At 75.3% G+C, this 115,343-nt stretch carries 100 protein-coding genes and 4 tRNA genes (2 of these 104 cut by a window edge); 60 read left to right on the top strand and 44 right to left on the bottom strand.

Features of this window, described 5'->3' with window-relative positions; genetic code table 11:
- Nucleotides 1-44: the 3' end of a putative bifunctional diguanylate cyclase/phosphodiesterase gene (locus FMM08_RS06120; RefSeq protein ID WP_147925476.1), read on the top strand. The gene continues 1,816 nt to the left of window position 1, outside the view; the window shows 44 of its 1,860 coding nt (coding positions 1,817-1,860); its start codon lies off the left edge, out of view; the stop codon is at nt 42-44.
- Nucleotides 45-382: 338 nt separating this feature from the next.
- On the opposite strand, the gene FMM08_RS06125 is transcribed toward FMM08_RS06120, so the two are convergent.
- Nucleotides 383-454 (bottom strand) — tRNA-Arg (locus tag FMM08_RS06125).
- Between the two features lie 157 nt (nt 455-611).
- On the opposite strand from FMM08_RS06125, the gene FMM08_RS06130 reads away from it, so the two are divergent.
- Nucleotides 612-2,387, top strand: a complete 1,776-nt coding sequence (locus FMM08_RS06130; protein WP_222710469.1) for a GTPase domain-containing protein — start codon at nt 612-614, stop codon at nt 2,385-2,387.
- Nucleotides 2,384-4,138: a GTPase gene (locus tag FMM08_RS06135; RefSeq protein WP_147925477.1), complete on the top strand. Its 1,755-nt coding sequence runs from the start codon at nt 2,384-2,386 to the stop codon at nt 4,136-4,138. The genes FMM08_RS06130 and FMM08_RS06135 overlap by 4 nt, the downstream gene beginning before the upstream one ends.
- A gap of 21 nt (nt 4,139-4,159) precedes the next feature.
- Here the strand turns inward: FMM08_RS06135 and FMM08_RS06140 are convergent, their stop codons facing one another.
- Nucleotides 4,160-4,789, bottom strand: coding sequence for a GNAT family N-acetyltransferase (locus tag FMM08_RS06140; RefSeq protein ID WP_255472101.1), 630 nt, complete (start codon nt 4,787-4,789; stop codon nt 4,160-4,162).
- Between the two features lie 152 nt (nt 4,790-4,941).
- On the opposite strand from FMM08_RS06140, the gene FMM08_RS06145 reads away from it, so the two are divergent.
- The 4 genes from FMM08_RS06145 to FMM08_RS06160 all read left to right on the top strand — a co-directional run bounded on the left by FMM08_RS06145 (nt 4,942) and on the right by FMM08_RS06160 (nt 9,460).
- Nucleotides 4,942-5,559, top strand: coding sequence for a single-stranded DNA-binding protein (locus tag FMM08_RS06145; RefSeq protein WP_147925478.1), 618 nt, complete (start codon nt 4,942-4,944; stop codon nt 5,557-5,559).
- A gap of 69 nt (nt 5,560-5,628) precedes the next feature.
- The gene (gene ettA, locus FMM08_RS06150) at nt 5,629-7,311 is read left to right on the top strand and encodes an energy-dependent translational throttle protein EttA (protein WP_147925479.1); all 1,683 of its coding nucleotides are present in this window, start codon (nt 5,629-5,631) and stop codon (nt 7,309-7,311) included.
- 17 nt (nt 7,312-7,328) lie between these two features.
- The gene (locus FMM08_RS06155; RefSeq protein ID WP_147925480.1) at nt 7,329-8,708 is read left to right on the top strand and encodes a DUF2254 domain-containing protein; all 1,380 of its coding nucleotides are present in this window, start codon (nt 7,329-7,331) and stop codon (nt 8,706-8,708) included.
- Entirely contained in the window at nt 8,705-9,460 is a 756-nt protein-coding gene (locus FMM08_RS06160; RefSeq protein ID WP_147925481.1) for a DUF6882 domain-containing protein, read from the top strand. The genes FMM08_RS06155 and FMM08_RS06160 overlap by 4 nt, the downstream gene beginning before the upstream one ends.
- 19 nt (nt 9,461-9,479) lie before the next feature.
- Here FMM08_RS06160 and FMM08_RS06165 read toward each other — a convergent pair whose 3' ends face one another.
- Nucleotides 9,480-10,394 (bottom strand): acyl-CoA thioesterase, encoded by a 915-nt coding sequence (locus FMM08_RS06165; RefSeq protein WP_255472103.1) that lies wholly within the window; start codon nt 10,392-10,394, stop codon nt 9,480-9,482.
- A 64-nt stretch (nt 10,395-10,458) separates the two neighbouring features.
- On the opposite strand from FMM08_RS06165, the gene FMM08_RS06170 reads away from it, so the two are divergent.
- Together FMM08_RS06170 and FMM08_RS06175 are read left to right on the top strand one after the other, a co-directional pair.
- The gene (locus FMM08_RS06170; protein WP_147925483.1) at nt 10,459-10,944 is read left to right on the top strand and encodes an acyl-CoA thioesterase; all 486 of its coding nucleotides are present in this window, start codon (nt 10,459-10,461) and stop codon (nt 10,942-10,944) included.
- Nucleotides 10,941-11,615: a DUF8010 domain-containing protein gene (locus FMM08_RS06175; protein ID WP_222710471.1), complete on the top strand. Its 675-nt coding sequence runs from the start codon at nt 10,941-10,943 to the stop codon at nt 11,613-11,615. The genes FMM08_RS06170 and FMM08_RS06175 overlap by 4 nt, the downstream gene beginning before the upstream one ends.
- A gap of 55 nt (nt 11,616-11,670) precedes the next feature.
- Here the strand turns inward: FMM08_RS06175 and FMM08_RS06180 are convergent, their stop codons facing one another.
- The 3 genes from FMM08_RS06180 to FMM08_RS06190 form a co-directional block, all read right to left on the bottom strand.
- A complete protein-coding gene (locus FMM08_RS06180; RefSeq protein ID WP_222710472.1) occupies nt 11,671-12,723 on the bottom strand; it encodes an N-acetylglucosamine kinase in 1,053 nt (350 codons plus the stop codon).
- A gap of 66 nt (nt 12,724-12,789) precedes the next feature.
- Complete coding sequence (locus FMM08_RS06185) at nt 12,790-13,548, bottom strand: ABC transporter permease (RefSeq protein WP_147925484.1); 759 nt, start codon at nt 13,546-13,548, stop codon at nt 12,790-12,792.
- Nucleotides 13,548-14,519, bottom strand: a complete 972-nt coding sequence (locus tag FMM08_RS06190; protein WP_147925485.1) for an ATP-binding cassette domain-containing protein — start codon at nt 14,517-14,519, stop codon at nt 13,548-13,550. Before FMM08_RS06190 ends, FMM08_RS06185 begins: the two co-directional genes overlap by 1 nt.
- 259 nt (nt 14,520-14,778) lie before the next feature.
- Here FMM08_RS06190 and FMM08_RS06195 point away from each other — a divergent pair, with 259 nt between their 5' ends.
- Together FMM08_RS06195 and FMM08_RS06200 are read left to right on the top strand one after the other, a co-directional pair.
- On the top strand, nt 14,779-15,597 hold the full coding sequence (locus tag FMM08_RS06195; RefSeq protein ID WP_147925486.1) for an SDR family oxidoreductase: 819 nt from the start codon (nt 14,779-14,781) through the stop codon (nt 15,595-15,597).
- A 48-nt stretch (nt 15,598-15,645) separates the two neighbouring features.
- Nucleotides 15,646-15,999: a PRC-barrel domain-containing protein gene (locus FMM08_RS06200; protein ID WP_147925487.1), complete on the top strand. Its 354-nt coding sequence runs from the start codon at nt 15,646-15,648 to the stop codon at nt 15,997-15,999.
- Between the two features lie 174 nt (nt 16,000-16,173).
- Here FMM08_RS06200 and FMM08_RS06205 read toward each other — a convergent pair whose 3' ends face one another.
- From FMM08_RS06205 to FMM08_RS06225, 5 genes are all read right to left on the bottom strand, one after another.
- Nucleotides 16,174-16,638 carry a globin gene (locus tag FMM08_RS06205; RefSeq protein ID WP_147925668.1) on the bottom strand — a complete coding sequence of 155 codons (465 nt, stop codon included), beginning with the start codon at nt 16,636-16,638 and terminating at the stop codon, nt 16,174-16,176.
- Between the two features lie 10 nt (nt 16,639-16,648).
- A complete protein-coding gene (locus tag FMM08_RS06210; protein WP_187279583.1) occupies nt 16,649-17,545 on the bottom strand; it encodes an SDR family NAD(P)-dependent oxidoreductase in 897 nt (298 codons plus the stop codon).
- A complete protein-coding gene (locus FMM08_RS06215; RefSeq protein ID WP_147925489.1) occupies nt 17,535-19,181 on the bottom strand; it encodes an SDR family oxidoreductase in 1,647 nt (548 codons plus the stop codon). The genes FMM08_RS06210 and FMM08_RS06215 overlap by 11 nt, the downstream gene beginning before the upstream one ends.
- A gap of 368 nt (nt 19,182-19,549) precedes the next feature.
- Nucleotides 19,550-20,755 carry a mechanosensitive ion channel family protein gene (locus tag FMM08_RS06220; protein ID WP_255472106.1) on the bottom strand — a complete coding sequence of 402 codons (1,206 nt, stop codon included), beginning with the start codon at nt 20,753-20,755 and terminating at the stop codon, nt 19,550-19,552.
- The gene (locus FMM08_RS06225) at nt 20,752-23,004 is read right to left on the bottom strand and encodes a prolyl oligopeptidase family serine peptidase (RefSeq protein ID WP_147925490.1); all 2,253 of its coding nucleotides are present in this window, start codon (nt 23,002-23,004) and stop codon (nt 20,752-20,754) included. Before FMM08_RS06225 ends, FMM08_RS06220 begins: the two co-directional genes overlap by 4 nt.
- Nucleotides 23,005-23,210: 206 nt before the next feature.
- Between FMM08_RS06225 and malQ the strand changes: the two genes are divergently transcribed.
- The 4 genes from malQ (at nt 23,211) to FMM08_RS06245 (ending at nt 28,742) form a co-directional block, all read left to right on the top strand.
- Complete coding sequence (gene malQ / locus FMM08_RS06230; RefSeq protein ID WP_222710473.1) at nt 23,211-25,499, top strand: 4-alpha-glucanotransferase; 2,289 nt, start codon at nt 23,211-23,213, stop codon at nt 25,497-25,499.
- 58 nt (nt 25,500-25,557) lie between these two features.
- Entirely contained in the window at nt 25,558-26,367 is an 810-nt protein-coding gene (locus FMM08_RS06235) for a hypothetical protein (RefSeq protein WP_147925491.1), read from the top strand.
- Between the two features lie 10 nt (nt 26,368-26,377).
- Complete coding sequence (locus tag FMM08_RS06240) at nt 26,378-27,637, top strand: GNAT family N-acetyltransferase (protein WP_187279584.1); 1,260 nt, start codon at nt 26,378-26,380, stop codon at nt 27,635-27,637.
- A gap of 226 nt (nt 27,638-27,863) precedes the next feature.
- Nucleotides 27,864-28,742 (top strand): RsiV family protein, encoded by an 879-nt coding sequence (locus tag FMM08_RS06245; protein ID WP_147925493.1) that lies wholly within the window; start codon nt 27,864-27,866, stop codon nt 28,740-28,742.
- A gap of 135 nt (nt 28,743-28,877) precedes the next feature.
- Here FMM08_RS06245 and FMM08_RS06250 read toward each other — a convergent pair whose 3' ends face one another.
- Both FMM08_RS06250 and FMM08_RS06255 read right to left on the bottom strand, forming a co-directional pair.
- On the bottom strand, nt 28,878-29,936 hold the full coding sequence (locus tag FMM08_RS06250; protein WP_147925494.1) for a hypothetical protein: 1,059 nt from the start codon (nt 29,934-29,936) through the stop codon (nt 28,878-28,880).
- Nucleotides 29,933-30,526, bottom strand: a complete 594-nt coding sequence (locus FMM08_RS06255; protein ID WP_187279585.1) for an RNA polymerase sigma factor — start codon at nt 30,524-30,526, stop codon at nt 29,933-29,935. The genes FMM08_RS06250 and FMM08_RS06255 overlap by 4 nt, the downstream gene beginning before the upstream one ends.
- Nucleotides 30,527-30,687: 161 nt before the next feature.
- Here FMM08_RS06255 and FMM08_RS06260 point away from each other — a divergent pair, with 161 nt between their 5' ends.
- Nucleotides 30,688-33,261, top strand: coding sequence for a transglycosylase domain-containing protein (locus FMM08_RS06260; protein WP_147925496.1), 2,574 nt, complete (start codon nt 30,688-30,690; stop codon nt 33,259-33,261).
- Nucleotides 33,262-33,452: 191 nt separating this feature from the next.
- Here the strand turns inward: FMM08_RS06260 and pepN are convergent, their stop codons facing one another.
- Entirely contained in the window at nt 33,453-36,092 is a 2,640-nt protein-coding gene (gene pepN, locus FMM08_RS06265; protein WP_147925671.1) for an aminopeptidase N, read from the bottom strand.
- Between the two features lie 121 nt (nt 36,093-36,213).
- Here pepN and FMM08_RS06270 point away from each other — a divergent pair, with 121 nt between their 5' ends.
- The 4 genes from FMM08_RS06270 (at nt 36,214) to FMM08_RS06285 (ending at nt 39,826) form a co-directional block, all read left to right on the top strand.
- Nucleotides 36,214-36,858, top strand: coding sequence for a mycothiol-dependent nitroreductase Rv2466c family protein (locus tag FMM08_RS06270; RefSeq protein ID WP_147925497.1), 645 nt, complete (start codon nt 36,214-36,216; stop codon nt 36,856-36,858).
- A gap of 92 nt (nt 36,859-36,950) precedes the next feature.
- On the top strand, nt 36,951-37,424 hold the full coding sequence (locus tag FMM08_RS06275; RefSeq protein WP_147925498.1) for a ribose-5-phosphate isomerase: 474 nt from the start codon (nt 36,951-36,953) through the stop codon (nt 37,422-37,424).
- Between the two features lie 72 nt (nt 37,425-37,496).
- A complete protein-coding gene (locus FMM08_RS06280; RefSeq protein ID WP_147925499.1) occupies nt 37,497-38,462 on the top strand; it encodes an Fpg/Nei family DNA glycosylase in 966 nt (321 codons plus the stop codon).
- A 230-nt stretch (nt 38,463-38,692) separates the two neighbouring features.
- Nucleotides 38,693-39,826, top strand: coding sequence for a PP2C family protein-serine/threonine phosphatase (locus FMM08_RS06285; RefSeq protein WP_147925500.1), 1,134 nt, complete (start codon nt 38,693-38,695; stop codon nt 39,824-39,826).
- Between the two features lie 18 nt (nt 39,827-39,844).
- Here FMM08_RS06285 and FMM08_RS06290 read toward each other — a convergent pair whose 3' ends face one another.
- Nucleotides 39,845-41,134 (bottom strand): MFS transporter, encoded by a 1,290-nt coding sequence (locus FMM08_RS06290; RefSeq protein ID WP_147925501.1) that lies wholly within the window; start codon nt 41,132-41,134, stop codon nt 39,845-39,847.
- An 89-nt stretch (nt 41,135-41,223) separates the two neighbouring features.
- Here FMM08_RS06290 and FMM08_RS06295 point away from each other — a divergent pair, with 89 nt between their 5' ends.
- Nucleotides 41,224-42,279, top strand: a complete 1,056-nt coding sequence (locus FMM08_RS06295) for an NAD(P)-dependent alcohol dehydrogenase (RefSeq protein WP_147925502.1) — start codon at nt 41,224-41,226, stop codon at nt 42,277-42,279.
- Between the two features lie 52 nt (nt 42,280-42,331).
- Here the strand turns inward: FMM08_RS06295 and FMM08_RS06300 are convergent, their stop codons facing one another.
- The 7 genes from FMM08_RS06300 to acs form a co-directional block, all read right to left on the bottom strand.
- Nucleotides 42,332-43,969: an FAD-dependent oxidoreductase gene (locus tag FMM08_RS06300; protein ID WP_187279586.1), complete on the bottom strand. Its 1,638-nt coding sequence runs from the start codon at nt 43,967-43,969 to the stop codon at nt 42,332-42,334.
- A 63-nt stretch (nt 43,970-44,032) separates the two neighbouring features.
- Nucleotides 44,033-44,809, bottom strand: a complete 777-nt coding sequence (locus tag FMM08_RS06305; protein ID WP_147925504.1) for an amino acid ABC transporter ATP-binding protein — start codon at nt 44,807-44,809, stop codon at nt 44,033-44,035.
- 5 nt (nt 44,810-44,814) lie between these two features.
- Nucleotides 44,815-45,474, bottom strand: coding sequence for an amino acid ABC transporter permease (locus tag FMM08_RS06310; RefSeq protein WP_147925672.1), 660 nt, complete (start codon nt 45,472-45,474; stop codon nt 44,815-44,817).
- Between the two features lie 10 nt (nt 45,475-45,484).
- Complete coding sequence (locus FMM08_RS06315) at nt 45,485-46,303, bottom strand: amino acid ABC transporter substrate-binding protein (protein WP_147925505.1); 819 nt, start codon at nt 46,301-46,303, stop codon at nt 45,485-45,487.
- Nucleotides 46,304-46,401: 98 nt separating this feature from the next.
- Nucleotides 46,402-46,929 (bottom strand): CoA-binding protein, encoded by a 528-nt coding sequence (locus tag FMM08_RS06320; RefSeq protein ID WP_147925506.1) that lies wholly within the window; start codon nt 46,927-46,929, stop codon nt 46,402-46,404.
- A gap of 4 nt (nt 46,930-46,933) precedes the next feature.
- On the bottom strand, nt 46,934-48,352 hold the full coding sequence (locus FMM08_RS06325; protein ID WP_147925507.1) for an O-acetylhomoserine aminocarboxypropyltransferase/cysteine synthase family protein: 1,419 nt from the start codon (nt 48,350-48,352) through the stop codon (nt 46,934-46,936).
- A 31-nt stretch (nt 48,353-48,383) separates the two neighbouring features.
- A complete protein-coding gene (gene acs, locus FMM08_RS06330; protein ID WP_147925508.1) occupies nt 48,384-50,498 on the bottom strand; it encodes an acetate--CoA ligase in 2,115 nt (704 codons plus the stop codon).
- 64 nt (nt 50,499-50,562) lie between these two features.
- Between acs and FMM08_RS06335 the strand changes: the two genes are divergently transcribed.
- Nucleotides 50,563-51,027 (top strand): hypothetical protein, encoded by a 465-nt coding sequence (locus tag FMM08_RS06335; protein ID WP_222710475.1) that lies wholly within the window; start codon nt 50,563-50,565, stop codon nt 51,025-51,027.
- Between the two features lie 4 nt (nt 51,028-51,031).
- On the opposite strand, the gene FMM08_RS06340 is transcribed toward FMM08_RS06335, so the two are convergent.
- From FMM08_RS06340 to FMM08_RS06355, 4 genes are all read right to left on the bottom strand, one after another.
- Entirely contained in the window at nt 51,032-51,922 is an 891-nt protein-coding gene (locus FMM08_RS06340; protein ID WP_255472110.1) for an ABC transporter permease, read from the bottom strand.
- Nucleotides 51,919-52,983, bottom strand: coding sequence for an aliphatic sulfonate ABC transporter substrate-binding protein (locus tag FMM08_RS06345; protein ID WP_222710476.1), 1,065 nt, complete (start codon nt 52,981-52,983; stop codon nt 51,919-51,921). The genes FMM08_RS06340 and FMM08_RS06345 overlap by 4 nt, the downstream gene beginning before the upstream one ends.
- Before the next feature lie 105 nt (nt 52,984-53,088).
- Nucleotides 53,089-53,937, bottom strand: coding sequence for an ABC transporter ATP-binding protein (locus FMM08_RS06350; protein ID WP_147925509.1), 849 nt, complete (start codon nt 53,935-53,937; stop codon nt 53,089-53,091).
- Nucleotides 53,938-54,036: 99 nt separating this feature from the next.
- On the bottom strand, nt 54,037-55,323 hold the full coding sequence (locus tag FMM08_RS06355; RefSeq protein WP_147925510.1) for an MFS transporter: 1,287 nt from the start codon (nt 55,321-55,323) through the stop codon (nt 54,037-54,039).
- A gap of 121 nt (nt 55,324-55,444) precedes the next feature.
- Between FMM08_RS06355 and FMM08_RS06360 the strand changes: the two genes are divergently transcribed.
- From FMM08_RS06360 to FMM08_RS06375, 4 genes are all read left to right on the top strand, one after another.
- The gene (locus FMM08_RS06360; protein WP_147925511.1) at nt 55,445-55,813 is read left to right on the top strand and encodes an ArsR/SmtB family transcription factor; all 369 of its coding nucleotides are present in this window, start codon (nt 55,445-55,447) and stop codon (nt 55,811-55,813) included.
- Nucleotides 55,814-56,060: 247 nt separating this feature from the next.
- Nucleotides 56,061-56,432, top strand: coding sequence for a BlaI/MecI/CopY family transcriptional regulator (locus tag FMM08_RS06365; protein WP_147925512.1), 372 nt, complete (start codon nt 56,061-56,063; stop codon nt 56,430-56,432).
- Nucleotides 56,410-57,444, top strand: coding sequence for a M48 family metalloprotease (locus FMM08_RS06370; RefSeq protein ID WP_147925513.1), 1,035 nt, complete (start codon nt 56,410-56,412; stop codon nt 57,442-57,444). Before FMM08_RS06365 ends, FMM08_RS06370 begins: the two co-directional genes overlap by 23 nt.
- A gap of 118 nt (nt 57,445-57,562) precedes the next feature.
- Nucleotides 57,563-58,888: an acyltransferase family protein gene (locus FMM08_RS06375; RefSeq protein ID WP_187279587.1), complete on the top strand. Its 1,326-nt coding sequence runs from the start codon at nt 57,563-57,565 to the stop codon at nt 58,886-58,888.
- 18 nt (nt 58,889-58,906) lie between these two features.
- Here FMM08_RS06375 and FMM08_RS06380 read toward each other — a convergent pair whose 3' ends face one another.
- Complete coding sequence (locus FMM08_RS06380; RefSeq protein ID WP_147925515.1) at nt 58,907-59,407, bottom strand: DUF8821 family protein; 501 nt, start codon at nt 59,405-59,407, stop codon at nt 58,907-58,909.
- 72 nt (nt 59,408-59,479) lie between these two features.
- Nucleotides 59,480-59,553: transfer RNA gene (locus FMM08_RS06385), tRNA-Gly, on the bottom strand.
- 112 nt (nt 59,554-59,665) lie between these two features.
- On the opposite strand from FMM08_RS06385, the gene FMM08_RS06390 reads away from it, so the two are divergent.
- From FMM08_RS06390 to clpX, 5 genes are all read left to right on the top strand, one after another.
- A tRNA-Pro gene (locus FMM08_RS06390) sits at nt 59,666-59,739 on the top strand.
- A 145-nt stretch (nt 59,740-59,884) separates the two neighbouring features.
- Complete coding sequence (tig, locus tag FMM08_RS06395; protein WP_147925516.1) at nt 59,885-61,483, top strand: trigger factor; 1,599 nt, start codon at nt 59,885-59,887, stop codon at nt 61,481-61,483.
- Nucleotides 61,484-61,880: 397 nt separating this feature from the next.
- On the top strand, nt 61,881-62,465 hold the full coding sequence (locus FMM08_RS06400) for an ATP-dependent Clp protease proteolytic subunit (protein ID WP_147925676.1): 585 nt from the start codon (nt 61,881-61,883) through the stop codon (nt 62,463-62,465).
- 31 nt (nt 62,466-62,496) lie between these two features.
- Complete coding sequence (locus FMM08_RS06405) at nt 62,497-63,147, top strand: ATP-dependent Clp protease proteolytic subunit (RefSeq protein WP_147925517.1); 651 nt, start codon at nt 62,497-62,499, stop codon at nt 63,145-63,147.
- A gap of 137 nt (nt 63,148-63,284) precedes the next feature.
- The gene (gene clpX / locus FMM08_RS06410; RefSeq protein ID WP_147925518.1) at nt 63,285-64,568 is read left to right on the top strand and encodes an ATP-dependent Clp protease ATP-binding subunit ClpX; all 1,284 of its coding nucleotides are present in this window, start codon (nt 63,285-63,287) and stop codon (nt 64,566-64,568) included.
- A gap of 396 nt (nt 64,569-64,964) precedes the next feature.
- On the opposite strand, the gene FMM08_RS22905 is transcribed toward clpX, so the two are convergent.
- Nucleotides 64,965-65,138, bottom strand: a complete 174-nt coding sequence (locus FMM08_RS22905; RefSeq protein WP_187279588.1) for a hypothetical protein — start codon at nt 65,136-65,138, stop codon at nt 64,965-64,967.
- A 60-nt stretch (nt 65,139-65,198) separates the two neighbouring features.
- On the opposite strand from FMM08_RS22905, the gene FMM08_RS06415 reads away from it, so the two are divergent.
- Complete coding sequence (locus tag FMM08_RS06415) at nt 65,199-65,732, top strand: DUF559 domain-containing protein (protein WP_147925519.1); 534 nt, start codon at nt 65,199-65,201, stop codon at nt 65,730-65,732.
- A 96-nt stretch (nt 65,733-65,828) separates the two neighbouring features.
- Here the strand turns inward: FMM08_RS06415 and valS are convergent, their stop codons facing one another.
- The gene (gene valS / locus FMM08_RS06420) at nt 65,829-68,495 is read right to left on the bottom strand and encodes a valine--tRNA ligase (RefSeq protein ID WP_369431678.1); all 2,667 of its coding nucleotides are present in this window, start codon (nt 68,493-68,495) and stop codon (nt 65,829-65,831) included.
- A gap of 121 nt (nt 68,496-68,616) precedes the next feature.
- Between valS and FMM08_RS06425 the strand changes: the two genes are divergently transcribed.
- Complete coding sequence (locus FMM08_RS06425) at nt 68,617-69,387, top strand: SDR family oxidoreductase (protein WP_147925520.1); 771 nt, start codon at nt 68,617-68,619, stop codon at nt 69,385-69,387.
- 86 nt (nt 69,388-69,473) lie between these two features.
- Here FMM08_RS06425 and FMM08_RS06430 read toward each other — a convergent pair whose 3' ends face one another.
- Nucleotides 69,474-70,358 carry a sugar phosphate isomerase/epimerase family protein gene (locus FMM08_RS06430; protein ID WP_187279589.1) on the bottom strand — a complete coding sequence of 295 codons (885 nt, stop codon included), beginning with the start codon at nt 70,356-70,358 and terminating at the stop codon, nt 69,474-69,476.
- A 105-nt stretch (nt 70,359-70,463) separates the two neighbouring features.
- Here FMM08_RS06430 and FMM08_RS06435 point away from each other — a divergent pair, with 105 nt between their 5' ends.
- Nucleotides 70,464-73,046 carry an AMP-binding protein gene (locus tag FMM08_RS06435; RefSeq protein WP_187279590.1) on the top strand — a complete coding sequence of 861 codons (2,583 nt, stop codon included), beginning with the start codon at nt 70,464-70,466 and terminating at the stop codon, nt 73,044-73,046.
- A 63-nt stretch (nt 73,047-73,109) separates the two neighbouring features.
- Here the strand turns inward: FMM08_RS06435 and FMM08_RS06440 are convergent, their stop codons facing one another.
- The 3 genes from FMM08_RS06440 to FMM08_RS06450 are packed head-to-tail and all read right to left on the bottom strand — an operon-like array spanning nt 73,110 to nt 76,398.
- A complete protein-coding gene (locus FMM08_RS06440; RefSeq protein ID WP_222710477.1) occupies nt 73,110-73,991 on the bottom strand; it encodes an NAD(P)-dependent oxidoreductase in 882 nt (293 codons plus the stop codon).
- Nucleotides 73,992-74,050: 59 nt separating this feature from the next.
- Nucleotides 74,051-75,769 (bottom strand): MDR family MFS transporter, encoded by a 1,719-nt coding sequence (locus FMM08_RS06445; RefSeq protein ID WP_147925523.1) that lies wholly within the window; start codon nt 75,767-75,769, stop codon nt 74,051-74,053.
- Entirely contained in the window at nt 75,766-76,398 is a 633-nt protein-coding gene (locus FMM08_RS06450; protein ID WP_147925524.1) for a TetR/AcrR family transcriptional regulator, read from the bottom strand. Before FMM08_RS06450 ends, FMM08_RS06445 begins: the two co-directional genes overlap by 4 nt.
- A gap of 354 nt (nt 76,399-76,752) precedes the next feature.
- On the opposite strand from FMM08_RS06450, the gene ileS reads away from it, so the two are divergent.
- Nucleotides 76,753-80,076, top strand: coding sequence for an isoleucine--tRNA ligase (gene ileS / locus FMM08_RS06455; RefSeq protein ID WP_147925525.1), 3,324 nt, complete (start codon nt 76,753-76,755; stop codon nt 80,074-80,076).
- A complete protein-coding gene (locus tag FMM08_RS06460; RefSeq protein WP_147925526.1) occupies nt 80,073-81,491 on the top strand; it encodes a bifunctional folylpolyglutamate synthase/dihydrofolate synthase in 1,419 nt (472 codons plus the stop codon). Before ileS ends, FMM08_RS06460 begins: the two co-directional genes overlap by 4 nt.
- An 82-nt stretch (nt 81,492-81,573) precedes the next feature.
- Here FMM08_RS06460 and FMM08_RS06465 read toward each other — a convergent pair whose 3' ends face one another.
- Nucleotides 81,574-82,746: a DUF2283 domain-containing protein gene (locus FMM08_RS06465; RefSeq protein ID WP_147925527.1), complete on the bottom strand. Its 1,173-nt coding sequence runs from the start codon at nt 82,744-82,746 to the stop codon at nt 81,574-81,576.
- 92 nt (nt 82,747-82,838) lie between these two features.
- Here FMM08_RS06465 and FMM08_RS06470 point away from each other — a divergent pair, with 92 nt between their 5' ends.
- Entirely contained in the window at nt 82,839-83,318 is a 480-nt protein-coding gene (locus FMM08_RS06470; protein ID WP_147925528.1) for a DUF4233 domain-containing protein, read from the top strand.
- Here FMM08_RS06470 and FMM08_RS06475 read toward each other — a convergent pair.
- Nucleotides 83,315-83,983 carry a biliverdin-producing heme oxygenase gene (locus FMM08_RS06475; protein ID WP_222710478.1) on the bottom strand — a complete coding sequence of 223 codons (669 nt, stop codon included), beginning with the start codon at nt 83,981-83,983 and terminating at the stop codon, nt 83,315-83,317. The genes FMM08_RS06470 and FMM08_RS06475 overlap by 4 nt on opposite strands.
- A gap of 88 nt (nt 83,984-84,071) precedes the next feature.
- Between FMM08_RS06475 and ndk the strand changes: the two genes are divergently transcribed.
- Nucleotides 84,072-84,518 carry a nucleoside-diphosphate kinase gene (gene ndk / locus FMM08_RS06480; protein ID WP_147925530.1) on the top strand — a complete coding sequence of 149 codons (447 nt, stop codon included), beginning with the start codon at nt 84,072-84,074 and terminating at the stop codon, nt 84,516-84,518.
- Between the two features lie 20 nt (nt 84,519-84,538).
- Here ndk and FMM08_RS06485 read toward each other — a convergent pair whose 3' ends face one another.
- The 3 genes from FMM08_RS06485 to FMM08_RS06495 all read right to left on the bottom strand — a co-directional run bounded on the left by FMM08_RS06485 (nt 84,539) and on the right by FMM08_RS06495 (nt 87,356).
- Nucleotides 84,539-85,360 (bottom strand): class F sortase, encoded by an 822-nt coding sequence (locus FMM08_RS06485; protein ID WP_222710480.1) that lies wholly within the window; start codon nt 85,358-85,360, stop codon nt 84,539-84,541.
- On the bottom strand, nt 85,357-86,250 hold the full coding sequence (locus tag FMM08_RS06490) for a DUF4397 domain-containing protein (RefSeq protein ID WP_187279591.1): 894 nt from the start codon (nt 86,248-86,250) through the stop codon (nt 85,357-85,359). Before FMM08_RS06490 ends, FMM08_RS06485 begins: the two co-directional genes overlap by 4 nt.
- 119 nt (nt 86,251-86,369) lie before the next feature.
- Nucleotides 86,370-87,356 carry a hypothetical protein gene (locus FMM08_RS06495; RefSeq protein ID WP_147925532.1) on the bottom strand — a complete coding sequence of 329 codons (987 nt, stop codon included), beginning with the start codon at nt 87,354-87,356 and terminating at the stop codon, nt 86,370-86,372.
- Nucleotides 87,357-87,659: 303 nt separating this feature from the next.
- Here FMM08_RS06495 and FMM08_RS06500 point away from each other — a divergent pair, with 303 nt between their 5' ends.
- The 12 genes from FMM08_RS06500 (at nt 87,660) to FMM08_RS06550 (ending at nt 98,523) form a co-directional block, all read left to right on the top strand.
- Nucleotides 87,660-88,211: an NYN domain-containing protein gene (locus tag FMM08_RS06500; RefSeq protein WP_147925679.1), complete on the top strand. Its 552-nt coding sequence runs from the start codon at nt 87,660-87,662 to the stop codon at nt 88,209-88,211.
- A 437-nt stretch (nt 88,212-88,648) separates the two neighbouring features.
- Entirely contained in the window at nt 88,649-92,029 is a 3,381-nt protein-coding gene (locus FMM08_RS06505) for an Rne/Rng family ribonuclease (RefSeq protein WP_222710481.1), read from the top strand.
- 216 nt (nt 92,030-92,245) lie between these two features.
- Entirely contained in the window at nt 92,246-92,551 is a 306-nt protein-coding gene (rplU, locus tag FMM08_RS06510) for a 50S ribosomal protein L21 (protein ID WP_147925533.1), read from the top strand.
- Between the two features lie 40 nt (nt 92,552-92,591).
- Nucleotides 92,592-92,855: a 50S ribosomal protein L27 gene (rpmA, locus tag FMM08_RS06515; RefSeq protein ID WP_139712097.1), complete on the top strand. Its 264-nt coding sequence runs from the start codon at nt 92,592-92,594 to the stop codon at nt 92,853-92,855.
- 135 nt (nt 92,856-92,990) lie between these two features.
- Nucleotides 92,991-94,532: a GTPase ObgE gene (gene obgE / locus FMM08_RS06520; RefSeq protein ID WP_147925534.1), complete on the top strand. Its 1,542-nt coding sequence runs from the start codon at nt 92,991-92,993 to the stop codon at nt 94,530-94,532.
- The gene (proB, locus tag FMM08_RS06525; RefSeq protein ID WP_147925535.1) at nt 94,529-95,773 is read left to right on the top strand and encodes a glutamate 5-kinase; all 1,245 of its coding nucleotides are present in this window, start codon (nt 94,529-94,531) and stop codon (nt 95,771-95,773) included. The genes obgE and proB overlap by 4 nt, the downstream gene beginning before the upstream one ends.
- A 26-nt stretch (nt 95,774-95,799) precedes the next feature.
- Nucleotides 95,800-96,267: a DUF8830 family protein gene (locus FMM08_RS06530; protein WP_147925536.1), complete on the top strand. Its 468-nt coding sequence runs from the start codon at nt 95,800-95,802 to the stop codon at nt 96,265-96,267.
- Nucleotides 96,268-96,337: 70 nt separating this feature from the next.
- Nucleotides 96,338-96,493, top strand: coding sequence for a hypothetical protein (locus FMM08_RS22910; protein ID WP_187279609.1), 156 nt, complete (start codon nt 96,338-96,340; stop codon nt 96,491-96,493).
- A gap of 17 nt (nt 96,494-96,510) precedes the next feature.
- Entirely contained in the window at nt 96,511-97,122 is a 612-nt protein-coding gene (nadD, locus tag FMM08_RS06535) for a nicotinate-nucleotide adenylyltransferase (protein WP_439653551.1), read from the top strand.
- 80 nt (nt 97,123-97,202) lie between these two features.
- Nucleotides 97,203-97,634 carry a ribosome silencing factor gene (gene rsfS / locus FMM08_RS06540; protein ID WP_147925538.1) on the top strand — a complete coding sequence of 144 codons (432 nt, stop codon included), beginning with the start codon at nt 97,203-97,205 and terminating at the stop codon, nt 97,632-97,634.
- Entirely contained in the window at nt 97,631-98,341 is a 711-nt protein-coding gene (locus tag FMM08_RS06545; protein WP_187279592.1) for a histidine phosphatase family protein, read from the top strand. The genes rsfS and FMM08_RS06545 overlap by 4 nt, the downstream gene beginning before the upstream one ends.
- A gap of 109 nt (nt 98,342-98,450) precedes the next feature.
- Nucleotides 98,451-98,523 (top strand) — tRNA-Ala (locus FMM08_RS06550).
- A gap of 46 nt (nt 98,524-98,569) precedes the next feature.
- On the opposite strand, the gene FMM08_RS06555 is transcribed toward FMM08_RS06550, so the two are convergent.
- Nucleotides 98,570-99,292, bottom strand: a complete 723-nt coding sequence (locus tag FMM08_RS06555) for an ABC transporter ATP-binding protein (protein WP_147925540.1) — start codon at nt 99,290-99,292, stop codon at nt 98,570-98,572.
- Nucleotides 99,289-100,386 (bottom strand): FtsX-like permease family protein, encoded by a 1,098-nt coding sequence (locus FMM08_RS06560; RefSeq protein ID WP_147925541.1) that lies wholly within the window; start codon nt 100,384-100,386, stop codon nt 99,289-99,291. Before FMM08_RS06560 ends, FMM08_RS06555 begins: the two co-directional genes overlap by 4 nt.
- A 198-nt stretch (nt 100,387-100,584) precedes the next feature.
- Here FMM08_RS06560 and FMM08_RS06565 point away from each other — a divergent pair, with 198 nt between their 5' ends.
- Entirely contained in the window at nt 100,585-101,817 is a 1,233-nt protein-coding gene (locus tag FMM08_RS06565; RefSeq protein WP_147925542.1) for a sensor histidine kinase, read from the top strand.
- A complete protein-coding gene (locus FMM08_RS06570; protein WP_147925543.1) occupies nt 101,814-102,431 on the top strand; it encodes a response regulator transcription factor in 618 nt (205 codons plus the stop codon). Before FMM08_RS06565 ends, FMM08_RS06570 begins: the two co-directional genes overlap by 4 nt.
- Nucleotides 102,432-102,443: 12 nt before the next feature.
- Here the strand turns inward: FMM08_RS06570 and FMM08_RS06575 are convergent, their stop codons facing one another.
- Nucleotides 102,444-104,021, bottom strand: a complete 1,578-nt coding sequence (locus FMM08_RS06575) for a long-chain-fatty-acid--CoA ligase (protein WP_369431680.1) — start codon at nt 104,019-104,021, stop codon at nt 102,444-102,446.
- A 290-nt stretch (nt 104,022-104,311) separates the two neighbouring features.
- Between FMM08_RS06575 and mscL the strand changes: the two genes are divergently transcribed.
- Together mscL and FMM08_RS06585 are read left to right on the top strand one after the other, a co-directional pair.
- Nucleotides 104,312-104,719, top strand: coding sequence for a large conductance mechanosensitive channel protein MscL (gene mscL, locus FMM08_RS06580; RefSeq protein ID WP_147925544.1), 408 nt, complete (start codon nt 104,312-104,314; stop codon nt 104,717-104,719).
- A gap of 47 nt (nt 104,720-104,766) precedes the next feature.
- Nucleotides 104,767-105,210, top strand: coding sequence for a ChaB family protein (locus FMM08_RS06585; RefSeq protein WP_147925545.1), 444 nt, complete (start codon nt 104,767-104,769; stop codon nt 105,208-105,210).
- A gap of 51 nt (nt 105,211-105,261) precedes the next feature.
- Here the strand turns inward: FMM08_RS06585 and FMM08_RS23570 are convergent, their stop codons facing one another.
- Nucleotides 105,262-105,387, bottom strand: coding sequence for a hypothetical protein (locus tag FMM08_RS23570; RefSeq protein ID WP_255472122.1), 126 nt, complete (start codon nt 105,385-105,387; stop codon nt 105,262-105,264).
- Nucleotides 105,388-105,443: 56 nt separating this feature from the next.
- Nucleotides 105,444-106,436, bottom strand: a complete 993-nt coding sequence (locus tag FMM08_RS06590) for a hypothetical protein (RefSeq protein ID WP_147925546.1) — start codon at nt 106,434-106,436, stop codon at nt 105,444-105,446.
- 209 nt (nt 106,437-106,645) lie between these two features.
- On the opposite strand from FMM08_RS06590, the gene FMM08_RS06595 reads away from it, so the two are divergent.
- The 6 genes from FMM08_RS06595 to holA all read left to right on the top strand — a co-directional run.
- The gene (locus tag FMM08_RS06595) at nt 106,646-107,578 is read left to right on the top strand and encodes a GGDEF domain-containing protein (RefSeq protein ID WP_187279593.1); all 933 of its coding nucleotides are present in this window, start codon (nt 106,646-106,648) and stop codon (nt 107,576-107,578) included.
- 37 nt (nt 107,579-107,615) lie between these two features.
- Entirely contained in the window at nt 107,616-108,503 is an 888-nt protein-coding gene (locus FMM08_RS06600) for a UbiA family prenyltransferase (RefSeq protein ID WP_147925548.1), read from the top strand.
- Between the two features lie 146 nt (nt 108,504-108,649).
- Nucleotides 108,650-111,598: a leucine--tRNA ligase gene (locus FMM08_RS06605; RefSeq protein WP_147925549.1), complete on the top strand. Its 2,949-nt coding sequence runs from the start codon at nt 108,650-108,652 to the stop codon at nt 111,596-111,598.
- 123 nt (nt 111,599-111,721) lie between these two features.
- Nucleotides 111,722-112,621: a ComEA family DNA-binding protein gene (locus FMM08_RS06610; protein ID WP_222710484.1), complete on the top strand. Its 900-nt coding sequence runs from the start codon at nt 111,722-111,724 to the stop codon at nt 112,619-112,621.
- Nucleotides 112,622-112,637: 16 nt separating this feature from the next.
- Complete coding sequence (locus tag FMM08_RS06615) at nt 112,638-114,302, top strand: ComEC/Rec2 family competence protein (protein ID WP_147925550.1); 1,665 nt, start codon at nt 112,638-112,640, stop codon at nt 114,300-114,302.
- 32 nt (nt 114,303-114,334) lie between these two features.
- A protein-coding gene (gene holA, locus FMM08_RS06620; RefSeq protein WP_222710485.1) for a DNA polymerase III subunit delta crosses the window boundary here: on the top strand, nt 114,335-115,343 show its 5' portion. It continues 59 nt past the right edge of the window; 1,009 of the gene's 1,068 nt are visible here — the first part of the coding sequence; its start codon is at nt 114,335-114,337; the stop codon falls past the right edge of the window.

Below are 115,343 nucleotides of genomic sequence, written 5' to 3' on the forward strand. Positions count from 1 at the left end.
GGCTCACCGGTTCTGGCTCCCCGGCTGGTGTCGCGCTGCCGTGACGAGACCCTCGGTGGGAAGGACGCAGCTCGGGCGACCACCGGCTCGCGACCACCTCGGCGCGAAGGGAGACCCGTCTTCCGACGCCCTGGTCGCCAGCCGAGAGCCGTCAGCGCACGGCGCACTCCGACGTGCTGAAGCGGGTGCTCGACCCGTCAGGTCTTGGCCGTGTCTCGGTGGCACGTGGCCGCAGAGGCCGCTGCGGCTGCCCCGGCCACGAACAAGAGCGCGACACCTGCGCGGCATGTCGTGGCAGCTGGGAGCCGTCTCGGGAGGGACTGCGGAGGGGCTGTCGCCTCCCGCGCGAGGCCGTCTGGAGCGTTTGCCCTGGTCAGGTCGGCGCCCCCGGCTGGATTCGAACCAGCGACCATCGGATTAGAAGTCCGGTGCTCTTCCGCTGAGCTACGAGGGCGGGGCGCGTCACCGCGCCGCAGCACAGCGTAGGTGGCGGCCCGCGCCTCCCCGCACAGCACGGCGCGCCGGGCGTCGGGGTGAGACGCGCCGGCAGATGACACCGGACAGCGGACCCGGTGGTGGCGGAGATCTTGCCCTGGCGGCAGGCTTGCGGGGTGAGCACCTCGGCGGCAGCGGCCCCTTCGCCGCCGTCATCCTCGGCCCTGCTGGAACCGGTGGAGCGCCTGCGGGCGCTCGTCGGTGACCTGGAGCTGCCCCTCGGCGCGTCCGGCGCCGACCGCGCCCGCACCGAGCGGGACCAGCTGCTGGCCCAGCTCGACGACTACCTGCTGCCGCGGCTGCGCCGCCTGGACGCGCCGCTGCTCGCCGTCGTCGGCGGGTCCACGGGGGCGGGCAAGTCCACGCTCGTGAACAGCCTGGTGGGCTCGCACGTCACGACGTCGGGGGTGCTGCGCCCGACCACGCGGTACCCGGTGCTCGTGCACAGCCCCGACGACGCGCAGCACTTCCTGTCCGACGCGGTGCTGCCGGGGCTGGCGCGCACCACCGGCGCGGAGGTCCCGGACCCGGCGGCTCCGGGTCAGGTGGCCAGGGGCCTGCGCCTCGTGGAGGTCCCGCAGCAGCCGGCGGGCCTGGCGCTGCTGGACGCCCCCGACGTCGACTCCGTGGTCGAGTCCAACCGCGACCTCGCCGTCCAGCTGCTCGGCGCCGCCGACCTGTGGCTGTTCACCACCACCGCGTCCCGCTACGCCGACGCCGTGCCGTGGGAGGTCCTGCGCACCGCGACCGAGCGCGGCACCGCCGTGGCCGTGGTGCTCGACAGGGTGCCGGCGGGCGCGCTCGCGGAGGTCCGCGCGCACCTGGGCACGATGCTGTCTGAGGCGGGGCTGAAGAGCGCTCCGCTGTTCGCGATCGCCGAGTCCACGCTGGTCGACGGCCTGCTGCCGCGCTCCCAGACCCAGGCGCTGAAGCGCTGGCTGGCGGGCATCAGCGCTGACGCGCGCAGCCGCGACGTCGTCGTCCGCCGCACGCTGTCGGGGGCGCTCGCCTCTCTGGCCACCCGCGTGCCGCGCCTGGCCGACGCCGCTGACGCGCAAGACGCCGAGGACCGCTCCCTGCGCGCCGACCTCCACGGCGCCTACGCCGACGCCACCGGGTCCCTGCAGGACCACCTGTCCGACGGCACACTGCTGCGCGGGGAGGTGCTGGCCCGCTGGCAGGAGTTCGTGGGCACCGGCGAGCTCTTCGCCAGCCTGCAGGCCGGCGTCGGGCGGGTGCGCGACCGGATCGCCGCCGCCGTGCGCCGCAAGGCCCCGCCCGCCGACCGGCTGGGCGAGGCCCTCGCCACGGGCGTCGCCGCGCTCGTGGTCGACGCGGCGGGCCGCGCCCGCCAGAGCGCGCTGCTGCGCTGGCGGGCCCGTCCCTCGGGCGCCGCGGTGCTCGAGGCCGCGCACCCCGCGGACTCCGACCCGCAGCTGCGCCCGGACTTCACCGCCGACGTCGAGCGGCTCGTCCGCGACTGGCAGCAGCACGTCCTCGACCTCGTCCGCGCCCAGGGGGAGGGCAAGCGCAGCCGCGCCCTGCTCTACAGCCTCGGCGTCAGCGGCGCCGGCGCGGTGCTCATGCTCGTGGTGTTCTCCGTCAGCGCCGGGCTGACCGGCGCGGAGGCCGGCATCGCCGCGCTGACGGCAGCGCTCGCGCAGCGCGTGCTCGAGGCCGCCTTCGGCGACCAGGCCGTGCGCCAGCTGGCGGCCGCCGCCCGCGCTGACCTCATCGCCCGCGTGGAGGACCTCCTGGACCACGAGCAGGACTCCCTCGCCCGCCTGCTGCCCGAGCGGCGCGTCGCCGGCGAGGAGGCGGGGTCCCAGCTGCGCCAGGTCGCCGCCGAGGTCGCCCGGGCCGGCGACGCCGGCAGGGGGAGCGCCGCGTGAGCGCCCAGACCCGCCTCGACCACGAGGCCTACGACGACGACGGGCGCTACGACGACGAGGCCCTGCCGACCGCGCTGTCCCTCGACACGCCCCTGGGGGCCGCGCTCGCCGAGCTCGAGGCCGCCCTGGAGATCGGCGGCGACGAGCTGGACCCGGACGCCGCCGCGCGGGCCCGCGCCGTCGCCACCCGCGCCCGCCAGCGCCTGGCGGGCGACACCGGGGCGTCCGTCGTGGCGCTCGCGGGAGCCACCGGCAGCGGCAAGTCGAGCTTGTTCAACGCCATCGCCGGGCTCGACGTCGCCACGGTGGGCGTGCGCCGGCCCACCACCTCCCAGCCCAGCGCCTGCGTGTGGGGCGAGGTGCCCGAGGCGCTGCTGGACTGGCTGGAGGTGCCGCGCCGGCACCGCACCGAGCGGGTCAGCGAGCTCGACGCCCACCGCGAGGACGCCCTCACCGGCCTGGTGCTGCTCGACCTGCCCGACCACGACTCCACCCAGCTGTCCCACCGGCTCCAGGTGGACCGCCTCGTCGGTCTGGCCGACCTCGTCGTGTGGGTGGCCGACCCGCAGAAGTACGCCGACGCCGCCCTGCACTCCGGCTACCTGAGCCACCTCGCCGACCACCAGGACGTCGTGGTGGTGGTGCTCAACCAGGTCGACACCCTCGACGAGGCCTCCGCCGCCGCCTGCGAGGCCGACCTGCGCCGCCTGCTCGCCGCCGACGGCCTCGACAGGGTCCGGCTGCTGCCCACCTCCGCGCGCACCGGCCAGGGCGTCGGAGCGCTGCGGCAGGTGCTCACCGACGCCGTGCAGGCCCGCACGGCCGCCCGCCGCCGCTCCGAGGCCGACGTGCTGGCCGCCGTGCGCGAGCTGGAGGGCTCCGTCGGGTACGACGAGCCCGACGTCGCCACCGCCGAGGGCACCCCGGCCCTGGTCGACGCCCTCGCGGTGGCCGCAGGCGTGCCCGCCATCAGCGACGCCGTGCGCGGCAGCGAGCTGCGCGCGGGCGTCGGCCGCACCGGGTGGCCCTTCACCCGCTGGGTGCGCCGCCTGCGCCCGGACCCGCTGGAGCGGCTGCACCTGCCGTCGTCGTCCTCAGGACAGGGGAAGGAGGTGGCGCTGGCGAGCGCGCAGCTGACCCGCACCTCCGTTCCCGTGCCGACGCCGTCGCAGCGCGCGCAGGTCTCCACCGCCGTGCGGGGCGTGGTGACGTCCGTGGCCACCGCCGTGCCGCCGCGCTGGGGTGACGCCGTGCGCGCGTCGGCCGGACCGGTCAGCGACGACCTCGCCGACGCCCTCGACCAGGCCGTGCAGACCGTGCCGCTGGCCCACCCGGCGCCCAGGTGGTGGGGCGCGGTCGAGGCGCTGCAGCTGCTGCTCGCGGTGTGCGCCGTGGTCGGCGGGCTGTGGCTGGCCGCGCTCGGTGTGATCGGCTACCTGCAGCTGCCCGCCCCGCCGCTGCCGCACCTCGGGCCGCCTGTCGGCTCCGGGTACGAGCGGTGGGCGGTGCCGCTGCCCACGGTGCTGCTGGTGGGTGGCGTGCTGCTCGGGTGGCTGCTCGCGGCGTTGTCGCGCTCGCTGGTGCGCCGCCGGGCCGAGCGGCTGCGGCGGCGCGTGCGCGACCAGCTGCGCGAGGTGGTGGCCCGGGCCGCGCAGGAGCGGCTGCTGGCCGCCGTGGCCGACGTCGTCGCCCGCCACGGCGAGGTGCGCGGCGCGCTGGCGGCAGCGGGGGAGCAGCTCGGGCGGCGCTGACCGCCGTCGTCCCGACAGCCCTCAGCGGGCCAGGGAGGCCCGGAGCGTCGCGCGGACCGCCGGCCACTCGTGGGGGAGCACCGAGTAGACGACGGTGTCGCGCAGCACGCCGTCCGGTCCGATCCGGTGGTTGCGCAGCACACCGTCGAGCTTGGCGCCCAGGCGCTCGATGGCGGCGCGCGACTGCCGGTTGTGCCAGTGGGTGCGCAGCTCGACGGCGATGGCGCCGCAGGCGTCGAAGGCGTGGCCGAGCAGCAGCAGCTTGGCGGCGGAGTTGACCGCGGTGCGCTGCGCCGACGGGACCAGCCACGTGGCGCCCACCTCCACGTGGCGGTCGGCCTGGGCGATGTTGCAGAACGTGGTGCAGCCGACCAGCGCGCCGTCGGACAGGCGACGCACCGCCCACGGGTTCATGGTGCTGGCGGCGTGCAGGCGCAGGCGCTCGGCGACGTCGTCGGCGACCGTCTCCGGGGTGGGCACGGCGGTGTACCAGGCATGCTCGAGACCCCCCTCGGACAGCGCCGCGGCGAGCTCGCCGACGTGGTCGGTGGACAGCGGCTCGAGCCGGACGTGCGCGTCCTGCAGGACGACGCGCTCGGTGAGGGCGACGCGGGGCCCTTCGGGGTCTGCGGTCAGCTGCAGGGAGATCACGGTCGCGCAGGCTAGCGCTGTCACCCGCCCACAGGCGGGGTGCGCGGAGCGTCTGTCCACAGGCCGGCGGGCGGGTGGTGGTGCGCAGGACGACGACGTCGGCACTGTCCTCGCGAGCGCTCGCGCTGGGCGGGCCGAGATGAGGAGGCGGCATGCCGAAGTCGACGTTCACCCTGGTGGGGCACCTCGGGGCGGACCCCGAGCTGCGCGCGACCACGTCGGGCACCCCGTACACGAAGTTCCGCATGGCCGAGAGCGACACCTGGCGGGACCAGACCACGGGCGTGTGGGTGGACGGCCCGCCCAACTGGTGGGACGTCACCTGCTGGGACGAGCTCGCCGAGAACGTCGCCGCGTCCGTCAAGAAGGGCTCCCGCGTGGTGGTGTCCGGGACCTTCGAGCAGCGCGAGTACGAGGTCCGTGACGGCGACCGGGTCGAGCGGCGCCGCGCCACCACGCTCAAGGCGCGTTCGGTGTCGCTGGACCTGCGGCGCGGACCGGCCGACCAGCGGGTGCGAGACCGGGCCGACCAGGCCGACCAGGCCGCCCCCGCCGCGTCGAGGGTCGAGCGCACCACCGGGGTGATCACCCAGGGGCCGTGGGACACCGGCGCCGTGCCCGGCCCGGCGGAGGCCCCGGCCACCGAGCGGTTCGACACCAGCTCCCTGACCGACTACCGCGACGAGGACGCCGCCGCCCCCGACGACGTGCTGCGCAGCGCGCCGCTGGAGGACGACGACGAGGGGGCGGAGCTGGCGCGCAGCGCCTGAGGCGCGGGCTGCTGGCGGGGCCGGGGCGGGCGGCGTGGGAGAGCGCTGCCCGCCCCTAGGCTGGAGGTCATGGCGGAGTTCATCTACACCATGTACAAGGCCCGCAAGGCCTTGGGCGACAAGCTGATCCTCGACGACGTGACCATGTCGTTCTACCCCGGGGCGAAGATCGGCGTCGTCGGCCCGAACGGTGCGGGCAAGTCGACGATCCTCAAGATCATGGCCGGTCTCGACCAGCCGTCCAACGGCGAGGCCCGCCTCTCGCCGGGCTACTCGGTGGGCATCCTCCTGCAGGAGCCCCCGCTCGACGAGGACAAGACCGTCCTGGAGAACGTCCAGGAGGGCATGGGCGACCTCAAGCGCAAGGTCGACCGCTACAACGAGATCACGGCCGCCTTCGAGGACCCGGACGCCGACTTCGACGCCCTCATGAAGGAGATGGGCGACCTCCAGGAGGAGCTCGACCACGCCGGCGCGTGGGACATGGACTCCAAGCTGGAGCAGGCCATGGACGCGCTGCGCTGCCCCCCGGGCGACGCCGACGTCAAGGTCCTGTCCGGTGGTGAGCGCCGCCGCGTGGCACTGTGCCGCCTGCTGCTGAGCGAGCCCGACCTGCTGCTCCTCGACGAGCCCACCAACCACCTCGACGCCGAGTCGGTCACCTGGCTCGAGCAGCACCTCGCCAGCTACCCGGGCGCCGTCCTCGCCGTCACCCACGACCGGTACTTCCTCGACAACGTCGCGCAGTGGATCGCCGAGGTCGACCGCGGCCGCCTCTACCCCTACGAGGGCAACTACTCCACCTACCTGGAGAAGAAGCGCGAGCGCCTGCAGGTGCAGGGCAAGAAGGACCAGAAGCTCGCCAAGCGCCTCGCCGACGAGCTCGAGTGGGTCCGCTCCAACGCCAAGGCCCGCCAGACCAAGTCCAAGTCGCGCCTGGCGCGCTACGAGGAGATGGCGGCCGAGGCCGACCGCACCCGCAAGCTCGACTTCGAGTCCATCCAGATCCCGCCGGGCCCGCGCCTGGGCTCGCAGGTCATCGAGGTCAAGGACCTCAAGAAGGGCTTCGGCGACCGGGTGCTCATCGACGGGCTCAGCTTCACGCTGCCCCGCAACGGCATCGTCGGCGTCATCGGCCCCAACGGCGTCGGCAAGACCACGCTCTTCAAGACCATCGTCGGGCTGGAGGAGCCGGACTCCGGCACCGTGCGCGTCGGGGAGACCGTGAAGGTCTCCTACGTCGACCAGAACCGCGGGGGCCTCGACGCGAACAAGTCGCTGTGGGAGGTCGTCTCCGACGGGCTCGACTACATGCAGGTCGGCAACGTCGAGGTGCCCTCCCGCGCCTACGTCTCCGCGTTCGGGTTCAAGGGACCCGACCAGCAGAAGAAGGCCGGCGTCCTGTCCGGTGGTGAGCGCAACCGCCTCAACCTGGCGCTGACCCTCAAGCAGGGCGGCAACCTGCTGCTCCTCGACGAGCCCACCAACGACCTCGACGTCGAGACCCTGTCCTCCCTGGAGGACGCGCTGCTCGAGTTCCCCGGCTGCGCCGTGGTCATCAGCCACGACCGCTGGTTCCTCGACCGCGTCGCCACGCACATCCTCGCCTGGGAGGGCACCGAGGAGGACGAGGCGAACTGGTACTGGTACGAGGGCAACTTCGCCGGCTACCTCGAGAACAAGATCGAGCGCCTCGGTGAGGACGCCGCGCGCCCGCACCGCGTCACCCACCGCCGCCTCACGCGCGACTGAGACGGGCAGACCCGCACGTGGCTGCCGCTCGCACCGGCGCCCAGGCGCGCCTCGCCGCCGCCTGGCACCGCGCGAGCGGCAGCTTCTGGGCCGTCCCCGCGCTGATGTGCCTGCTGGCCCTGGTCCTCTCGCAGGTCCTCGTGGCCGTCGACCACGCCCTGGGTCCGTCCTGGACCCAGGGCCTGGGCCCGCTGGGCACCCGTTCGGGGCCCAGCGGGTCCCGCGACGTGCTGGGGGCCATCGCTGGCTCGATGCTGAGCGTGGCCTCCACCACGTTCTCCATCACCATCGCGGTGATGACGCTGACGTCGTCGAGCTACGGGCCGCACCTCGTGCGCAGCTTCATGGCCGACCGCGCGACGCACGTGGTGCTGGGCACGTTCGACTCCACCAGCCTGTACGCGCTGCTGGTGCTGCGCTCCGTCACCTTCGAGACCGACGGCACGGTCGCCTTCGTCCCGCACCTGGCGGTGCTCTTCGCCGTCGTCGCAGCGGTCGGGTGCATCGCCGTGCTGGTGTTCTTCATCCACCACGTCAGCGAGTCCGTGCAGGTGGTGACCCTCTCGCGCCGGGTCTGCGACCAGCTGCGCGACGCCGTCGGCAGGCTCTACCCCGAGGGCGCCGGTGACCCCGCCCCGAGGCGCGCGGAGCTGCCCCCGGGCGTCCACCGCGGCGACGACGGTCGGCTGAGCGGCGCCGGTGGCGCTCCGGGGGAGCCGGTCCGCGCTGGCGCGTGCGGGTACGTCGCGGAAGTGGCCCTCGAGGCGGTGGAGGGGATCGCCCAGCGGCACGACGTGCTCGTGCGGGTCGCCTCGCGGCCGGGGCGCTACGCCGTGGACAGGACCGTGCTGCTGGAGGTGCTCCCGGCCGGTCGAGCTGACGAGGACCTCGTCCGCGAGCTGCGGTCCTGCGTCGACCTGGCGAACAGCCGCTCCTCCGCGCAGGACGTCGAGTTCGTCGTCCAGCAGCTGGTGGAGCTGATGTCGCGGGCGCTCTCCTCCGGCGTCAACGACCCGTACACGGCCGTCACGGCCCTCGACGACCTCTCCGGCGGCCTGGTGCTCCTGGTCGCCAGGCCGGTGCCGGCGGCCGAGCGCGTCGACCCCGACGGCGTGGTCCGGCTGGTGGGGGACCCCGTCAGGCCCGTGGAGCTGGTGGACCAGGTCTTCGACGCCCTGCGCGCGTACGCGACCACCACACCGCAGGTGGTGCTGCACGCGGTGGACGTGGCCGAGCGGCTCGACGACGCCGCCGTCGACCCCGCCGTGCGCTCCCGCCTCCGAGAGCAGCTCGCGTGGCTGGTGGAGGCGTACGAGGCGACCGGTCCAGCGCGGCCCGACCTCGACCGGCTGCGCCACCGCAGCGCCGAGCTGCTGGGGCAGACTGCCGTGTCGTGAGCGACCCGGTGACCCTGCAGCAGCTCCTCGACGACGCCGCCTTCCTGTCCTTCGAGCACCAGCTCCACCTCGCCGACCAGCTCGGCGAGCACTCCTGGGACGTCGACCTGGAGCGCGGGCGGTTCGCGTTCCGCGCCGCGGCCTCCGGCGCCGGACCGCTGCTCGCCCAGGCGCCGAGCGGGGAGCTGGTGGCCCACCGGGTGCACCTGCTCGGCACCGCTGCGCCGGGTCCGCGGTCGTGGCTGTGGTCGTGGGCCAACCCCTCCGGCTTCGGCGAGGACACCACCGACCTGGCCCGCTGGCTGCGGGACTTCGGCGACCGCTTCGCCGTCCCCGAGCTGGTGCGTGCCGAGGTCCCCTTCGCGGAGCTCCCCCTGAGCGAGCCCGACGCCGGCCACGCCGTCGGCGCCGTCATCGACGTCGCGAAGGCGGCGTCGCAGCGGTGGTGGTCCTACAACGGCGATGCGGGTGGGGGTACGAGGGCTGCGTTCCTGCTGGAGCACCCCGCCTTCGAGCTGCCCGCCCCGGACGGGCTGCGGGTGGCCCGGGTGCTGACCGAGCGCCTCTTCGCGGGCGGCATCGCCGACCACCGCCGCGCCGTGGCCGCCTACGCCAGCGGTCGCGGCCTGCAGCAGCGCTGGGAGCCGGGGCACACCGGCGCGCGGCTCACGGCGCACGGCGTGGACCTGCGGGTCCGCTTCGACGAGCAGGGGCGCATCGGCGGCGTGCAGGGCCAGGCGTCACCGGCCTGACCGTCGCCGTCAGCACGGCTCAGGGGCGTGGAGGCAGGCGCGTCATGCCCTCCTGGGCGACCGTCGCCACGAGGGTGCCGGCCCGGTCGTAGACCCGCGCCAGGCCCAGCCCGCGCGCGCCGGAGGCCGACGGCGTCTCCTGCACGAAGAGCATCCACGCGTCGGCGCTCACCGGCCGGTGCCACCACAGCGCGTGGTCGAGGCTCGCCACCCGGCCACCGGGCGTCGCCCACGCGGCGCCGTGGCGGCGCAGCACCGGCTCCAGGATCGTCACGTCGCTGGCCCACGCGAGCACGGCGCGGTGCAGCGCCTGGTCCGCCGGGAGGGGCCCGGCCACGCGCAGCCACACCGCCTGGGAGCCGTCACCGTCGTCGTCCCGGCGACCGGGGGCTGAGGGGAGGTAGATCGCGCTGCCGACGTGACGGACGTCCACCGGCCGCTCCTGCGCCCAGTAGCGGGCGAAGGGGTGGTCGAGGCCGCCCACGAGGTCGCCGATGCTCGGCAGCTCCTCCGGAGCGGGGACCTGCGGGGCGGGCTCGGCGTGGTCGACGCCGTCCTGGGCCTCCTGGAACGACGCGATCATCGACAGGATCGGCTGCCCGTGCTGGATGGCGTGCACCCGCCGGGCGCTGAACGAGCCGCCGTCGCGCAGGCGCTCCACCGCGAACGTGATGGGCGTGCTCGGGTCGCCGGGGCGCAGGAAGTACCCGTGCATCGAGTGGACGCTGCGGGCGGGGTCGACCGTGCGCGTCGCCGCCACCACCGACTGCCCCAGCACCTGTCCGCCGAACACCCGCCCGTGCGGTGAGCGCTGGTTCTCGCCGGTGAAGAGGTCCTGACCGGAGGAGTCGACACCGCTCGGAGTCAGGTCGAGCACCCGCAGGAGTCCCGCGAGCCCCTCGGCCTGGGCGGCGCCGTGAACGTCATCAGCCACCCGCCGGAGACTAGGGGGACGGGGTGGCCGCTGCACCGCGCGGGGAGTGCGCCAGCATGGTCCGGTGGCGAAGCGGTGCGTCCCGGTGACGGTGCGGTGGTCCGACATGGACGCGTTCGGGCACGTCAACAACGTGCAGGTGCTGCGGCTCCTCGAGGAGGTCCGCGTCCACGCCTTCGAGGACCTGCGCGACCACGGCGGCCCCAGCCTCCTGGAGAGCGGTGTGGTGGTCGCCCGGCACGAGGTCGAGTACCTCGCGCCGCTCGTCTGGCGCCTGGCGCCCGTGCCCACCGACATCTGGATCACCGCCGTGGGCGGCGCCAGCTTCGAGGTGGGCTACGAGATCTACGACGCCGTCGACGGTGCAGCGGGCGGTGGCGGCGGCGGTCCGGCAGCAGGCGGCGAGCGCACCGTGTACGTCCGCGCCGCCACCACGTGCGTCGCCTACGACCTCGCCACCGGCGCGGCCCGGCGCCTGTCGGCCACCGAGCGGGAGGTGCTCGAGAGCTGGACCGACGAGCCCGTGCCCTTCCGGCGGCGCTCGCGGTGACGGTCCCGCCGCCTCGCCACGAGCCGCACGAGGGCCGCGGTGCGGGCGGTGGGCCGGTGGCGCCGCTGGTCCCCGCCGACCCGCGCGCCCTGGACGACCTCGCCGTGCTGGTCTCCCGCGCCGCGCGCGCGGACGTCGGCGGGGCAGCGCGCCTCGTCGCGGCGGGCGGTGTGCTCGCGGTGTGGGTGAGCCCGCTCCACGGGACCGGCCTGCCGACCGTCCTCGGGCTGCGGACCATCGCCCTCGCGCCCTCCGCTGGACCCGGCTCCGGACCACCGGCCGGGCCCGCGCGGGTGGACGTGGTGGTGGAGCTCGCCGCGCTCGCCGACCGCCTCGCCCGGAAGGACGGCCCCGACGGCAGGCCGCTCGCCGAGCTGGCCGTGCCCCCGGTGGACGTCGGGGCGAGCACGCCGTGGGCGGGGCTCCTCCCGCCGCGCAGCGGCTGGGCGCCCACCCCGCCGCAGGAGGTCGCGTCGCTGCGCCAGCAGGCGCTGGCCGACCCGCGCGACCTCGCCGCGGCGCTGGCCCGTGCCGCGGACGCGCTGGGGTTCCTGCCGCCCGGGGCCGACCCGGACGCCGGGGCTCCGGTGACGGCCGCCGTGGCGGGGCCGTGGCGGCGCCTGTCCACGCGGCGCGGCCACGTGCTGGGCCGCCACCCCCTGCTCGCCTGACCAGCTGCCTGACGGGCCGCCCGGCCAGCACCTGGCTGGCCCCAGCAGACGGCGCTCAGGCGGGCATGGCCTGCGCGAGCCGCTCCACGGCTGCCGCGTCGAGCCCCGACCCCGGCAGCCCGGACCCCGGCAGCCCCGGCCCCGCCAGCCGCGAGGCCAGCACCGCCGCACCGGCCTCGGGGAGCATGAGCGGCGGCCGCAGCTCGTAGGCGAGCCCGGACCCGGCCAGCGCCTCCGACAGCGCTGCCCGCACGAGCGGCACGCCGGCGACGCTGCCGGAGGTGGAGACGGGCACGACGTCGTCGTCGTGGGCACCGACCAGCCGGCGGACCGCGTGCGCGTGCGCCGCCAGCTCCCGGCCGGCGTCCCCGAGGATCGCCGAGGCCACCGCGTCGCCGGATGCGGCCGCCGCACCGACCACCCGTGACAGCGCCGCCACCCGCCCCCGGTCTCCGCGCCAGCGGACGAGGACCGTGTCGAGGACGGCGAAGTCGCCGTCGCCGTCGTCGAGCCCCAGGTGCGAGCGCACGGCGGCGTGCAGCGGCCCGCGGGGCAGCCTCCCGTCGGACATGTGCGAGAACGCCTGCAGGCCGCGCAGCGCGATCCAGTAGCCGGAGCCCTCGTCGCCGAACAGCTCGCCCCACCCGCCGCAGCGCGCCCCCGCGCCCCGCCAGCTGCCGTAGGAGTTGGAGCCGGTGCCCGCCACGAGGTTGATGCCGTCGGCGCCGCCGAGCGACCCCGCCCAGCCCACCACCACGTCGTTGACCACCCGGTACCGCTCGTGCCCGAGCACGGCCCGGGGCATGGCGTCGAGGGCGGGGACGTCGTCGGAGACCTCCCCGTGGGCTGCCAGCCCGACCACGGCGGCCGTGACGTCAGCGGGAGAGGCCCCGGCGTCGGCGCAGACCGCGGCGAGCCCGTGCGCCAGCACCGCCGCGACGGCGGCCACGCCGGGGTGCTCCGCGCCCTCCTGGCGCGAGGCGGCCCCCGCCGCGTCGAGGTAGTACCCGCTGCCCGCGCGGGCCCGTCCGCGCACCTCGCCGCGGTCGTCGACGAGGCACAGGGCGGTCTTCGTGCCGCCGGCGTCCACTCCCAGGTACAGGCCCACGGCTGTGACGCTAGTGGGACCGCACCGGGCGCGGACGCCGGCGGCCGACGACGGGTGGGGTGTCCGTCAGGACGACTCGCGGCGGAACGTCCGGGTGCCGTACCAGAGGCCCACCGCCACCAGCGCGACCGTGATGAGCGCCCCGACCCAGGAGGTGGTGTCCGTGACGTCACCGGCGAAGGCCGCGCGCACGCCGTCCACGACGTGCTTGAACGGGTTGAGCTCCGACAGCGTCTCGAGCCAGCCCGGCGCCAGAGACATGGGCAGGAGGATCCCCGAGAGCAGCAGCACCGGGAACGCGACCGCGTTGAGCAGGGGCGCCATGACGTCCTCGCTCTTCACCGTCAGCGCCACCGCGTACGACACCGAGCTCAGCGACGCGCCCAGCAGCGCCACGACCACCACGCCGAGCACCACCCCGGCCACCGGGGCGCGCAGCCCCATCGGCAGGGCCACGAGCACGAGGAGCACCGCCTGCACGAACAGGACGACGACGTCGCGCAGCACCCTGCCCAGCAGCAGCGCGGTGCGTGAGGCCGGCGTCACGCGCTGGCTCTCCACCACGCCGGCGCGCAGCTCGGCGATGAGGCCGAAGCCCACGAACATCGCCCCGAAGATGCCCAGCTGCACCATGATCCCCGGGACGAACAGCTGGTAGGCGTTGCCCGTGCCGAGCTGGCCGGCCAGCGGCTCCAGCAGCGGCCCGAAGAAGACCAGGTACAGCACGGGCTGGGCCAGCCCGATGATCACCCACGCGGGGTTGCGCAGCGACATGCGCATGGCCCGCCAGAACACCGTCCAGGTGTCGCGCCAGAAGACGCGCATCAGCCCTCTCCTCCTTCGCGCAGCGACCTGCCGGTCATCTCCAGGAACACGTCGTCGAGCGTGGGACGGCGCACGTCCACCGCGGCCAGCGCCACGCCGGCGGCGTCGAGCTGGCGCAGCAGGCCGGGCAGCGCCCGCCCGCCCGAGGGCACCCGCACGCGCACGCGCGGTGTGCTGCCCGCGGTGTCGACGACGGCGTCGGTGGCGCCCGGCAACGCGCTCACCAGCGCCAGCGCCTCGCCAGCGCGGGCGGCGTCGTCGAGCTCCAGCTCCAGGGCGTCACCGCTGAACCGCTGCTTCAGCGCGTCCGGGGTGCCCTCCGCGACGATCGACCCGTGGTCGATGACGAGGATCCGGTCGCAGAGGGCGTCGGCCTCGTCGAGGTAGTGCGTGGTGAGGAACACCGTGGTGCCGTGGGTGTCGCGCAGCCCGGAGATGTGCGTCCACAGGTTGGCGCGCGACTGCGGGTCCAGGCCCGTGGTCGGCTCGTCGAGGAACACGAGCTCCGGGTCGTGCACGAGGCCCTTGGCGATGTCGAGCCGCCGGCGCTGGCCTCCGGACAGCGTCCGGACGGTGCGGTCCCACACGCCGTCGAGGTCGAGGCGGGAGAACAGCTCCTGGCCGCGCTGCTTCCCGGTGGCCTTGGGGATGCCGTAGAGGGCGGCGTGGTCGACCAGCTCCTCCCCGACCCGGGCCTCCGGCGACGACGAGCCCGACTGCGGCACGTACCCGATGCGCCGGCGGACGCCGACCGGGTCGGTGCGCAGGTCGCAGCCCACCACCTGCGCCTCGCCCGCGGTGGGCGCCAGCAGCGTGGTGAGCATGCGCATGGTGGTGGTCTTGCCGGCCCCGTTGGGGCCGAGGAAGCCGACCACCTCGCCGCGGGCGACGTCGAGGTCGACCCCCTGGACCGCGTGCACGGCCCCTCGACGGGTGGTGAACGTGCGGGCGAGCCCGCGGGCGCGGATCAAGCGGTGCCTCCTGGGGACGTGCCGGTGGTCGGTGGCGAGGGCCGGACGCCAGCGTGGTGGGTGCCGGCAGGGGAGTCGACGGGTTTCGCCGAGAGGACTCATCGGTCAGCGCCCGACCGGTGCCGCGGATCGGACCGTGGACGCTCTGCTCCGGTGTGGGCGGTCACACCGGAGCGCAAGGTCCACGGTCGGACGGCTGGGCGAGCGGCGCGGCCACGTGATCGTCGTTCGAGCGGGGGACACGGGGTAGGGGACGGACATGAGCCGTCCTGAGAACGCCACCGCGATCGTCACCGCCTCCGACTCCGGCATCGGCCGGGCCACCGCCGTCGCCCTGGCCCGCGACGGGTACGACGTCGGCATCACCTTCCACTCCGACGAGCAGGGGGCGCAGGAGGCCGCCGAGGAGGTCCGCGCGCTGGGACGGCGCGCCGTCGTCCGCCGCCTCGACCTCGCGCACGACCTGCCGCAGGCCGCCGCCACCATCGACGAGATCGCCGACGAGCTCGGCGGGCGCCTGTGGGCGTTCGTCTCCAACGCCGGCGGAGGAACCGCTGACCAGCCCTTCCTCGAGCTGCCCTACGACGTGTGGCGCCACGACGTCGCGCTCAACCTCGACGGCGCGTTCGTGGCGCTGCAGGCCGCAGCGCGGCGCATGACCGATGGCGCCGGTGGACGGCTGGTGGCCATCACCAGCGTCCACGAGCACACCCCGCGGGTGACCTCCAGCCCCTACGTGGCCGCCAAGCACGGCCTCGGCGGGCTGGTGAAGAACGCCGCGCAGGAGCTCGCGCAGCACGCCATCACCGTGAACGCGGTCGCCCCGGGCGAGATCGCCACCCCGCTGACCGGCAACGAGGACGCCGACGTGACCTCGGGCGGTGACGACGTCGTCCGTCCGGGGGTGCCGCTCGGGCGCGTCGGCTCCGCCTGGGAGATCGCCGAGGTGGTGGCGTTCCTGTGCCGCGACGCGGCGTCGTACGTGACCGGCGCGAGCATCCCCGTGGACGGCGGGATGCTGCTGCAGGCCGCCATGGGCGCCTCGACGCTCACCGACGACACGTGGCGCGAGGGCTGAGGGGGTCTCGGCGGGCGCTCACGACCGCTGATCGCTAGCGTTCGCGCCATGCCAGTGCGTGTGGGGAACATCCGCGAGTGGAGCGGCGAGGACGTGCTCGACGAGGCCGGCGACAAGATCGGCAAGCTCGAGTCGATCTACGTCGACACCGCCTCCGACCAGCCGGCCTTCGCCACCGTCGTCGTGGGCGTGATGAGCAAGAAGCTCGTCTTCGTGCCCATCGACGACGCCGTGGTCGGGCCCGGGTACGTCAAGGTGAGCTACCCGAAGAACCGGGTCAAGGACGCGCCCTCCATCGAGACCGACGGGGAGCTGCGCGCCGAGGACGAGGGCGACGTCTTCGCGCACTACGGCCTCACCTACACCGCGGCGCCCTCCGAGCGCCGCCTCGGCCGCCGCTGACAGCGAGCCGCCCAGCACCGTCTCGACGCGCCGCGAGGCCCTCGCCCCCACCGGGGGCGGGGGCCTCGCGGCGTCCCCGCCCCTCCTCGTCCGCACACGCGCCGGAAAGTGCGCCACCGGAACTCTCGTTCCCGCACTTGCCGCGGAGAGTGCGAGCAGGGGGAGCGGGTGACGTCAGTCCTCGAAGGTGTTGAGCAGGCTGTGCGCCGCGCGCTCCAGGTAGTCCCACAGCACCTCGTGCTGCAGCGGCGGCAGCTCGAGCGAGTCGACCGCGGCGCGCATGTGCGTCAGCCACGCGTCCCGCGCCGCCGGCCCGATGTGGAACCCCGCGTGCCGCATCCGCAGCCGCGGGTGGCCGCGGGTCTCCGAGTACGTGCCCGGGCCGCCCCAGTACTGCTCCAGGAACAGCGTCAGGCGCTCGCGGGCTCCGTCCAGCTGCTCCTCGGGGTACATGGGGCGCAGCAGCGGGTCCTCCGCGACGCCCTCGTAGAACGCGTCGACCAGCCGCACGAACGTCTCGTGGCCACCCACCGCCTCGTAGAAGCTCTGCTGCTCGGCGGGGACGGACCGGCCCACGCGCAGACCCGGGCGGACGCCCTGCGCAGGGCCCTGCTGGGGAGAGGAAGACGACGACGGCATCACCCGTCCATCATCGCCGCTGCCGCAGGCCCTCCTCGTGCGGCTGCGGGGCGAGCACGTTCCCGGGTCCGTTCGGGCGCTTGCCCAGGCTGAACCCGAGAGCCCGCATCGCCGGCCGTGACAGCAGGTCGAACACCCCCGGCGCGAGCCCGAACGCGGCCTTCATGGCGGGGTTGGCCCAGCCGGCGTCGAGCTCGCGGTGCCACGCCGCGGACCGGTCGGCCGCGCGCAGCACCTTCTCCGCCACGTGCTCCGGGGAGGAGACGGGGTACGGCGGCCGGTTGCGCCGCCCGAGCACCGTGGCCGACTGGTCGTAGATGGGCGTGTCCACGCCTCCCGGCGCGACCAGGCTGATCCTGATCCCCGGCACGTCCCGGTTCTCCTGCTGCATGGTGCGGACCAGCCCGCGCAGCGCGAACTTCGACGCGTTGTACGCCCCCATCCACGGCACGGTGATCCGCCCGAGCACGGACCCGACCACCACGAGGGTGCCCCCGCCCTGGTGCCGGAACGTCCGCACCGCCTCGGACGCCACGAGCGCCGCACCGAGCACGTTGGTGCGCAGCACCCCCTCGAGCACGTCCGCCGGCACCTCGTCGACGCGGCCGTAGGCCGCCACCCCGGCGTTCTGGACGACGACGTCGAGCCGTCCCCAGCGCTGCGCGGCGCTCGCGGAGGCGCGGCGGACGGCGTCGTCGTCGGCGATGTCCAGGGGAGCGACGAGCACGTCGGCGGAGCCGAGGGCGCGGCACTGGCGGGCGGCTTCCTGCAGCGGCGCCTCGGCGCGGCTGCTCAGCAGGAGGCGGTCGCCGCGGCGGGCGCACGCCAGGGCGGTCGCCAGGCCGATGCCGCTGCTCGCGCCGGTGATCCAGACGACCCGCGGGCCGCCGGAGGGCTCAGGAGGCACGGGACGGCTTCCAGCGCTCGTCGCTCTCCTTGACCGCCGCAGCGGCCGTGGCGATGTTGCGCTGCATCCCGCCGAACACCACGCCGTGGAAGGGCTTGATGGCCTGCCAGTAGAGGAAGCCGCTCAGCCCCTTGGGGTGGAAGGTCGCGCGCTGGCGGAAGACCGTGCGGCCGAAGTCGTCGGTCTCCACGCACAGGTCGAGCCACGCCTCACCGGGCAGGCGCATCTCCGCGCGCAGGCGCAGCAGCTCGAGGTCGCGGATCTCCTCCACGCGCCACCAGTCGAGGGCGTCGCCGACGGTGAGGTCGTACGGGTTGGCGCGACCCCGCCGCAGGCCGGGACCGCCCACGCCGATGTCCATGAGCCCGCGCACGCGCCAGCCGAGCGACCACGAGTACCACCCGTTGACGCCGCCGATGCCCTCGATGACCGTCCACAGCTGGCGCGGGGTGGCGTCGACGGGGGAGGACCTGTCGTCGACGTACAGCGCGCCGCCGGACCAGTCCGGGTCGCTGGGGAGCGGGTCCGAGGGCGCGCCGGGGGTGGACGCCGAGCGCCAGGACGTCTGCACGTCGAAGTCCTGCACCCGGGCCAGGGCGAGCTTCATCGCCTCGTCGACGCCGAGGAGGCCGCCGGGCGGGTCGGGCACGTACGCGGTGATGTCGCGCTCCTTGACCACCACCTCGTGGACGATCGAGCCGATGAGGGCACCCGCGATGGTGTGCGGCACGGGCGTGACGAGGTTGACCCAGTGGCTCGACAGGTGCGGCGTGAGCACGGGCACCGGGATGGCGTACCGCTTGGGCAGCCCGGCGACCTTGGCGTAGCGCTGCATGAGCTGCAGGTACGTGACGACGTCGGGGCCGCCGATGTCGAAGCCGCGGCTCTCCTCGGGCGGCAGGGACGCCGCACCCACGAGGTAGCGCAGGACGTCGCGGACGGCGATCGGCTGGATCCGGTTGGCGAGCCACTTGGGCCGGATCATGATCGGCAGGCGCTCGGTGAGGTAGCGCAGCATCTCGAAGCTCGCCGAGCCGGACCCGAGGATGACGGCGGCGCGCAGCACGGTCACCGAGACGCCGCTGGCCAGGAGGATGTCCTCCACCTCCTTGCGCCCGAGCAGGTGGGGCGAGAGCTCCTCACCGCTCGGGTAGAGGCCGCCGAGGTAGACGATGCGGCTGACGTGAGCCTCGCGGGCGGCCTTGCCGAAGATCAGCGCGAGGTGCCGGTCGCGGGACTCGAAGGTCCGCCCGCTGCCGAGGGAGTGCAGCAGGTAGTAGGCGACGTCGACGCCGTCGAGGGCGTTCGCCACCGACTCCGCGTCGGAGGCGTCGCCCTCGACCATCTCGACGTGCTGGGCCCAGGGCCGGTCGCGCAGCCGCTGGGGGTTGCGGGCGAAGGCGCGCACCCGGTAGCCGGCGGCGAGCAGCTCCGGGACGAGGCGGCCTCCGATGTACCCGGTGACGCCCGTGACGAGCGCGAGCCGGCCCTCGCCGCGCGGGAGACCGGCGAGGTCGATGCGGGCGGGGACGGGGGAGTCCGCGAACGAGTCCGGGACGTCGGACGAGCCGTCGGCCGCGTCGAGGGCGTCGGACGGTGCGGGCGCAGGCGAGGGGGTGCCGGGCGAGTCGGCCATGCCGAGATCCTCCGCCGCACCACCCCCGCCCGCGACCCGACCACGGCTCCCCGCCCCACCTCCGCTCGTCGCGGGCCGGCCTGTGCGGCTCGGTTCCGACGTCTGAGGCGGATCGGCGACATCGGGGCGTGGCGCCGGTGCAGTCCAGGCCCCTTCGCTGCAGTTGACGCCCCTTCGCGGGCACCGATGGGGCGTCGACTGCAACGAAGGGGCGCCTCCTGCAGCTGTCGGCTGCTCGCAGCGTCCGCGGGCTGCCGCGGAAGCCGCTCGAAGGTCCGCAGGTGGCGCTCAGCTGCGTGATCGTCGCGGGTCTTGCATGCGGACGCTGGACCGCCGGCGTGCAGGACCGTCGTGATCGCCGCGGAGCGTCAGCGGTGGGGGGACGGACCGGTCGGGGGACCCTGGTTGCCGGGCGGCAGCGGTGGTCCAGCGGGCGCGGCGGCTGCGGACGCGGGGGCGGCTGCGGACGCGGGGGCGTCATCGGCGGGCTCGTCGGGATCGTCGACGGGGTGGCCGATGCCCTCGGCGTCGAAGCGGGCCTTGATGCGCCCCCGCAGCTCGCGCGAGACCGACCACTGCTGCAGCGGCGCGGTCCGCACCGCGATGCGCACCACCACCTTCTCCAGGCTCAGCGCCTCGATGCCCCACACCTGCGGCTCCTCGAGCAGGTGGCGGCGCCAGTCCTCGTCGGCGTGGAGCTGCTCGCCGACCTCGTCGAGGACCTCCGCCACCCGGGCGGCGTCGGCCGTGTACGGCACGTCGATGTCGAGCACGGCCCGCGACCAGCCCTGCGACCGGTTGCCCACCCGCAGCACGTCGCCGTTCCTGACGTACCAGACCGTGCCGTCCACGCCGCGCAGCCGCGTCACGCGCAGGCTCACGGCCTCGACGGTCCCCTGGGCGTCCGCGGAGAGGTTCACCGAGTCGCCGACGCCGAACTGGTCCTCGGCGATGATGAAGATCCCGGCGAGGAAGTCCTTGACCAGCGTCTGCGCGCCGAAGCCGACCGCGACGCCGACCACGCTGACGCCGGCGAGCAGCGGCGCGAGCGGGATGCCCAGCTGCCCGATGACCAGCAGGGTCACCACGGTCGTGACGACGGCGGTGGTGAGGCTGCGCAGCACCGAGCCCAGCGTCCGCGCCCGCTGGGAGCGGCGCTCGTAGGCCAGCGTGCCGCCGTGCGGTGCCGTGCTCGACTCCGAGGCGCGCGTCTCACGACCGCGTCCGGCGCGCCACCAGCGCGACTGGCCGGGCTGCGCCTCGCCGTTGGCGATCCGCTCCGCGAGCGCGCCGATCGCCCGGTGCGCCACGGCCCGCAGGACGACCCCGGCGATGATCACCAGGGCGATCCGCAGCAGCGGGGTGCCGTAGAGGACGAAGAACTGCGACCAGCGGACGTTGACGCCGATGTCGACGAGGAGTCCGCAGAACGTCCCGTTGCCGGGGATGCACGGGACGGACGTGGCCGAGCTGTTGAACTGGTCGAGCTTCTCGACGGCGTCTGCTGTGGCCGACGGGGACGGCGACGCCGACGCCGACGCCGTCAGGACGTGGGTGAGGGCGGCTGCGATCACGCGACCGCCCCGTCGTCGTCCTGGCCCAGCCGCAGACCGGTGTGCGCGGCGGCGAAGCAGAGCGTGTCAGCGGCCAGCTGCACCGACCGCGAGACGGCCCGGGCGCCGTGGCCGACGCCGGCCTCGCGCCGCAGCAGCGCCGGCCGGGTCGCCGGGTCGGAGCGGGTGGCGTGCTGCAGCGCCGCGCAGAGCTTGCGGGCGTGCAGCGGGTCGACGCGGGAGTCACCGTCGAAGACGGTGAAGAGCACCGCCGGGTACTCCACGGACGCCGGGTCGGGCGAGCACGCGTGGTAGGGGGAGTAGGCGAGCAGCCAGCCGAGGTCGTCGGGGTCGTTCGCGTCCCCGTACTCCGGTGACCACGTGGCCCCCAGCCCGTGCAGCTGGTACCTGACCATGTCGAGCAGCGGCGCCGAGCACAGCACCGCGGCGAACGCCTGCGGCCTCTGCGTCAGCGCCGCCCCGACGAGCAGCCCGCCGTTGGAGCCGCCGCTGATGGCCAGCTGGGCGGGCGTGGTCCAGCCGCGCGTCGCCAGGGCGTCGGCCACGGCGAGGAAGTCGTCGAAGACGTTCTGCTTGGCGGCGAGCATGCCGGCGCGGTGCCAGTCCTCGCCCTCCTCGTTGCCGCCGCGCAGGCCGGCGACGACCCACACGCCACCGGCCTCCACCCACGCCAGCGCTGAGGCGGAGTAGCCGGGCGTCATGGTGTGGCCGAAGCCGCCGTAGCCGTAGAGCACGGTCGGGGCGGGCTGGGCCGGAGCGGCGGCGTCGGGGGAGGAGAAGGCGTCGGCCCGGGCGACGGCGAGGGCGCGCACCACCGTGCCGTCCAGGCTCGTCACCTCCAGCTGGCGGGTGACGACGGCGGGCAGCTCGCCCATCGACGCCAGCCCCGGGGCCGTCGACTCCACCACCAGCTCGGACGTGCGCGCGTCCCAGCGCAGCACGCAGGGGAGCTCAGCGGTCGAGGTCCAGGTGAACCACGCCTCGTGCCCGCCCTCCGGGCGTCCGCGCAGGCCGCCGAGGCTGCCCGCGCCGGGCAGCGCCACCGCGCCGCGCTCGCCGAGCAGCTGCTCCCCGCTGGCGAGGTCGTGCACGGTGAGCTGGGCGATCGCGTGCTGCGTCCACGCCACGAGCAGCAGCGGCTGGTCGAGCTCGGGGCCGTCGAGGACGGCGTAGTCCTCCAGCACGGCGTCCTCGCGCTCACCGACGAGGTCGCGCCAGCGGTGCGGGCCGAGGCCCTCAGCGTCGGTGGGGTCGGCGACGGCGAGCCGCCCGCGCGGCGCACCCAGGTCGGTGCCGACGTACAGGCGGCCGTCGCGGCCGACGCCTGCGCTGGTGTGCGCGTCCAGGCCGACGGCCACCTCGCGCAGCCGGGGCGCACCGGCTGCGAGGCCGCCGTCGGCGGCCAGGTCCGCGAGGTAGCAGTCCGACCGCGGGGACGTGCCCACCGACGTCGTCACCGTCAGCCAGCGACCGTCCAACGAGGTGCCCACGCCGTAGTAGGTGGTGACGGGCAGGCCGGCGCCGAACACCTCGACGTCGCCGCCGTCGCCGGGCTCCGCGTCGGGGTCGGCGCCGACGCGGTGCAGCCAGACCCGGCGGTGGTACTTCTCCTCGCCCTCCGGGAGCCCCTCGGGGGCCAGGCGTCGGACGTAGAAGAACCGCGCGCCGTCCTCGTCGGACGCGGGCAGCCAGGACACGGGGGAGTAGCGGACCCGCTCGACCGGGCCGTCGACCACCTCCCCGGTGGCGACGTCGAGCACCCGCAGCACGCTCTCCTCGCTGCCGCCCTCGGACAGCTGGAACGCCAGCAGGTGGCCCTCCCGCGATGGCTGCCACGCGTCGAGCGTGGTCCTCCCGCTGGGGTCCCAGACCAGCGGGTCGACGAGGACCCGCTCCACACCGCCCTCGGTGACCAGCAGCTGCGGGTGGTCGCGCCCCGGGTCGCGGCGAGCGCGGAAGCACCGGTCCCCGCGCCACACCGGCGGCCCGACGGCCCCCGCCGACAGCAGCTGCGCGACCCGCGAGGCGACGGCGTCGCGACCCGGCCACGTCGCCTGCTGCGCCGCGAACAGCGCGTCCTGCGCGGCGGACCAGGCGCGGGTGCGCTCGTCGTCGGCGTCCTCCAGCCAGCGGTAGGGGTCGGCGACGCGGTAGCGGGGCGCGGCCGCGGGCAGCTCCTCGACCAGGTCGAGCCGCTCGGCGGGCGGGTACGCCACGGGGTCTGCGGGGGCGGAGGACGACGACGACACGCCTCCCGACCTTAGGCGCCGGGGCCGACGCCCGGGGCGGGGTCGTGACCGCAGCCCGCTGTCCGTCCGGCCGCGTCCTCCGCTGGGGTCGGGTCGCTCCGGCGCGCCCGCTCGCGCGGCGCGCCCCCGCCGGGCAGGCTGGCGCCGTACTCTCCCCGACGCCAGACGACGCGCAGCCGCGCCCGCACCACCCCCAGGAGCTCCGCGTGAGTGACAGCCCGCAGTCCGTGCTGGCCCGCAGCGAGGACCCGGGGCGGGGCGGCACGGCCACCACCTCCGGACCGGACCTGGAGGTCCGCACCACCGTGCCCGTGAACGACGCCCCCTCGATCGTCATCGACCCCTCCGAGCCGCCGTCGGCCCGCCTCATGGAGCTGGCCGCCGCGAACGGCGTGGCCACGGAGTACTGGGACTGGAAGGGCGGCCACATCACGGTCTCCCGCTCCACGATCGTCGCCGTGCTGTCCGCCATGGGCATCGCCTGCGGCAGCGAGGACGACGTCGAGGCCGCCCTCGCCGCGCGCGAGCTGGCGCCGTGGCGCCGGGCGCTGCCGCCCGTCGTCGTCGTCCGCTCCGGCCGGGACGCCACCGTGCCGGTGCGGGTGCCCGCCGGCGCGCAGGTGCACGTCTCGGTGGTGCTCGAGGACGGCGGGCAGCGCGAGCTGGAGCGCGACACCTCCGCCGACGCCGCCGCTCCCCGCGAGGTGGACGGCGTGCGCCGCGAGGAGCAGCTGTTCGCTCTGCCGACCGACCTGCCGCTGGGCTACCACCAGCTGGTGGCCACCACCGGTGGCGGCGAGACCGCCGCAGCGGAGGCGACCGCGGCGCTGGTGGTCACCCCCGACCGCCTCGAGCTGCCCGCGGCCATCGCCGGTCCAGGCCACCGCTGGGGCTTCATGGCGCAGCTGTACTCGGTGCGCAGCCGCACCTCCTGGGGCCTGGGGGACCTCGCCGACCTCGGCGAGCTGCTGGACTGGTCGGGGCGCGACCTCGGCGCCGACTTCCTCCTCATCAACCCGCTGCTCGCCGCTGAGCCGGTCGGCCACCAGCAGGACAGCCCGTACCTGCCCACCACCCGCCGCTTCACCAACCCGATCTACCTGCGGGTGGAGGACGTGCGGGAGTTCGCCTACCTGCCCGCCACCGACCACGCCTTGGTCGAGTGGCAGGCCGAGCCCCTCATGGCGCGCAACGCCGACCCCGGTCAGCTCGACCGCGACGCGGTGTGGGCCGCCAAGCGCGCCGCGCTGAAGACCGTCTTCGAGGCCGGGCGCAGCCCCGCCCGCCAGTCGGCCTTCGACGCGTTCCGCGCCCGCGAGGGCCAGGGCCTCGCCGACTACGCCCTGTGGGCGGCGATGATCGAGCACTTCGGCGACGGCCAGCCGTGGCCCGCCGAGGCCGCCCGCATCGGCTCGCCGCTGGTGGAGCGCCTGCGCGAGGAGCTCTCCGGCGCCATCGAGTTCCACGAGTGGCTGCAGTGGCAGTGCGACGAGCAGCTGGCCCGCGCGCAGGCCACCGCCACCGACGCCGGCATGGCGCTCGGCGTCATGCACGACCTCGCCGTGGGCGTGCACCCCTCCGGCGCCGATGCGTGGGCGCTGCGCGACGTGCTCGCCACCGGCGTCTCCGTGGGCGCCCCGCCGGACGCGTTCAACCAGCAGGGCCAGGACTGGTCCCAGCCCCCGTGGCAGCCGGTGGCCCTCGCCGAGGCCGGCTACGCGCCGTGGCGCGACATGGTCCGCACGATCCTGCGGCACGCCGGCGGCGTGCGCGTCGACCACGTCCTCGGCCTCTTCCGCCTGTGGTGGGTCCCGAACGGCTCCGGCCCCGGCATGGGCACCTACGTCCGGTACGACCACGACGCGCTCGTCGGCATCCTCTGCCTGGAAGCCGCCCGATCCGGCGCCGTCGTCGTCGGGGAGGACCTGGGCCTGGTGGAGCCGTGGGTGCGCGGCTACCTCACTGAGCGCGGCGTGCTCGGCACGTCCGTGCTGTGGTTCGAGAAGGACGGCGAGGGCGAGCCCCTGCCCCCGCAGGCCTGGCGGGAGCTGTGCCTGGCGACGGTCAACACGCACGACCTGCCGCCGACCGCCGGCTACCTCGCGGGTGAGCACATCGAGCTGCGCGACCGCCTCGGCCTGCTCACGCGGTCCATCGAGGAGGAGCGCGCCGCCGACGAGGCCGACCGCGCCGCCGTGCTGGCGCAGCTGCGCGACCTCGGCCTGCTGGGCGAGCAGCCCACCGAGCGCGAGGTGGTGGAGGCGCTGCACGCCTTCCTGCTGGCCACCCCGGCCAAGCTCGTCGGCGTGGCCCTCACCGACGCCGTCGGCGACCGCCGCACGCAGAACCAGCCCGGCACCTCCGACGAGTACCCCAACTGGCGCGTCCCGCTCACGGACGGAGCCGGCGAGGTGGTGCTCGTCGAGGAGCTGCGCGAGCGCCCGCGGGTGCTCTCGCTGGCCGAGCTGGTGAGCAGCAGCGACCCCGAGGACTGACGGACCGGCGACGGGTGACGGGTGCCGCCCAGCGGGGCGCACCTGGCAGCATCGGGGTGTGACCCGGTGGACGAGCACGCCCGCGGTGGGTGCGGGCGCGCTCGTCGTCGTCCTCCTCACCTCCGCGTGCACCGGGGGAACCGGCTCGGGCGGCGCCTCGTCGTCCTCCACCACCGGCAGCACGACGACGAGCAGCGCGACCGCGTCGACCGGCTCCACGGTCTCGCGCGCCGACGCGACCGACTCCGCGCCGCCGCCCCGTCCCGTCGCGTCCGCCGCGGGCCTGTCCCTGGGTGACGAGGAGCGGTACTCCGGCGGGGACGGCGGCCTCACGTGGCAGGTCTGGCTCCCGGTCTTCACCAGCGGCCCCGCCGAGGTGGTCAACCGCAAGGTGCGCGCCTCCGCCGACCACGCCGTCCGCGCCGCCACCGACGCTGGAGCCCTCACCACCACCGGGGAGGGGGAGGTCGTCACCAACGACGGCCGGACCGTGCAGGTCCGCATCGGGGTGGCGGGCACGGACACCGGTGCCGTCGACGACGAGCCCGTCGACGTGGTGACGACCGTGGCGCTCACCGCGGACGACGCCACGCCGGTCTTCCTCGAGCAGCAGCTCGCCGACCCGGCCGCCGCGTGGGGAGTGCTCGCCGACGAGGCCGCGGCGTCCGCGGCGTCGCAGGGGCTCACCGCCACCCGGCCGCTGGCGGCCGAGGCGGCGGAGTTCGCCGACTGGCAGACCTCCGCCGACGGGCTGGAGCTGAGCTTCCAGCACGGGCAGTTCGGGGCGGGCGCCCCCGTCGTCGTCGTGCCCTGGAGCTCGGTCCTCCCGCTGCTGACCCCCGAGGGGAAGGCGCTGCTGGCCCCCTAGCGTGGAGGCCGTGAACGCAGGGGAGCACCTCGAGGTCAGGGCTGTCGAGCCGGACGACCAGCTGGCGTGGCTGCGCGCGTCGCGCCGCACGTTCCTCCACCCCAAGACCGTCACGCCCGAGCACGTCGAGCACCGGCGCACCGCGTGGGCCGGGCAGCGGCTGACCGGCGCCTTCGACGGCGACCGCGTGGTGGGCACGTACCGCTCGTGGGACTGGCCGCTGCCGGTGCCCGGCGGGCCCGGCCACGAGCTGCTCACCGACCACGTCAGCTCCGTCACCGTGGCGCCCACCCACCGCCGGCGCGGGCTGCTGACGCGGATGATCACGGCCGACCTGCGCGCCGCGAAGGACCGCGGGGTCCCGATGGCCCACCTCGTGGCCGGGGAGGCGCCGATCTACGGGCGCTACGGGTTCGGTCCCGCCGTGAGCGGGCAGACGCTCGAGGTGCGCCTGCCCGCGCCGCTGGCGCACCTGCCGGCGGGCGCGCAGGACGTGCGCGTGGAGCTGGTGGAGGACGCCGACCTGCGGGCCGAGGCGCCGGGCCTCTTCGCCGCCGTCGCCGTCTCCCGCCCTGGCGCGGTGCGGCGCCCCGAGCGGTACTGGGACGAGGTGCTCGGCCTCGCGCCCGCACCCGGCGAGGACGGCACCGACCTCCGCCCCGCGCTGCTCGCCCGCGACGCCACCGGCGCCGCGGTGGGCGTGGCCCGCTACCGGACCCGGGAGAAGTGGGAGGGCATGCGCCACGACACGACCCTCGAGGTCAGCGACCTCTTCGCCGCCACCCCCGCGGCGCAGGCGGCGCTCTGGCAGCACCTCGTGTCGCTGGACATCGTCGACAGGCTGCGCGTCACCGAGCGCCCCCTCGACGACCCGCTGCCCCACCTCCTGGCTGACCCCCGCCGCGCGCTGGCCGGCGAGGGCAGCGACCACTTCTGGGCCCGGCTGCTCGACGTGCCGGCGGCGCTCGCGGCGCGCGGCTGGCTCGGGCCGCCCGGGGCGTGCGTGCTCGAGGTGCACGACGCGCTCGGGCTGGCCGGCGGTCGCTGGCGCCTGGAGGTGGCGGACGGGCGCGCGTCCGTCGAGGCGTCGACGGCGACCGCCGGCGTGGCCTGCGACCTCGGCGCGCTGTCCGCGGCCTACCTGGGGGAGACGCCGCTCGTGGCGCTCGCGGCGGCCGGGCGCGTGCGCGGCGAGCCGGCCTCGGTGGCGCGGCTGTCGGCGCAGCTCGCCTGGCAGCCGACCACCTGGCCCACGCACACCGGCTTCTGACCTTCCCACCCGCCCCCCGTGATCATGGACGTTGCGCACGACTCCGGTCGTGATCATGGGAGGTGCCGACACGTGCGGCGGGTGCTGCCAGGTCGGGAGTCGGCGGCGCCCATGATCACGAGGGGTCTTGTCGGTGACTCTCATGATCACGGAGGTGTCCGCCGTGGGGAGGGCCTGCGGCGTGTCGCGGCTGGCTTCCCAGGTCGCCGCCCTAGCGTCCGCCCTCGTGCGACCACGCCCGACCCACGGCTCGACGCCCGCCCGCGCGCTGATCGCCGCGGGAGCGGTGACCTCGGTGCTGCTGCTCGCCGCGTGCGGCGGCGGCTCCGCTGACGCTGCCAGCGCGTCCTCCACGGCTCCGCTGTCGACGGCGACCCCCGCCGCCTCGACCGCATCCCCGTCAGCCTCGGCGACGGCCCGCGCGACGAGCGCGTCGCCGTCGTCGTCCTCCGCGGCGAAGGGCGGGACGGTCACGGCGGTCGCGCCGCTCACCGCGGGCCCCGCGAAGCGCCTGCAGGGCAGCAAGGGCGGCTTCACCTGGGACATCACCGTGCCCGCGTTCACCGGGTCCGGGGCGGCGGTCGCCGAGGTGAACCGGCGCATCCAGGCGTCGGCCCAGAGCGCCATCAGCGCCACGGCCACCCAGAACGGCGACGACCCCGAGTCGAAGCACGAGCTCGCTGGAGAGGCGTCGCTGACCACCAACGACGGTCGCACCGTGCAGGTCGACATCCCCATGAGCGACTACTACGAGGGTGCGGCGCACCCCACCGACGTCGACAACACGGTGGTGCTCGTGGCCGCGACCGGTGCGCCGGTGACGCTGGACCAGGTGTTCACCGACCAGGAGGAGGCGCTGCGGTCGTTCGCGCCGCTGGTGCGGCAGCAGGCGAAGGCCGACGGCTACGAGATCACCAGCGACGAGGGTCTGGAGCCCACGACGGCGAACTGGTCGGCGTGGCAGACCGACGCCGACGGCATGACCTTCACCTTCCAGGACTACCAGCTGGGCATGCACGGCATGCCGAGCTGCACGATCCCGTGGAAGAGCGTCACGCCGCTGCTGACGCCCTACGCGAAGGCGCTGCTGGCACCCACCTCCTGACGGCGAGGCGGAGGCGAGCCCCTGGTCGCCCCGCTCTCTCCTTGCCGCACTTTCCGCGGCAAGTGCGGCAAGAAGGGGCGTCCTTCTCGCACTTGCCGCGGAAAGTGCGAGAAGGACGGGAGGTCGGAAGGGGTGTCAGTGGTCCTTGCCGTGGCCGTTCGAGGAGCCCTTGCCGGAGCCTGAGCCCGCGCCCTTGCCGCTGCTCTTCGAGCCGGAGCCGTCCCCGCCCTCGGCGTCGGAGGACGACGACGAGGTGCTCGGGGCGGTCGAGGGCGCGCTCGTCGAGCGCTCCGGCGTGCTGCTCGGCGCGGTGCTGGGCGCAGGGGCGGCGCTGCCTTCGGCGCGCGCTGCCTTGCGCGCGTCGTTGCGGGCGTGCGCCGCGTCGCTGACGGCCTTCCCGTCCACGCCGCCGGAGCGCGCCTGGCTGCTGACCCACCCGCCCATGCCGCCGCTGGTCGGCGGGGCGACGGGGACGGACGTGGGGGTGGTGGACGGGCTCGGGGCGTCCTGGTCGTCGTCCTCGGCGGGCTCGCCGGTGGACGGTGTTCCCGCGGGGGCGGGCGCCGGGGCGCCGGTGGACGTCCCGGTCGGGTCGTCGGTGGCTGTGCTGGTCGGGCTGTCGGTCGGAGTGCTCGTCGGGGTGTCGGACGGAGTGCCGGTCGGCTGGTCGCTCGGGTCCGCGCTCGGGTCCGCGGTCGGGGCCGCGGTCGGGTCCGCGCTGGTGGGCGCCTCCAGCGGCGTCACCGCGGAGACGGTCGCCGCGAAGCCGTCCTGCACCGGACCCGGCAGGGCACCGGCAGCACCGGCCCCGACCACGGTGACGACGAGCACGGCACCGGCCGCCGTGCCGACGCGGGCGGCACCGGCGGCGGCCACGCGGCGGCCAGCGGCGGCGAGGGACTGGCGGGTCAGGGTCACGGGGTGCCTCCACGAGAGCACGGGCCGCTGCAGCTGCGCTGCGGCCGGGTGAGCGCCGCCAGCCCGGGTGGGCGTCGCGGCGGTGTCGGTGAGGCGACCGGTGGCCAGGAGGACGGCGAGGTCGGCGCTGGGGCGGTGCGGCTCGCGGGCCACCGCGCGCACGTCGCGCGCGAAGGCCTCCAGCCGCGCCGCCGACGGCGCGTCACCGCCCGCGCGCAGCGCGCGGACGTCCTCGTCGAAGGAGCAGCTGCTCGCGCGCCCCGGGTCGTCGGTCATCTCGTCTCCGTCATCGCCGGGGAACCTCCGGGGGTTGCGCGGTCGTCGCGGCACTGGGCCGACAGGGTGAGCAGGCCCCGGCGCTGCAGGGCCTTGACGGACGCCGGCGTCTTCCCCAGCACCCGCGCGACCTCGTCGACGGAGAGGTCGCCGAGCACGCGCAACAGGACGACGGCGCGCTGGTCGCGGGGGAGCCGCGCGCACAGGTCGTGCACCCGCGAGGTGCCGAGGGACGCCAGCGCCTCGTCCTCCGCGTCACCGCCGGGCAGGGCGGTGGTGGCGGGGTCGTCGTGGACGTCTGCGTCGGCCAGCGAGGGCCGGCGCGAGGCGCGCCGCCAGGAATCGGCCAGGCGGCGGTGAGCGATGGTGAAGACCCACGCGCGGAAGCCCGCCTCGTCGCCCGTGAACCCACCGACGCCGGTGAGCACGCCGATGAACACCTCGCTGGCGAGGTCGTCGGGCTCGGCAGCGCCGTGCAGGCGCAGGTAGCCGGTGACGGGACCCACGAGCTCGCGGTAGAGGACCTCGAAGGCCCACGGCGCTCCCGCCCGCGCGGCGTCGAGCACCTGCGGGAAGGCCGGCCCGATCACCGGGCGACTCCGGGCGCAGTGACCGGTGGCGCGGGGTGGAGCACGCCGCAGCATCGGCGCCGGCGCCCTGACCCTTGAGCGGGACGTCGGCGAGCAGGCACCCACCTCCCGCCCAGGGTTCGCCCAGTGAGCGCTCGGCCGCCCTTCCTAGCCTGCGCCGCATGCCGCTACGCACCTCAGGCTCCCGAGCCCGGCGCGGTGGGGCGAGCGGCCGGCAGCGGCGGCGCGGCACCCCGGCGGGGCGCGCCACCAGGCTGCTGGCGGGCTTCCTCGCCGTCAGCACCGGCGCCGGCGCGCTCGTGGCGGGCCTCGCCGCGCCCGCCGTCATCGCTGCGGGCAGGACCAGCAACGACGTCGTGGCGTCCCTCGACGCCCTGCCCGCCTCGCTCGAGCAGCCGACGCTCAGCCAGCAGTCGCGCATCCTCTACGCCGACGGCACGCCGATGGCCACCTTCTACTACGAGAACCGCATCTCGGTGCCCCTGGCCCAGGTCGCGCCCGTGATGCAGAAGGCGCTCGTCGACATCGAGGACAGCAGGTTCTACGAGCACGGCGGGGTCGACCCGCGCGGCGTGGTCCGCGCGCTCGTCACCGACCTGGGCGGTGGTGACGAGCAGGGCGCGTCCACCCTCACCCAGCAGTGGATCAAGAACCTCGAGGTGGAGCAGGCGCTGGCCGCACTGCCGCCGAACGCCACCGCGGAGCAGCGGGCGGAGGTCTTCGACCAGGTCACCGTCAGGTCCGGGCTCGACGGGGTCCTGCGCAAGGTGCGCGAGATGCGCCTGGCGATCGCCGCGGAGAAGAAGTACTCCAAGCAGCAGATCCTCGAGGACTACCTCAACATCGCGAACTTCGGCGGCGGCCAGTACGGCATCGAGGCCGCCAGCGAGCACTGGTTCGACGCGCCCGCCTCCCAGCTCGACCTGCCGCAGGCGGCGCTGATGGCGGGCGTCGTGCAGAACCCCACCGGCGACGACCCGGTGCTCCACCCGCAGGCCGCGCAAGCGCGCCGGGACACGGTGCTGGACCGCATGCTGCAGCTGGGCGACATCACCCAGGCCCAGCACGACGCCGCCGTCGCCGTCCCGATCGCCGCGATGCTCCACGTGCAGCCGACCCCCGACGGGTGCGCGCAGGCCGGCTCGGCGGCGTACTTCTGCGACGACGTGGTGGGCCAGTTCCTCGACGACGACGCCTTCGGCGGCACCAGGGACGACCGCCTCGCTGAGCTCTACCGCGGTGGACTGACCATCACCACCACGCTCGACCCGCACGCGCAGCAGGCGGCGGCGCAGGAGGTCGAGACCGCCGTCCCCGCCGGCGACTCCACCGTGCGCAACAACAAGATCGTGAACGGTCAGGTGGTGCAGCTCCCCGGGACGTCCGGCGTCGGAGCCGCCATCGTGTCCGTGCAGCCGGGCACCGGAAAGATCATCGCGATGGCCCAGAACCGGACCTACAGCACGGCCGACGACGCACCGCCCACGGACACCTCGATCAACTACAGCACCGATTCCAGCGACGGTGGCTCCGGAGGCTTCCAGCCGGGCTCGAACTTCAAGCCGTTCGTGCTGGCGACCTGGCTCGCGGCCGGCCACTCGCTGTACGACACGGTCGACGGGACGCCGCGCGCCTTCCCGAACAGCAGCTGGCAGTACGGCAGCTGCGAGCCCGCCGGCACGCAGTACACGGGCAAGCCCTGGGCCCCCAAGAACGCCGGCGACGGCGAGGGGACCTCGTCGATGACGGTGCTGCACGCCACTGCTGACTCCGTCAACACCGGCTACGCGGCCATGGAGGACCAGCTGCCGCTGTGCGACGTCGCCGCCACCGCGCAGGCCCTCGGCATGCACAAGGCCCAGCCCGACAAGAACAACCCGACCGGGAAGAAGAGCACCGACCTCACGGTCACGCCGTCCATGACGCTCGGCATCGACAGCGTCTCGCCGCTCACCGTGGCCAGCGCGTACGCGGCGTTCGCCGCCGAGGGGAAGTACTGCACCCCGACGGCCATCGCCTCCATCACCGGGCCCGACGGCAAGGCGCTGCCGGTACCGGCCTCCACGTGCACGCAGGCGATCCCCCAGGACGTCGCCGACGGCGTCACGTACGCCCTCCAGCGCGTGCTCACGCAGGGGACGGCGGCCGGCGACGGCCTCGCCGGCGGGCGCGAGGCCGCCGGCAAGACGGGGACGACGAACAACTCGGTGGCCGCGTGGTTCACCGGGTACACCCCGCAGCTGTCGACGGCGGTGTGGATCGGCGTGCCGAGCGGGAGCATGTCCGTCAACGGCGCGGTGATCGCCGGGCACCGGTACCCGCAGATGTACGGCGGGACGCTCGCCGCGCCGATGTGGCGGGCGTACACGGACCAGGCCCTGGCGGGGCAGCCCCAGCAGGACTTCACGGCGCCCCCGCAGAGCGTCATCGGAACTCCGCCCGCACCTCCGGCGCCTTCCGCGTCGGCGGCGGGACCCAGCCAGACCGGCGGGGGAGACGGGTCTGGCACTGCACAGACGCCGGGTGCCGACCAGAGCGGGCAGGACGCTCCCGGTGGCCAGACCGGTGGCCAGACCGGTGGCCAGACCGGTGGCCAGGCCGGTGGCGGTACCGCTCAGCAGGGAGGTGCCGACAAGGCCGCCGGCGGTGGTCAGCCCGCCGGAGACCAGCGCGCCGGTGGGGCCGGAGCCGCGGGCGACCAGCCCGCACCCGGCGGCGACGCAACCCAGGGCTGACCTCCGACCCCACAGTCCGCACTTTCCGCGGCACGTGCGATAACGCCCCCTCTCTTGTCGCACGTGCCGCGGAAAGTGCGACAAGGGGGTTCTCCTTCTCGCACTTTCCGCGGAAAGTGCGAGGAGGAGGACGAACGGCAGGGCCCTTCCTCGCGGGTGCGAGGAAGGGCCCTGCCGTTCGTCCTGCGCCGTCAGCGCAGGAGGTCGCGCTCCTGGGCTCGCAGGGCGCGGGCCACGCCGTCGCGCTGCTCGCTGACGAGGCGCTTGAGCGCCGGCAGGTCCGACGGGGCCTGCGCGAGCCACGCGTCGGTCCGCTCGAGCAGCGCCGGGGAGGCGAGCAGCACCGGGTAGAGCCCGGTCACCACCTGCTGGGCGATCTCGTTGGTCCGCATCCGCCAGGTGCCCTCGATCGAGGCGAAGTACGGCTCGACGAACGGCTCCAGCAGCGCGGCGTCGTGCACACGGGCGAAACCGCCGATGACGGCGGCGCGCTCGGCGTTGGCCAGCCCCGGCTCCGCGGAGGAGGCCACCAGCTGGGACCACGCCGCCTGCTTGGCGGCCGGGTCCGGGATCGCGGCCCGCGCACCGGCGGCGGCGAGGCGACCGGAGGCGGTGTCGTCGCGGGCGAGCTCCGCCGCGATCTCCGCCTCCCCGGCGCGCCCCTCGACGACGAGCGCGGTGAGCAGCTCCCAGCGCAGGTCGGTGTCCACCGACAGGCCCTCCAGCGGGGCGTCGCCGGACAGCCAGCCGGCCACGGCGTCGAGCTGGGCGGGCGTGCGCGCCCAGCCGGCGGCCGCGGTGGCCAGCTGCAGCTGCGCGTCGCTGCCGGGCTCGGCGGCCAGCGCCAGGTCCATCAGCGAGGCGGCCACGCCCGCCACGACGTCGTCGCGGTGGCCGGGCGCGGTGTAGAGCCGCGTCGCGGAGGTCAGCTGCTGCAGCAGCGTGCGCAGCACCGACGACGTCGCCGGGGTGGACTCCACGGCGGCGTTGTCGAGGACCAGGTCCACGAAGTCGCGCGCGGCCATCTCGGCGTCACGGGCCATGTCCCACGCCGCCGACCACACGAGCGTGCGCGGCAGCGCGTCCTCGATGGCCGAGAGGTGCTCCACGGCCGTGGCCAGCGACGACGGGTCGAGGCGGATCTTCGCGTAGGCGAGGTCGTCGTCGTTGAGGAGCAGCAGGTCCGGAGCGTCCCTCCCGGACAGCGAGCCGAGCTGTGAGGCGATGTCGGTGCGCTCGCCGTCGACGTCGACCTCCACCCGGCCCGTGCGGACCAGGCGCGGCGCAGCGCCAGCGGCCGGTGCGTCGCCCGCGTCGTCGTCGTCCTCGCCGGCCGTGCGGCCGCCCGGCACGTGGAGGTCGTAGAAGCCCACCGCGAGGCGGTGGGGGCGCTGCACCGGGTGCTCGGGCGGGGTGGTCTGGGTGACCACGAGGGACGTGATGGAGCCGTCCTCGGCGGTGTGCACCTCGGGCTTGAGCGTGGTCACGCCGGCCTTCTCCAGCCACACGCTCGACCAGGAGGCCAGGTCGCGGCCCGAGGTCGCCTCGAGCTCGCGCAGCAGGTCGGCGAGGGTGGCGTTGGAGAAGGAGTGCGCGCGCAGGTAGCGCCGCACGCCCTCGAAGAACGCGTCTCGGCCCACGTAGGTGACCAGCTGCTTGAGCACGCTGGCGCCCTTGGCGTAGGTGATGCCGTCGAAGTTCACCTCCACCGCCTCGAGGTCGACCATGTCGGCCACGATCGGGTGGGTGGAGGGCAGCTGGTCCTGGCGGTAGGCCCAGGCCTTCTCCATGGAGGCGAACGTGGTCCACGCGTCGGTCCAGCGGGTGGCCTCGGCGGTGGCCAGCGTGGAGGCGTACTCCGCGAAGCTCTCGTTGAGCCACAGGTCGTCCCACCAGCGCATGGTGACGAGGTCGCCGAACCACATGTGCGCGAGCTCGTGGAGGATCGTCACCGCGCGCCGCTCGACCACGGCCTCGGTGGGCTTGGACCTGAAGACGTACCGCTCCAGGAACGTCACCGCGCCGGCGTTCTCCATGGCGCCGGCGTTGAACTCCGGCACGAAGAGCTGGTCGTACTTGGGGAACGGGTAGGGGATCTCGAACAGGCCCTCGTAGAAGGCGAAGCCCGCGCGGGTGATGTCCATGATCTCGCCGGCGTCGAGGTGCTCGGCGAGGCTCCTGCGGCAGAACACGCCCAGCGGCACGGTGCGGCCGTCGCTGCTGGTCAGCTCGCCGCGCTCGACGTGGTACGGCCCGGCGACGACGGCGGTGACGTAGCTGGAGAGCACCGGCGTGGGGGCGAAGCGCCAGGTGGCGCTGCCCGCGGCCGGACCGGGGGAGGGCTCCGGGGTGGGGGAGACCGACACCACGGTCCAGTGGTCGGGAGCGGTGACCGTGAAGGTGAACACCGCCTTGAGGTCGGGCTGCTCGAACACCGCGAACACGCGGCGCGAGTCGGCGACCTCGAACTGCGAGTACAGGTAGACCTCGCCGTCGACCGGGTCGACGAACCGGTGCAGGCCCTCGCCGGTGTTCATGTAGGCGCAGTCGGCGACGACGACGACCTCGTTCTCCGCTGCGAGCCCGTGCAGCTGCACGCGCACGCCGTCGGCGACCTCGTGGGCGTCGAGGGCCTCGCCGTTCAGCACGAGCTCGTGCACGTGGGGGGCGACCAGGTCGAGGAACGTCGAGGCGCCCTCGCGCGCGCTGAACCGCACGGTGGTGCGCGACCGGAAGGTCGTGGGCCCGGTGGTCAGGTCCAGCTCGACGTCGTAGGAGCTGACGTCGACGAGCGCGGCGCGCTCGGCGGCCTCCGCCCGGGAGAGGTTCATGCCCTGCTGGTGGTCCGCCGGCTGCCCGGCGCCGTCTTCGTGGTGGCTGGTCCGCACCCCTGTGATGCTGCCACGCAGGGGGGCCGGGCAGAGGAGCCGGGCCAGTGGTGTTATCGGTGGCATGACTGACGCAGCGCAGAGCGCCTCGAAGAGCCCCGTCGACTTCTGGTTCGACCCCATCTGCCCGTGGGCGTGGATGACGTCCCGCTGGATCCTCGAGGCCGCGAAGGTCCGCGACATCGACGTCACCTTCCGGGTGATGAGCCTGGCGGTGCTCAACGACGGGCGCGACCTGCCCGAGGAGTACGCCGAGATGATGAAGAAGGCGTGGGGCCCGGTGCGCGTGGTGACCGCCGCGAAGGAGCTGCACGGCCAGGAGGTCGTCGAGCCGCTCTACACGGCCATCGGCACCCGCATCCACCCCGGCGGCGAGAAGGACTTCCACGCCGCGGTGGTCGGCGGGCTCGCCGACGCGGGCCTGCCGGCGGACCTCGTCCGCTTCGCTGACAGCACCGAGTACGACGACGCCCTCAAGGCCTCGCACCACGAGGCGATCAGCCGCGTCGGGGACGACGTCGGCACCCCGGTCATCGGGGTGGCCGGGAAGGACGGCGAGCAGGGTCCGGCGTTCTTCGGCCCCGTCATCACCCCCGCCCCCAAGGGCGAGGAGGCCGGGAGGCTGTGGGACGGCGTCACCGCCGTGGCCGCCTACCCGGGCTTCTACGAGCTGAAGCGCACCCGCGCCCAGGGGCCGGTCTTCGACTGACCCGCCCTTCCCGACCCTGGTCATGGGCGGTCGGCCACCTCGCCCGAGTGGCCGATCGCCCATGATCACACGGGAGTGGGAGGATCGGCGCCGTGCGCGTCCACATCGCCAGCGACCACGCCGCCTTCGAGCTCAAGCAGCACCTGGTGCAGCACCTGAGCGCCACGGAGCACGAGGTGGTCGACCACGGCCCAGCGGCCTACGACGCCCTCGACGACTACCCCGACTTCTGCATCCCCGCCGCTCTCGGCGTCCGCGCTGACGTCCGCGCCGGCGTTCCCGCGCTCGGCATCGTCCTGGGCGGCTCCGGCAACGGCGAGCAGCTGGCCGCCAACCGCGTCCCCGGCATCCGCGCGGCGCTCGCGTGGAGCCTCGAGACCGCGCAGCTGGCCCGCCAGCACAACGACGCGCACATCGTCAGCGTGGGCGCGCGCATGCACTCCCTCGAGGACGCCACCGCCATCGTCGACGCGTTCCTCGCCACGCCCTTCAGCGGCGACGAGCGCCACCAGCGCCGCCTCGACCTCATGACCGCCTGGGAGGCCGAGCACCTCACGGAGCGCTGACCGGGCGCTGACCGGGCGCTGACCCGGCGCTGATCGCGCGCGATCGGTCCGAGGGGGGCAGGCTCTCTCCTCGTGCCTGAAGGTCACACCCTCCACCGCCTCGCCCGGTCCGTGCGCGACGCCTTCGGCGGACGCGTCGTCGAGGCGAGCAGCCCGCAGGGCCGCTTCGCCGACGGCGCCGCCCTGCTCGACGGCCACCGCGTGGTGCGCTCCGACGCCGTCGGCAAGCACCTCCTCGTGGGGTTCTCACCGGCCGCGGCCAGCGCCCGCCGGGAGCCGCAGCGATGGCTGCACGTGCACCTGGGCCTCTACGGCAAGGTCTTCTTCGGCGCTGCTGACGCTGGTGTCGACGCTGCGGTCGACCGCGGAGAGCGGGACGACGGCGAGCGCGGCGGCGCGGTCGCCGGGCCTCCGGCCCCCGTCGGCCAGGTGCGGCTGAGGCTCGTCACGCTCGACGCCGCCGAGGGCGCCGGCCCGCTGCGCTGGGCCGACCTGCGCGGCCCGACGGCCTGCCAGGTCATGGTGCGCCCGGAGGTCGACGCGCTCCGCGCTCGGCTCGGCCCGGACCCGCTGCGCGCCGACGACGGCCCCGAGCGCTTCGTGGAGCGGGCCGGGCGCTCGCGGGTGACCGTCGGCGCGCTGCTCATGCACCAGGACGTGCTGGCCGGCGTGGGCAACATCTACCGCGCCGAGGCGCTGTTCCGGGCGGGTGTCGACCCCTTCGCGGCCGGGCGCGACGTCGAGCCGGAGCGGCTGGAGGGCGTCTACGAGGACCTGCGGGTGCTCATGCGCGCCGGCGTGCGGTCCGGCCGGATCGTCACCACGCGCCCCGTCGACCGCGGGAAGCGCGACGACGAGGTGGACGGCACGCCCGTGCGCCGCGGCCAGGCCGGCGCCCACTACGTCTACCGGCGCACGGGCCTGCCGTGCCGGCTGTGCTCCACGCCGGTGTCGACCACCGTGGTGGAGGGCCGCAACCTCTTCTGGTGCCCGTCGTGCCAGGCGCCCGGCACGCAGGTCTCGCCCTTCGAGGCCTGACCCTCGGACCCGTCCGCGCCCTTCGGCCGCGCCCTTCGGCCGCGCCCTTCGGCCGAGCCCCTCGGTCGGCAGCCCCCGGCCCCGCGACGATCATGCACCTCCGCGCCACCTCCTGCCGTGGTCGTCGCGGTGGGGGAGGGCTCCGGCGAGCGGGGGACGCGGGTGGGGGACGCGCCCGGGAGTCGGCGAACGCCGCAGGGGCGTCGTGCGCCCCTACTAGGGTCGGTGGGATGCGCCTGCGCCTCCACCGCGCCGCGCGCTGGTTGGACCGGCGCCGCCGACGTCTGACCCGCCGACTGGCCGCGCGCTTCCGACCCCGCACGATGCCGCGCCAGGCGTGGCTGCTGCTGTGGCTGACCGCGCTCGCCGTCGTCGTCGCCGTCACCGGCGCCCTCGCGCCGCAGTGGGCCCCGACCAGCGCCATGGTGTTCGTGCTGCTCCTGGGCGGGTTCTTCCTGCGGATGCGCACGATGGTGCTGCTGTACCTCGTGGCGGCCGCGGGGGCCGCGCTGACCGTGTCGGTGCCCGGGGAGGGCGGCCTGAGCACCCGCCCGGGAGACCTGGTGCTGCTCGCCGCGACCGCCGTGCTCGTGGCGATCTTCGTGCGCAGCCGCGAGCGCCTGGGCGTGCAGGGCACCCTGGGCGACACGATGCTCGTGGACCTGCGTGACAGGCTGCGCAGCCAGGGGCGGGTCCCGCCGCTGCCGCCCCAGTGGCACGTCGAGACGGAGCTGCGGCCGGCGTTCGGCGACGCGTTCAGCGGCGACTTCGTGGTGGCCACGCGCACCCCGGGCGAGCAGGGGGACCTGCTCGAGGTGGTGCTGGTGGACGTCTCCGGCAAGGGCCAGGGGGCGGGCACGCGCGCCCTGCTGCTGTCGGGGGCGTTCGGCGGGCTGCTGGGCGCGATGCCGGTGGAGGGCTTCCTGCCCGCCGCCAACGCCTACCTGCTCCGGCAGGACTGGCCGGAGGGCTTCGCCACGGCCGTGCACCTGGCGGTCGACCTCGGCACGGGGCGCTTCCGCGTGGGCTGCGCGGGACACCCGCCGCCGGGCACGGGCGGTGCCGGTGAGCCGTGGCGCCTCCTCGACGACGACGGCGGCCCGGCGCTCGGGCTGGTGCCCGACGTCGACTTCCCCGCGGTCCACGGGCAGCTGCTGCCGGGGCAGGCGCTGTACCTGTGCACGGACGGGATGGTGGAGCTGCCGGGGGAGGACCTGTCGGTGGGCACCGAGACGCTGCTGCGCCTGGCCGCGGAGGCCGGCCGGTCCGGGTGGCGCGAGGGCGCCGCGGTGCGCCTGGTGGACGCCGCGGCGGTGGAGGAGTCCGACGACAGGGCGCTCGTCCTGGTGTGGCGCAGCGCCTGAGCGCTTGAGACGTCGTCCTCAGGCTGTCTCTGGCGCGGACGGTGGGGACGGCGGGGACGACGACGGTGGGGGCAGCAGCGAGCGCGTGCGGGCCAGCAGGCCCGTGAGCAGCAGCGCCACGAGCGCCGCCCCGCCCGCGAGGAGCACCACCGAGCTCCACCCCCCTGCCGACCACGCAGCTCCCCCGGCCGTGCCGCCCAGGGACGACCCGACGTAGTAGGCGAACAGGTACGTGGACGCCGCCTGCGCGGTGGCGCGGCCGCCGGCGCCGGCGCGCGCCGCGACCCAGCCGCTGGCCACGCCGTGGGCGGCGAAGAACCCTGCGGTGAACACCGCCATCCCCGCCACCACGGCCCACAGCGGCGACGCGGCGGTGGCGGCCAGCCCGGCGCCCATCACGAGCACCGCCACCGGGACGACGACGCGACGGCCGAGCCCGTCCGCGAGCCGACCGCCCTGCGCCGAGGCGACCGACCCGAGCGCGTAGACGGTGAAGACCAGTCCTGCGGCGGCCGGCCCCAGAGAGTACGGGGACGCCTCCAGGCGGAAGCCGATGGCGTTCCAGACGGCCACGAAGGAGCCCATCAGCGCCAGCGACAGCCCGTACAGCCCCAGCAGAGCGGGATCGGTGACCACGCCGCGCGTGCGCCGCCCGAGCGCCCGCAGCCCCGCCGGTGCCGGGGTGAAGCGGCGCGAGCGCGGCAGCAGCCACCACACGAGCGCCGCGCAGACCAGGCCCAGCACGGCCACGCCCCCCTGCGCGGCCTTCCACCCGCCCAGCTCCGCCAGTCCCGACGACAGCAGCCGCCCGAGCATGCCGCCGATGGCGTTGCCGCCGACGTACAGGCCCGTGGCGCGGCCCGCGGCCAGCGGGTGCACCTCCTCGCGCAGGTAGGCGACGGCGACGGCGGGCAGTCCCGCCAGCGCCAGCCCCTGCACGGCGCGCAGCACCACCAGCCAGTCCCACGTGGGCGCCAGCACCGCCACCAGCCCCAGGGCGCTGGAGGCCACCAGCGAGGCGTGCACGAGGCGCGTCCGCCCGAACCGCTCCGAGAGCGGGCCGGCCACGAGCAGGCCCACCGCCAGCGAGGCCGTGGTGGCCGAGACCGCGAGGGTGGCGGCCGCCGGCGTCTGGGAGAAGTCCGACGCCAGCAGGGGCAGCAGCGGCTGCGGGGCGTAGAGCAGCGCGAACACCGCCACCCCGGCGAGGAACAGCGCCCACGAGGCCCGGCGGAGCCCGTCCGATCCGGGGAGGTACCCCCCGTCGTCGTCGTCCGGTGCAGAGCCGGCGCCGGGGACGGGGGTCACGGCACCACGCTAGGGACCCGTCGTGCACGACCGCGGAGGCGCCCTCAGGATGGACGGGTACCCACCTTCACGACTGACGGAGGAGATCCGTGCCCACCACCGTGCACGCCCGCAGCACCGCCGGCCCCGGCGAGCCGTTCGAGGCGACCACCATCGAGCGCCGCGACCTCGGCCCGAAGGACGTCCTCATCGACATCGCCTACGCGGGCATCTGCCACTCCGACATCCACACCGGCCGCGGCGAGTGGGGCGAGACGCTCTTCCCGCTGACCCCCGGTCACGAGATCGCCGGGACCGTCGCCGAGGTCGGCTCCGAGGTCACCAAGCACGCCGTGGGCGACCGCGTGGGCGTTGGCTGCATGGTCGACTCCTGCCGCGAGTGCTCCGAGTGCACCGCCGGCCGGGAGCAGAACTGCCAGAAGGGCAACGTCGGCACCTACAACGCCATCGGCAAGGACGGGCGCCCCACCGAGGGCGGCTACAGCGAGAAGATCGTCGTCGACGAGGGCTTCGTGCTGCGGATCCCCGAGGGCGTCGACCTCGACGTCGCCGCGCCGCTGCTGTGCGCCGGCATCACGCTGTACTCCCCGCTGAGCTTCTGGAAGGCCGGCCCGGGCAAGCAGGTCGCCATCGTGGGCATGGGCGGCCTGGGCCACATGGGCGTGAAGATCGCGCACGCCATGGGCGCCGAGGTCACCGTGCTCTCCCAGTCGCTGAAGAAGCAGGAGGACGGCCTGCGCCTCGGGGCCGACCACTACGTCGCCACTGGTGACGAGGGTGCGCTCGAGTCCCTCAGGGGCACGTTCGACCTCATCATCACGACGATCTCCGCCGACGTCGACATCAAGCCCTACATCGCGGCGCTCAAGCCCGAGGGCGTGCTGTGCACCGTCGGCCTGCCGAGCAAGCCGTTCCAGGTGCCCGCCGGCGCGCTCATCATGGGGCGCAAGAGCCTGGCCGGGTCGAACATCGGCTCCATCGCCGAGACCCAGGAGATGCTCGACTTCTGCGCCGAGCACCACATCGGCGCCGAGGTCGAGGTCATCAGCGGTGACCAGATCGACGAGGCGTGGGAGCGCGTCGTGAACTCCGACGTCCGCTACCGCTTCGTCATCGACACGAAGACGCTGGCGCCCTCCGCCTGAGATCCGCTCGGGAGGCCCATGATCACCGTGATCATGGGCCTCCCGAGCACTTTCAGGGGCGCAGGAGCTCCTCCTCCAGGCGGAGCACCTCCAGGTCGCGCCCCACGCCGGCCACCGCGGTGACGCGGCCGTGGGCGTCGCGGTAGCGGACCACGGCGTCACCGTCGGCCAACGAGCCGTCGACCTCCGCCGAGCCGCTGCCTTCACCGCCGGAGAGGTCCGGCACGTCGCCGGCGAGCCGGTACTGCCTGCTGAACTGCTTGGTCCAGAAGAACGCCGGCTCCGCCAGGCCCTCCTCCCCGCTGCGCCCGAGGACGGCCAGGGCGGCCGCTGCGCCCTGGCGCTGCGCCTGCGCCCAGTGCTCCACCCGACGACGACGGCCCGTGGTCGCGTCCGGCCAGGAGGCCACGTCACCGGCTGCCCACACGCCGGGGGCCGAGGTGCGTCCGCAGGCGTCGACGAGCACACCACCGCCCTGCTCGTCGTCGGCGAGCTCCAGGTCGGCGCTCTTCGCCAGGTCGAGGCGGGGGGCGACTCCGGTGCCGACCACGAGGAGGTCGGCGCGGCCGTCGGCCGGGGCGCGCGTGCCGTCCTCGAGCTCGAGCACCCCGTCGTTCCACCGGGCCGCACGACCGGTGACGAAGGCGACCCCCTCCGCCTCGTGCGCGGCACGGACCGCCCGGCCGACGTCCTCGCCCATCTGGCGGCGCAGCGGCACCTCGGAGGTGGCCACCACGGAGACGTCCACGCCCTTCTCGCGCAGCACCGCGGCGGCCTCCAGGCCGATGAACCCGGCGCCCAGCACGACCGCGCGCCGGGACCCGGGGGAGTCGCCGACGGCAGCGAGGAGGGCGTCGGCGTCGGCGAGGGTGCGCAGCACGTGCACCTCGTCGCGGCCGAAGCCCGGCAGGTCCGGACGCACCGGCTCCGAGCCGGGGGCGAGCACCAGTGCGTCGTAGCCCAGCACCGTCGTGGCACCGTCGGCCGCGCGCACGGTGAGGCGCTTCTGCGCGGTGTCGAGGACCGTGGCCTCGCTGCCCAGGCGCAGCTCGACGCCGTGCTCGGCGTACCAGTCCTCCGCGAGCAGCGGCAGGGCGTCCTTCGGCTTGGCCCCGGCCAGGTAGAACTTGCTCAGCTGGGTCCTGTCGACGGGCACGTGCGGCTCGGCGGAGACGAGCACCAGCTCGCCGTCGTAGCCCTCCCGGCGCAGCCGCTCCACCGCCGCGAACCCCGCGGCCCCACCCCCCACGACGACGACGCGGTGCAGCGCCCCGCTGGCTGCGCCCGTCGCGGCGTCCGGTCCGGGTGCGGGCTCCTCGGACGGACCGGTCACGCGGACGACGGCGTCCTCGCCCTGCCCGCTGACCTCGACGTCGTACCGCGTGAGCGGCTCGTAGGCCGGGGCCAGGAGCGCCTCGCCGGAGCGGAGGTCGAAGCAGGCGTGGTGGAACGGGCAGCGCACGAGGTTCCCCGTGCGCAGGCCCTTCGCCAGCGGCGCCCCGACGTGAGTGCACGTCCCGGAGAGGGCGGAGAGGCGGGTCTCGCCGTCGTCGTCGAGGTAGCGGGTGAGCAGCACCTGCTCGGCGTCGTCGCCGGTGCCGAGGGCACCGGCGAGCACGCCGTCGAGGGGGAGGTCGCCCAGGCGCACGCCGCGGGTGAGGTCGGGGGTCGTGTCGGTGTCTTCAGCCACGGCGATCACCTACCCCGGCGGAGCGCTCCTCAAGCGCGCACGACCGACCGCCCCGCCTCCGGCTCAGAGCGGGTCGAGCAGGCGCCGCAGGAAGCGGCGCGTGCGCTCCTCGCGCGGGTCGGCGATCACCTGCGCCGCCGGGCCGCGCTCGACCACCACGCCGCCGTCGAGGAAGAGCACCTGGTCGGCCACCTGCTGGGCGAAGCGGATCTCGTGGGTGACCACCACCATCGTGGTGCCGCCCTCGGCGAGGTCGCGCATGACCGCGAGCACCTCGCCCACCAGCTCCGGGTCGAGCGCGGAGGTCGGCTCGTCGAAGAGCACCACCTGCGGGCGGATCGCGAGCGCCCGGGCGATGCCCACGCGCTGCTGCTGCCCTCCCGACAGCTGCGAGGGCAGGGAGTCCTCGCGGCCCTTGAGGCCCACGCGCTCGAGCAGCACCAGCGCCTCCGCGCGGGCCTCCTCCCGCGGGCGGCCCTGGACGACGACGGGCCCCTCGAGGAGGTTCTCCAGGGCCGAGCGGTGGGGGAAGAGGTGGTGGGCCTGGAAGACCATGCCGCTCTGGGCCCGCAGCCGGGTCTCGGCGCGCAGGGCGGCGCGGCGTCCCTGCTGCGGCAGTGCGGCGAAGTCGACGGACACGTCACCGATGCGCACCAGGCCCGCTTCCGGGCGCTCGAGGGCGTTGAGGCAGCGCAGCACCGTCGTCTTGCCCGAGCCCGACGGGCCGATGAGCACGCTCACGGTGCCGGCCGGCACGGCGAGGTCGACGCCGCGCAGGACGCGGGTCTCGCCGAAGGACTTCACCAGGCCGGCGGCCTCCAGCAGGGGCTTCCCGTCCACCCCGGTCACGCGGTCACGTACCTGTTCAGCCGGCCTTCGAGCCGGTCCTGCACGGCCGACAGCACCACGCACACCACCCAGTAGTAGACGGCGGCCAGGCCGTACAGCGTGAAGAACTGGTAGGTGGGAGCGGCGATCTGCTGCGCCACCCGGAACATCTCGGTCACGAGGACCGTCGAGGCCAGCGAGGTGTCCTTCACCAGCGAGATGAGCGTGTTGCTCAGCGGGGGCACGGCCAGGCGGGCCGCCTGCGGCATGACGACCCTGCGCAGGGTCGTGCCGTAGCCCATGCCGACGGTGGCCGCGGCCTCCCACTGGCCCCGCGGCACCGAGAGGACGGCGCTGCGCACCACCTCGGCCGCGTAGCCGCCCACGTTCAGGCTGAACGCGATGATCGCGCTCGGCCAGGGGTCGATGGTCACGCCGAGCGAGGGAAGCGCGTAGAACACGATGAAGAGCTGCACCAGCAGCGGCGTGCCGCGGATGGCGGAGACGTACACCCTCCCCAGGCCCGAGACGAGCTTCACCGGCGAGAGCCGCATCAGGGCGACGACGACGGCGATGGCGAGCCCGAGCACGAAGGACAGCGCCGTCAGCGGGATGGTGCCCAGCACCAGCCCCTGCAGCAGCGGCCACGCCGACGTGCGCAGCAGCTCCCAGTCGATCACCGTGCGGTCACCGGGAGACGTCCTCGCCGAAGTACTTCTGCGAGATCTGGGCCAGCGTCCCGTCGGCCTCGAGCTCGGCGAGGGCCTCGTCGACCTTCGGCGTCAGCTCCGAGCCCTTGCCGAGGGCGAACGCCTGCTCGCTGGTGTCGTCGGTCTTGGCAGCGATCTTCACCGAGGTGTCGCCGGTGGTCTTGAGGTAGTCCAGGGCGGCGAGGTCGTCGTTGACGGTCGCGTCGACGCGCCCCTGCTTGAGCAGGGTGACCGCCTGGGTGAAGCCCTCCACCGCCTCGACCTCCGCTCCGGCGCCGGAGGCGACCTGCGCCCAGTTGCTCGTGGACGACTGCGCCGTGGTCTTGCCGGCCAGAGACTGAAGCGACGTGATGGAGGTGTCGTCAGCGCGGGTGATGATCGCGCCGGTGGACGTCGTGTACGGGGTGGAGAAGTCGTAGAGCGCCTGGCGCTCGGGGTTCACCGTGACCTGGTTGGCGATGACGTCGTAGCGGCCCGCCTCGAGGCCGGCGAAGATCGCGTCCCAGGTGACGTCGGTGAACTCGACCTGCATGCCCATCTTCTGGCCGACCGCGGTGATGACGTCGACGTCGTAGCCGGTGAGCTTCCCGCCGTCCTTCTGGTCGTGGTACGTGAACGGGGAGTAGGTGCCCTCGGAGGCCACGCGCAGCACCCCGCCGGTGCCGGAGGCCGAGCCCGAGGGCGCAGCGCTGGAGCTGCCGCCGACGATGCCGTCAGCGGGGGAGCCACCGCTGCAGGCGGACAGGGCCAGCGCGGCGGCGGCGGCGAGCAGGACGAAGGGGGAGCGGCGGAGCACGGGTGACCTCCGGGGTCGGGGGTGGAGCGAGGGCCCGGGGTCCCCGGGGCGGGGGCGGTGCGTCGCTGCTGAGCACCGCCCCCTGCTGCAACACCGGATCAGGCGCGGATCTGCCGCCGGCTGGAGATGACTCCGGTGTCGAAGCCCGCGAGGTGGAGGCCGCCGTGGAAGCGGGCGTGCTCGATCTTCACGCAGCGGTCCATGACCACCGAGACGCCGGCGGCCTCGGCGCGCCGGGCGACCTCCTCGTGCCACGAGCCCAGCTGCAGCCAGAGCACGGACGGTGAGGTGCCACCGCCCTTCGTCTCGCGCAGCTCGAGGACCTCGTCGAGCACGCTCGGCAGGTCGTCGTGGCGGCGGAAGACGTCCACCACGTCGGGCACCACGGGCAGGTCGGCCAGGGTCGGGTAGACCGGGTGGCCGAGGATCTCCTTCGCCCGCGGGTTGATGAAGCAGACGTCGTACGGGGAGCTGGAGAGCAGGTAGGTCGCCACGAAGAAGCTGGCCCGGGCCTGGTTCTCCGACGCGCCGACGATCGCGATGCTCTTCGCCTCGCGCAGCAGCGCGAGGCGCTCGGGGGCGGTCGGCCCCACCCAGGTGCGGGTGTTGTCCACGGTGAGCGTCATCGCGTCAGCCCTCCTTCACGGCGGCGGTCAGGGCCTGGTCGAGGTCCCAGAGGATGTCGTCGAGGTCTTCCAGCCCGACGGAGATGCGGACCAGCTCCGGCTTCACGCCGCCGGCCTCGAGCTGCTCGGCGCTCAGCTGCTGGTGCGTGGTCGACGCCGGGTGGATGACGAGGGTGCGGGTGTCGCCCACGTTGGCCAGGTGGGACGCGAGCTGCACCGACTCGATGAAGCGGCGCCCGGCCTCGCGGTCGCCCTCGACGCCGAAGGAGAACACCGAGCTCGGCCCCAGCGGCAGGTACTTCTTCGCCCGCTCGAAGTGCACGTGCGAGGGGAGCCCGGCCCAGTTGACCCACGCGACGCGGGGGTCGCGGTCGAGCCACTCGGCCACGCCGCGGGCGTTGCGCAGGTGCTCCTCCATCCGCGGGGCGAGGGTCTCGACGCCCTGCAGCAGCTGGAACGCCGACTGCGCGGACAGCGACGGGCCGGTGTCGCGCAGCTGCTCGGAGCGCAGCTTGGTGAGGAAGCCGTACTCGCCGAAGTTCTGCCACCAGCGGATGCCGTTGTAGCTGGGCACCGGCTCGGTCATCTGCGGGAAGCGGCCGCTGCCCCAGTCGAAGCGCCCGCTCTCGACGACCACACCGCCGAGGGTGGTGCCGTGGCCGCCGAGGAACTTGGTGGCGGAGTGGATGACGATGTCGGCGCCGTGCTCGATCGGGCGGACGAGGTAGGGCGGGGTGAGCGTCGCGTCGACGACCAGCGGCACCCCCGCGGCGTGAGCGACCTCGGCCAGCCCGGCCAGGTCGGCCACCTCGCCGGAGGGGTTGGCCACCACCTCGGTGTAGACGGCCTTGGTCCTGTCGGTGATGGCGGCGGCGTAGTCGGCGGGGTCGGTGCCGGCGACGAACGTCGTCTCGACGCCGAACCGGCGCAGCGTCACGTCGAGCAGCGTCACCGTGCCGCCGTACAGCTGTGAGCTCGCGACGACGTGGTCACCAGCTCCGGCGAGCGCGGCCAGGGTGATGAACTCCGCGCTCATGCCCGAGGCGGTGGCCACCGCGCCGATGCCGCCCTCGAGGGAGGCGATGCGCTCCTCGAACGCCGCGACCGTGGGGTTGGCCAGCCGGCTGTAGATGTTGCCGTACTTCTGCAGGCTGAAGAGGTTGGCGGCGTCGGCGGTGTCCTCGAACACGAACGACGTCGACTGGTAGATCGGGACGGCGCGGGCGCCGGTCGCCGAGTCGGGGGTGCCGCCGGCGTGAAGCGACCGGGTGCGGAAGCCCCACGTGCGCTCACCGCTGGGCCGCTGGGCGAGCGGGTCGGGGGAGACCGCACCGGGAACGGCCTGCGGGCTGGCGTCCTCGGTGCTGACCTGGCCGGCGGTCTCCGGGTCGACGGCGGCGCCGCCGGGGGTGTCCTGGCTCATGCGTCCATCCTCTCTCTGCGTCTCAGGGGGGTCAGCGGGCTGCGGTGCTGGTCGTCGTCCTGGCGCGGCGGGCTGCGATGCCGTCGCGGACGGCGTCGACGGCGCGCTCGTCGGACAGGGACGTCGTGTCGCCCGGTGCCCTGCCCTCGAGCAGGTCGCCGAGGATGCGCCGCATGATCTTGCCGCTGCGGGTCTTGGGGAGGTCGCGGACCACCACCACGTGCTTGGGCTTGGCCACCGGACCGATGACGGTCGCGACCTGCTGGCGCAGCGCGGCCTCCAGCGCGGGGTGCGCGTCGTCGTCGTCGAGCACCGACCGGCGAGAGGGGATGACGAAGGCCGCCACCGCCTGGCCGGTCAGCTCGTCGCCGACGCCCACCACGCCGGCCTCAGCGACGTCGGGGTGCGCCACCAGCGCCGACTCCACCTCGGTGGTCGACAGGCGGTGCCCGGAGACGTTGACGACGTCGTCCAGGCGCCCGAGCAGCCACAGGTAGCGGTCGGCGTCGTAGCGGGCGCCGTCGCCGGCGGCGTAGTAGCCCTGCACGGCGAACTGGCGCCAGTAGGCGTCGCGGTAGCGTTCGGGGTTCCCCCACACCGTGCGGGCCATCCCCGGCCACGGCCTGCGGACCACGAGCCAGCCGCCCTGGCTGGGCTGCACCTCGGCGCCGGTGTCGTCGACGACGGCGGCGTCCAGGCCCGGGAGCGGGCGGGTGGCCGACCCCGGCTTGAGGGTGGTCGCGCCCGGCAGCGGCGCCACGACGGTCGCGCCGGTCTCGGACTGCCACCACGTGTCGACGACGGGCGCGGTGCCGCCGCCCACGTTCTCGCGGAACCACATCCACACCTCGGGGTTGATGGGCTCCCCGACGCTGCCGAGCAGCTTGAGGCTCGACAGGTCGTACCGGGCGGGCACGTCGTCGCCCCACGTCATGCAGGCCCGGACCAGCGTCGGCGCGGTGTAGTACGTCGTCGCGCGGTACTTCTCGATGATCTCGAAGTGCCGGCCCGGGGCGGGGAAGTCGGGCACGCCCTCGTACATGACCTGCGTGACGCCGTTGAGCAGCGGCCCGTAGATGGCGAAGGAGTGCGCCGTCACCCAGGCGAGGTCGGCGGTGCACCAGTGGACGTCGGTCTCGGGGTGGGCGTCGAAGTGCGCCCAGTGCGCGTACCGCGCGTGCGTGAGGTAGCCGCCGGTGGTGTGCAGCAGGCCCTTCGGCCTACCGGTCGAGCCGGACGTGTAGATGATGAAGAGCGGGTGCTCCGCGGGGAAGGCCACGGCCTCGTGGGCGGTGTCCGCGGTGTCGACGACGTCGTGCCACCACACGTCACGGCCCTCGGTCCACGGGATGGGCTCTCCGGCGAAGGCCTCCTCGCCGGTGCGCCGCACCACGAGCACGTGCTCGACGTGGTCGAGCCCGGCGACCGCCTCGTCGACGGCGGCCTTCACGGGGACCGCCCTGCCGCGGCGGAACTGCCCGTCAGTGGCGACGACCACCTTCGCCGTCGTGTCCGCCACCCGGAAGCGCAGCGCCTCCGCCGAGAAGCCGCCGAAGACGAGGGAGTGCACCGCGCCGATGCGCGCGCACGCCAGCACCGTGATGAGCGTCTCGGGGATGACCGGCAGGTAGAGCACCACGCGGTCGCCCGGCTCCACGCCGAGCGCCGAGAGCGCGTTCGCGGCCCGGCTGACCTCGGCGAGCAGGTCGGCGTACGTGATCGTGCGGGTGTCCCCGCGCTCGCCCTCGAAGTGCGTGGCCACCCGGTCGCCGTGGCCCGCTGCCACGTGCCGGTCCAGGCAGTTCACCGCCGCGTTGAGGGTGCCGCCGTCGAACCACCGCGCCGACGGCACGGACAGCTCCGCCAGCGGGTCGGTGACGTCAGCCCCTTCGGCGAAGGTCGGCGGAGACCACTGCAGCACCGTGTTCCACGGCGTCTCCCAGTCCAGGTGCGCCGCCTGCTCCGCCCAGAAGCCCTCCGGGTCCTCCACGCCGCGCTGGCGCCACGCCTCGGCCGCGGCGGCGTCGAGGTTGGCCACCTGCGCGACGGCCTCGGGAGCGGGGAACGTGCGCTCCTCGGCGAGCAGGGTGGTGAGGGTGGCGCTCGAGGGCTGCGCTGACAGAGGAGCGGTGAGGGGGCGGGACATCGGGACGGGTCCTCCGGGTGGGGGTCGGGGGGCGGGAGAGGGGCCGGCGAGCCAGGGTGTCGGAGTGGAGACTGCCGGGCCGGTGCTGCTCGTGGGGGCCACGGCGCTGCACCTGGGGTTCCAGCTGGTGGTGACCGCGCTGGTCTACCCGGTCCTCCTGGCGAACGGGGCGGCGCACGACGACGGCGGCGACGGCCGGGCCCAGGACCGCTGGAGCCGGGCGCACGAGCTCCACCGGCGGCGGATCACGCCCGTGGTCGGCCTCGTGTACGGCCTGCTGGCGCTCGCCTGCGCTGCGGTGCTGGTCAGCGGGCTGCCCGCCGGGTGGCGCGGCGCAGCAGCGCTGGCGTCGGTGGCCGCGGTCGTCGTCGTCGTGGTGGTGACGGCGACGACGGCCGGCCCGGCCCACGGGCGGCTCGCCAGCAGCGGCCGGTCCGAGGCGCTGGTGCGCAGGCTGCGCCGCGCCGACGCCGTGCGGCTGGCGGGCGCCGCCGTCGCCGCGGTGGCGGCGGTGCTCGCGGCGGTGTGACGCCTCACGCCCACCGCCGCAGCGCCCAGCGCTCGAACAGCCCGACGACCGCGTCGCTGAGCTTGCCCAGCACCGCCAGCGTGATGATCGCCAGGAAGATCCGGTCGGTGCGGCCGTTGTTGACGCTCTCGGTGAGCAGGTAGCCCAGGCCGATCGAGGAGGCCAGCAGCTCCGCCGCCACGAGGAACAGCCACGACTGCGCCAGCGCGAGCCGCAGGCCGGCGATGACCGCGGGCACGGCGGCGGGGAGCTGCACCTGGGTGAGCAGCGAGATCCCGCGCAGGCCGTAGGCGCGGCCGGCCTCCACGAGCCCGGCGTCGACGTGGCGCAGCGCCGAGGCGGTGGTGGTGAACACCGGGAAGAAGGCGCCGATGGCCACGAGCGTCAGCTTGGGCGGCTCGCCCAGGCCGATCCACAGCAGCAGCAGCGGCACCCACGCCAGCGACGGGACGGCGCGCAGGGCGCCGATCGTCGAGCCGAGCAGGGCGTCGGCCCAGCGCGACAGGCCGACCAGCGAGCCGACCACGAGCCCGGTGGCGGCCCCGAGGGCGAAGCCCACGAAGACGCGCTGGGCGGAGATGGCGATGTGCTGCTGCAGGAGCCCGCGCTCCCAGAGGTCGCCCGCCGCGCGCACCACGGCGGCGGGGGAGGGCAGCTGCGAGGCCGGGTAGTTCCCCGTGCTCGTGGCCAGCTGCCACGCGCCGAGGAGCACCAGCGGCAGCAGCGCTCCCCACCACGGCGAGAGCCGCTTGCGGGCCCCGGCGGCCCCGGCCGCGGGGGGCCTGCGCGGACCCCGGCCGGCGCGGCTGCCGCGCGGCGACGACGGGTCGTGCACGCCGCCGAGGCCCTGCGCCTCAGCGCTGCGACCGCTCAGCGGCACTGCGTCCGTGCTCACGAGGGGTCGGCCTTCTGCGCGTAGGCGGGCTCGAAGAGGGTCGAGAGCGCCTCGTCGACGGTGCCCTGGTCGGCGACGTCGCCGTTGGCCACGAACAGCGGGCCGATCTCCTCCAGCACCGCGGCCTGGGTGGCGCCCGGAACGGGGGAGATGTCGAGCTTGGTGCGACCGAGCGTGGTGGCGGCCACCTGGGGGTCGATGCCGGCGACCTGCGCCAGCAGCGCGGTGGCCGCCTCGAGGTTGGCGGGAACCCACGCGCGGGCCTTCTCGTAGGCGTTGACCACGGCCTGCGCGAGGTCGGGGTGCTCGGCCAGGAAGTCCTCGCGGGCGTTGAGCACGCCGTAGGAGTTGAAGGCGATGTTGTCGTAGACGATCTTCGCGCCCCCCTCGGCCTGGGCGGCCGCCATGATCGGGTCGAGCCCGGCCCAGGCGTCGACGTTGCCGGCGTCCAGCGCGGCGCGGCCGTCGGCGTGCTGGAGGTTCTCCAGGGTGATGTCCGCCGTGGTCAGCCCCGCGGTGCCGAGGGCCTGGACCAGGAAGAAGTACGGGTCGGTGCCGGTGGTGGCGGCCACGCGCCTGCCGCGCAGGTCGGCGACGCCGGTGATGGGGGAGTCCTTCCCGACCACCACGCCCGACCAGTTCGGCTGGCTGAACACGTCGACCACCTTGATGGGCGAGCCGTTGGAGCGGGCCAGCAGCGCGGCGGCGCCTGCGGTGGAGCCGATCTGGATGTTGCCGTTGCGGAGGAACTCGTTCGCCTTGTTGGACCCCGCGGACTGCACCCACTCCACCGTGACGCCCTGGCCTCCGAGGTCGGTCTCGAGCCACTCCTGGTCCTTGATGACCAGGCTGAGGGGGTTGTAGGTGGCGAAGTCGAGGGTGAGCTTCCGCGCCTGCTGCCCGGCGGAGCTGGAACCGCTGCCGGCGGCCGCCGGGGCGGCGCCGGAGGCGTCCTCGCCCTGCGCGCACGCGGACAGCCCGGCAGCGCCGAGCGGTCCGAGGGCGAGCAGGCCGAGCAGCGAGCGGCGGGAGGGGTGGCTGGGCAGGCGGGCGCTGGTCACGGTGGGCCTCCGGAGGTCCGTCGAGGTGCGGGCGGGCACGGGGTCGGGCGGGTGGCGCGGGTCGCGCGGGGTGCGGCGGGGCCGCGGTGGGGTGGGGGCGCGCCGTCAGGCGCGCGGGACGCCGAGCAGCTCGAGCAGCTCGGCGCGCAGCGAGGCGAGGTGCGCGTCGCCGCGGTCGCGGGGGTGCGCGAGGTCGACGGTGGTGGTGCGCAGCACGCCGGCTCCGACGTCGGTCGCCGCTCGCGCGGGGCGTCCGAGGACGACGACGCGGTCGGCCAGGTGGAGCGCCTCGTCGACGTCGTGGGTGACCAGCAGCACGGTGGTGGGCGTGGCGGCGAGCACGTCGAGCAGGAGGTCCTGCATGGACAGCCGCGTCAGCGCGTCCAGCGCCGCGAACGGCTCGTCCAGCACGAGGACCCCGGGGCGGCGGGCCAGCGCCCGGGCCAGGGCGGCCCGCTGGGCCATGCCCCCCGAGACGCTGCGCGGGCGGTGGTCGGCGAAGCGCGCCAGCCCGACGAGGTCGAGGAGGTCGGCCACGCGCTCGCGGCCCCGGGCCCGCGGGGTGCCGCGCGGCAGGCCGAGGGCGGTGTTCCCGGCCAGCGTGCGCCAGGGCAGCAGGCGCGGCTCCTGGAAGGCGACGGCGCAGCGGGGGTCGTGGTCGCGGACGGGCTGGCCGTCCAGCAGCACGCGGCCGGAGTCGGGGGAGTCGAGCCCGGCGACCGCCCTCAGCAGCGTCGACTTGCCGCAGCCGGAGGCGCCCAGCAGGGCGACCACCTCCCCGGGGGCGACGTCGAGGTCGACGCCGTCGAGGACGACGTGGTCGCCGAAGCGGCGGCCCACGCCCTCCAGCCGCACCGGGACCGGGGCGGCGTCGCCGTGGGACGCCCCGGTGGGGACCGAGCTGGTGGGGGTGTGCGCGGGTGCGCTGACGACGCTGGACACGACGGCCTCCATCGGTCCTGGCGGTAGCACCGGTCCGCGGGGGCGCGCGGGTGGTTGCTGCGGCGTCGCTGAGCCAGGTCTCTCGGCCGCTCGGGATGGTCGAGCCCGATCCTACGGCGTCTGCGCCTGTGAGCAGGTCGGGGAGGTGCGCAGCGCTGGTCCTGCCGGCGCCGGGGCCCTGCCCGCCACCAGTGCCGCCGCGGCGGCGAGGACGACGACGGCGCCGGTGTAGACGGCCACCACGGGCAGCAGCCCCACCCTCCCCGACAGCTCGCCGGCGGCCAGCGCGGGCAGGCTGAAGGCGAGGTAGCTGACCACGTAGACGCTGGTCAGGAGGCTCCCCCTCCGGTCGGCCGCCGCTGTGGCCGCCACAGCGCGCAGAGCGCCGGCGAAGGCGGCCCCGAAGCCCGCTCCCGCGAGGACCGTCCCGGTGGCGTAGGCCGGCAGGGAGGCGGTGAGCAGGCCCGCCGTGCTGACCAGGCTGCCGCCGCCGAGGGCCAGGGCGCCCCTCAGCTCCAGCGCGCGGCTGCTGGCGCGGGCGCCGAGGAGGGCGGCGGTGCCGCCCGCCACGCTGAAGGACGCCACCAGCGCGGCACCGGCGAGCGGGTGCTCGACGTGCAGCACCTCGCGGGCCACCGACGGCCCCAGCGAGAGCTGCAGGGCGCCCAGCGCCCAGGTGGCGACGAAGACGGGCACGGCCGCGGCGAAGCGCCGCCGGGACGCGGCCGGCACGGCGGCGCTGGGTCGCAGCGAGCGCAGGAGCGCGGCGCGGCGGTCTGGGCCGGGGCCCTCGCCGGCCGTCTCCGGCAGGGCGACCAGCGCCACGAGCACGACGGCCACCAGGGTCGCCAGGGCCCCGAAGACCAGGCCTGCCGGGCCGGCCGCGAGCTCCACGACCGCGCCCGACCCCAGCGCCCCCAGCCCCAGGCCGAACGTCGGTGCGGCGCTGTTCACCAAGGCGCCGAGCGCCGGACGCTGCGGTGGGGCGAGGTCGAGCAGCGCGGCGCCGGCGGTGCCGATGGCCAGGCCGGTGGCGACGCCCTGGACCGCGCGGGCCAGGAGCAGCAGCGCCACGTCCGAGGCGGTCAGGAAGACCAGCAGGCTGACGAGCTCCAGCGCGGTGGCGACCAGCAGCACCGGCCGGCGGCCCACCACGTCGGAGGCGCGCCCGAAGACCAGCAGCGCGGCGAGCAGGGTGAGGGCGTAGACCGCGAAGACGGCCGTGAGCGCCCCCGGGGTCGCCCCCCACTGCGCCGCCCAGACCGGGTAGAGCGGCGAGGGGGCCGCCGACGCTGCGAGGAACAGCAGGACCAGCACGCCGACGAGGGCGAAGGCGGGGCCCCGGCCCCACCGCGGTCCGCGTGACCGGGTCCGGCTCGGGTGCGGCTGGGTGTCCACGCGGTCCTCCGGGGCGAGTCGTCGGTTCGACGTGCATCGAACAGAGGCGAGCGTAGACCGGAGCGGGTGACAGTTCCACAACCGTCGGACCGTCCCGCCGCCCGCCGCCTACCCTGGGGACGTGGACGACAGCCAGGGCGGGCGCTCCGCAAGGCGCGACCTGCCCCACCCCGACGTGGAGGAGATCGACCTGACGGGGGTCCTGGCAGCCCTGGCCGACCCGGCGCGGCTGGCCATCGTGCGCGCCGTGGCGCAGGCCCCGCCCCACGGGCTCGCCTGCGAGGCGGTGGGCGGCGCCGCGGCCAAGTCCACCCGGTCCCACCAGCTGAAGGTCCTCCGGGAGGCCGGCGTGGTGCGCACCACCCCCACCGGGAGGCACCGCATGGTCACGCTGCGCAGTGGCGACCTCGAGCAGCGCTTCCCCGGCCTCCTCCGCGCCGTGCTGGCGGCGGACCCTCCGCGCGCCGTCGACGACGCCTCGCACGGGTGAGGGTCCGGTCGCCGGGGGCGTCCGCTCGGGGGAGTGCGGCGCCCGGGCCGGTGACCGCATCGCCCGGTCGGAGTGCTGCTCGGTGGACAGCCCTCGGGCGGCCCGTCGATGCTCGCCGACGTGGACACCGTGACGGAGCAGCTGATCGCCTCGCTCGAGGCGCTGCTCGAGGCCGCCAGCCTGGACGGGCCGACCGCCCAGGTCGTCCCCCTGGAGGACTGGGCCGCTGAGCAGGCATGATGGGTCGGTGGCGACGGACGGAGCGCGGCGTGCGCGAGGCGACCTCGAGCGGGAGGTGCTCGCGGCGCTGACCGCCGCGGGCAGTCCCTGCACCCCGGCGCAGGTGCGGGAGCGGCTCGGTGCGGAGCTGGCCTACACCACCGTGATGACCACGCTGGTGCGCCTGCACGACAAGGGCCTCGTGGCGCGCGAGCGCGACGGGCGCGCCCACCGCTACTGGGTGGCGGACGCCGCTGACGTGGCGGCCGCGCGGATGCGGCAGGCGCTGGAGGCCAGCGACCGGCGGGACGCCGTGCTCGCCCGCTTCGTCGGTGACCTGTCACCCGACGACGTGCCGCTGCTCGAGCGGCTCCTGCGTGACGCCGAGCGTCGCGGCTGAGGCGGCGGACGTGCTCTACGCGCTGCAGGCGCCCCTGGTGGCCAGCGTCCTGCTCGCCCTCGGCGCCCCGCTGGTGGCGCGCCGGTGCCCTCCGCGGGCGGCGACCCTCGTGCTCGCGGCGTGCGCCGTCGTCAGCTCCGCGGTGACGGCGCTCGTGCTCGTGCTGCACCTGGTGGTGCTCCTGGCGCGGCTGCCCGTGGTCGCCGGCCTCGTGGGCTACGACGCCGAGCGGCTCGCCCACCACGTCCCCGTGCCCCCTGCGGCGTCGGCGCTGGCGGTGGCGCTCCTGGCCGCCGGGGTGGTGCGCGCGCTCGCGCTGAGCCGTCGCAGGCGGCAGGCGCTGCGCGCCGCCGACGACCTCTGCTCGCGCCTGGGCGGCCCTGCCGGCGGGGTGATCGTGGTGGACGACGGTGCGGAGGCGTTCGCACTGCCCAGTCGCGGCGGGCGTGTGGTGGTCTCCCGCGCGCTCATGGACGCCCTGCCCGGCCCCGAGCAGGCTGCGCTCCTGGCCCACGAGCGGGCCCACCTGCGCGACCACCACGACGTGCTGCGGGCCGCGACCGCCTGGTCGGCCGCGCTGGACCCGCTGCTCGTCGGTCTGCCGCGCTCGGTGCGCTACGCCAGCGAGCGCTGGGCGGACGAGTCCGCGGTCGCCGCTCTCGGCGGGGACCGTCCTCTGGTGGCCCGCGCCGTCGCGCGCGCGGGGCTGGTGCGCACCTCCCTGGCGGGCCGGACGGCCTGGCGCAGCGTGGCCCTGGCGGGCGGTGAGGGCGACGTCGTCCAGCGGGTCCGGGCCCTGCTCGCCCGGCGCCCCGGCAGCGGCCGGCCGCTCGTGGCCGCCGGAGCGCTGTGCCTCGCCGTGCTGCTCGCGGCGGGCGGGCACGCCGTGGAGGACACCGCGGAGGTGCTCCAGCACGTGCTCAGCGGTGGGAACGAGCCCGACAGCGGCCTCGCGACCGTGGACCTCGTCCACGAGGCGGGGCACCGCGCCCTGGAGGTGCTGGCCCGCTAGCAGTCCTGCCCGGGGACGGCTTCCCGTCACCCGTTCGGCCCAGCGACCCCGGGTCGCGCGTGAGGCGCACCCGCTCGTCTACTACTTTCTCGGTAGTAGTCGATCGGGGGGGAACGACGTGGCACGACCGCCGGCGCCGGTGGCGCCGACCAGAGCACGCACTGCGGCCCAACGGGCGGGAGCCCCGTCCGGGAAGGCGCCGGGCGGCTTCCGTCCCGACGTCGAGGGCCTGCGGGCCGTCGCCCTGGGCCTGGTCCTGCTCTTCCACGCCGGCGTCCCGGGCTCGGGCGGGGGTCGGCTCGGCGTGGACGTCTTCTTCGTCATCTCGGGCTTCCTCATCACCGGGCTGCTCGTGCGCGAGGTCGAGCGGACCGGTCGCATGGGCCTGGCCGCCTTCTACGCGCGCCGCGCGCGGCGGATCCTGCCGGCCGCCGTCGTCGTCCTGGTGGTCACCCTGGCCGCCACCGCGGCGCTCGCCCCGCGGATGCTCGGCGAGACGGGTCGCGACGGCCTCGCCGCGGCCCTGCAGGTGGCCAACTGGCGCTCGGCCCTGGCCGACCCCGTCGACCTGCACCCCGACGCCGCGGCGAGCCCGCTGCTCCACTACTGGTCACTGGCGGTGGAGGAGCAGTTCTACCTGCTGTGGCCCGCTCTCGTGCTCCTCGTCGTGGCGGTCGCGAGACGGCGCGGGACCTCCCTGCGCCGCAGCCTCGCGGTCGCCGCGGGAGCGGTGGCGGTGGTGTCACTGGCGTGCTCCGTGCTGCTCACGCCGCTGCTGCCGACGCTCGCCTACCTGTCCTCGCCCACCCGGGCGTGGCAGCTCGCCGCAGGAGCCCTGCTCGCCCTGGCGACGCCGCGCCTCGAGGAGCTCGCCGGCAGCGGCCGGCTGGGCGATCGGCTGGGCGGTCGGCTGGGCGGTCGGCTGGGCGGTCGGCTGGGCGGTCGGCTGGGCGGTCGGCTGGGCGGTCTGCGGCGCGGGGTGCCCGCGCTCGGCTGGCTGGCGCTGGCGGTGGTCCTCAGCAGCTCCCTGTGGACCGACGACGTGCCCTACCCCGGGTGGGCGGCGCTCGTGCCGACCCTCGGCACCGTCGCGCTCATCGCCGTCGGCACCCCGGGCCTGGCCCGGGGCGCAGGCCCGAGCGGGGTGGGGCGCCTCCTCGCGGCACGGCCCGTGCGCTGGGCCGGGCGCGCCTCGTACTCCTGGTACCTCTGGCACGTGCCGGTGGTCTTCGCCGGCGAGCGGCTGGGGCTCTCCGGGTGGCCCGCCCTCCTGGCGCTGGAGCTGCTCGTGGCCGGTCCGCTGGCCGCACTGACGCTCGTGGCCGTCGAGCAGCCGTTCCGCACCTCGCCGCGGTTCGCCGGCGCGCGCCGCGGGCTGCTCCTCGGTGCGGTCGCGACCGCCGTGGCCGTGGGGGCCTCGCTGGTGGCGGTGGCCGCGGCCTGACGGCTGGCGGCCGGGGGCTCAGAGCCGCGGCGGGGTGTGACTGCCCTTGATGACGAAGAACGAGCCGCGGATCGTGCCGGCCAGCTTGGAGCGCTGGCGGGCGAACTTGAACCGGTCCGCCAGCTCCGCCGGGACCTCCATGCCGTCGGAGAGCTTGAAGCCGACGGCGCGCTTGGAGCCGTCCTCCAGGCCGTGGAGGACGTTGACGGACAGGCCGGACTCGTAGAAGACGTAGGTCCAGCTGGTGCTCTCGACGACGAAGGTCGTGGCTTCGAGGGGACGGGAGCCGATGACGAGGTCGCGCTCGGAGGCCAGCAGGGCCGCCACCCATTCGGCCAGGTCGGCACCCGGCTCGCCGGGGGCGGCGGGCTCGGTGGTGAAGGCGTGGCCGAACTTCGTGTGGAAGTAGCGGGCCTCGTTGGCGCGCAGGCCCGCGAGGGCGTCGGCGACGGGGGAGGACTCGAGGCCGACGGTCGAGACGTCGCGGAAGTCGACGACGTGAGGAGCGGGGACGGACATGCGCGGCATCCTGCCCGCGTCCGGCGCGTCGCGTCATGGGCCGCAGGTCCGACCGGGCCCCTGAGGGCCCTGTGGAGCGGATGACGGGAATCGAACCCGCGTAATCAGTTTGGAAGACTGAGGCTCTACCATTGAGCTACATCCGCATCACCGTCAGTCACCACCCCCGGAGACCGGGGGGCGGCGGACGGCGCGGACACGAGAGTACCGGCACGGCGCACGGCGCGGGCGCGTAGCCTTCACACCGCCCGCTGGGCACGGGGTGTGGCGCAGCCAGGTAGCGCGTCCGCTTTGGGAGCGGAAGGCCCCCGGTTCGAATCCGGGTACCCCGACGAGCGGCGATAAGGTGGCCGGCAGTGCCCGGCGCGGTTCGGTGCTGCCCGCGCGAGCCTGCACCACCTCGTCGCCGGCGCGCGGAAGCCCGCCGCACCAGAACGCTGACTGACCGACCGTCTCAAGACCTGGAGAACCCCTGCCGTGAAGAGCGACGTCGAGACCCTCAACCCGACGCGGGTCAAGCTCACCGTCGAGGTGCCCTTCGCCGAGCTGAAGCCGAGCCTCGACAAGGCCTACAAGTCGATCGCCGGCCAGGTCTCGGTGCCGGGCTTCCGCCGCGGCAAGGTGCCTGCGCGCGTCATCGACCAGCGCTTCGGCCGCGGCATGGTCATCCAGGAAGCCGTCAACGACGCGCTTCCCGGCTTCTACCAGCAGGCCGTGCAGGAGTCCTCGGTCCGGCCGCTGGGCCAGCCCGAGGTCGAGATCACCGAGGTGCCGGTCGGCGAGGGCAAGGACGCCGGTGACCTGAAGTTCACCGCCGAGGTGGACGTCCGCCCGACGATCGACCTGCCCGACTTCTCCACCATCTCCGTCTCCGTGGACGACGTCGAGGTCACCGACGCCGACGTCGACGCCAAGCTCGAGGAGCTGCGCGTCCGCTTCGGCACCCTCGTGCCCGTCGAGCGCGCCGTGCAGACCGACGACTCCGTCACCCTCGACCTCACGGCTGAGATCGACGGCGAGCAGATCGACTCCGCCGAGGGCATCAGCTACGTCGTGGGCCGCGGGACCATGCTCGAGGGCATGGACGACGCCCTCGAGGGCGCCTCGGTCGACGAGGAGCGCTCCTTCACCACCACGCTCGCCGGCGGCGAGCACGCCGGTGAGTCCGCCGAGGTCACCGTCGTCGTCAAGTCCGTCAAGGTGCGCGAGCTCCCCGAGCTCGACGACGACTTCGCCCAGCTCGCCAGCGAGTTCGACACCGTCGACGAGCTCCGCGCCGACCTGCGCTCCAAGGCGCAGGACGAGGCGGAGTTCCGCCAGGGCGTCCAGGCGCGCGACAAGGTCCTCGAGGCCCTGCTGGAGCAGGTCGAGATCCCCGTGCCGGACGGCGTCGTCGAGGACGAGGTGCACCGCCACCTCGAGAACGAGTCGCGTCTCGAGGACGACGAGCACCGCGCCGAGGTGACCGAGGAGACCCGCCGCGTGCTGCGCACGCAGTTCCTCCTCGACGCCGTGGCCGAGGCCGAAGAGGTCACGGTCGCCCAGCAGGAGCTGGTCGAGTACATCGTCGCCCAGGCCCCCGCCTACGGCATGGACCCCAACTCCTTCGCCCAGGCGATGGACCAGGCCGGCCAGGTGCCGGCGCTCGTCCAGGAGGTCGCTCGCCGCAAGGCGCTGGCCGCGGTGCTCGAGAAGGCGACCGTGACGGACGCCTCCGGCAACAAGGTCGACCTCGGCGACGAGGACGAGGACGACGCCGAGGGCGGCTCCTCCGAGGGTTCCGAGGCCGCTGAGGTCCTCGCGGCCGAGGAGAAGCCGAAGCGCACCCGCGCCAAGAAGCCGGCTGCTGACGCCGAGGCCTCCGAGGGTGAGGCCGCTGAGGCCGAGGAGAAGCCGAAGCGCACCCGCGCCAAGAAGCCGGCAGCTGACGCCGAGGGCACCGAGGGTGAGGCCGCTGAGGCCGCCGAGGCCGAGGAGAAGCCGAAGCGCACCCGCAAGCCGAAGGCCGAGGCCGCTGAGGCCGCCGGCTCGGCTGAGGCCGCCGAGGGCGCTGAGGGCTCCGGCACCCAGAGCTGAGGACGCGCTCCGCCCTGAGGCGGAGCCGCCACCGCCGCCGGTCGGGTCCGTCCCGACTGGCACGGGGCGCCCCTGTGCCAGTCCTTCTGGCACAGGGGCGCCCCGTGCCGTTCGCGGGACTGGTGCGGCGCCACCCGGCGGACGCCGTCAGCGTCCTGGTCTGCGACGGGGTCCCGGTGGCGTGCGCTCGCAGCGAACAGGAGCGGGGACCGGGACTGCCGCGCCCGTGCCCGGCGCTAGTGTCGACAGGGTCGCCAACCCGTCACCGGGGGCGACCACGACGGTGGCCGGAGAGCGATCCCGGCCCAGATGGATGGAGACCGACCCCGTGAGCGATTCCCGGCCGCGCGGACCCGAGGCCGCCGACGTGACGGCCCGCAGCCAGCCGTCGTCCCCGATGGGGCTCGACGAGCACATCTACCAGCGCCTCCTGCGCGAGCGCATCATCTGGCTCGGCTCGGACGTGCGCGACGACAACGCGAACGCGATCTGCGCCCAGCTGATGCTGCTCGCCGCCGAGGACCCGGACCGCGACATCTGGCTGTACATCAACAGCCCCGGCGGCTCGGTGACCGCGGGCATGGCCATCTACGACACCATGCAGTACGTCAAGCCCGACGTCGCCACGGTGGCGATGGGCCTGGCCGCTTCGATGGGCCAGTTCCTGCTGGCCAGCGGCGCGAAGGGCAAGCGCTACGCCACCCCGCACGCGCGGATCATGATGCACCAGCCCTCGGGCGGCATCGGTGGCACGGCCAGCGACATCGCCATCCAGGCCGAGCTGATCCTCGACATGAAGCGCACCCTGTCCCAGCTCACCGCTGACCAGACCGGCCAGACGATCGAGCAGATCAACAAGGACAACGACCGCGACCGGTGGTTCACCGCGGCGCAGGCCAAGGAGTACGGCTTCATCGACCACGTCATCACCAGCGCCGCCGACGTGCCCGAGGGTGGCGGCACCGGCTCGGCCGGGTCCTGAGCACGCCGACGAGCAGAGTCAGGAGACTCCCATGAACACCCCGGCCTTCCCCCACGGCGCCCCGACGTCGCGGTACGTCCTCCCGCAGTTCGAGGAGCGCACGGCGTACGGCTTCAAGCGCCAGGACCCGTACACGCGCCTCTTCGAGGACCGCGTCATCTTCCTCGGCGTCCAGGTCGACGACGCCTCCGCCGACGACGTCATGGCCCAGCTCCTCGTCCTCGAGGCGCAGGACCCGGACCGTGACATCACGCTGTACATCAACAGCCCCGGTGGCTCGATGACCGCGCTGACCGCGATCTACGACACCATGCAGTACATCCGCCCCGACATCCAGACCGTCTGCCTCGGGCAGGCGGCCTCCGCGGCGGCCGTGCTGCTCGCGGCGGGCAGCCCCGGCAAGCGCCTGGCGCTGCCGAACGCCCGCGTGCTCATCCACCAGCCGGCGAGCCCCGGTGGCGACTACGGCCAGGCCTCCGACATCGAGATCCAGGCCGCCGAGGTGCTGCGGATGCGCTCCTGGCTCGAGACGACGCTGGCGCACCACACCGGCCGGACCCCTGAGCAGGTCAAGGTCGACATCGAGCGCGACAAGATCCTCACCGCGGCCCAGGCCAAGGACTACGGCCTCGTCGACCAGGTGCTCGAGAGCCGCAAGGCCTCCGCTCTCACCACCGCCTGAGAGTGCGGGCGGTGCCCGGCGGACACGCCGCCGAGCACCGCCCGCAACTCCGCTCGTCCCGCTGACACAGCGTCGTCAGTGGTGTTCCATGGACCTATCCGCGCGGGTGCGCGGGACGACTCGAGGAGGCCCCCCACGTGGCACGGATCGGCGATGGTGCGGACCTGCTCAAGTGCTCGTTCTGCGGCAAGAGCCAGAAGCAGGTCAAGAAGCTGATCGCGGGCCCCGGGGTCTACATCTGCGACGAGTGCATCGACCTGTGCAACGAGATCATCGAGGAGGAGCTGGCCGAGGCGAGCGAGCTCGGTCTCGTCGAGCTGCCCAAGCCGCGCGAGATCTTCGGCTTCCTCGAGCAGTACATCATCGGCCAGGACGACGCCAAGCGGGCGCTCAGCGTGGCCGTCTACAACCACTACAAGCGGATCCAGGCGTCCGACCCGGCCAAGAAGGTCGAGGAGCCCGTCGACATCGCCAAGTCGAACATCCTGCTCATCGGCCCCACGGGCTGCGGCAAGACGTACCTGGCGCAGACGCTCGCGAAGATGCTGAACGTGCCGTTCGCCATCGCGGACGCCACGGCCCTCACCGAGGCGGGCTACGTCGGCGAGGACGTCGAGAACATCCTCCTCAAGCTCATCCAGGCCGCTGACTACGACGTCAAGAAGGCCGAGACGGGCATCATCTACATCGACGAGGTCGACAAGATCGCCCGCAAGAGCGAGAACCCGTCGATCACGCGCGACGTCTCCGGCGAGGGCGTGCAGCAGGCGCTGCTGAAGATCCTCGAGGGGACCACCGCGTCGGTGCCCCCGCAGGGCGGGCGCAAGCACCCGCACCAGGAGTTCATCCAGATCGACACGACGAACGTGCTGTTCATCGTGGGCGGCGCCTTCGCCGGCCTGGAGGAGATGATCCAGGGCCGCATGGGCAAGAAGGGCATCGGCTTCGGCGCCCCGCTGCACGCCGCGTCGGACCTGCCCAGCATGTTCGGCAAGGTCATGCCGGAGGACCTGCTGAAGTTCGGGCTCATCCCCGAGTTCATCGGCCGTCTGCCCGTCATCACCACCGTGCGCGAGCTCGATGCGGACGCCCTCGTCCGCATCCTCACCGAGCCCCGCAACGCGCTGGTGAAGCAGTACCAGCGGATGTTCGAGATCGACGGCGTGGAGCTGGAGTTCTCCGACGAGGCGCTCGTCGCCGTCGCCGAGCAGGCGATCCTGCGCGGCACCGGCGCCCGCGGTCTCCGCGCGATCATGGAGGAGGTCCTGCTCCCCGTGATGTTCGACCTGCCCAGTCGCGACGACGTCGCCCGGGTCGTCGTCGACCGCGACGTCGTGCTGAAGAACGTCAACCCGACGCTGGTGCCCAAGGACAAGGCGTCCGAGGCCCGCAAGCGCGAGCGCCGCGACAAGTCCGCCTGACCTCGCAGCGCGCACCGCGCCGGTCGAGGCGGCCGGAGCGCGCGCCAGCTCGGACCGAGGACGCTGTGCTCCGGTGTGGATGTCTGCACCGGAGCACAGCGTCCTCGGTCGGTCTGGGCAGCTCGGCCGCTCGGCCGCTCGGCCGCCCACAGGGCCCGTCAGGGCCGGTGCTGTCCACAGGTGAGTGGGTGGTCCGCACCCTGCGCCGTGCTCCCGCGCCACGCTCGGCGACGTGCTTCCCTCACTGGTCCCCCCCCGGCGCTCGCCCAGCTCAGCGGAGTGGCCACGTGGTCGGACCTGAGCGGTGCGACCAGCTCGGGCGCGGTGGCGCGTGCTGTGGCGTCCGGAGCCGTGGTCCAGGCACTGCCACGGGTGCTGCTGCTGCCCGAGCTCCTCTCAGACGCGGACGCGCGTGACCTGGCGGCCCTCCTGCATGCCGGCCCACCCGCTCAGCCCAGCCACCTCAGCGCCCTGCGCCGGTGGGGACTGCTGCTCGCGCCCGCTCGGCCGGACGATCCGGTGCACGTCGTCGTCGCGGCTGCTCGCCGACGACGGGCGGGGGGCGCGCACCCCGTGACGGTGCAGGTCCACCGGACGCGGGTCGAGTCACCGGGGCGGCGGCGGGACGGCATGCCCGTGGTCTCGCTGGAGGGGGCCGTCGTGGAGGGCTGGCCGCTGCTGACCGGGTCGGACCAGCGTGCGCCCGCCATCGTGGCGGTGCGCCGCCGCACGACGACGGCGGCTCGCGTGCGCGAGGAGCTCGCGCGGCACCCGCGTCTGCCCGGACGTGCCGGGCTGGAGGACCTGCTGGCGAAGGTCGACGCCGGGTGCCGCAGCGAGCTGGAGCTGTGGGGCTACGAGCGCGTGTTCACGGGGCAGCCGTTCGCCGACCTCGAGCGGCAGGTCCCGGTGGTGGTGGACGGGTCGGCCTTCGTGCTCGACTGCTCCGACCGGCGGGCGATGCTCGCCGTCGAGCTGGACGGCCGCCAGTACCACGACGGCCCGTGGCAGCGTGAGCGCGACCTGGCACGGGACGCGGCCGTCGCCGAGCTGGGCATCCTCACCGTGCGGTACGCGCACCGCCGGCTCACGAGGGAGCCGGCGGTCTGCCGCGAGCAGGTGCTGCGCCTCGTCGCCGTGCGGCGCCAGCAGCTCGGCACCTGATCACAGGGCGACCGTGGACGCTGTGCTCCGGCCTGGAGCTCCACACCGGAGCACAGCGTCCACGGTCGGGCCCGGGTGGTCGGGTCCGACCGTCCGTCAGGCGGTGGGGGCGGGGGGCGCCAGCTCCACGTCGGTCACCGCGATCGCCTCGGCGCCCCCGGCGGCGGAGGCGCCGGCGGTGATGCGCAGGTCGCGCACGCGGCCGGCGGCGGCCAGGTCGGCGGCTCCGGCCTCGAGCAGCGGCACCAGCGCGGCGGGTGCCGAGACCGTCGCGGTGACCACCTCGGTGCGCATCGACGCCTTCGCCTCGCTCTTGGCCTTGCGGACCCCGGCCAGGGCGCGACCGACGGCGGACAGCAGCGCCGGGTCGGCGTCGCCGGCCACCTCCGAGAGCGGCTCCGCGCTCGGCCAGGGCGCGGTGTGCACCGAGCCCTCCTCCGCGCGCCACCAGCTCCAGACCTCCTCGGTGGCGAAGGGCAGGAACGGCGCGAACAGCCGCAGCATGGTGTCGAGCGAGCGCGCCAGCGCCGCCCGCGCCGACGCCGCGGCCTCCTCGCCCTGGGCGCCGTAGGCGCGGTCCTTGACGAGCTCGACGTAGTCGTCGCAGAACGCCCAGAAGAACGCCTCGGCCGCCTGCAGGGCCGCGGTGTGCTCGTAGCGCTCGAGCGCGTCCGTCGCCGTCCTCACCACGGAGGCCAGCCCGGCCAGCACCGACCTGTCAATCGCCTCGGTGACCGGGGCCGTCGGGTCGGTGGCGCCCATGGACAGGGCGAACTTGGAGACGTTGAGCAGCTTGAGCGCCAGGCGGCGCCCGATCTTCATCTGCCCGACCTCGAAGGCGGCGTCGGTGCCCAGGCGCGCGGACGCCGCCCAGTAGCGGACGCCGTCGGCGCCGTGCTCCTCCAGCAGGCCCAGGGGCGTGACGACGTTGCCCTTCGACTTGCTCATCTTCTTGCGGTCCGGGTCGAGGATCCAGCCGCTGATGGCGGCGTCCGACCACGGCAGCGACCCGTGCTCGTGGTGGGCGCGGACCACGGTGGAGAACAGCCAGGTGCGGATGATGTCCTGGCCCTGCGGGCGCAGGTCGAAGGGGAACACCGCGGAGAACAGCTCCGGGTCGCGCTCCCACCCGCCGGCGATCTGCGGGGTCAGCGACGAGGTGGCCCAGGTGTCGAAGACGTCGGTCTCACCGACGAACCCGCCGGCGACCCCGCGCTGGGACTCGGTGAAGCCCGGGGGCACGTCGGTGGAGGGGTCCACCGGCAGGGCGGCCTCGTCCGGCACGAGCACGTCGTCGTAGGAGACCTCACCGGACTCCCCGACCCGGTACCAGACCGGGATCGGCACGCCGAAGAAGCGCTGGCGGGAGACCAGCCAGTCACCGGTGAGCCCGCCGACCCAGTTCTCGTAGCGCACCCGCATGAAGTCGGGGTGGAAGCCGAGCTCCCTGCCGCGGGCCAGCAGCTGCTCGCGCAGGTCCTCGAAACCGGCCGCGGAGCGGCCGCCGTTGCGCAGGTACCACTGGCGCGAGGTGACGATCTCGAGGGGCTTGTCGCCCTTCTCGAAGAAGTTGGCCTTGCGCTGGGTGGGCTTCGGCTCCGCCTTGAGCGCCCTGGAGGCCTTCAGGGCGTCGACGGCGGCGATGCGCGCCGAGTGCGTGGTCTTGCCGGCGAGCTCGCCGTAGGCCTGCGCACCGGAGCCGGACAGCCACGACGGCACCTCGCGGACGAGGCGGCCGTCACGGGCGACGACGGGTCGGGTCGGCAGGTCGAGGTCGCGCCACCACGTGACGTCGGTCAGGTCTCCGAAGGTGCAGCACATCGCGATGCCCGCGCCCTTGTCGGGCTCGGCGGCGGGGTGCGCGAGCACCGGCAGCTCCACCCCGAAGACGGGGGAGACCACCGTGGTGCCGAACAGCGGCTGGTAGCGCTCGTCGTCGGGGTGGGCGATGAGCGCGACGCACGCGGGCAGCAGCTCGGGGCGGGTGGTCTCGATGACCACCTCACCACTCCCGTCGGCCTTCGTGAAGGCGACCTCGTGGTAGGCGCCCGGGTAGTCACGGGCCTCCAGCTCGGCCTGGGCGACGGCGGTCTGGAACGTGACGTCCCACAGGCCCGGGGCCTGCGCCTGGTAGGCGGCGCCGCGGGTGAGGTCGCGCAGGAACATGCGCTGCGAGGCGGCGCGGGCCGGCCCGCCGATGGTCGAGTAGGTCAGCGACCAGTCGACCGAGAGGCCCAGGCGGCGCCACAGCGCCTCGAACTCCTTCTCGTCCTCCGCGGTGAGCTGCTCGCACAGGGCGACGAAGGTGCGCCGCGAGACCGGCACCTGGTCGGCGGCCTTGACCGAGCCGGCGTCACCCGAGTGCGGCGGCGTGAAGCCCTCGCCCTCGTAGGGCAGGGACGGGTCGCAGCGGACGCCGTAGTAGTTCTGCACCCGGCGCTCGGTGGGGAGCCCGTTGTCGTCCCAGCCCATCGGGTAGAAGACGGTGCGACCGCGCATCCGCTGGAACCTGGCGACGACGTCGGTGTGCGTGTAGCTGAAGACGTGCCCGACGTGCAGCGAGCCCGACACGGTCGGCGGCGGGGTGTCGACGGCGTACACCCCGGCGGGGGCGGCCAGCGCCGCCTGGCGGGGGAAGGCGTGGGTGGCGCCCTCCTCCCACGCCGCGTCCCACTTCTGCTCCAGGCCCTCCAGGGCCGGGCGGTCGGGGACGCCGGTCGCGGGGCCGCGGGCGCCGGTGGGGGAGGTGGGGCGGTCAGTCAGGGACACGCGGCCATCCTCCCAGACCCCGCCGGACCAGCGGCGCCACCAGCGACCCGGCGGAGACCCGGTGGAGACCCGGCCCCCCGCGCGGGCCGCGGAGGCCCGGTGGTGGGATCGGGCCATGAGCCAGGACGCCACCACCCGCACCGCCGTCGTCACCGGGGCCAGCTCGGGCATCGGCGCCGCCACCGTGCGGCGGCTGCGCGCGGAGGGCTTCGAGGTGCTGGCCGTGGCGCGGCGCGCCGACCGCCTGGCGGCCCTGGCGGAGGAGACCGGCTGCTCCACCCACGTCGCCGACCTCACCGCCCAGGCCGACGTCGACGCCCTGCGCGAGGTCGTGCGGGAGCGCTTCGGCGGTGACCTCACCGCGCTGGTCAACAACGCCGGCGGTGCCTTCGGCACGGACACCGTCGAGGGCGGGAAGGTGGAGGACTGGCAGCGCATGTTCGACGTCAACGTCCTCGCCACGCTGCGCGTCACGCAGGCGCTGCTGCCGGCGCTGCGCGCGGGCACCGGCGGTGACGTGCTGGTGATGAGCTCGACGGCCGCGCGGATCGCGTACGAGGGCGGCGGCGGGTACACCGCCGCCAAGCACGCGGAGTCGGTCATGGCCGAGACGCTGCGCCTGGAGCTGGCCGGCGATCCGGTCCGGGTGCTCGAGGTGGCGCCCGGGATGGTGAGGACCGAGGAGTTCTCCCTCAACCGCACCGGCGGTGACGCCGCTCGCGCCGACGCCGTCTACGCCGGGGTGCGCGAGCCCCTGGTGGCCGAGGACGTCGCCGACTGCGTCGCGTGGATGCTCACGCGCCCGCGCCACGTCAACGTCGACCTGCTCGTGGTGCGGCCGCTGGCGCAGGCCGCCCAGCACAAGGTGGTGCGCGAGCAGGTGTAGCGCTGCGTGCGCCCGCTGCTCCGAACGGGTGAACCTGCGGCGAAGGGCGGCAGGAACCCCGCCGGATCCCCCGGGGGTGCGGCGCGTCAGCGCCGGGGTGCTCCCCGCCCGTCGACGAACGCCTCGAGCACCCGTCGGCCGGCGTCGAAGGTGAGGCGGCACGCCTCGCCGGCGCCGTCGGCCACCACGGCGTCGGAGAGCACCTCGGTGGCCACCGTGGCCGCCGGCCCCGACGCGGAGCCGTCCAGCGCGGGGGCCAGCGCGTCCAGCCACGCCTGGAGGTCCACCGATCCCTCGCCGGGCAGCTGGCGGTGGTGCCGGCCCTCCTGGCGCAGGTCGGGCAGCGGCTCGGGGAGCGCGTCGCACAGCTGCACGGAGACGACCAGCCCGTCCTCGGCGGCCGCGGCGACCTCCTCCAGGGAGCCGCCGGAGCGGTGCCAGTGCCACGCGTCGAGGATCAGCCCGGAGTTCGGGGCGCCGACGTCCTCGACCAGCGCGCGGGCCGCGGCGAGCGTCCGCAGCTCGGCGTAGGGCATGAACTCCACCCCGATGCGCAGCCCGTGGCGCGCAGCGCGGGTGCACAGCCGCTCGAAGCCGCGGCGCACCACGTCGTCGGGGACGACGTCGAACAGGCCCACGTTGATCTGCTGCGCCCCGGTGAGGTCGGCCAGGTGCAGGAGGATGTCCTCCTCCAGCCGGGTGCCGCGCACGTCGGCGTCGGTCCACCAGTCGCGCAGGAACTCCAGCTCCACCACCTCCAGCCCGGCGCGGGCGAGGTAGCCGCGGATGTCGTCCTCGGCGATGCCGCTGCGGCGGGCGGACAGGTAGTCGGCGGCCCCGAGGCCGATCCCGGCGTACCCGGCCGAGGCCGCGGCGCGCACGCGCTGGGCGAAACCGGTCGTCTTGAGCGTCAGCGCCGACAGGTGCAGCGGCGGGACGCGGTCGGGGGCGGACGTCTGTGTCTGGATCACGGCGTACTCCGAGCGGTCGACGAGACCTGGCGTGTTCTTTTCAGGACCGTAGGGTTGGTCGCGGACCGAGGGGGGCCGCAGATGAGCAGGTCGGGGGCTGATGGGGTGAGCGACGGAGGGTTCGTCGCCCTGACGGCGCAAGGGGTTTTCCAGCACGTCGTCACACGGGTCCGCAGCGTCGCCGCTGCCCTCCCGCAGGCGCTCGCCGTTGACGACGGCGCGGTCCGGTACGACTACGCCGAGCTCGACCGGCGAGCCGGTGCGCTCTCGTCGAGGATCGCTGCGACGGCGCCCGCCGGCCAGCCGGTGGCGGTGCTGCTGGGCCACGGCGCCCCGGCCGCCGTGGCGGTGCTCGCGGTGCTGGGGACGGGCGCGCCCGTCGTCGTCCTCGACCCCACCACGCCGGTGGAGCGGCTGCGGCACTACGTGGAGCAGTCCGGTGCCACGACCGTGGTCACCGACGCCACCCGCGCCGACGACGCGGCGCAGCTCTGCCCGCGGGTCGTGCGCACCGACAGGGCGCTCGTGGCACTCGGAGCCGGAGGCGCTACCGCCGGGACCTGGCCGCTCGCCGAGGACCAGCTGGTGAGCCGCGCGCCCGCGGTCATCGTCTACACCTCCGGCTCCACCGGACGGCCCAAGGGCGTGGTGGCCCACTCGGAGTCCGTCCTCCACGACGCCACCACCAACGGCAAGGACTGCTACGGGCCCGGCGCCGTCATCGCCAACCTGCTGCCGATGGCCTTCAGCGCCGGGATCGGCCTGCTGCTCGCGGGCATGGCCACGGGGTCGGCGCAGGTGCTCTTCGACCCGCGCACCCGCGCCGTCTCCGAGCTGCCCGCGTGGCTCCTCGAGACCGGCGCCACCGTGCTGGCGGCGAGCCCCGCCATCCTGCGCGGTGCCGTCGCGGCGCTCGCGCCCGGCGAGCAGCTGGGCCGGCTGCGCGCGGTGACGACGGCGGGGGAGACCATCCACGCCGTCGAGATGGCGCGCCTGCGCGCCGCCCTCGGCAGCAGCTGCACCGTGCACAACCGGTACGGGTCCTCCGAGACGTGGCTCATCGCCGAGCACGTCATCGCGCCCGAGCACGAGGGACCCTCCGGCGCCGTGCCGGTGGGGCGACCCGTCGAGGGCGTCTCGCTGCAGGTGGTCGACGAGACCGGGGTCCGCCGCGACTCCGGCACGGGTCGCCTCGTGGTGACCTCCCGCTGGCTGACCGACGGGTACTGGCGGGCGCCGGAGGCGACCGCCGCCGTGTTCACGCACCACCCCGACGGGTCGACCTCGTACCTCACGAGCGACACCGCCGCGATCGACGACGACGGCGTGGTGCGGCTGCTGGGCCGCGTCGACCACAGCGTGAAGATCCGCGGCCACCTGGTCGAGCCGGGCGAGGTCGACGCCGTGCTGCACGCCCTGCCGCAGGTCCGCGAGGCCGTCGTGGTGGGCGTCGTCCCCGGCGACGACGAGGAGGGCGGCCGCGCCCGCCTCGTGGCGTACGTGGTGCCCGAGGGTCCCGCGGTGCAGGTCCCGGAGCTGCGGCGGGCAGTGCGCGCGGCGCTGCCGGCGTTCATGGTCCCCGAGCAGGTGGTGCTGCTCGAGGCGCTGCCGCGCACCGAGCGCGGCAAGCTGGACAGGTCCGCCCTGCCCACCCCGCCGGCGGTGGAGGTGGGTGGCGTGGCGCCGCGCACCGACTGGGAGCGGGTGGTGGCCGCCTTCGTGGCGCGCGCCCTGGACCTGGACGCCGTCGGCGCCCACGACGACTTCTTCGAGCTGGGCGGCGACTCGCTGGCCGCTGAGGCTCTGCTGGCCTCGATGGCCTCCTCCCTGGACGTGCCCTCCGACGTCCTCACCACCCGGCTCATCGCCGAGAACCCCACCGTGGCCGAGCTGGCGGAGGCGCTGCGCCGCCGTCGCCGCTCCGGCCGCGACGCGGCCGTGGTGACCTTCAACGGCTCCGGTGCACGCCGCCCGCTCTTCGTGGTGGCCGGTGCCGGCGGGGTCGCCCTGGCGTTCCGCCGGCTGGCCGAGCGCCTCGGCCGGGAGCAGCCGCTCGTCGCGCTGCAGGCCAGGGGTCTGGAGGGTGGTGGCCGTCCCGAGTGGTCGGTGCACACCCGCGCCCGCCACCACCTCGCGCAGCTGCGCCAGGTGCAGCCGCACGGTCCCTACCGCCTGGCCGGGCACTCCCTCGGCGCGCTGGTGGCCCTCGACATGGCGCAGCAGCTGCGCGAGGCCGGGGAGGTGGTGGAGTCGCTCGTGGTGATCGACTCCTTCCCGCCCGACCCGCAGCTGGCGCCGCCGGCGCTGGAGGGGTCGCTGCCGCAGCGCGCCAAGACCCTGGCGTCCATCCTCCTCACGGGCGTGGTGCAGAGCCGCGGCCTGGGCCACTACGACAGGTTCCACCTGCAGGGCAAGTTGCTGCAGCGGCGCTACCGCACGCAGCCGTGGGACGGGCGCGCGCTCGTGCTCGTGGCCGCCGACGACCCCGACGCCGAGGCCCGCTCCCGCTGGGCGGACCACCTCCGCGGCCCGTGGTCGCTGCACCGCACCAGCGGTGACCACACCGGTGTGCTCCAGGAGCCGCACGTCGGCCCCCTGGCCGACCTCGTCCGGGCCGAGCTCGACGCCCTCGACACCGCGAGCGCGACGGGAGCGGCGGGGCCCCGGCGCTCGGTCGGCGCCGCCTGACAGGCGTCCGGGAGCCGTCCTCCTCCTCCGGGGGCGGAGGAGGACGACGACCCGGGGCAGCGCTCAGCGGGGCGCGCGGAAGGTGGCGGCGAGGTCCGCGCCGCCCTGGCCGGCCTCGACGGCGGCGGCGAAGCGCCGCTGCACGGCCTCGGCCACGGCCAGCTCCACGCCTGCGGCCCGAGCCGCCTCGACGATGAGCCCCGTGTCCTTGGCGGCGCCGGCCAGCGGGAACGAGGGCTCGTCGAGGGCGTCCTCGAGCATCGCGGTGCCCTTCAGCTGCACGTAGGGGGAGTCCATCGCGCCCCCGCGGACCGCCTCGAGCACGAGCTGCGGGTCCACCCCGAGCGCCCGGGCCAGCACCAGCGACTCGGCGACCGACTCCACCAGGGTGGCGACGAGGTTGTTGCACGCCAGCTTGAGGGCGCTGCCGGCGCCGACCTCGTCCTGCTCGACGGTGCGGGCGCCGACGGCGTCGAAGACCGGCCGGGCCGCCTGGCGCGCCGCCGCCGGCCCGGAGGCCAGGACGACCAGCTTCCCCTGTTCAGCGGGCCCCTTGGTGCCGAGCACCGGGGCGTCGAGCAGGCGGGCGCCGTGCTCGGCGGCCCACGCCGCGACGCGCCGCGCGCCCTCCGGCCCGATGGTGCTGGTCTGGACGACGACGACCCCGTCGCGCAGCCCCGGCTCCGCCTGCGCGAGCACGTCGAGGACGGCGTCGGCGTCCATGAGCATGACCACCACCACGTCGGCGCCGCGGACCGCGTCGGCGGGGGAGTCCGCGACGGCCGCCACGTCGGCGAGGGGTTCGGCGCGCTCGCGGGTGCGGTTCCACACGGTCAGCGGGAGCCCGGCGGCGGCGATGTTCCGGGCCATGCCGGTGCCCATGATCCCCGTGCCCAGCAGGGCGACGGTCGGTCGGGCGGTGTTCTCAGCGGTGTTCTCAGCCACGTGGGCCACCCTCGCCCGCCGCCACCGCCCGCGCACCCGCTCTCGCGGGGGCGGTCAGGTCACGTGCGGGGAGCGGGCTCCTCAGCGCGCTCGTGGCGCTGGCCCGGGAGGGCGTCGTCGGCGGCGCGGGCCGCGGAGGCGGCGGCACCCGCCCCGAGCGGGGTGGCTCCGGCCTCGCCGCGAGTGGCGGTGCCGTCCTCGTAGACCGCCTCGCCGCGGGCCACCATGCCGGCGACGTCCGACAGCGGCACGGTCCGGAAGAGCACCGCGAGCACCAGCCCGATGACGAAGAAGGGCAGCAGGTACCCGAACACGGGGGCCAGCGCGTCGGCGTAGGCGCTGACGATGGCGCCGCGCAGCGGCTCGCCCGCGGCCTGCACCGCCGCCGGGACGAGCGTGTCCGGGCTGGTGATCCCCGCCGCCGCGGCCTGGGGGCCGTTGGCGGTGAGGGCCTCGGTGAGCCCGGTGGCGAGGCGGCTCGTGAACACCGTGCCGAAGACGGCCACGCCGAGGGTGGCGCCCACCTCCCGGAAGTAGTTGTTGGTGGCGGTCGCCGCTCCGAGCTGGGACGGCGGCACGGCGTTCTGGGCCACGAGCACGACCACCTGCATGACCAGGCCGAGGCCGGCTCCGAGCAGGAAGAGCATGACCTCGATGGTGACCAGGGAGGTGCCGCCGGTCAGCGTGGTCATCCACAGCATCGTCAGGCCGACGAGGGCGGTGCCGGCGACCGGGTAGGCCTTGTACCTCCCGGTGCGCGTGATGGCGATGCCCGAGCCGATGGCGGTGAGCATGAGACCGCCCATGATCGGCAGCATGAGCAGGCCGGAGTCGGCCGCGGAGGTGCCCGAGGCCATCTGCAGGAAGGTCGGCATGAAGCCGATCGCCGAGAACATCCCCAGGCCGATGACGAGGCCGAGCGCGGTGGGCAGCACGAACATCCGGGTGCGGAACAGCGACAGCGGCATGATCGGCTCGGTGGCGCGTCGCTCCACCAGCACGAAGCCGACAGCGGACACGAGCAGCGCGGCCAGCCAGGCGAGGGTGAGGCCGTCGGTCCAGCCGCGGGAGCCGCCCTCGTCGGCGAAGAAGACCAGCGAGGTGGTGGCCGCGGAGAGCAGGACGACGCCGGCGACGTCGAGCTTCGCGCTGTTCCGCTTCTTCGGCAGCTCCAGGGCGAAGACCCCCAGCGCCAGCGCGAGCAGGCCGACCGGCACGTTGATCCAGAAGCACCACTGCCAGCCGAAGGCGGCGTGGTCGGTGAAGTACCCGCCGACCAGGGGCCCGGCCACGGCGGACAGGCCGAAGATCGCGCCCATCGGGCCCATGTACTTGCCGCGCTCCCGAGCGGGGACCACGTCGGCGATGATCGCCTGCGCGAGGATCATCAGCCCACCGCCACCGAGGCCCTGCACGAAGCGCGAGGCGACGAAGACCTCGAAGGTGGGGGACAGGGCCGCCACGACGCTGGAGGCGGTGAACAGGGCGATGGCGAACAGGAAGAGGTTCTTGCGGCCGAAGAGGTCGCCGAACTTGCCGTAGACCGGCATGACCAGGGTGCTGGCCAGCAGGTAGGCGGTGGTGACCCACGCCATGTGGGAGACCCCGCCCAGGTCTCCGACGATGGTCGGCATCGCGGTGGAGACGATCGTCTGGTCCAGGCTGCTCATGAGCATGCCGGCGACGAGCGCCGTGAAGATGAGGTTGATGCGGCGCCGGGTCAGGACGAACGGCGCTGCGGCGCCGTCGTCCTGCTGGGCCCGGGTGGGGGTGCTCATCGGTCGGCTCCTGCGGTCTCTGGGGCGGGGGCGTGGGCGGGGGCGACCAGCGAGCGCAGCTGCTCGTGCACGAGGTCGAGGTGGGCCCGCAGGCCGGTGGCCGGTTCGGCCATCCACCCGGTCCAGGCCAGGCGGACGGTCGTCATCGCGAGGGCGGCTGCGGCGGCGCAGCGCGCGTCGTCCTCGTCGGTCCCGAGGCGCTCGGCCACGAGCGAGCGCAGCTCCTCCTCGCGGGTGGAGACGCGGCCCAGCCACAGCGCCAGCAGGCGGGGCTCGCGCTGGGCGAGGGCGAACGTGGCGGCGACGTCGTCCTGGAGGCCGGGCTCGGGCTCGGTGTCGGCCAGCGCGAGGAGGTCGGCGAGCAGGTCCCCGTGGGGAGCGCCAGCCAGGAACGCCGCGCGCTGCTCGGACGTGGCCAGCGGCGGGTCCTCCCCGAGGGCGGCCTCGTCCTTGCTGGCGAAGTAGTTGTGGAAGGTGCGCACCGAGACGCCGACCTCGGAGCAGACCTGCTCGACGGTGACGGCGTCGTACCCGTGCTCCAGGGCGAGGCGGCGGGTGGTGCGCGACAGCTCGCGCCGGGTGGCGCGCTTCTTGGACTCTCGGAGCCCTTCTTCTTGCACGTCGTGCATCTTTGCAGATCCTGCAACTTGAAGTCACCGCAACCGGGCGCACGGCTGCGGGAAGGGAGCGGAAGGGGGAAGCGGCCGCGGGGCCGGGCGGCGTAGGATCCGGGGCACAGGCACCGACCCGGCCATCACCGGTGAGCCTCCGGAAGAACAGGGCCGCACCAGCAGGAGCGGCCCCCAGTAGAACCGGACGGGAGCAGCCCGTCAGCGCTGCGCGACGAGCGGTCGTCGTCGTCGTCCTCGGGATCACCGGGGAGGCGGTGGCGGCAAGCGGGGTGGTACCGCGGGGCCCGGCCGACACGGCGGGCGTCGTCCTCGCACCGGCCTGTGCATCGAGACGATGACGGATGGTGTGACGTGAGCGAGCAGCGCAAGAGCTACCCCCTCGCCTCCGCGCTGGACCCCAGCGCAGGCGTGCCGGCCTCCCCGAGCTTCCCCGACCTCGAGGCCGCGGTGCTGGCGCACTGGAAGGCCGACGACACCTTCGAGGCGTCCGTCGGCGCGCGAGAGGCCGGCGAGGAGGGGTCCAACGAGTACGTCTTCTACGACGGCCCGCCCTTCGCCAACGGCCTGCCCCACTACGGCCACCTGCTCACCGGGTACGTCAAGGACGTCGTGCCCCGCTACCAGACGATGCTCGGCAAGCGCGTCGAGCGGCGCTTCGGGTGGGACTGCCACGGCCTGCCCGCCGAGGTCGAGGCAGAGCGGCAGCTGGGCATCACGCACAAGAGCCAGATCGAGGAGCTGGGCGTCGCGGCCTTCAACGACGCGTGCCGCACCTCGGTGCTGAAGTACACCGACGAGTGGCGCGACTACGTCACCCGCCAGGCCCGCTGGGTCGACTTCGACCACGACTACAAGACCCTCGACACCGACTACATGGAGTCGGTGATGTGGGCCTTCAAGACCCTGTGGGACAAGGGCCTGGTCTACGAGGGCTTCCGGGTGCTGGCGTACTGCTGGCGCTGCGAGACGCCGCTGTCGAACACCGAGACGCGCATGGACGACGTCTACCGCCAGCGGCAGGACCCGGCCGTCACGGTCGGCATGACGCTGACCAGCGGCGAGTGGGCCGGCGCGAAGGCGCTGGTCTGGACGACGACGCCGTGGACGCTGCCCTCCAACCTCGCCATGGCCGTCGGACCTGACGTCGAGTACGCCCTCGTCGAGCCGTCCGAGGGCGCGTTCGCCGGCCAGCGCCTCGTCATGGCGGCGGCGCGCGTGGGCGCGTACACCCGCGAGCTGGGTGGCGGTGACGCGGCGCCGACCGTGCTCGAGACGAAGCTCGGCCGCGAGCTGCTCGGCACCACCTACACCCCGGCCTTCTCCTACTTCACCGGCCGCGACAACGCCCACCAGGTGCTGCTGGCCGACTACGTCACCACCGACGACGGCACCGGCGTGGTGCACATCGCCCCCGCCTTCGGCGAGGACGACAAGCTCGTCACCGACGCCGCGGGCATCGAGGCCGTCGTGCCCGTGGACGGGCAGGGGAGGTTCGACGCCCGCGTGGCCGACTACGAGGGCCAGCACGTCTTCGACGCCAACGCGGTGATCATCAAGGACCTCAAGGCCGCCACGCGCGGGGAGGGCGCCGACGGCTCGGGGGGCCCCGTCACCGACGGCACGGTGCTGGTCCGCCAGGAGACCTACGACCACCCGTACCCGCACTGCTGGCGCTGCGGCAACGCCCTCATCTACCGCGCCGTGAGCAGCTGGTTCGTCAAGGTGACGGCCATCCGCGACCGCATGGTCGAGCTCAACCAGCAGATCGACTGGGTGCCCGGCCACGTCAAGGACGGGTCCTTCGGCAAGTGGCTCGAGGGCGCCCGCGACTGGTCGATCAGCCGCAACCGGTTCTGGGGCAGCCCGATCCCGGTGTGGACCAGCGACGACCCGGCCTACCCCCGGGTCGACGTCTACGGCTCCCTCGCCGAGCTCGAGCGCGACTTCGGCGTGGCCGTCACCGACCTGCACCGCCCCTTCGTCGACGAGCTGACGCGGCCGAACCCCGACGACCCCACGGGCCGCTCCACCATGCGGCGCGTCCCCGAGGTGCTCGACTGCTGGTTCGAGTCAGGATCGATGCCGTTCGCGCAGGTCCACTACCCGTTCGAGAACGCCGAGTGGTTCGAGGACCACTACCCGGGCGACTTCATCGTCGAGTACGTCGGTCAGACCCGCGGCTGGTTCTACACGCTGCACGTGCTGGCCACCGCGCTGTTCGACAGGCCCGCGTTCCGCACCGCGCTCGTGCACGGCATCGTCCTCGGCGACGACGGCCGCAAGATGTCCAAGAGCCTGCGCAACTACCCGGACGTCTCCGAGGTCTTCGCCCGCGACGGCGCCGACGCCATGCGCTGGTTCCTCATGTCCAGCCCCATCCTGCGCGGCGGCAACCTCGTGACCACCGAGGCCGGCATCCGCGACGGCGTGCGCCAGGTGCTGCTGCCCCTGTGGAGCACCTGGTACTTCCTCGCCCTCTACGCCGGCGCGCTGCGGCCCCAGGGGGACACCGGCGACGACGGCGGCGCTGGTTCGTCGGCGGGCGTGGTCGGCCGCTGGCGCACCGACTCGCCCCACGAGCTCGACAGGTACGTGCTCGCCAGCCTGCGCGACCTCGTGGAGCACGTGCGCGGCCAGCTCGACGCCCTCGACGTCGCCGGGGCCTGCGAGAGCGTCCGCGTCTTCCTCGACCTGCTCACCAACTGGTACGTGCGGCGCTCGCGGGAGCGGTTCTGGGGCAACGGCCCGGACGCCGTCGACGCCGTCGACACCCTCCACACCGTGCTGGAGGTGCTCACCCGCGTGGTGGCGCCGCTGCTGCCGCTCACCGCGGAGGAGGTGTGGCGCGGCCTGACCGGCGGGCGCAGCGTGCACCTGGCCGACTACCCCTCCCCAGAGGACCTCCCGGCCGACCCCGACCTCGTGGAGGCCATGGACGCGGTGCGCGCCGCGTGCTCCGCAGCCCTGGGCCTGCGCAAGGCCGGCGGCCTGCGCGTGCGGCAGCCGCTGCCGCGGCTCACCCTCGCCGTGCCCGGGGGCGGGTCCGAAGGTGTGCTCCAGCAGCTCGTGGGGCTCGTGGCCAGCGAGGTCAACGTCAAGGACGTCGTCCTGCTCGACGCCGAGGACTCCGCCGCCGAGAGCTTCGGGGTCGCCCAGAAGCTGACGGTCAACGCCCGCGCCGCCGGTCCGCGGATCGGCAAGCAGGTGCAGCAGGCCATCCAGGCCTCGCGCAGCGGCGCCTTCGAGGTGCGCGTCGGGCCCGACGGCACCGAGACGGTCGTCGCGGCCGGCATCGAGCTCCTCCCGGGGGAGTACGAGCTGAGCACCGTCGTCGCCCAGGACGCCGAGGGCGGAGCGGCGCAGCGCGCCACCGCCACGCTGCCGGGCGGCGGCTTCGTCGTCCTGGAGACCGCCGTGGACGACGCGCTGGCGGCCGAGGGCTGGGCCAACGACGTCGTCAGGCTCGTCCAGGACGCCCGCAAGACCGCCGGCCTGCACGTCTCCGACCGGATCGCGCTGGTGCTCGACGTGCCGGACGAGCGGGAGGCCTGGGCCCGCGCCCACGCGGACCGCATCGCCGACGAGGTGCTCGCCACGAGCGTCGAGGTGAGGCCCGGCTCGGACGACGTGCTCGTCGAGGTCACGAAGGCCGCTGCTGCTGCGAGCGCGCGATGAGCCGCGTCGCAGGGGGCTCCCCGGAGCGCTCCGCGCAGGAGGCCGAGGAGCGCCGCGCCGCGGCCGAGCGGCTGCGCGCCGTGCACGCCGAGCTGCTCGCCCGCACCCCCGAGAGCGCGGTCCAGCCGCGCCTGGAGCCGGTCCGGCAGGTGCTGGAGCTGCTGGGGGACCCCCAGCGCGCCTACCCGGTCATCCACCTGACGGGCACCAACGGCAAGACGTCGACCTCGCGGTTCGCCGAGCGGCTGCTGCGTGAGATGAACCTGCGCACCGGGCGCTTCACCAGCCCGCACCTGAGCAGCGTCACCGAGCGCATCAGCATCGACGGCGAGCCGATCTCCGACGAGGTGTTCGTGGCGGTCCACGAGGACGTCGCGCCCTACCTGGCCATCGTCGACGGTCGCCTGCGCCAGGACGGCCAGGTGCCGCTGACGTACTTCGAGGTGCTGGCGGTGCTGGCGTTCGCGGCCTTCGCCGACGCCCCCGTGGACGTCGCCGTGGTCGAGGTGGGGCTGGGTGGCACGTGGGACGCCACCAACGTCGCCGACGCCACCGTCGCCGTGGTCACGCCGATCTCCCTGGACCACACCGAGCTGCTCGGCGACACCGTGGAGGAGATCGCCGAGACGAAGTCCGGCATCTTCACCGAGGGCAGCGCCGTGGTGCTGGCCCAGCAGCCCGTCGACGCGGCGCAGGTGCTCCTGCGCCGCGCGGTCGAGGTGGGCGCCACCGTGGCCCGCGAGGGTCTGGAGTTCGGGGTCACCTCGCGCGTGGTCGCCGTCGGCGGGCAGGTGCTCGAGCTGCAGGGCATCGGCGGCACCACCTACTCCGACGTGCTGCTCACGGCGTTCGGGGAGCACCAGGGCCACAACGCCGCCGTGGCGCTGGCCGCCGTGGAGGCGTTCCTCGGCGGTGAGGGCCTCGAGCCCGACGTCGTGCGCGCCGCCTACGCCGACGTCACCACGCCGGGACGCCTGGAGGTGGTGCGCCGCTCGCCGGTGGTGCTCGTCGACGCCGCCCACAACACCGGCGGCGCGCAGTCGCTCGTGGCAGCGCTGGAGGACTCCTTCGAGTACACGCGCCTGGTGGGCGTGGTCGCGGTCCTCGAGGGCAAGGACGCGCTCGGCATGCTCGAGGTGCTGGAGCCCGTGCTCGACGAGGTGGTCGTCACCCGGTCCAGCTCACCGCGCGCCATGGAGGTCGACGACCTCGCCGACATCGCCCTCGACATCTTCGGCGGCGACCTCGGCGAGCGCGTCCACGTGGCCGAGCGGCTCGACGAGGCGCTCCAGGTGGCGGTGGACAGGTCGGAGTCGGAGGCGCCCGGCGGCCTCGGCGCCGGCGTGCTCGTCACCGGCTCCATCACGCTGGTCGGCGACGCCCGGACGCTGCTGCGGGCCCCCGCCGCCCGCTGAGTCGCCGGGGGGGGCGCTGACCAGCGCGGCGCGGGCGGAGACCACCGCCCCTCCGGCCGACTTCCCTCTGCCGCCGCGCCGGTCAGGCGGTGCGGACCATGCACCAGGCGGCCTGGAAGCGGCGCGCTGCCAGGTCGCTCTGGCGCATCCACACCTGCAGGTGGCCGCGGTCGCCGAACCACCCGGCGAGGTGGGAGCCGGACTCGACCTCGAGCAGCAGCCTGTGGTGGTCGCCGTCGGAAACGGGCAGCACCGCAGCGAGCACCTCGGCGGCCGCGGCGGTGGACCGGGAGCCGTGGCCGTAGGCGTGGGTGGGACCGTCGACCTGCCCGTGGAACGGGAGCTGCCGCTGGTGGCACCACGCGCGGGCGTGCTCGCGGGCGAGCTCTTCAACGACGTCGAAGACCGTTGACGGGGCTTCGACGGCGTCGGCCAGGGGCGGGAGGGTCCACCCCGGCAGGAAGGTCCCGGCCTGGCAGGTCGGGGAGGAAGGACGGCCGTCCAGCGCGGTGGTGTCCGGTCCGAGCACGAGGTGGGAGCGGTCGGGCTGGGGCACCCAGCGCACCAGCCACCCCGCGGCTGCGGCGTCGTCGGCGTCCCATCCCCAGGTGCTCAGGTCGTGGAAGACCTCCAGGGCGCCGGTGGCCGGCAGGCCCTGCTCGTGCTGGGGGAAGGTCCGGGTGCTCGCGGTGTCGCCGGTGGTGTGGAGGTCGTCGAGGCAGACGGTGATGACGTGCTCCAGCGGTGCGCCCGCTGCGGAGCGCGGCCAGGGGTCCAGCGGGGCGACGGCGGGGCCGCCGACCCAGGAGACCCATCCGCCGGTGGTCCAGAGCTCCTCCACCTCGCCCGGGCCCTTGGGGAAGGACTGCTCGGTGAAGGTGGGGGACCAGGCCACCTCGTCCGCCAGCGCCTCGGCGTGCGGGCCGTGCGCTGCGAGCCAGTCGGCCACGGGGCCGTGCAGGAGGTTGATGGGGGCGAAGTCGTCGGGGGACTGGTCGTCGGGAGTCTGCCCACCAGCGGTGAGGCGGTCGAGCAGGTCGCGGGGGAGCAGCGCCGACGCGGCGATCACCTCGATGCCGAGGAAGCGACCGTCGTCGTCGAAGTCCAGGACCACCTCGCCCGCGCCCGGGACCTCGACGACCCGCTGGGTGGTGGCCGCGCCGTCGGCGATCTCGTCGACGAGGTACAGGTAGGCGGCGTCGACCTCGGCGTCGTACGTCGCCCGCTGCTCGAGGAGGATCCGGGGGAGGGGCACGAGCGGAGCGTAGAACCCACCCGCGGGCCCGATCGGTGTGCGTGCGTTCCTCGACCGTCGGGGTGGGGGGAGGGGCGACGTAGGCTGCAGGCGTGTCTGACAGCCCCCAGCAGTCGAGCGCGCCCGAGGGTCGGACGTCGGGTCAGGGGCAGGTGCAGCAGGGCGAGCTGACGGTGCCGCCGCCCACGATGACGGCGCGCCTGGCCTCCACGACGCTGCTGCTGGAGGCCTTCGCCGTCCTGTTCGGCACCATGGTGGCGGCCGCGTTCCTGCCCGACCAGGGCGTGGGCCGGGGCTGGGTGTGGGGCGTCGGGCTGGTGATCGTCGTCGTCTGCGTCCTGGCGAGCGGCACCGCGCGCAGCGCGCGCGGGGTGGTCGTCGGGAACGCGGTGCAGGTGCTCCTGGTCGCCGTCGGCGTCTCGCTCGCGCTGGTCGTGCTCGAGGCGGGCGTCGCGGCCCTCGTCGTGGCGGTCGGCTTCGCGGCGCTGTGGTGGTGGCTGGTCTCCATCGGCCGGCGCATCGACACCGACCGGCGGCGCTGGGCCGTGCAGCTCGCCGAGCAGCAGCGCTAGCGACGCCACTCCGGAAGCCGCGCGCTGAGGTCGTCGAACAGCTCCTCGTTGAGCCGGTAGCCCCGGCGGGCCTCCTCGACCACGCGGCCGCGCTCCGCCTCGTCCCAGGGCGCGGCGTCCAGCAGCGACCGGTAGTGGTCGCGGTACCGCTTGGGCGAGGGGACGCCGGGGAAGTCCCACGAGCGCAGCTCCGCCTCCGGCCAGCCGTACGCCCGCGCCAGCAGGCGCCGCACCACCTGCCCGCCGGACAGGTCGCCGAGGTAGCGCAGGTAGTGGTGGGTCACCAGGCCCGCCGGCCACGTCGCCACCTGCCGCAGCCGCTCGGCGTACCGCTCGGCGGCCGGCAGCGGCACGAGGTGCTCGCGCCAGCCCTCACCGGCGTGGGCGCGCAGGTCTGCCGAGACGGCCGGCAGCCGCCGCAGGCGGTCGTCGGCGAAGGGGGCGACGACGACGTCGTCGCGCGCCGCGTCGACCGCGGGCTCCAGCACGGCGTACAGGTGGTGCACCTGAGCGAGGAAGGTCGTCAGCGCCGCCGGTCCCAGCGACCCGGAGAGCAGCTCCTCCATGAAGGGCGAGCGCTCCGCCGCACCGTGCGCCTCGGCCGTCTCCCGCCGCAGGCGAGCAGCGAAGCCCTCGTCGGCGCTGCGGCCCGCGTCGTCGTCCACGTCCCCATGCTCTCCCGGCGCCGCCCTGCTCACCCGCGAGGGTGCGCCCAGGTCGGCCCCGCAGCGGCGCGCCGCTAGGGTCCGGGCCGTGAGCACTGAGCCGACCACCGCGTCGACCACCGAGCGCAGCCTCGTCCTCGTGAAGCCCGACGGCGTCCGCCGCGGCCTCACCGGCGCCGTCCTGGCGCGCATCGAGGCGAAGGGCTACCGCATCGTCGCCCTGCAGCAGCGCGAGGCCACGCAGACCGAGCTGAGCGCCCACTACGCCGAGCACGAGGGCAAGCCCTTCTACGCGCCGCTGCTGGAGTTCATGGCCTCCGGGCCGCTCGTGGCCGTGGTCGTCGAGGGCGAGCGCTGCATCGAGGGGTTCCGCTCCCTGGCCGGCACGACCGACCCGACCACCGCCGCCCCCGGCACCATCCGCGGCGACCTCGGCCGCGACTGGGGCCTGAAGGTCCAGCAGAACCTCGTGCACGGCTCGGACTCGCCGGAGTCCGCCGCCCGTGAGATCGGGATCTGGTTCCCGTCCCTGTGAGCCGCCGCTGAGAGGCGGAGCTACGACGTGGTCGTCTGCGCCAGCCGGGCGTAGACGACCACGTTGTCGACGTAGTGGCGGGTGCTCTCGTCGAAGGCCCCGCCACAGGTGATGAGGCGCAGCTCCGGACCGGCCACCGGGCCGTAGACGGCCTGCGTGGGGAAGGCGTCCTTGGCCACCTGCTGGACCCCGGTGACCACGAAGACGGCGGTGCTGCCGTCCGCCCGCCGCACCTCCACCTGCGCACCCTGCGCGACCTGGGACAGCCTGGCGAAGACGCCGGGCCCGCTGCGGGAGTCGACGTGACCGGCGATGACGGCCGGCCCCACGGCGCCCGGCGCCACGCCCTGCGCGAACCACCCGGCGTGCGCGGCGTCGGCGGGGACCTCCAGAGCGCCGTCGGCGGTGGTCCCCAGGCGCACCAGGTCGGAGGAGATGCCGAGCGAGGGCACCTGCACCGCCGTGGGCGCCGCCACAGCGGTCACGGACAGCGGCACCACGGCCGGGGCCGGCACGGCGGCAGCGGCGTCCGAGGTGGAGGAGGACGACGAGGAGCCCGCAGCGCCGGCGGCGGCCGCCGCCACCAGCGCCGTCCGCTCAGAAGGCGCCCCCGCCGGCTCCTGGGGCAGCGCCGCGATCCCGGCGGGGACCGCCACCCCGACCAGGCCGAGGCAGACCGCGGCTGCCGCCGCGCGGCTGCCGGGCGAGGTGGTGCCCCACCGCCCGGGCAGGCGGAGGGCTACGTCGAGCAGCCCCACGGCCCGCTGGGAAGCCGCGGGAGGTGGCGCTGCGTGCCGGCCCCGCCGTGCGCTCCCGCGCTGCGGCTCCTGGACGGAGCTCACCGCTGCGCGATCGCCCCGCGACGACGGCGCACCAGGGCCAGCGCAGCGGCCAGGGCGCCACCGGCGACCGCCGTGCCGGCTGCCGCGGACGCGACCGCCGGGAGGGTCGCCCCGCCGGCGTGCTCGGCCAGGTAGCCGCCACCGGTCGCGGCGCCGCCCTGCGGGACCACTCCGGAACCCGTCGCGTCGGTGACCGGCCGGAGCTCCAGGCCGCTGGTGCCGTCGGCCAGGACGAGCACCGTGTAGACGCTGCCGCCGGCCAGGGTGGTCGACTCCTGGGCCTTGCGCTGGCCGGTGGACGCCTCGAAGGTCACCGGCCCGGCGGGCAGGTCGACGTAGCCGGTGGGCTCGGAGAAGGCGGCGGCGGAGGCGACCGAGCGGCCCGAGGCCGTGACGTCCGTGGTCTGCCCGGGCTCGGCCGCGGGCAGGACGCGCACGCGCGCCGTCCCCGGGCCGGGGGAGGCGAGGTCGTCCTGGATGGCCGAGAGGCGCGGGGCCGTGCTGTCGCCGAGGCCGGCGATCGTGTAGGCGTCCCCGGCCTGCGCGGTGAGGGTCTGGGTGAGCACCGGTGTCGTGCTGGCGGCCGCGCCGACGGGCCGCACGGCCACGGCGTAGGAGCCTGCGGGCAGCGGCTCGTACCCCGTGATGGCGCCGTAGGTGGCCTCGGGAGCTAGCGTCAGCTGGCGGGTGGAGCCGTCGAAGGCCGTGAGCGTGGCGGTCATGGTGACCCCGCCGAAGCCGGGCACGAGGTGGGCCACCCGGATGTAGGCGTCGTCGGTGGAGGACGACGCCCCCGACGCCTGAGCGGCGGACGCGGGGCCCAGGACCGCTGCCGCGACGAGGGCGCCGACGAGCAGTCCTCGCCGGGAGGGACGTGGAGCAGCGGACACGGGATCTCCTTCGCAGCCGAGCGGCGGGCACCGTCTGTGGCGGTGTCGTTGCTCACCGTTCCGATCGGCCGGGCCCATCATCCATGCGGCCCACCCGACCCGCCAGGCCGGAGAGCGCCTCACATCCCGGCGGACGGGAGGGCGATCCGCAGCACCTGCGTGTCCCCGTCGCGCTCCTGGGCGACGCTGGCGCGGTAGGCCGGGTCCTGCGCGGTCAGCTGCCGCTGCAGCAGCGCCAGCGCGTCCGGGTCGGCGCCGACGGCCCGCCCGTCGACACCGTCGAGCACCACCGTGCGCAGCGGTTCGCTCCCGCCGTTGGACGGCAGGTCCGCCACCGACAGCGGCTGCTGGACGGCGAGCTGCACCAGGAGCGCGGCCAGCCGCAGGTCGACCTGCTCCGTGCTCAGCGCCTCGCGGGCCCGGGGGGAGAAGTCCAGCCGCGAGTTGCGCTGCAGCTCCGCCAGGGCCGCGGGGTCCGCCGGCGTCGCGGTCGCCCGGGGCGGCGCGGACGTCACCGGCGGCGACGTGGTCAGGTCCTCACCCGCGGCCAGGGGGACCACCGGCTCGTCGGTGGGGCCGGCGCCCTCCAGCTCGCGGACCTCCACGCGCCCGTCGCCGTCGCCGAACGCCGCCACGACGCGCGAGGACGCCAGGGCCCGGGCCGCCCAGCTCCCCGGTGCGGCCTCGGTGCGCAGCGCCGGCCCCGCCACCACCCACCTCGCGCCGAGCTGGCCGCCCGCCGCAGCGGTCGGAGCGGGCACGAGGCGGGAGGCCAGCTGGGCGGACGTGGCGACCTCGTCGTACAGCTCCGGGTCGACGGCGACCCCGCCCCCTTGGGGCGCCTGGCCCGCCAGCCACAGCGCCGCGGCCTGCGCCGCCCCCTGCACCGACCCCTGGGCCGAGAGCTGGGACGAGGTCGACGGCCGTCCACCCCCACCGGTCGCCCCGGTGCTCGTCCCGGCGGAGGTCGTGGTGCCCGGCGCCGTCGGTGCTGCGCCCGTGCTCGCAGCGTCGCGGCCTGGCGGCTGGCGCAGGACGAGCACGGCCAGGACGGCGGCTGCGGCGACGGCGAGCACCAGGGAGAGCGCCAGAGCGCGACGGCGCACCGCAGCCCGCCGTGGAGCGCGGTGACGGCCGTGGTCCGGCGCCGGGTGCGGCGGTTCGGCCCGCTGGGCCTCCGGGGCCCGTGGGTCGGACATCTCGGGCCTCCGTGGACGGGGTCCCCATCATCGCGCAGTGACCGACCGGTGGCACGGCGTGATCGACGTGTCGGGGGTGGCGCGCCGAGATGGGGGCCCGGGGACTCCCCTCCTGCCCCCGGGCCCCGGTGGAGGTTCGGCGCCGTCGGGTCCGGGGATGGCTACGCTGCCTCGGTGGCAGGCAACGACTCCCCGGGTGCGGCGCAGCGGATGACGTACCTCCTGGTGGACGGCGAGAACATCGACGCCACCCTGGGGATGAGCGTGCTGGGGCGGCGGCCCTCACCGGGGGAGCGGCCCCGGTGGGACCGCGTGCGCGACTTCGCCGAGCAGGCCTGGGGCCAGCCCGTGCGGGCCCTGTTCTTCCTCAACGCCACGTCCGGCTCGATGCCCATGAGCTTCGTGCAGGCCCTGCTCGCCATGGACTACCGCCCCATCCCGCTCGCCGGCGGCCCCGGCGAGAAGGTCGTGGACCTGGGCATCCAGCGCACGCTCGAGGCCATCGCGGAACGCCCCGGCGACGTGCTGCTGGCCAGCCACGACGGCGACTTCACCGCCCACCTGCGCCGGGTCCTGGAGACCGAGGGCCGGCGCGTGGGACTGCTGGGCTTCCGGGAGTTCGTCAGCTCCACCTTCGGGGACCTCACCGGCCGCGGCCTGCAGGTGTTCGACCTGGAGGACCACGTCCACGCCTTCACCGAGGTGCTGCCGCGCGTCCGCGTCATCCCGCTGGCCGACTTCGACCCCGAGCGCTACCTCTGAGCCGCCGCCCGCGCGTCCACGCCCGCCCGTGGGCGTCCGGGGGGCGCGCGGGGGGACGTGCGGGAGACGTGCGGGGGACGTACGGGGGGCGGGGCGCAGACGGGCTGGCCGGGTTGTGGGACACTGGCACCGGACGGCCGGCACATCACACCTGACGGCAGTCCCGACGACGACCTCGCCGCTCGTGGTGGTGGCCCGACTCCGCGCCGCAGCCCCTCACCGGTGGCTCGCAGGCGCGCAGGCGCGCCCCGCGAGCGGCAGGGGCACCGGTCCCCCGGTGCCCTCAGGTCGCCGCCGACGCCGGGCAGGACTGCGCCGGGGCCACGAACCCAGCGGCGCTCCTACCCGGCCACCAGACTTCCCCACCGCTCGCGGGCGGTGGGCCGAGCACCCGAGCACCGGTGGTGTGGCCGGTACCCGGGGTGGACGGAGCTCCCGTGAGCACCAGCAACGACGTCGACGACGACGGCACGACCGCCGAGGCGGGGGGGCAGCGGCGACGCCGCGGCCACCACCGCGCGGTGTCGCGCCCGGCGGGGCCGCCCGCCGTGCACTTCCAGTCCGAGGCCGCGGACGTCGAGCGCCAGGCCGCCGCAGCGCCCGAGCCCGAGGCGGCTCCGGTCGGCCGCTCGACCGCCAGCGCGCTCCCGGTCTTCCAGTCGGCCGCCGCTGAGCCAGCCGCTGCCGCCGCGGAGCCCGCAGCCGCTGAGCCGGCCGCCCGGACCCCCCGCCGCCGCGGGACCGCTGCCGCCCAGGTCGCGGCGCCCGAGCCCGCCGTCCAGGCCGACGCACCCGAGCCCACCGCCGCAGCACCGGCCGCCGGACCCGAGGCCGAGCCCGCCGCCGAGGCGCCGGGCCGTCGGCCGCGCCGGCGCCGCGCCGCCTCCCGTCCCGCCGGCCCGCCGGTCGAGACCCCCGAGCCCCCTGCCGAGCAGACCGCCGGCTCCGCGCAGCCCGCGCAGCCCGCGGAGGTCGTGGGGTCCGCCCCCGCAGCCGAGGCTCCCGCCTCCGACGAGGCCCTGGCGGCCCCGGCGGACGGAGCGCCCGCCGAGGCCGGCGCCGGCGCCTCGGCAGACCCGCTCGGGTCCGTCGAGGCTGCGGCGGAGGTCGTCGAGGACGACGCGCTCGACGCCACCGCTCTCGACGGTGACGCGGCCGACGCCGTCGGCGCCGTGGAGGGCGAGGCTGCCGCCCAGGGCGACGACGACGCCGACGAGGACTCCGGCGCCGACGAGGACTCCGGCGCCGACGAGGACGACGCCGACGACAGCGCCGAGGACGGTGCTGACGAGGGTGGCTCCAAGCCGCGTCGCGGTCGCCGCCGTCGTGGTGGTCGCGGCCGCCGCCGACGCGCCGGCGACGACGGCGACGAGGCCGGCGCCGAGGAGGCCGCCGAGGGCGACGACTCCGCCTCCGGCGACCTCACCGAGGCGCGCGCCACCGCGGACGCCGAGGACTCCGAGGACGCTGACGAGGCGGACACCGGGGACGAGGCCGACGAGGCGGCGGACTCCGAGGACTCCGAGGACGGCGACGCCGAGGACAGCTCCTCGACGACCCGCCGCCGTCGCCGTCGGCGTCGTCGCGGGGGTCCCGACGACTCCGAGGACGCTGGCGAGGGCGAGACCGCCTCGACCGCCTCGACCGGCTCGACCAGCTCCCGGTCCCGGTCGCGCTCCCGCCGCTCCCGCAGCGAGTCCTCCGAGAGCGGTGGCGACGTCACCGCTGTGAAGGGCTCCACGCGCCTCGAGGCCAAGCGCCAGCGCCGCCGCGACGGCCGCGACGGCGGCAGGCGCCCCCGCGTGCTGTCGGAGGCCGAGTTCCTGGCCCGGCGCGAGAGCGTCGAGCGGACGATGGTCGTCCGCTCGCGCGGCGGGCGCTCCCAGGTCGCCGTCCTCGAGGACGGCGTGCTGGTGGAGCACTACTCGGCGCGCAAGCAGCAGACCTCGATGATCGGCAACGTCCACCTCGGCCGCGTGCAGAACGTGCTGCCGAGCATGGAGGCCGCCTTCGTCGACATCGGCCGCGGCCGCAACGCCGTGCTGTACGCCGGCGAGGTCGACTGGGAGGCCGCCGGTCTGTCCGGCCAGGCCAAGAAGATCGAGTCCGCGCTGAAGTCGGGCGACCCGGTGCTGGTGCAGGTCACCAAGGACCCGATCGGCCACAAGGGCGCCCGCCTCACCAGCCAGGTCTCCCTGCCCGGCCGCTACCTCGTGTACGTGCCCGGCGGCACCATGACCGGCATCTCCCGCAAGCTGCCCGACACCGAGCGCTCTCGGCTGAAGTCGATCCTCAAGGAGGTCGTCCCCGAGGACGCCGGCGTCATCGTGCGCACGGCAGCCGAGGGCGCCAGCGAGGAGGAGCTGCGGCGCGACGTCGAGCGGCTCACCGCGCAGTGGGAGGAGATCTCCGCGCGGGCCAAGCAGGTCACCCCGCCCACGCTCCTGCACGGCGAGCCCGACCTGGTCATCAAGGTGGTCCGAGACGTCTTCAACGAAGACTTCGCCCACCTCGTGGTGGAGGGCGAGGAGGCGTGGAGCTCCATCAGGCCCTACGTCGACTCCGTGGCCCCCGACCTCGCCGAGCGCGTCAGCCGCTGGGACGTCGACGGCCGCGAGGGCAGCGCCTTCGCCCACCACCGCATCGACGAGCAGATCGCCAAGGCCCTCGAGCGCAAGGTGTGGCTGCCCTCCGGCGGCTCCCTCGTCATCGACAGGACCGAGGCCATGACCGTGGTCGACGTCAACACGGGCCGCTTCACGGGCTCGGGGGGCAACCTCGAGGAGACGGTCACCCGCAACAACCTCGAGGCGGCCGAAGAGATCGTGCGCCAGCTGCGGCTGCGCGACATCGGCGGCATCGTCGTCGTCGACTTCATCGACATGGTGCTCGAGTCCAACCGCGACCTCGTGCTGCGGCGCCTCGTCGAGTGCCTGGGCCGCGACAGGTCCAAGCACCAGGTGGCCGAGGTCACCTCGCTGGGCCTCGTCCAGATGACCCGCAAGCGCGTCGGGCAGGGCCTGCTGGAGACCTTCAGCGAGCCGTGCGAGCACTGCGCGGGCCGCGGCGTGGTCGTCCACGACGACCTCTCCGGCCACGCGGGCCAGGGTGGTCAGGGAGGCCACGGCGGCGGCAGCGCAGGGCACCCGCCGGTGCCCGCCCCGCCGCGCGGCCGGTCGGAGCAGCGGTCCGACCAGCGGTCCGACCAGCGGTCCGACCAGCGCAGCGCTGACAGGCCCGAGAAGGCTGAGCGCTCCGAGCGCGGTCCCCGCGAGGAGGCGCGCGCCGAGGGAGCTGAGCGGAGCTCGGCGCCCGAGCGCTCGTCGCGCGGTGGCAGGGGCGCCGACCGCGCTGAGCGGGCGGAGCGCTCCGAGCGCGCCGGCCGGGCCGAGAATGCCGAGCGCCACGAACCCGCCGAGCCCGCCGAGAAGGGCGACGGTGAGGCGCGCAGCCGCGAGGAGGCCGCGCGCGACGCCGTCCGCGAGGCCATGAACGGCATCGCGCTCGCCTCCCTGCGCCCCGGCGCGCCGACCGACGCGGCTCCGGTCGCGCCGTCGCTGGAGGCGGCGGCGCTGCTGGCTGCCCTGGGCGGCGTCGAGGCAGCTGACGACGGCGCTCGGGTCGCTGAGCCCGTGGCCGAGGCCTCACCGTCCGCGGACGACGCGGCGCACGTCGAGGTGGTCGAGACGACCACGGTGGAGACCGTCGAGCTGGTGCAGCCCGAGGTCTCCGCGCCGCTGCTCGACGAGCACCCGGACCACTCCTCGGCGGCCGTCGAGGAGGGGTCCGACGGGGCGGGGGAGGGGACGCGCGGCTGACGCCGCGCCAGCCGCTTTGACGCTCGTGGTCCGGGATCCGTATCCTGGTCCGTCGGTGCGCTCTCGGTGCGCCGGTACGCGCCTGTGGCGCGCGCCCGCCGAGCCGCAGCACCAGCGCCGCCCACCACCGGCCCAGGCCGGTCGCGGTGGTGCGCAGGAAGACCAGCACCAGCCAGCACAGCCAGTCCAGCAGTTCCAGCAGAGAGTGAGCGACACGTGTACGCCATCGTCCGCGCCGGCGGCCGCCAGGAGAAGGTCGCCGTCGGCGACGTGCTCGTCGTCGACCGGGTGGCGGGGGAGACCGGTTCGTCCGTCTCGCTGACGCCGCTCCTGCTGGTCGACGGTGAGACCGTCACCAGCGCCGCCGACGCCCTGGCCAAGACGACCGTCACCGCCGAGGTCATCCGGGCCGAGCGCGGCCCGAAGATCGTCATCCAGAAGTACAAGAACAAGACCGGCTACAAGAAGCGCCAGGGCCACCGCCAGGAGCTGACCCGCCTGCGCATCACGGCCATCGGCTGACGCCGACCCGAGCACAGACAGACCCGAGGAGAGCACTGAGATGGCACACAAGAAGGGCGCCAGCTCCAGCCGCAACGGCCGCGACTCGAACGCCCAGCGCCTCGGCGTGAAGCGCTTCGGCGGCCAGGTCGTCGGCGCCGGCGAGATCATCGTCCGCCAGCGCGGCACCCACTTCCACCCGGGCGACAACGTCGGCCGCGGTGGCGACGACACGCTGTTCGCCACGGCTGCCGGCTCGGTGCAGTTCGGCACGCGCGGCGGTCGCCGCGTCGTCGCCGTCGTGCCCGTGGCCGTGGAGGCCTGAGCACCACGCTGACTGCACGGGCCCTGCGCGACTGACGCCGCGGCCCACCGAGGGGGCGGCCGGAACACCGGCCGCCCCCTCGCTGCGTCCTCACCCGCAGGACCAGCTCGACCCGAAGACAGAGGAGGTGCCCCGGTGGCGACGTTCGTCGACCGCGTCGTGGTGCACGTGGCCGCCGGCAGTGGCGGCAACGGGTGTGCATCGGTGCACCGCGAGAAGTTCAAGCCGCTGGGCGGTCCCGACGGCGGCAACGGCGGTCGGGGGGGTGACGTGGTGCTCGAGGTCGACACCTCCACCACCACCCTGCTCGACTACCACCACGCGCCGCACCGCCGCGCCACCAACGGCAAGCAGGGGGCGGGAGGCCACCGCAACGGCGGCGACGGCGACGACCTGGTCCTGCCGGTGCCCGAGGGCACCACGGTCCGCAACGCCGACGGCGAGATCATCGCCGACCTCGTCGGGCCCGGCACGCGCTTCGTGGTGGCAGCGGGCGGCCGCGGCGGGCTGGGCAACGCCGCGCTGGCCAGCGCGCGCCGCAAGGCGCCGGGCTTCGCGCTGCTCGGTGAGCCGGGTGAGGCCGAGGACGTCGTGCTGGAGCTGCGCAGCCTCGCCGACGTCGCCTTCATCGGCTACCCCAGCGCCGGCAAGTCCAGCCTGGTCGGATCCCTCTCGGCGGCCAAGCCGAAGATCGCCGACTACCCCTTCACCACGCTCGTGCCCAACCTCGGCGTCGTCACCGCCGGGGACGAGCGCTTCACGGTGGCCGACGTCCCCGGCCTCATCCCGGGCGCCAGCCAGGGCAAGGGCCTGGGCCTGGAGTTCCTCCGCCACGTGGAGCGCTGCGCCGCCCTGGTGCACGTCCTCGACTGCGCGACCCTCGACCCCGGGCGCGACCCCATCACCGACTTCGACGTCATCGAGGCGGAGCTGGCGGCCTACCCGATCGCCCCGGACGCCACCGGCCCCGCCTCCGTCCCGCTGCCGGACAGGCCCCGCCTGGTGGTGCTGCACAAGGTGGACGTCCCCGAGGCCAAGGAGCTCGCCGAGCTCGTGCGCCCCGAGCTGGAGGCCCGCGGCCTGTCGGTGCTGGAGGTGTCCTCGGCGAGCCACGAGGGGCTGCGCCAGCTGTCCTTCGCGATGGCGGCGCTGGTGCGCCGCGCCCGTGAGGAGGCGCCGGAGATGCCCGCGCAGCGCGTGGTGATCCGCCCGAAGGCCGTGGACGACGCCGGCTTCACCGTGGCCCGCGAGGGTGCCCCCGGCTACGCGGAGGCGCAGGGCGACGTGGTGTTCCGCATCCGCGGCGCCAAGCCCGAGCGCTGGGTCCGCCAGACCGACTTCGCCAACGACGAGGCCGTGGGCTACCTCGCCGACCGGCTGGCGCGCCTTGGCGTGGAGGAGGAGCTGTTCAAGGCCGGGGCCGTGGCCGGCTCCACCGTGGTCATCGGGCCCGGGGACGACGCGGTCGTCTTCGACTGGGAGCCCACCCTGGTGGGCTCCGACATGGCCGTGGGGCCGCGCGGCACCGACCTGCGCCTGGAGGGCAGCGGTCGCGCCAGCCGCGAGGAGAAGCGCGAGCTGTACGAGGACCGGCGCAGCGCCAAGCGCGAGGCCCGGGAGGAGCTGGCCGACGAGCGCCGCGCGGGCATCTGGACGGACGCCGGGGACGAGGGGTGAGCGCAGCCGGCGCTGACGCGGCAGCCGGCGCTGACGCTGCCGGCGACCGGCCGCGGCTCGCCGACAGGTCGGCCCTGGCGGCAGCCGGACGCGTGGTGGTGAAGGTCGGCTCGTCGTCGCTGACCCAGCCCAGCGGCGGCATCGACGACGCGCGCCTCATCGCGCTCGTCAACGCCCTGGTGGAGCGGGTGCAGGCCGGCACCCAGGTGGTCCTCGTCTCCTCGGGGGCCATCGCGGCCGGGCTGGGTCCGCTGGGCCTGTCGCGCCGGCCCCGCGACCTGGCCACGCAGCAGGCCGCCGCGAGCGTGGGGCAGGGGCTGCTCGTGGCCCGGTACACCTCCGCCGCCGCCGCCCACGGGCTGACGGTGGGGCAGGTGCTGCTCACCGCCGACGACGTCATCCGCCGCACCCAGTACCGCAACGCCCAGCGGGCGCTGGAGCGCCTGCTGGGCATGGGCGTCCTGCCCGTGGTCAACGAGAACGACACCGTGGCCACCGCGGAGATCCGCTTCGGCGACAACGACCGCCTCGCGGCGCTCGTCGCCCACCTGGTCCACGCCGACGCCCTCGTGCTGCTGTCCGACGTCGACGCCCTCTACGACGGGCCCCCCAGCCGCGCGGGCTCGCAGCGGGTGCCCGTCGTCGCCTCCCCGGCGGACCTGGAGGACGTCGTGGTGGGCGGCTCCAGCAGCGGCGTCGGCACCGGCGGGATGACCACCAAGCTCGACGCCGCGGCCATCGCGACCGGTGCCGGGATCGCCACGGTGCTGGCGTCCGCGGCGCAGGCCGGTGAGGCGCTGCGCGGCGAGGACGTCGGCACCTGGTTCACCCCCACGGGCACCCGCCCGCGCACGCGCATGCTCTGGCTCGCGCACGCCGCGAGCCCCCAGGGGCGGCTGGCGCTCGACGCGGGCGCCGTCGCGGCGGTGGTGCGCCGGGGCGCGTCGCTGCTGCCCGCGGGCGTCGTGGCCGTGGACGGGACGTTCGAGGCGGGTGACCCGGTGGACCTGTGCGACGAAAGCGGCCACGCCGTGGCCCGCGGCCTGGTCAACTACTCGTCGGCGGAGGTGCCCGACCTGCTCGGGCGCTCCACCCGGGAGCGGCTCGACGCCCTCGGGCCCGGGTACGACCGCGTGCTGGTGCACCGCGACGACCTGGTGCTGCTGCCCCGGCGGAGGCAGGGTGGGGCCGCAGGCGCTCCCGCCGCCTCGAGCGGCCGGCGGGCCGCAGCGACGACGTAGGACCCTCTAGAGACGGAGACACCCCCGTGGACGACTCCCCGCGCCAGCCGCAGCCACCCCGGCTGGTGCTCGCGCCCGGTGGGGGTGAGGGCGGTGATGCGCCCCTGCCCGGCCTCGAGGAGCTGCCCGGCGGCGCCGGACAGCCCTGGGGGGCCGGTGAGCCCCTGCTGTGGCACGTGAGCGTGACCTTCGCCGGGCCGCGCGTGCCCCGCCAGCAGCTGCACGCCGCCCTGGTGCGCCTCGTCGAGGCGCAGCCCTTCCCCGCGACCGTCCGCTACAACGACGAGAGGGCTGAGATCAGCTACTGGGACGAGGCCGAGGACGTCGACGACGCCGCCGCGCTCGGCCTGCGGATGTGGGCGGAGAACCGCCGCGCGGCCGACCTGCCCGGGTGGCGCGCCGTGGGCATCGAGGTGGTCGACCGCGAGACGCTCAGGGCCCGCGGGGAGCGGACACCCCCGCCGGCGGCCCTTGGCGACGTCCGGCCCTGGTGACCTGGCAGACTGTGGACCCGCACCCGCCGACCCCCGGCGGGACCGCCCTGGATCACCTCGTGGAGGCGCTGTGCTCGTCGCCCTGGTCATGAGCGCCACCGGCGCCAACGAGCCCGCCGACTCGGCGCCGTTCCCGCCGCTCGTCTTCGGCCTGATCGCCTTCGCGACCTTCCTGCTGCTGCTGGCGATCCTGTGGGCCTTCCGCAGCGTCGGCAACCGCCACTGACCGGTTCGCCGGCCCCCCTGCCGGGGCGCGCTCCCGGCAGGTCCCGCATCGGGGTGATGGGCGGCACGTTCGACCCGGTGCACAACGGCCACCTCGTGGCCGCCAGCGAGGTCGCGGCCCGCTTCGACCTCGACGAGGTCGTCTTCGTCCCCACGGGCGAGCCCTGGCAGAAGAGCGCGCGGGCGGTCTCCCCGGCCGAGCACCGCTACCTCATGACGGTCATCGCGACGGCGTCCAACCCGCGGTTCACCGTCAGCCGCGTCGACGTCGACAGGCCCGGGCCGACCTACACGGTGGACACGCTCTCGGACCTGCGGACCCAGCGCCCCGACGCGGAGCTGTACTTCATCACCGGTGCCGACGCGCTGGCGCAGATGCTCACGTGGAAGGACGCCGAGAGGCTCGCCGAGCTGGCGAACCTCGTGGGGGTCACCCGCCCCGGGCACGACCTCGCCGTCCCCGCGTCCGGCTCGCTCCCGGCCGGCTCGGTCCACCTGCTCGAGGTGCCCGCCCTGGCGATCTCCTCGACGGACTGCCGCGAGCGGGTCCGGCAGGACCTGCCCGTCTGGTACCTCGTGCCCGACGGCGTGGTCCAGCACATCGCGAAGCACGGCCTCTACCGGGACTGACCCTCCCTGTGGATCCCCCCGTGGATCTCCGGGAGGCCTGCCGTGCTGGTCCTGGGGCCGGTCCGTGCCATCCTGGGACGGTGACCGCGACCCCCCGCGCCGTGGAGCTGGCCGTCGCGGCCGCTCGCGCGGCCTCCGACAAGGGCGCCACCGAGGTGCTCGCCCTGGACGTCAGCGAGCAGCTGGTGATCACGGACGTGTTCGTCCTGGCCGCCGCCGCCAACGACCGGCAGGTGCGTGCCGTGGTCGACGCCGTCGAGGACGCGCTGCACCAGCTCGGCGCCGACGTCGTCCGCCGCGAGGGCATGGCCGAGGCCCGGTGGGTGCTGCTGGACTTCTCCGACGTCGTCGTCCACGTCCAGCTGGCCGAGGACCGCCAGTACTACGCCCTCGAGCGGCTCTGGAAGGACGGCCCGTCCATCGAGCTGCCGGAGGACGTCACCGGCCCCCGGAGCGCCCACGACGGTCCGCAGGGCGCCCTCGACGGCGGAGCGGCGGGGCTCGCGCGGTGAGCGCGGCCGGCGGTGGTGCCTCGCGCCTCGTGCTGTGGCGGCACGGGCGCACGACCTCCAACGCCGAGGGCCGCTTCCAGGGCCAGCTCGACACCCCCCTCGACGAGGTGGGGCACGCCCAGGCCCGCGCCGCCGCCGCCCAGATCGCGGCGATGCGCCCCGACCGCCTCGTCAGCTCCGACCTCTCCCGCGCCCGGGCCACGGCGGCCCGCCTGGAGGAGCTGACCGACCTGCGCGCCGTGGAGGACGCCGGACTGCGCGAGCTCGACGCCGGGGCCTGGCAGGGGCTGCTGCACCAGCAGATCGCCGACCACTGGCCCGACGGGCACCGCGCCTGGCGCTCCGGGGAGGACCTGCGCATCGGCGGCGGGGAGAAGCGCAGCGAGCTGGGCGCCCGCGTGGCGGCCGCGCTCGAGCGCCACGCCGTCGCCACCCCCGACGGGGGTCTGCTCGTGGCGGCCTCGCACAGCGGTGCGCTGCGCGCCGGGATCCTCGTGCTGCTCGGGCTGCCGCCGGAGGCGTGGGCGACCTTCGCCTCGCTGGGCAACGGCCGCTGGGCCGTGGTGGAGCGCCGGTTCGGGCGCTGGGTGCTGCGGGGGTACGACCTCGGGCCCCGCGGCGTGGGGGAGGACCCCGAGGGCCGGACGAACGCGGACGGCGCCCGCGGCCTGTCCGCGGCGGAGCGCTCGGCGGGCGCTGTCGTCTGAGCGCCGCGCCGGAGCGGCACCCCGGCCGAGGGCACCGCGGTGGAGGCGCTACAGTTGCTCCCACGTCCTGAACGCGGGACTCCTGCGAAGGGGTTCTGGTCGGGCAGACGGGGCTGTGGCGCAGCTGGTAGCGCACCTCCATGGCATGGAGGGGGTCAGGGGTTCGAATCCCCTCAGCTCCACCGAGACGAGAGGGCGGCACCCACGGGGTGTCGCCCTCTCGGCGTCTCAGGCCTGCGCCGCTGCCCGGCGCGGCAGGGGGGCCTCGATGCGGCCGTCCCTCATCCTCACCACCCGCTCCAGGCCGGCGACGTCGTCCAGCCTGTCGAGGTCGTGGGTGACCAGCAGGGTCGCCGTCCGCCTCTCGCGCGTGAGGTGCACCAGCAGCTCCACCACCTCGGCGGCGCGCTCGGAGTCCAGGGCGCTGGTCGGCTCGTCCACGAGCAGCACCGACGGCGCGTGCACGAGGGCCCTGGCGATGGCCACCCGCTGCCGCTGCCCGCCCGAGAGCTGGTGGGGACGGCGACGACCGGAGCCGTCCAGGCCCACCTCGGCGAGCAGGGCGTCGGCGCGCTCGCGCAGCTCGCGGCGCCGCCGCCTGCGACCGCCCGCCACGACGCCCAGCTCGCCCATGACCAGCAGCTGGTCGCGCACGGTCAGCGACGGCAGGAGGTTGGCCTGCTGGAACACCACCCCGATCCGTCCGCGGCGCAGTGATGCCGCCGCGGACGGGGAGAGCCGCGCGACGTCGTGGCCGTCCAGGAGCACCCGGCCGGAGTCGGGCCGCACCAGGCCCGCGGCCACCGCGAGCAGGCTCGACTTGCCCGAGCCGCTCGGCCCCGTGAGCACCGTGACGGCGCCGTCCAGCACGTCCAGGTGCACGCGGTCGAGCGCGGTGACGCGCCCGGCCCCGTCGGGGTGGGTCAGCGTGACGTCGTCGAAGGTGATCACCGGATGCTCCCGAGGGCCGTGAGGGGGTTGGCGCTGGTGATGGCCCGCAGCGCCGCGAGGACGCCCGCGAGGCCGAGCAGGACGACGAGGGCCGACGGCGCGAGCGCCGTCAGCGGCGACAGCACGAACGGCACCGCGGTGCCGGCGGCCAGCCCGAGGGCGACGACGGCCGCGGTGCCCGCCGCCACGCCACCGACGAGCACGGCCGTGCCCTGGCCGAGCGCGTCGACCACGAGCGTGCGCGTCGAGGCGCCGAGGGCCTTGAGGACGGCGACGTCGGCGGTGCGCTGCAGCGTCCACACCGTGAAGAACGCCCCCACCACGAGTGCGCTCACCACGAGCAGCAGGCCGATGATGAGGGCCAGCGAGCCGACCTCCGAGCGGAACGCCCCGATGGCGCCGAGCGAGCCGAGCAGGGTGGTCGCCGTGGTGCCGGTGCTGGCGTCGAGCGCGGCGCGCTGGTCGCCGTCGAGGTCGCCCCGGACGACCAGGGCGCTCGCGTCGCCGGAGCCTCCCGCGGCACGGGAGAGCTGCTGCCAGTCGGAGAACGTCGTCCAGACGACGGGGGTGTGGGAGTACCAGCCGTCACCGCTGACCGCAGCCACGGTGAAGCGCTGTCCGCCCAGCTCGACCTCTCCGCCCGTGCGGGCGCCCAGCTCGTCAGCGGCGGGCTCCGACAGCACCACCGTGCCGCGGGAGCGGGGCGCCGTGGGGGTCAGCCCCGGGTCGGTGCCGAGGACGGAGACGGCGGCGCCGGTCTGGCCACTGCTGGTCTGGCGGGCCGCTCGGCTCTGGGACACCCCGAGCGGCCACGCACCGGTGACCCCCGCTGCGCTCGCCCACGCGGACTGCTGGGCGCTCGTCACGGTGGAGTCGGCGAACGTGAGCTCGCCGCTGCCGCCGCCTGCGCCGCTGGGGCGGGCGAGCACCACGGCGTCGGCGCCCAGGCCGAGCAGCGCGGAGGTGTTCTGCGCGGCCAGGCCGGCGGTGAGGCCGGTGAGCGAGCCCACCAGCAGGGTGACGAGGGCGACGACGGCGGCGAGCAGGGCGAACCTGCCGCGGGCGGCGCGCAGGTCGCGCCAGGCGACGAACACGGGAGGACCTCCAAGTGACAGCACGGACGAGCGGGGAGCGAGGGCTGGACGCAGCGCCTTCGGCCGAGGTCCACGGTGCTCGTCCCACCCCGACCGCGGCATCGCCCGCGAGGTGGCTCCGTGCTGCGCCGAGGACGGAGGTGGCCCTCCCACCTTCGACGGATGCGCCGCCGCCAGCTGCGTCGCTAGCGTGCGCCGGTGCACCGCGACGCCTCCACCCCCGACTTCCTCGGGCTGCGCGCGGCGCTGCACGTGCTCGTGGTGGCCGTCACAGCGCTCGTCGTGGTCCGGGCGGCTCCGCCGGACCGCTGGACGGTGGTGCCGCTGGCCGCGCTCCTGCTGGCCGTGTACGCGGCAGGGGGGCTGGCGGGGCGCCGGCGGACGCCGGGACGGGCGCGCGCCTGGCTGGCGGCGCTCACGGCCTCCTGGCTCGCGCTGGTGGCGGTCTCGCCGCTGGCCGGGTACCTCGTCTTCCCCCTCTACTTCCTCTACCTCCACCTCCTGCCGCGCCGGTGGGGAGCCGCAGCCGTGGTCGCCGCGACGGCGGCCGCGGCGACCGCCACGCTCCGCGGTGGCGGCCTCACCGTCGGCGGTGTGGTCGGGCCCGCCGTGGCAGCGGGCGTGGCGCTCGCGGTGGACCTCGGCTACCGCGTGCTGGCCCGGGAGGCCGCCGAGCGGGAGCGGCTGCTCGCCGAGCTCGTGGCCGCCCGCGCCGAGCTCGCCGCCAGCGAGCGCGCCGCGGGGGCGCTGGCCGAGCGCGCCCGCATCGCCCGGGACCTCCACGACACCGTGGCCCAGGGCCTGTCGAGCATCCAGCTGCTGCTCCACGTGGCCGAGCGGGCCGACCCCGGCGCCGCCGGCGTGCCGCACGTGAGGCTGGCTCGCGACACCGCCGCCGCGAGCCTCGCCGAGGCCCGCGCCCTCATCGCCGAGCTGGCGCCCCCGCCGCTGGCCGGCCAGGGGCTGCGGGCGGCGCTGCGGCGCCTGGCCGACACCCAGTGGAGCCGCCCCGGGTTCGCCGTGGACGTGGTCGGGCCCGACAGGGACGCGGACGGGGGCGCCGAGGACGGGGAGCCGCCGGTGCAGGTGGCGACCGCGCTGCTGCGCATCGCCCAGGGAGCGGTGGCCAACGCCGTCCAGCACTCCGGTGCCGCCCGCGTCGAGGTCCGCCTGCAGCGGCTGCCGGGCGCGACGCGGCTCGCGGTGGTCGACGACGGGTGCGGGTTCGACCCCGCCGCCGTGGCCGAGCGGACCGCCAGCGGCGCCGGCCACTTCGGGCTGCGCGCGGTGCGCGAGCGCGTCGAGCAGCTCGGCGGTGTCCTCGAGGTGCGCACCGGCGAGGGCCGCGGCACCGCGGTGGAGGTGGAGCTGCCCGACGCCCCGGCCGTGTCCTTGCCGCTCGCCACCACCGGGGCGGGGGTGCCGGCGTGACGCGCGTGGTGCTCGTCGACGACCACCCCGTGGTGCGCCTGGGTCTGCGGGCGCTGCTCGAGCAGGAGGGCTTCGTCGTCGTCGCCGAGGCGGGCACCTGCCAGGAGGCGGTGCGGGCAGCGGGCGACCACGCGCCCGACGTCGTCCTGATGGACCTGCAGCTGGGCGGCGGGCCCGGGGGCGCCGAGGCCACGCGGCGCATCCGCGCGCTCACCGACGCCCCGCCCGTGCTGGTGCTCACCAACTACGACACCGACGGCGACATCCTCGGCGCGGTCGAGGCCGGGGCCAGCGGCTACCTGCTCAAGGACGCCCCACCCGCTGAGCTGCTGGCGGCCGTGCGCGCCGCGGCGGCGGGGGAGAGCGCGCTGGCGCCTGCCGTCGCCACCCGCCTGCTCGCCCGGGTGCGCGAGCCGCAGGCGTCGCTGACCCCGCGGGAGGCGGAGGTGCTGGCGCTCGTGGCGCTGGGGCGCTCCAACAGCGACATCGCCGCTGAGCTGAGCATCAGCGAGCCCACGGTGAAGAGCCACCTCGTGCACGTCTTCACCAAGCTCGACGTGACCTCGCGCACCGCCGCGGTCGCGCGGGCGCGCGACCGCGGCGTGCTGCGATGAGGTCCGGGCCGGTCAGCCCTCGTACTCGGCGACCAGCTCCCGCTTGAGGACCTTTCCCGACGGGCCCTGGGGCATCGCCTCCCGCACGTGGACCACGCGCGGGTACTTGTACGCGGCGAGGTGCTTCCTCGACTCGGCGACCATGGCCCCGGGGTCGAAGGTGCGCCCGGCCTCGGAGTCCTCCACCACGACGGCGGCGTGGACCTCCTGGCCGTGCTCCTCGTCGGCCACGCCGAACACCGCCACCGACGCGACGCCGGGGTAGCGGACCAGGACCTCCTCCACCTCGCGGCAGTACACGTTGTAGCCGTTGCGGATGATCATGTCCTTGGCGCGGTCGACGATGCGGATGCGGCCCTCGTCGTCCTTCGTGGCGATGTCGCCCGTGCGCAGCCAGCCGTCCACCACGGCCGCCTCGGTGGCGTCGGGGTCGCCCAGGTAGCCCTTGAAGAGGTTGTGGCCCCGGATGACCAGCTCTCCACGCTCCCCGGCGGGCAGCACGGCGATCCGCTCGGGATGAGCAGGATCGGTGACCTCGGCCTCCACGCCCCACACGGGGAAGCCCACCGACCCGGCGACGGCCGGCTCGCCGACCCGGTTGAAGGAGGCCACCGGAGAGGTCTCGGTGAGGCCGTAGCCCTCGTGCACCGGAGCTCCGAACACCTGCTGGAACCTGTCGAGCACCGCCTCCGGCAGCGCCGCCCCGCCGGAGATGGCGTACCGCAGCGGCGGCAGCTCCCGGCCGCCCTCGCGGTGGGGGCCGGCGGCCTGCAGGAGCGCGCCGTACATGGTCGGCACGCCGATGAACACCGTGGCGCGCTCGGCGTCCATGACCCGCAGCGCCGTCGCCGGGTCGAACTTGGGCAGCAGCAGCACCGTCGCGCCGACGCGGAAGGCGGTGTTCATGACGCACACCTGCCCGAAGGTGTGGAACAGCGGCAGCCCGCCGAAGACGACGTCGCCGGTGCGCATGTCGAAGCAGTCGATGAGCACCACGTTGACGTTCTCGACGATCGCCAGGTGGCTGCCGACCGCTCCCTTGGGCCTTCCGGTGGTGCCCGAGGTGTAGAGGACGGTGGCCGGCGCCAGGGGCGGGACCGGGACGAGGCGCTCCAGCGGCTCGGCGGCGGCCGCCTCGTCCTCCAGGCGCGGGGCGGGCACCCTGTCGCGCTGCTCGTCGGGCACGAGCAGCGTCACCACGGGGATCCCGGCGGCCGCCGCGGCCGGCAGGGCCGCCGCGAGCACGGGGGCGGCGGCCACCACGAGGGTGGCGCCGGAGTCGCGCAGCACGTGCTCGACCTCGTCGGCGGTGAAGAGCAGGTGGACGGGGACGACGACGGCGCCCAGCGCGAGCAGGCCGAAGTAGACCCGCGGGAAGTCGGGCACGTTCGGCACGAGCACCGCCACGCGGTCACCCGGGCCGACGCCGCGCGCCCGGAAGGCGCCGGCGTACGCGCGGGCCTGGTCCCACAGCTGCGCGTAGGTGACGCGCTCGGCGCCGCACACCACGGCCGTGCGCTCGGCGTGGCGCACCGCGGAGGAGGCCAGCAGCGAGGCCACCGACAGCGACCCCAGCCCCGGTCCGGCCAGGGCGTCCGCGCGCGGGTCGGGCCACGCCGGGCCCTCGGAGCTCTCAGCGCTCCCGGCGCTGGTGGGCGGCGCGGTGGCGGCGGTGGTCACGGGTGTCCTCCCTCCGGCGCCGTCAGCGGCGGCGGCGCCTGGCGCCATGGTGTCCGGTCGGCCGCGACGGGTCCACCCGTACTCCTGCCGGCGGACTCCGGCGGCTGCCATGATTCCCCGCGCACGTCGTGCGCACCGGCGACCAGCACGGGCCGCGAACACCCCCGACGAGCACCGCTCGTGCACCCCGAGGAGGAGCTGTGAAGGGCTTCCGCGAGTTCATCCTGCGCGGCAACGTGGTCGACCTGGCGATCGCCGTGCTCATCGGAGCGGCGTTCGGAGCGCTGGTGAAGTCGTTCACCGACGACATGCTCACGCCGCTCCTCGGAGTGTTCGGCGGCGTCGAGGACTTCTCCTCGCTGCACTTCGCCATCAACGGCAGCGAGTTCCGCATCGGCGCCTTCATCAACGCGATCATCGCGTTCCTCATCACCGCGGCGATCCTGTACTTCTTCGTGGTCAAGCCGGTCAACGCGCTGATGGCGCGCTACCGCACGCAGCCGGAGCCGAAGGCGCCCGTGCACGAGTGCCCCGAGTGCCTGTCCAAGATCCCCGTGAAGGCCACGCGCTGCGCCTTCTGCACCGCGCAGGTCGCCCCCGCCGCCTGACGGGTGACCCGCGCTTCGACGCCCGTCCGCGCGGGTAGGGGCGTGACATGGCGATGACCACGAAGACCGGGAAGGTGCGCGAGGGCGAGCTGCCGAGCACGCTGCAGCGCTCGGACGCCAAGGCCCAGGCGACGTTCGCGAAGGCCCACGACTCCGCGGAGGAGACCTACGCCGACGAGCCGAACACCGAGGAGCGGGCGCGGCGCACGGCGTTCTCGGCGCTGAAGCACACCCACGAGAAGGTCGGCGACCACTGGGAGCCGAAGCCGGACGGCCGCAAGGGCCCCTCCGACGCGCAGGCCGAGGGCGGTGCGGGCACCGACAGGCCCACCGCGGGCGGGGTGGACGCGAACGCGACCAAGGAGCACCTGCTCGACCTGGCGCGCCGGCTCGACGTGCCGGGGCGCTCCTCCATGACCAAGGACGAGCTGGTCACCGCCCTGCGACGCGCCAACGACGCGAAGACCGCCAGGGCCCGCGAGGGCTCCTGACGGTCTTCGGGTGCTGGTGACGGCCGCGGGGCCGCCCGGCTCAGCGAGCCGTCACTGGCAGGCCTCGCAGTCCTCGCCGTTCTCGATGGAGCAGGCGGTGGCGCCGGTGAGCCAGTCGTCGTCCTCGGCGGCGGCCTGCGGCTCGGCGGGGGCGGTGGTGGCGGTGGTCTGGGTCACGGGGTCCTCCGGGGTCTTCGTGGTCGGCGAGCTGGCTGGCGCCCGCTGCACGAGGCTCAACGCCCGACGGGCGCGGGGCCATCCAGGGTAGAGGCGCGCGCCGGGCGCCGGCCGCTCAGGCACGCCACGGCTGCCAGGCCGACGGCGACACCGTCCTCCACCAGGGCCGCCTGCCAGTCCGGCACGCGCGCGGACGCCCAGCGGCGCCAGGCCAGGCCGCCCCACGCGCCCCCCGCGGCACCGGCGGCCGCCGCCACGGACGGGACGACGGCGTTGGCGCCGTCGCGGGCCGCGAGCGCGGCGGCGCCGCCCGTCGCCGAGACGAACCGGGCCGGCAGGCCCTGGGCCGACGTGCGGGCCGGCGTGCCCGGTGCCTTGTCGGCCACGAGCTCGCCCACCACCGGCAGCACCGCGAGCGCCTTGGCCCCCGCGGACGCCGATGACGTCAGCGCCGGCGCCAGCAGGCCCAGGCTGCTGCGGCTGCCGGCGGCCACCCCGAGCAGGGCCGAGCGCAGCACGAGGCCGGCCGAGGCCCTGCGCCGCTGCTGCGCCGCCGGCTCCAGGGCGCGCAGCGTGGCGTGCGCCGCCGCGCCGAAGGCGAGGTGCGGCACGGCGTCCGCCACCCACTCCTGCCGCGACCAGGTGCGCGGGTCGGAGACGCCGAGGGCGCCCATGGGCAGGTCGGCGGCCGCCATCGCCACCGCGCCGGTCACAGCGGCGCCGACGGGGGCGGAGAAGCGCAGGCCCGCGGCGCGGGCGGCGCTCACGAGCACGCCGGTCGCCAGGCCCGCTCCGGTGCCCGAGAGGGCCCCCAGCGCGGTGAGGCGGTGGCGGCGCTCCGCTCCGGAGCCGGGCACCTCCCGGCCCGCCGCGTGCACGGCCGCCTCCACCACCTCCTCAGGCGCGCTGCTGGCCGCCCGGCCGCGCCAGGCCATGTCGGCGTAGGTCACGGCGTTGAGGACCGCGGTGCCGACGGCTCCGGCGGCCAGGCCGCGGCCGAGCACGGACGTCGGGGAGCGCGGCCCGCTGGGGCGTGAGGGGGGTGCCATGCACGCCACCGTCGGTCGGCGTCCTGTGGCCGGCAAGTCGGGCGCCGGCCCAGGTGGCGCTCCGAGCGCGCCAGCGCCGCGGTGCGGGCGGTTCGGGCGTTTCGTGTGGCAGTCTCGTCCTGTGCGGAGCTGCACCGGCGCTCACCCTCCCGGGTGGTCGTCGCTGTCGCGCGCTCACCCCGGGCGCGCTCCGCGCCGAGGGGACGTGTGTGGAGGTGGCTGAGACGACGCAGCGGCGCACGAGCACGCGGGCGACCGCGGGACTCGTGGTGGGCACGTGGGGAGGTTCGGCGGCTGCCGCCGGGACCGCCCTCGGCCTGTGCGCTGCCACCGGGTCCCCGTGGCCGGCGGCTGTGCTGCCCGTGCTGGGTGGCGCCCTCGCCGTCGCCCCCCTGAGCGGCCTCGCCACGGCCGCAGCGGCCGCGCCGCTGGCCGGCGCCACCGTGGTGGTGGCCCTCGCCGCCATCGGGAGCGGCGACCTCGAGGCCGCCGCGGGCCTGGGCGCCGCGCTGGTGGTCGGTGCGCTGGTCGCCGTCGTCGTCCTCCTGGTCCGCCGCCGCACCGCCTCCCAGCTGGAGGCAGCGCTGCAGCTGGCCGACGCCGTGTCCGTGGTGGACGAGTCCACCGGCTGCTACAACGCCAACGGCCTCGACCTGCTGGCCCGCCACGTGCTGGGCGCCGCGCGCCGCTCCAGCGGGGCGATGCACGCCTCGCTGGTCCAGCTCGGAGACCTCGAGCCCGTGCGGGAGCTGGGCGGCCCCGAGGCCGTCGCGGAGGTGGTCGGCGGGGTCGCGGACGCGCTGCGCTCCAGCACCCGCGGCGCCGACGTGGTCGGTCGCTGGGCGGACGACCTCTTCGTGGTGCTCGGCCCGGGCACCGGAACGACCCCCGCGGAGCTCGAGCGCCGCCTGCGCGTGCGCCTGCTCGGCAGCCCCGACGCCCCGCTGGTCCGCTGGGCGTGCTCGCTGACGGTGGGCTCCGGCCTCCTCGAGCCGTGGGACTCCGGGGGCCTGGCCGAGCTGGTCGGCCGCGCCGAGCAGGACCTCGCCCTGCGCCGCGCGCTGCGCGCCCCCAGCGCCGTCGAGCCCGTGCGCTCGCGGCCCTCGCGCCGTTCCGAGGACCAGCCCGGCTCCATCGGCTGACGCGCGCGTCCGCAGCGGCGCCGCCTAGCCTCACCGGGTGGGACGCGGCGCGCAGCAGGGGCCGGTCCGTGCGGCCGCCGTCGTCGTCGACCTGGCCCGCGCCTGCCATCCCGCGCCGACCGTGGCGGTCACCTCCTTCGCCGCCGCCCTGGCCGCTGCCGCGGCGGCACCGGGGCAGCGCGTGCGCACCGCGCGGCGGGTGGCGGTCGCCATCGGGCTGGGGCACCTGGCGATCGGCTGGACGAACGACGCCCTCGACGCCCCGCTCGACGCCGCCGCGGGCCGCACGGAGAAGCCCGTGGCGGCTGGACGGCTGTCGCGCGGTGGTGTGGCGGTGGGAGCCGTGCTCGCCGCCGCGGCCGCCGTGCCCGCCTCGCTGGCCCTGGCAGGCGGCTCGGGCCCTGGTCGCCCAGGGGCCGGGCGCCTGCACCTGGTGGGCTTGGCCGGTGCGCTCGGCTACGACCTCGGCCTCAAGGGCACCGCCGCCAGCCCGCTGCCGTACCTGCTCTTCTTCGGGTCCCTCCCCGCCGTGGCCACCGGCGCCGCCGGCCGGCCCGCGCCACGGCTCCTGTGCACCGCCGCGGGGCTGCTCGGGCTGGCCGCCCACCTGGCCAACACCGTCCCGGACGCCGACGCCGACGCCGCCACGGGCGTGCGCGGGCTCCCGCAGCGCCTCGGGCCCCGGGCCAGCCGCGTCGGGGCGGCCCTCGGGGTGGCCGCTGCCGACGTCGTCCTGCTCACCGGCCGGCGACGCGAGCTCGGCGCAGCGGCCACCGCCCTCCTGGTGGCCGCAGGTGCCGCCGGAGCCGTCGGTGCCGCGGCCGACGGCCGCACCGGCTTCCGCGCCGTCATGGGGGCTGCCGCGCTCAGCGTGGCGGGTGTGCTGGCCGACACCGCCGGTGGTCGAGGCGCCCTGCTGCGCTGAGGGCGCCCGCGGACCGCTGTCCGCAGGAGCCGGAAACCGTCTGGCCGGCGCTACTACCCTGGTCGTGAGAGCGAGACTTCCGACGCGAGCGATCGCCGGAGCAGTGATGCCGGGCAAGCGAACCCCGGAGAAGGAGCCCCCACCGCATGAGCACCACGGACCAGCCCGCCCCCGCGACGGGCGCCGCCGGCGACGCGCCTCCCCAGCGGTACACCGCCGCGCTCGCGGCGCAGCTGGAGCTCGCGTGGCAGCAGCGCTGGGCCGACGAGGGCACCTTCGAGGCGCCCAACCCCAGCGGACCGTGGGGCGACGCCGAGGCCGTGGCCGGCCGCGAGCCGCTGTTCGTCATGGACATGTTCCCGTACCCCTCGGGCGCGGGGCTGCACGTCGGGCACCCGCTGGGCTACATCGCCACCGACGTCTGGGCCCGCTACCAGCGCATGAGCGGTCGCAACGTGCTGCACACGCTGGGCTACGACGCGTTCGGGCTGCCCGCTGAGCAGTACGCCGTGCAGACCGGCCAGCACCCGCGGGTGACCACCGAGGCGAACATCGCGAACATGCGCCGCCAGCTGCGCCGGCTGGGCCTCGCGCACGACGCTCGCCGCTCGATCTCCACCATCGACCCCGACTACTACCGCTGGACCCAGTGGATCTTCCGGGAGGTCTTCGAGAGCTGGTACGACCCGGAGCACGTCCGCCCCGACGGCGGCCGCGGCGCGGCCCGTCCCATCGCTGAGCTGCGCGAGGCGTACGAGTCCGGCCGCCGCCAGCCCGAGGACGGCTCGACCTGGGCCGACCTCGACGAGGTCGCCCGCCGCCGCCTGGTGGACGACCACCGCCTGGCGTACATCTCCGAGGCCCCGGTGAACTGGTGCCCGGGCCTGGGCACGGTGCTGGCCAACGAGGAGGTCACCGCCGACGGCCGCAGCGAGCGCGGCAACTTCCCCGTGGTGAAGCGCCCGCTGCGCCAGTGGATGATGCGGATCACCGCCTACGCCGACCGCCTCGTGGACGACCTGGACCGCCTCGACTGGCCCGAGGCCGTCAAGTCCATGCAGCGGCACTGGATCGGGCGCTCCACAGGCGCCCAGGTCCGCTTCTCCCTGGCCGGTGACGGCGTCGAGGGCGGCCAGCTGGAGGTCTTCACCACCCGTCCGGACACCCTGTTCGGGGTCACCTTCATGGTGGTCGCCCCTGAGCACAGCTCGCTGGACGACCTGCCCGCCGCCTGGCCGGACGGTACCCCGGCGTCCTGGACCGGCGGTGCCGCCACCCCCGCCGAGGCCGTGGCCGCCTACCGGACGCAGGCCGCCGCCCGCACCGAGGCCGAGCGCACCGACGAGGGCCGCACCAAGACCGGCGTCTTCACCGGACTGCACGCGGTCAACCCCGTCACCGGCACCGCCGTGCCCGTCTTCACGGCCGACTACGTGCTGGCCGGCTACGGCACCGGAGCGATCATGGCCGTGCCGGGCCAGGACGAGCGCGACTTCGCCTTCGCCGAGCGCTTCGAGCTGCCCGTCGTCCGCACGGTCCAGCCGCCGGAGGGCTTCGAGGGCGGCGCCTACACGGGCGCCGGTCCGGCGATCAACTCCTCCAACGACGACGTCGACCTGGACGGCCTGGAGGTCGCCGAGGCCAAGGAGCGCATCACCGCGCACCTGCAGCGCACCGGCGCGGGCCGCCCCGTCACCACGTACCGCCTGCGCGACTGGCTGTTCAGCCGCCAGCGCTACTGGGGCGAGCCCTTCCCGGTGGTCTACGACGAGCACGGCCTGCCCGTCGCCGTCCCGGCCGACCAGCTGCCGGTGCTGCTGCCGGACGTGCCCGACTACTCCCCGCGCACCTTCGAGCCCGACGACGTCACCAGCGAGCCCTCCCCGCCGCTGTCGCGCGTGCCGGAGTGGGTGAACGTCACCCTCGACCTGGGCGACGGGCCCAAGCAGTACCGCCGCGAGACCAACACCATGCCCAACTGGGCGGGCTCGTGCTGGTACGAGCTGCGGTACCTGGACCCGGAGAACTCCGAGAAGCTGGTCGACCCCGAGGTCGAGGCGTACTGGATGGGCCCGCGCGCTGACCGGGCGGTCCGCGCCGCCGGTGGCAGCAGGACCGAGGCCTCTGCTGACACTGGAGGTGTCGACCTGTACGTCGGCGGCGTCGAGCACGCCGTGCTGCACCTGCTGTACGCCCGCTTCTGGCACAAGGTGCTGTTCGACCTGGGCCACGTCTCTTCCGAGGAGCCGTTCCGCCGCCTGTTCAACCAGGGCTACATCCAGGCCGACGCCTTCACCGACGTCCGCGGCACCTACGTCCCGGCCGCCGAGGTGGAGGAGACCACCTCCGCCACAGGGGCGCGCGAGTTCACCTGGAACGGGGAGCCCGTCACCCGCGAGTACGGGAAGATGGGCAAGTCCCTCAAGAACGTCGTCACGCCCGACGACATGTACGAGGCCTACGGCGCCGACACGTTCCGCGTGTACGAGATGTCGATGGGGCCCCTGGACGACTCCCGGCCGTGGGAGACCCGCGCGGTGGTCGGCTCGCAGCGCTTCCTGCAGCGGCTGTGGCGCAACGTCGTCGACGAGGCGACCGGTGAGCTGGTCGTCGTGGACACCCCCGCGGACCCCGCCACGCGCGCTCTGGTGCACCGCACCGCCGCGGGCGTGGCCGCCGACTACGAGGGGCTGCGGTTCAACACCGCGGTCTCCAAGCTGATCGAGCTGAACAACGAGCTCACCAAGCTGAGCTCGGTGCCGCGTGAGGCCGCGGAGGCGGTGGTGCTCATGGTGGCGCCGCTGGCGCCGCACATCGCCGAGGAGCTGTGGTCGCGGCTGGGCCACGAGGGTTCGCTGACCTTCGAGGGCTTCCCCCAGGCCGACCCGGCGCTGCTGGTGCAGCAGACGGTGACGTGCGTGGTGCAGGTGCAGGGCAAGGTCCGCGACCGCCTCGAGGTGCCGGCCGACATCACCGAGGACGCGCTGCGCGAGCAGGCGCTGGCGTCCCCGGCGCTGCAGCGGGCGCTGGACGGGCGCGGGGTGCGCACGGTGATCGTGCGCGCTCCGAAGCTCGTCAACGTGGTCCCCGCCTGACCTGTCGCTGACGGGGCCCGTCGTCCGCCCACAGGGCGGGCGGCGGGCCCCTCCCACGGGGCTCCGTCCACAGGCGCTCGTCGCTGCGGTCCGGGGAGCGGCGCCGCGGGCCAGCCTGGTGGGGTGCTGGACGGGGCGCCCGGCTCGGGCTGGCAGGAGGACGACGACGCCGACGACGGCGTCCCCGCCGTCCCCGCGGTCAGGGACCGGGCGGCGCTGCGGGCGGGGTCCCGCCGGGACGCCCGCGAGGCGGAGCAGGCCTGGCGGCCCTCGCTGGCGGAGCGGCTGGGGGAGGCGCGGTGGTCGCTGCCGACCTCGGCGGCGGTCGGAGCCCTGGTCGTCGTCGCCGCGGTCGTGGTGCTGCTGGTGCTGTCCGCCGCTGCCTCGGGCGGGGCGTCGGTGCCCACGCCGACGCCGGGCGTGGCCGTGCCGGTGCGCACGCCTGCGCCGCTGTCGTCGTCGTCCTCCGCGCACCCCGCGGGTCCACCGGGCACGCAGCCCGGCGCCTCGGCTCCCGGGGCGGGAGGGGGGACGGGGGAGGTCGTGGTCGACGTGGTCGGCCAGGTGGAGAGGCCCGGGCTGGTCCGCCTGCCGGCCGGCTCGCGCGTCGACGACGCGGTCCGCGCCGCCGGCGGGGCGCGTCCGGGGGCCGACCTGCGGCGGGTGAACCTGGCCCGGGTGCTCGTGGACGGCGAGCAGCTCGTGGTGCCGGCGCCGGGAGAGCAGCTGCCCAGCGCCCAGCCGGCTCCTGCTGGGACGCGGCCCACCTCGGTCTCAGGCATCTCCGCCGCCGGGGGCAGCGCTGCCGGAACTGCAGCGGGGGCTGCCGCCGGCCCCGTGGACCTCAACAGCGCCACCCTCGCCGAGCTCGACGCCCTGCCCGGCTTCGGGCCGGTGCTGGCCCAGCGGATCCTCGACTGGCGGAGCGAGCACGGACGCTTCACGTCCGTGGAAGAGCTCGGCGAGGTGCCCGGATTCGGCCCAGCCGCTCTGGCGCGGCTCACCCCGCTGCTCGTCGTGTGATGCCGGGGGAGCCGGAGTGAGCAGGCACCCGGCGCTGCGCCTGCTGCTGCCCGCCGCCCACGACCCGGCGCAGGGCGCGCACGGGACGGCAGGCGCCCGCCCGCTGGACGCTCGCCTCCTGCCCGCCGCCGCCGCGGCCTGGGGGTGGGCGGCGCTCGCCCTCGTCGTCCCCGCGGCGGTGCTCGCGGTGGTGGCGCTGGTCGGCATCGCGATGGCCGCCGGGTGCGCGGTGCGCCGCCGCGCCGGCGGGGCGGCCCTGGCGGCGGTGGTGGTCGCGGCGGTCGCGGTGTCGGTGGGCGCGGGTCGGCTGGAGCGCTCCGCCGGCCTCCTGCAGCCTCTCGCCGTCGAGCAGGCCACCGCGGTCGTGGAGGGCGTCGCCGCCTCCGACGCCGTCCGCACCAGGCCCGACCCGGCGCGCTCCTGGGCGACCGCGAGTCCTCGCTGGGTGGTGCGGCTCGACGCTCGCACGGTCAGCGGCCGCGGGAGCACGTCAGCGGCGCACGCCGAGGTGCTCGTGGTCGGGGGAGCGGGCTGGGACGGCGTCCGACGCGGCGACCGGGTGCGCGCCGTGGGGCGCCTCCAGCCGACGGGCCGCGCCGACCCGGCCGCCGCCGTCCTCCTCGCGGTCCGCGCGCCGCAGCTGCGGCCGGCCACCGGGCTGCTCGCGGCCACCGGCCAGCGGCTGCGCGAGGGGCTGGTAGCCGTGTGTGCGCCGCTGCCCGCGGACGCGCGGGGGCTGCTGCCCGGCCTGGTGGTCGGGGACACCACCGCCGTCCCCGAAGACCTCGACGCGGCGATGCGGGCCACCGGGCTGACGCACCTCACGTCCGTCTCCGGGGGGAACACCGCGCTCGTGGCGGGGGCGGTGCTCGTGGTCGCCACCGCCGCCGGCGCCCGCCGCCGCCCCCGGCTGCTCCTGGCGGGTGCGGCCCTGGTGGCGTACGCCGCGCTCGCGGGAGGTGAGCCCAGCGTGCTCCGTGCGGCGGCGATGGGGCTGGCCGCGGTGCTCGGGAGCCTGCTCTCCCGGGGCGGAGGCGGCCTGCCCGCGCTGTGCCTCGCCGTCGTCGTCCTGCTGGTCGCAGATCCCTGGCTCAGCCGGCAGGCCGGGTTCGCGCTGTCCGTGCTGGCCACAGGGGCCCTGCTGCTGCTCGCGCCGGTGTGGGCGGCGGCGCTGGCACGTCCCCTGCTGCGGGGGCGGGTGCCGGGGCGGCGCGCGACCCCGGTCCGCGACGCGCTGGTCACGGGAGCGTCGGCTGCCGTGGCGGTGCCGCTCGCGGCGCAGCTGGTGTGCGCCCCGGTGGTGCTGCTGCTCGCACCCGGGGTGCCGCTGCTGGCGGTGCCCGCCAACGCGCTGGCCGGGCCCGCCGTCGCGCCCGCCACGCTGCTGGGGCTCCTCGCAGCCCTCCTGGAGCCGCTGGGACCCGTGGGGCGCTGGGCGGCGGCCCTGTGCGCGCACGGAGGGGGCCTGGCTGCGCAGTGGGTGGCCGTGGTGGCGCGCACGGGCGCCTCCTCTCCGGTGGCTCTGCTCCCGTGGCCGCAGGGGCCCGGTCCAGCCGTGCTGCTGGCACTCGTGTCCGTGGTGCTCGTGCTGGCCGTGCGCCTCCTCGCCCGGTGGGTCTGGCCGGTGCGGGCGGGGCGTCCGCCGGAGCGGCGGCCAGGCCGGCGCGGGTGGCGCTCGTGATCAGCGTCAGACGCCCGTGGCAGGGTGGGTCCGTGCCCGCAGCCCGCTCCGCCACCCGCAGCCGCTCCACCGGGGCTCGCGGTCAGGGCGTCGCCCAGGGCGTCCCGTGGCACCAGGCCGAGCCCGGCCCCGTGGTGCTGGTCACCGGCCCCGAGCAGCTGCTCGCCGACCGCGCCGTGGAGCGCGTGCGGAACGCCTGCCGCGACCGCTCGCCGGACCTCGAGGTCGTCACCGTGGAGGCGGCCGCCTACCGCTCCGGGGAGCTCTCGCAGTGGACCAGCCCGTCGCTCTTCGAAGAGGCGCGGCTGGTGGTGGTGGCGGGCCTCGAGGGCGCGTCAGACGCGCTCGTGACCGACGTGGGGGCCGCTCTGGGGACCCTCCCCGACGACGTCGTCCTGCTGCTCCGCCACGCTGGAGGTGCCCGTGCCGGTGCGCTGCTGAAGGCGGCCCGTGAGGTGCCGGGGGCCGTGCTCGTCGAGTGCCCGGCCGTGAAGACCTCCGCTGAGCAGCGCGCCTTCGCGCAGACCGAGCTGCGCTCGCACGGCCGGGCCATCGACGACGACGCCCTGGACGCCCTCCTCCTGGCCGTCGGGTCGGACCTGCGCTCGCTGGCGGCAGCGTGCTCGCAGCTGGCGGCGGACGTGCCCCGCGGGGCCGGGCAGGGCGGCCGCGCCGCTCGGCTCACCGCCGACGACGTCGACCGCTACTACGGCGGCCGCGCCGAGGTCACCGGCTTCAAGGTGGCCGACGCGGCGGTGGCGGGTCAGCGCGCCGAGGCGCTGCGGCTGCTGCGCCAGGCCCTCGAGTCCGGGCTCGACCCGGTGCCCCTGGTCGCCGCGCTGGCGCTGAAGCTGCGGGGCATGGCGAAGGTCGCCTCTGCCGGCCGCGGATCGCCGGACGTCCTCGCGAAGGGCCTGGGGATGGCGCCCTGGCAGGTGCGCACCACGCGCGACGCTCTGCGCGGGTGGACCCCCGACGGCATCGCCGCCAGCATCACCGCGCTGGCCGAGGCCGACGAGGCGGTCAAGGGCGGCGGGCGAG

Source organism: Quadrisphaera setariae (assembly GCF_008041935.1).
GTDB lineage: Bacteria > Actinomycetota > Actinomycetes > Actinomycetales > Quadrisphaeraceae > Quadrisphaera > Quadrisphaera setariae.

Excerpts from the sequence above, each read along its gene's own strand:
- FMM08_RS06145 (WP_147925478.1), top strand. The coding sequence starts at position 4,942 with ATGCCGAAGTCGACGTTCACCCTGGTGGGGCACCTCGGGGCGGACCCC.
- ettA (WP_147925479.1), top strand. The coding sequence starts at position 5,629 with ATGGCGGAGTTCATCTACACCATGTACAAGGCCCGCAAGGCCTTGGGC.
- FMM08_RS06185 (WP_147925484.1), bottom strand. The coding sequence starts at position 13,548 with ATGCGCGTCTTCTGGCGCGACACCTGGACGGTGTTCTGGCGGGCCATG.
- FMM08_RS06195 (WP_147925486.1), top strand. The coding sequence starts at position 14,779 with ATGAGCCGTCCTGAGAACGCCACCGCGATCGTCACCGCCTCCGACTCC.
- FMM08_RS06200 (WP_147925487.1), top strand. The coding sequence starts at position 15,646 with ATGCCAGTGCGTGTGGGGAACATCCGCGAGTGGAGCGGCGAGGACGTG.
- FMM08_RS06205 (WP_147925668.1), bottom strand. The coding sequence starts at position 16,638 with ATGCCGTCGTCGTCTTCCTCTCCCCAGCAGGGCCCTGCGCAGGGCGTC.
- FMM08_RS06215 (WP_147925489.1), bottom strand. The coding sequence starts at position 19,181 with ATGGCCGACTCGCCCGGCACCCCCTCGCCTGCGCCCGCACCGTCCGAC.
- FMM08_RS06250 (WP_147925494.1), bottom strand. The coding sequence starts at position 29,936 with ATGACCGACGACCCGGGGCGCGCGAGCAGCTGCTCCTTCGACGAGGAC.
- FMM08_RS06260 (WP_147925496.1), top strand. The coding sequence starts at position 30,688 with ATGCCGCTACGCACCTCAGGCTCCCGAGCCCGGCGCGGTGGGGCGAGC.
- pepN (WP_147925671.1), bottom strand. The coding sequence starts at position 36,092 with ATGAACCTCTCCCGGGCGGAGGCCGCCGAGCGCGCCGCGCTCGTCGAC.
- FMM08_RS06270 (WP_147925497.1), top strand. The coding sequence starts at position 36,214 with ATGACTGACGCAGCGCAGAGCGCCTCGAAGAGCCCCGTCGACTTCTGG.
- FMM08_RS06285 (WP_147925500.1), top strand. The coding sequence starts at position 38,693 with ATGCGCCTGCGCCTCCACCGCGCCGCGCGCTGGTTGGACCGGCGCCGC.
- FMM08_RS06320 (WP_147925506.1), bottom strand. The coding sequence starts at position 46,929 with ATGACGCTCACCGTGGACAACACCCGCACCTGGGTGGGGCCGACCGCC.
- FMM08_RS06325 (WP_147925507.1), bottom strand. The coding sequence starts at position 48,352 with ATGAGCCAGGACACCCCCGGCGGCGCCGCCGTCGACCCGGAGACCGCC.
- acs (WP_147925508.1), bottom strand. The coding sequence starts at position 50,498 with ATGTCCCGCCCCCTCACCGCTCCTCTGTCAGCGCAGCCCTCGAGCGCC.
- FMM08_RS06350 (WP_147925509.1), bottom strand. The coding sequence starts at position 53,937 with ATGGAGGCCGTCGTGTCCAGCGTCGTCAGCGCACCCGCGCACACCCCC.
- FMM08_RS06380 (WP_147925515.1), bottom strand. The coding sequence starts at position 59,407 with ATGTCCGTCCCCGCTCCTCACGTCGTCGACTTCCGCGACGTCTCGACC.
- FMM08_RS06400 (WP_147925676.1), top strand. The coding sequence starts at position 61,881 with ATGGGGCTCGACGAGCACATCTACCAGCGCCTCCTGCGCGAGCGCATC.
- FMM08_RS06405 (WP_147925517.1), top strand. The coding sequence starts at position 62,497 with ATGAACACCCCGGCCTTCCCCCACGGCGCCCCGACGTCGCGGTACGTC.
- FMM08_RS06415 (WP_147925519.1), top strand. The coding sequence starts at position 65,199 with ATGCCCGTGGTCTCGCTGGAGGGGGCCGTCGTGGAGGGCTGGCCGCTG.
- FMM08_RS06425 (WP_147925520.1), top strand. The coding sequence starts at position 68,617 with ATGAGCCAGGACGCCACCACCCGCACCGCCGTCGTCACCGGGGCCAGC.
- FMM08_RS06445 (WP_147925523.1), bottom strand. The coding sequence starts at position 75,769 with ATGAGCACCCCCACCCGGGCCCAGCAGGACGACGGCGCCGCAGCGCCG.
- FMM08_RS06450 (WP_147925524.1), bottom strand. The coding sequence starts at position 76,398 with ATGCACGACGTGCAAGAAGAAGGGCTCCGAGAGTCCAAGAAGCGCGCC.
- FMM08_RS06460 (WP_147925526.1), top strand. The coding sequence starts at position 80,073 with ATGAGCCGCGTCGCAGGGGGCTCCCCGGAGCGCTCCGCGCAGGAGGCC.
- FMM08_RS06500 (WP_147925679.1), top strand. The coding sequence starts at position 87,660 with ATGACGTACCTCCTGGTGGACGGCGAGAACATCGACGCCACCCTGGGG.
- rpmA (WP_139712097.1), top strand. The coding sequence starts at position 92,592 with ATGGCACACAAGAAGGGCGCCAGCTCCAGCCGCAACGGCCGCGACTCG.
- FMM08_RS06585 (WP_147925545.1), top strand. The coding sequence starts at position 104,767 with ATGGCGATGACCACGAAGACCGGGAAGGTGCGCGAGGGCGAGCTGCCG.
- FMM08_RS06590 (WP_147925546.1), bottom strand. The coding sequence starts at position 106,436 with ATGGCACCCCCCTCACGCCCCAGCGGGCCGCGCTCCCCGACGTCCGTG.
- FMM08_RS06605 (WP_147925549.1), top strand. The coding sequence starts at position 108,650 with ATGAGCACCACGGACCAGCCCGCCCCCGCGACGGGCGCCGCCGGCGAC.